102 protein-coding genes, 1 tRNA gene and 2 pseudogenes are annotated in these 109445 nt (G+C 64.5%); 69 read left to right on the top strand and 36 right to left on the bottom strand.

Annotated features, from left to right (window positions below):
• Positions 1–529 (top strand): annotated as a pseudogene (locus ACN0T5_RS04815) (ribonuclease E/G); the annotation flags it as partial.
• Positions 530–777: 248 nt separating this feature from the next.
• On the opposite strand, the gene ACN0T5_RS04810 reads toward ACN0T5_RS04815, so the two are convergent.
• Positions 778–1938 carry a pyridoxal phosphate-dependent aminotransferase gene (locus ACN0T5_RS04810; RefSeq protein ID WP_417767484.1) on the bottom strand — a complete coding sequence of 387 codons (1161 nt, stop codon included), beginning with the start codon at positions 1936–1938 and terminating at the stop codon, positions 778–780.
• A 195-nt stretch (positions 1939–2133) separates the two neighbouring features.
• Between ACN0T5_RS04810 and ACN0T5_RS04805 the strand changes: the two genes are divergently transcribed.
• From ACN0T5_RS04805 to aat, 6 genes are all read left to right on the top strand, one after another.
• Entirely contained in the window at positions 2134–3654 is a 1521-nt protein-coding gene (locus tag ACN0T5_RS04805) for a M48 family metalloprotease (RefSeq protein WP_417767483.1), read from the top strand.
• Positions 3655–3726: 72 nt separating this feature from the next.
• Positions 3727–4479 carry a DsbA family protein gene (locus ACN0T5_RS04800; protein WP_417767482.1) on the top strand — a complete coding sequence of 251 codons (753 nt, stop codon included), beginning with the start codon at positions 3727–3729 and terminating at the stop codon, positions 4477–4479.
• Positions 4480–4666: 187 nt separating this feature from the next.
• Positions 4667–5107, top strand: coding sequence for a type II 3-dehydroquinate dehydratase (gene aroQ, locus ACN0T5_RS04795; RefSeq protein ID WP_306028540.1), 441 nt, complete (start codon positions 4667–4669; stop codon positions 5105–5107).
• A gap of 48 nt (positions 5108–5155) precedes the next feature.
• The gene (gene accB / locus ACN0T5_RS04790; RefSeq protein WP_417767481.1) at positions 5156–5611 is read left to right on the top strand and encodes an acetyl-CoA carboxylase biotin carboxyl carrier protein; all 456 of its coding nucleotides are present in this window, start codon (positions 5156–5158) and stop codon (positions 5609–5611) included.
• A gap of 14 nt (positions 5612–5625) precedes the next feature.
• Complete coding sequence (gene accC / locus ACN0T5_RS04785; RefSeq protein ID WP_417767480.1) at positions 5626–6975, top strand: acetyl-CoA carboxylase biotin carboxylase subunit; 1350 nt, start codon at positions 5626–5628, stop codon at positions 6973–6975.
• A 50-nt stretch (positions 6976–7025) separates the two neighbouring features.
• A complete protein-coding gene (aat, locus tag ACN0T5_RS04780; protein WP_417767479.1) occupies positions 7026–7706 on the top strand; it encodes a leucyl/phenylalanyl-tRNA--protein transferase in 681 nt (226 codons plus the stop codon).
• Positions 7707–7740: 34 nt separating this feature from the next.
• Here the strand turns inward: aat and ACN0T5_RS04775 are convergent, their stop codons facing one another.
• Positions 7741–10086 carry a heavy metal translocating P-type ATPase gene (locus tag ACN0T5_RS04775; protein WP_417767478.1) on the bottom strand — a complete coding sequence of 782 codons (2346 nt, stop codon included), beginning with the start codon at positions 10084–10086 and terminating at the stop codon, positions 7741–7743.
• A 100-nt stretch (positions 10087–10186) separates the two neighbouring features.
• The gene (parA, locus tag ACN0T5_RS04770; RefSeq protein ID WP_417767477.1) at positions 10187–10834 is read right to left on the bottom strand and encodes a ParA family partition ATPase; all 648 of its coding nucleotides are present in this window, start codon (positions 10832–10834) and stop codon (positions 10187–10189) included.
• A gap of 207 nt (positions 10835–11041) precedes the next feature.
• Here parA and ACN0T5_RS04765 point away from each other — a divergent pair, with 207 nt between their 5' ends.
• Both ACN0T5_RS04765 and ACN0T5_RS04760 read left to right on the top strand, forming a co-directional pair.
• On the top strand, positions 11042–11740 hold the full coding sequence (locus ACN0T5_RS04765) for a fumarylacetoacetate hydrolase family protein (RefSeq protein ID WP_417767476.1): 699 nt from the start codon (positions 11042–11044) through the stop codon (positions 11738–11740).
• 29 nt (positions 11741–11769) lie between these two features.
• Complete coding sequence (locus ACN0T5_RS04760) at positions 11770–12588, top strand: lysophospholipid acyltransferase family protein (protein WP_417767475.1); 819 nt, start codon at positions 11770–11772, stop codon at positions 12586–12588.
• Between the two features lie 34 nt (positions 12589–12622).
• On the opposite strand, the gene ACN0T5_RS04755 is transcribed toward ACN0T5_RS04760, so the two are convergent.
• Complete coding sequence (locus ACN0T5_RS04755; protein ID WP_417767474.1) at positions 12623–13573, bottom strand: hypothetical protein; 951 nt, start codon at positions 13571–13573, stop codon at positions 12623–12625.
• A gap of 127 nt (positions 13574–13700) precedes the next feature.
• Between ACN0T5_RS04755 and ACN0T5_RS04750 the strand changes: the two genes are divergently transcribed.
• Genes ACN0T5_RS04750 through ACN0T5_RS04730 form a run of 5 tightly spaced genes read left to right on the top strand, consistent with a single transcriptional unit; the run spans position 13701 to position 16593 of the window.
• On the top strand, positions 13701–13973 hold the full coding sequence (locus ACN0T5_RS04750) for a phosphopantetheine-binding protein (protein WP_417767473.1): 273 nt from the start codon (positions 13701–13703) through the stop codon (positions 13971–13973).
• Complete coding sequence (locus ACN0T5_RS04745; protein ID WP_417767472.1) at positions 13970–15190, top strand: beta-ketoacyl-[acyl-carrier-protein] synthase family protein; 1221 nt, start codon at positions 13970–13972, stop codon at positions 15188–15190. The genes ACN0T5_RS04750 and ACN0T5_RS04745 overlap by 4 nt, the downstream gene beginning before the upstream one ends.
• Positions 15191–15604, top strand: coding sequence for a hypothetical protein (locus ACN0T5_RS04740; protein ID WP_417767471.1), 414 nt, complete (start codon positions 15191–15193; stop codon positions 15602–15604). It begins immediately after the preceding gene.
• Positions 15601–16014: a MaoC family dehydratase gene (locus tag ACN0T5_RS04735; RefSeq protein WP_417767470.1), complete on the top strand. Its 414-nt coding sequence runs from the start codon at positions 15601–15603 to the stop codon at positions 16012–16014. Before ACN0T5_RS04740 ends, ACN0T5_RS04735 begins: the two co-directional genes overlap by 4 nt.
• A 39-nt stretch (positions 16015–16053) precedes the next feature.
• Entirely contained in the window at positions 16054–16593 is a 540-nt protein-coding gene (locus tag ACN0T5_RS04730; RefSeq protein ID WP_417767469.1) for a 2'-5' RNA ligase family protein, read from the top strand.
• A gap of 18 nt (positions 16594–16611) precedes the next feature.
• Here ACN0T5_RS04730 and ACN0T5_RS04725 read toward each other — a convergent pair whose 3' ends face one another.
• The 5 genes from ACN0T5_RS04725 to ACN0T5_RS04705 form a co-directional block, all read right to left on the bottom strand.
• Positions 16612–17133, bottom strand: a complete 522-nt coding sequence (locus tag ACN0T5_RS04725) for a DUF2478 domain-containing protein (protein WP_417767468.1) — start codon at positions 17131–17133, stop codon at positions 16612–16614.
• Between the two features lie 95 nt (positions 17134–17228).
• Complete coding sequence (uxuA, locus tag ACN0T5_RS04720; RefSeq protein ID WP_417767467.1) at positions 17229–18395, bottom strand: mannonate dehydratase; 1167 nt, start codon at positions 18393–18395, stop codon at positions 17229–17231.
• 54 nt (positions 18396–18449) lie between these two features.
• Positions 18450–19199, bottom strand: a complete 750-nt coding sequence (locus ACN0T5_RS04715; RefSeq protein WP_417767466.1) for an FCD domain-containing protein — start codon at positions 19197–19199, stop codon at positions 18450–18452.
• Positions 19196–21013: a glycoside hydrolase family 2 protein gene (locus ACN0T5_RS04710; RefSeq protein ID WP_417767465.1), complete on the bottom strand. Its 1818-nt coding sequence runs from the start codon at positions 21011–21013 to the stop codon at positions 19196–19198. Before ACN0T5_RS04710 ends, ACN0T5_RS04715 begins: the two co-directional genes overlap by 4 nt.
• Positions 21014–21095: 82 nt before the next feature.
• Positions 21096–22076 (bottom strand): TRAP transporter substrate-binding protein, encoded by a 981-nt coding sequence (locus ACN0T5_RS04705; protein ID WP_417767464.1) that lies wholly within the window; start codon positions 22074–22076, stop codon positions 21096–21098.
• 316 nt (positions 22077–22392) lie between these two features.
• Here ACN0T5_RS04705 and ACN0T5_RS04700 point away from each other — a divergent pair, with 316 nt between their 5' ends.
• The 5 genes from ACN0T5_RS04700 to uxaC are packed head-to-tail and all read left to right on the top strand — an operon-like array spanning position 22393 to position 29569.
• Positions 22393–22911 carry a TRAP transporter small permease gene (locus ACN0T5_RS04700; RefSeq protein ID WP_417767463.1) on the top strand — a complete coding sequence of 173 codons (519 nt, stop codon included), beginning with the start codon at positions 22393–22395 and terminating at the stop codon, positions 22909–22911.
• A gap of 12 nt (positions 22912–22923) precedes the next feature.
• Positions 22924–24225 (top strand): TRAP transporter large permease, encoded by a 1302-nt coding sequence (locus ACN0T5_RS04695; protein WP_417767462.1) that lies wholly within the window; start codon positions 22924–22926, stop codon positions 24223–24225.
• A gap of 27 nt (positions 24226–24252) precedes the next feature.
• Positions 24253–26652, top strand: a complete 2400-nt coding sequence (locus tag ACN0T5_RS04690) for a TIM-barrel domain-containing protein (protein WP_417767461.1) — start codon at positions 24253–24255, stop codon at positions 26650–26652.
• A gap of 14 nt (positions 26653–26666) precedes the next feature.
• Positions 26667–28157 carry a mannitol dehydrogenase family protein gene (locus tag ACN0T5_RS04685; RefSeq protein WP_417767460.1) on the top strand — a complete coding sequence of 497 codons (1491 nt, stop codon included), beginning with the start codon at positions 26667–26669 and terminating at the stop codon, positions 28155–28157.
• Positions 28154–29569 (top strand): glucuronate isomerase, encoded by a 1416-nt coding sequence (gene uxaC, locus ACN0T5_RS04680; RefSeq protein WP_417767459.1) that lies wholly within the window; start codon positions 28154–28156, stop codon positions 29567–29569. Before ACN0T5_RS04685 ends, uxaC begins: the two co-directional genes overlap by 4 nt.
• Positions 29570–29587: 18 nt before the next feature.
• Here uxaC and ACN0T5_RS04675 read toward each other — a convergent pair whose 3' ends face one another.
• Entirely contained in the window at positions 29588–29944 is a 357-nt protein-coding gene (locus tag ACN0T5_RS04675; RefSeq protein ID WP_417767458.1) for an antibiotic biosynthesis monooxygenase family protein, read from the bottom strand.
• On the bottom strand, positions 29941–30264 hold the full coding sequence (locus ACN0T5_RS04670; protein WP_417767457.1) for an NIPSNAP family protein: 324 nt from the start codon (positions 30262–30264) through the stop codon (positions 29941–29943). The genes ACN0T5_RS04675 and ACN0T5_RS04670 overlap by 4 nt, the downstream gene beginning before the upstream one ends.
• Before the next feature lie 79 nt (positions 30265–30343).
• Between ACN0T5_RS04670 and ACN0T5_RS04665 the strand changes: the two genes are divergently transcribed.
• The 13 genes from ACN0T5_RS04665 to ACN0T5_RS04605 all read left to right on the top strand — a co-directional run bounded on the left by ACN0T5_RS04665 (position 30344) and on the right by ACN0T5_RS04605 (position 42173).
• Positions 30344–31033, top strand: coding sequence for an ArsR/SmtB family transcription factor (locus tag ACN0T5_RS04665; RefSeq protein WP_417767456.1), 690 nt, complete (start codon positions 30344–30346; stop codon positions 31031–31033).
• Between the two features lie 196 nt (positions 31034–31229).
• Positions 31230–31625: an SET domain-containing protein-lysine N-methyltransferase gene (locus tag ACN0T5_RS04660; protein WP_417767455.1), complete on the top strand. Its 396-nt coding sequence runs from the start codon at positions 31230–31232 to the stop codon at positions 31623–31625.
• A gap of 17 nt (positions 31626–31642) precedes the next feature.
• A complete protein-coding gene (locus ACN0T5_RS04655) occupies positions 31643–32593 on the top strand; it encodes a HesA/MoeB/ThiF family protein (protein ID WP_417767454.1) in 951 nt (316 codons plus the stop codon).
• A 47-nt stretch (positions 32594–32640) separates the two neighbouring features.
• Entirely contained in the window at positions 32641–33558 is a 918-nt protein-coding gene (locus ACN0T5_RS04650) for an aspartate/ornithine carbamoyltransferase family protein (RefSeq protein WP_417767453.1), read from the top strand.
• 125 nt (positions 33559–33683) lie between these two features.
• Complete coding sequence (locus tag ACN0T5_RS04645) at positions 33684–34667, top strand: glycine betaine ABC transporter substrate-binding protein (RefSeq protein ID WP_417767452.1); 984 nt, start codon at positions 33684–33686, stop codon at positions 34665–34667.
• A gap of 18 nt (positions 34668–34685) precedes the next feature.
• Positions 34686–35576, top strand: a complete 891-nt coding sequence (locus ACN0T5_RS04640; RefSeq protein ID WP_417767451.1) for a DMT family transporter — start codon at positions 34686–34688, stop codon at positions 35574–35576.
• Positions 35573–36682 (top strand): mandelate racemase/muconate lactonizing enzyme family protein, encoded by a 1110-nt coding sequence (locus tag ACN0T5_RS04635; protein WP_417767450.1) that lies wholly within the window; start codon positions 35573–35575, stop codon positions 36680–36682. The genes ACN0T5_RS04640 and ACN0T5_RS04635 overlap by 4 nt, the downstream gene beginning before the upstream one ends.
• Positions 36683–36709: 27 nt before the next feature.
• On the top strand, positions 36710–37891 hold the full coding sequence (locus tag ACN0T5_RS04630) for a diaminopimelate decarboxylase family protein (RefSeq protein WP_417767449.1): 1182 nt from the start codon (positions 36710–36712) through the stop codon (positions 37889–37891).
• Positions 37888–38862 (top strand): hypothetical protein, encoded by a 975-nt coding sequence (locus ACN0T5_RS04625; protein WP_417767448.1) that lies wholly within the window; start codon positions 37888–37890, stop codon positions 38860–38862. Before ACN0T5_RS04630 ends, ACN0T5_RS04625 begins: the two co-directional genes overlap by 4 nt.
• Positions 38859–39674 carry an SAM-dependent methyltransferase gene (locus ACN0T5_RS04620; RefSeq protein WP_417767447.1) on the top strand — a complete coding sequence of 272 codons (816 nt, stop codon included), beginning with the start codon at positions 38859–38861 and terminating at the stop codon, positions 39672–39674. Before ACN0T5_RS04625 ends, ACN0T5_RS04620 begins: the two co-directional genes overlap by 4 nt.
• Positions 39671–40588, top strand: coding sequence for a hypothetical protein (locus tag ACN0T5_RS04615; protein WP_417767446.1), 918 nt, complete (start codon positions 39671–39673; stop codon positions 40586–40588). Before ACN0T5_RS04620 ends, ACN0T5_RS04615 begins: the two co-directional genes overlap by 4 nt.
• Positions 40585–41340, top strand: coding sequence for a YqcI/YcgG family protein (locus ACN0T5_RS04610; RefSeq protein WP_417767445.1), 756 nt, complete (start codon positions 40585–40587; stop codon positions 41338–41340). Before ACN0T5_RS04615 ends, ACN0T5_RS04610 begins: the two co-directional genes overlap by 4 nt.
• The gene (locus tag ACN0T5_RS04605) at positions 41337–42173 is read left to right on the top strand and encodes a carbon-nitrogen hydrolase family protein (protein WP_417767444.1); all 837 of its coding nucleotides are present in this window, start codon (positions 41337–41339) and stop codon (positions 42171–42173) included. Before ACN0T5_RS04610 ends, ACN0T5_RS04605 begins: the two co-directional genes overlap by 4 nt.
• 19 nt (positions 42174–42192) lie before the next feature.
• On the opposite strand, the gene ACN0T5_RS04600 is transcribed toward ACN0T5_RS04605, so the two are convergent.
• The 3 genes from ACN0T5_RS04600 to ACN0T5_RS04590 form a co-directional block, all read right to left on the bottom strand.
• Entirely contained in the window at positions 42193–42768 is a 576-nt protein-coding gene (locus ACN0T5_RS04600) for a GNAT family N-acetyltransferase (protein WP_417767443.1), read from the bottom strand.
• Positions 42765–43310, bottom strand: a complete 546-nt coding sequence (locus tag ACN0T5_RS04595; RefSeq protein ID WP_417767442.1) for a pyridoxamine 5'-phosphate oxidase family protein — start codon at positions 43308–43310, stop codon at positions 42765–42767. Before ACN0T5_RS04595 ends, ACN0T5_RS04600 begins: the two co-directional genes overlap by 4 nt.
• A 240-nt stretch (positions 43311–43550) precedes the next feature.
• Positions 43551–44030, bottom strand: coding sequence for a response regulator transcription factor (locus ACN0T5_RS04590; RefSeq protein WP_417767441.1), 480 nt, complete (start codon positions 44028–44030; stop codon positions 43551–43553).
• 468 nt (positions 44031–44498) lie between these two features.
• Here ACN0T5_RS04590 and ACN0T5_RS04585 point away from each other — a divergent pair, with 468 nt between their 5' ends.
• Together ACN0T5_RS04585 and ACN0T5_RS04580 are read left to right on the top strand one after the other, a co-directional pair.
• Complete coding sequence (locus ACN0T5_RS04585) at positions 44499–44867, top strand: ArsR/SmtB family transcription factor (RefSeq protein WP_417767440.1); 369 nt, start codon at positions 44499–44501, stop codon at positions 44865–44867.
• Positions 44864–45406, top strand: coding sequence for an SRPBCC family protein (locus ACN0T5_RS04580; protein WP_417767439.1), 543 nt, complete (start codon positions 44864–44866; stop codon positions 45404–45406). Before ACN0T5_RS04585 ends, ACN0T5_RS04580 begins: the two co-directional genes overlap by 4 nt.
• Before the next feature lie 142 nt (positions 45407–45548).
• On the opposite strand, the gene ACN0T5_RS04575 is transcribed toward ACN0T5_RS04580, so the two are convergent.
• Positions 45549–45974, bottom strand: a complete 426-nt coding sequence (locus ACN0T5_RS04575; RefSeq protein WP_417767438.1) for a VOC family protein — start codon at positions 45972–45974, stop codon at positions 45549–45551.
• 362 nt (positions 45975–46336) lie between these two features.
• Positions 46337–46723, bottom strand: coding sequence for a cupin domain-containing protein (locus tag ACN0T5_RS04570; RefSeq protein WP_417767437.1), 387 nt, complete (start codon positions 46721–46723; stop codon positions 46337–46339).
• A gap of 117 nt (positions 46724–46840) precedes the next feature.
• On the opposite strand from ACN0T5_RS04570, the gene ACN0T5_RS04565 reads away from it, so the two are divergent.
• The 18 genes from ACN0T5_RS04565 (at position 46841) to ACN0T5_RS04480 (ending at position 64881) form a co-directional block, all read left to right on the top strand.
• On the top strand, positions 46841–48352 hold the full coding sequence (locus ACN0T5_RS04565; protein ID WP_417767436.1) for an FAD-dependent oxidoreductase: 1512 nt from the start codon (positions 46841–46843) through the stop codon (positions 48350–48352).
• A gap of 41 nt (positions 48353–48393) precedes the next feature.
• The gene (dctP, locus tag ACN0T5_RS04560; RefSeq protein WP_417767435.1) at positions 48394–49455 is read left to right on the top strand and encodes a TRAP transporter substrate-binding protein DctP; all 1062 of its coding nucleotides are present in this window, start codon (positions 48394–48396) and stop codon (positions 49453–49455) included.
• A gap of 66 nt (positions 49456–49521) precedes the next feature.
• Positions 49522–50043: a TRAP transporter small permease subunit gene (locus tag ACN0T5_RS04555; protein WP_417767434.1), complete on the top strand. Its 522-nt coding sequence runs from the start codon at positions 49522–49524 to the stop codon at positions 50041–50043.
• Positions 50040–51353, top strand: coding sequence for a TRAP transporter large permease (locus ACN0T5_RS04550; RefSeq protein WP_417767433.1), 1314 nt, complete (start codon positions 50040–50042; stop codon positions 51351–51353). The genes ACN0T5_RS04555 and ACN0T5_RS04550 overlap by 4 nt, the downstream gene beginning before the upstream one ends.
• 21 nt (positions 51354–51374) lie before the next feature.
• Positions 51375–51890 (top strand): cupin domain-containing protein, encoded by a 516-nt coding sequence (locus tag ACN0T5_RS04545; protein WP_417767432.1) that lies wholly within the window; start codon positions 51375–51377, stop codon positions 51888–51890.
• A 7-nt stretch (positions 51891–51897) separates the two neighbouring features.
• Positions 51898–52212: an NIPSNAP family protein gene (locus tag ACN0T5_RS04540; RefSeq protein ID WP_417767431.1), complete on the top strand. Its 315-nt coding sequence runs from the start codon at positions 51898–51900 to the stop codon at positions 52210–52212.
• Entirely contained in the window at positions 52209–53036 is an 828-nt protein-coding gene (locus tag ACN0T5_RS04535; protein ID WP_417767430.1) for an alpha/beta fold hydrolase, read from the top strand. Before ACN0T5_RS04540 ends, ACN0T5_RS04535 begins: the two co-directional genes overlap by 4 nt.
• Positions 53033–53839 carry an aspartate dehydrogenase gene (locus ACN0T5_RS04530; RefSeq protein WP_417767429.1) on the top strand — a complete coding sequence of 269 codons (807 nt, stop codon included), beginning with the start codon at positions 53033–53035 and terminating at the stop codon, positions 53837–53839. Before ACN0T5_RS04535 ends, ACN0T5_RS04530 begins: the two co-directional genes overlap by 4 nt.
• Positions 53840–53937: 98 nt before the next feature.
• A complete protein-coding gene (locus tag ACN0T5_RS04525) occupies positions 53938–54723 on the top strand; it encodes an SDR family oxidoreductase (protein WP_417767428.1) in 786 nt (261 codons plus the stop codon).
• 5 nt (positions 54724–54728) lie between these two features.
• On the top strand, positions 54729–55496 hold the full coding sequence (locus tag ACN0T5_RS04520; RefSeq protein WP_417767427.1) for an SDR family NAD(P)-dependent oxidoreductase: 768 nt from the start codon (positions 54729–54731) through the stop codon (positions 55494–55496).
• 38 nt (positions 55497–55534) lie between these two features.
• A complete protein-coding gene (locus ACN0T5_RS04515) occupies positions 55535–56497 on the top strand; it encodes a dihydrodipicolinate synthase family protein (RefSeq protein WP_417767426.1) in 963 nt (320 codons plus the stop codon).
• 18 nt (positions 56498–56515) lie between these two features.
• Positions 56516–58261, top strand: coding sequence for an FAD-dependent oxidoreductase (locus tag ACN0T5_RS04510; RefSeq protein WP_417767425.1), 1746 nt, complete (start codon positions 56516–56518; stop codon positions 58259–58261).
• Positions 58258–58899 (top strand): TetR/AcrR family transcriptional regulator, encoded by a 642-nt coding sequence (locus ACN0T5_RS04505; protein WP_417767424.1) that lies wholly within the window; start codon positions 58258–58260, stop codon positions 58897–58899. The genes ACN0T5_RS04510 and ACN0T5_RS04505 overlap by 4 nt, the downstream gene beginning before the upstream one ends.
• Before the next feature lie 416 nt (positions 58900–59315).
• Complete coding sequence (locus ACN0T5_RS04500; RefSeq protein WP_417767423.1) at positions 59316–59852, top strand: hypothetical protein; 537 nt, start codon at positions 59316–59318, stop codon at positions 59850–59852.
• On the top strand, positions 59849–61204 hold the full coding sequence (locus tag ACN0T5_RS04495; protein WP_417767422.1) for a GAF domain-containing protein: 1356 nt from the start codon (positions 59849–59851) through the stop codon (positions 61202–61204). The genes ACN0T5_RS04500 and ACN0T5_RS04495 overlap by 4 nt, the downstream gene beginning before the upstream one ends.
• Positions 61205–61434: 230 nt before the next feature.
• On the top strand, positions 61435–62790 hold the full coding sequence (locus ACN0T5_RS04490; protein WP_417767421.1) for an FAD-binding oxidoreductase: 1356 nt from the start codon (positions 61435–61437) through the stop codon (positions 62788–62790).
• Between the two features lie 60 nt (positions 62791–62850).
• A complete protein-coding gene (locus ACN0T5_RS04485) occupies positions 62851–63636 on the top strand; it encodes a DUF5602 domain-containing protein (RefSeq protein WP_417767420.1) in 786 nt (261 codons plus the stop codon).
• 300 nt (positions 63637–63936) lie between these two features.
• Positions 63937–64881, top strand: a complete 945-nt coding sequence (locus ACN0T5_RS04480) for a hypothetical protein (protein ID WP_417767419.1) — start codon at positions 63937–63939, stop codon at positions 64879–64881.
• Between the two features lie 389 nt (positions 64882–65270).
• Here ACN0T5_RS04480 and ACN0T5_RS04475 read toward each other — a convergent pair whose 3' ends face one another.
• Together ACN0T5_RS04475 and ACN0T5_RS04470 are read right to left on the bottom strand one after the other, a co-directional pair.
• Positions 65271–70832, bottom strand: a complete 5562-nt coding sequence (locus tag ACN0T5_RS04475) for a sacsin N-terminal ATP-binding-like domain-containing protein (protein ID WP_417767418.1) — start codon at positions 70830–70832, stop codon at positions 65271–65273.
• Between the two features lie 15 nt (positions 70833–70847).
• Positions 70848–74186: a TM0106 family RecB-like putative nuclease gene (locus ACN0T5_RS04470; protein WP_417767417.1), complete on the bottom strand. Its 3339-nt coding sequence runs from the start codon at positions 74184–74186 to the stop codon at positions 70848–70850.
• A gap of 105 nt (positions 74187–74291) precedes the next feature.
• On the opposite strand from ACN0T5_RS04470, the gene ACN0T5_RS04465 reads away from it, so the two are divergent.
• Together ACN0T5_RS04465 and ACN0T5_RS04460 are read left to right on the top strand one after the other, a co-directional pair.
• Positions 74292–75275 carry a helix-turn-helix transcriptional regulator gene (locus ACN0T5_RS04465; RefSeq protein ID WP_417767416.1) on the top strand — a complete coding sequence of 328 codons (984 nt, stop codon included), beginning with the start codon at positions 74292–74294 and terminating at the stop codon, positions 75273–75275.
• Positions 75276–75300: 25 nt separating this feature from the next.
• A complete protein-coding gene (locus ACN0T5_RS04460; protein ID WP_417767415.1) occupies positions 75301–75966 on the top strand; it encodes a hypothetical protein in 666 nt (221 codons plus the stop codon).
• A 35-nt stretch (positions 75967–76001) separates the two neighbouring features.
• On the opposite strand, the gene ACN0T5_RS04455 is transcribed toward ACN0T5_RS04460, so the two are convergent.
• The 4 genes and pseudogenes from ACN0T5_RS04455 to ACN0T5_RS04440 form a co-directional block, all read right to left on the bottom strand.
• Complete coding sequence (locus tag ACN0T5_RS04455; protein WP_417767414.1) at positions 76002–77927, bottom strand: DUF2793 domain-containing protein; 1926 nt, start codon at positions 77925–77927, stop codon at positions 76002–76004.
• 10 nt (positions 77928–77937) lie between these two features.
• Positions 77938–79515 (bottom strand): phage tail protein, encoded by a 1578-nt coding sequence (locus ACN0T5_RS04450; protein WP_417767485.1) that lies wholly within the window; start codon positions 79513–79515, stop codon positions 77938–77940.
• Positions 79434–81839: pseudogene (locus ACN0T5_RS04445) on the bottom strand (baseplate multidomain protein megatron); the annotation flags it as partial. The gene ACN0T5_RS04450 and the pseudogene ACN0T5_RS04445, both read right to left, overlap by 82 nt.
• 9 nt (positions 81840–81848) lie before the next feature.
• The gene (locus ACN0T5_RS04440) at positions 81849–82292 is read right to left on the bottom strand and encodes an NlpC/P60 family protein (RefSeq protein WP_417767413.1); all 444 of its coding nucleotides are present in this window, start codon (positions 82290–82292) and stop codon (positions 81849–81851) included.
• A gap of 230 nt (positions 82293–82522) precedes the next feature.
• On the opposite strand from ACN0T5_RS04440, the gene ACN0T5_RS04435 reads away from it, so the two are divergent.
• A complete protein-coding gene (locus ACN0T5_RS04435; protein WP_417767412.1) occupies positions 82523–83506 on the top strand; it encodes a hypothetical protein in 984 nt (327 codons plus the stop codon).
• Between the two features lie 4 nt (positions 83507–83510).
• Here the strand turns inward: ACN0T5_RS04435 and ACN0T5_RS04430 are convergent, their stop codons facing one another.
• The gene (locus ACN0T5_RS04430) at positions 83511–84395 is read right to left on the bottom strand and encodes a DUF2163 domain-containing protein (protein WP_417767411.1); all 885 of its coding nucleotides are present in this window, start codon (positions 84393–84395) and stop codon (positions 83511–83513) included.
• 104 nt (positions 84396–84499) lie between these two features.
• Here ACN0T5_RS04430 and ACN0T5_RS04425 point away from each other — a divergent pair, with 104 nt between their 5' ends.
• The 8 genes from ACN0T5_RS04425 (at position 84500) to ACN0T5_RS04390 (ending at position 92170) form a co-directional block, all read left to right on the top strand.
• Positions 84500–84664 carry a hypothetical protein gene (locus ACN0T5_RS04425; RefSeq protein ID WP_417767410.1) on the top strand — a complete coding sequence of 55 codons (165 nt, stop codon included), beginning with the start codon at positions 84500–84502 and terminating at the stop codon, positions 84662–84664.
• A gap of 133 nt (positions 84665–84797) precedes the next feature.
• Positions 84798–85943, top strand: a complete 1146-nt coding sequence (locus tag ACN0T5_RS04420) for a DNA cytosine methyltransferase (RefSeq protein WP_417767409.1) — start codon at positions 84798–84800, stop codon at positions 85941–85943.
• 19 nt (positions 85944–85962) lie between these two features.
• The gene (locus tag ACN0T5_RS04415) at positions 85963–86706 is read left to right on the top strand and encodes a GIY-YIG nuclease family protein (protein WP_417767408.1); all 744 of its coding nucleotides are present in this window, start codon (positions 85963–85965) and stop codon (positions 86704–86706) included.
• Complete coding sequence (locus tag ACN0T5_RS04410) at positions 86690–87160, top strand: very short patch repair endonuclease (RefSeq protein WP_417767407.1); 471 nt, start codon at positions 86690–86692, stop codon at positions 87158–87160. Before ACN0T5_RS04415 ends, ACN0T5_RS04410 begins: the two co-directional genes overlap by 17 nt.
• A gap of 25 nt (positions 87161–87185) precedes the next feature.
• Positions 87186–88052 (top strand): hypothetical protein, encoded by an 867-nt coding sequence (locus ACN0T5_RS04405; RefSeq protein WP_417767406.1) that lies wholly within the window; start codon positions 87186–87188, stop codon positions 88050–88052.
• Positions 88049–89365, top strand: coding sequence for a hypothetical protein (locus tag ACN0T5_RS04400; RefSeq protein WP_417767405.1), 1317 nt, complete (start codon positions 88049–88051; stop codon positions 89363–89365). The genes ACN0T5_RS04405 and ACN0T5_RS04400 overlap by 4 nt, the downstream gene beginning before the upstream one ends.
• Positions 89365–91257 (top strand): DEAD/DEAH box helicase, encoded by a 1893-nt coding sequence (locus ACN0T5_RS04395; protein WP_417767404.1) that lies wholly within the window; start codon positions 89365–89367, stop codon positions 91255–91257. The genes ACN0T5_RS04400 and ACN0T5_RS04395 overlap by 1 nt, the downstream gene beginning before the upstream one ends.
• Before the next feature lie 115 nt (positions 91258–91372).
• The gene (locus tag ACN0T5_RS04390; protein ID WP_417767403.1) at positions 91373–92170 is read left to right on the top strand and encodes a protein NO VEIN domain-containing protein; all 798 of its coding nucleotides are present in this window, start codon (positions 91373–91375) and stop codon (positions 92168–92170) included.
• Between the two features lie 355 nt (positions 92171–92525).
• Here ACN0T5_RS04390 and ACN0T5_RS04385 read toward each other — a convergent pair.
• Positions 92526–92615, bottom strand: a tRNA-Ser gene (locus tag ACN0T5_RS04385).
• A 251-nt stretch (positions 92616–92866) separates the two neighbouring features.
• On the opposite strand from ACN0T5_RS04385, the gene ACN0T5_RS04380 reads away from it, so the two are divergent.
• The 3 genes from ACN0T5_RS04380 (at position 92867) to ACN0T5_RS04370 (ending at position 94771) form a co-directional block, all read left to right on the top strand.
• Positions 92867–93586, top strand: coding sequence for a LuxR family transcriptional regulator (locus ACN0T5_RS04380; RefSeq protein ID WP_417767402.1), 720 nt, complete (start codon positions 92867–92869; stop codon positions 93584–93586).
• A 187-nt stretch (positions 93587–93773) separates the two neighbouring features.
• Positions 93774–94376: a helix-turn-helix domain-containing protein gene (locus tag ACN0T5_RS04375; RefSeq protein WP_417767401.1), complete on the top strand. Its 603-nt coding sequence runs from the start codon at positions 93774–93776 to the stop codon at positions 94374–94376.
• Positions 94377–94552: 176 nt separating this feature from the next.
• On the top strand, positions 94553–94771 hold the full coding sequence (locus tag ACN0T5_RS04370; protein WP_417767400.1) for a hypothetical protein: 219 nt from the start codon (positions 94553–94555) through the stop codon (positions 94769–94771).
• A gap of 175 nt (positions 94772–94946) precedes the next feature.
• On the opposite strand, the gene ACN0T5_RS04365 is transcribed toward ACN0T5_RS04370, so the two are convergent.
• Positions 94947–95216, bottom strand: a complete 270-nt coding sequence (locus ACN0T5_RS04365; protein ID WP_417767399.1) for a hypothetical protein — start codon at positions 95214–95216, stop codon at positions 94947–94949.
• 442 nt (positions 95217–95658) lie between these two features.
• On the opposite strand from ACN0T5_RS04365, the gene ACN0T5_RS04360 reads away from it, so the two are divergent.
• Together ACN0T5_RS04360 and ACN0T5_RS04355 are read left to right on the top strand one after the other, a co-directional pair.
• Complete coding sequence (locus ACN0T5_RS04360; protein ID WP_417767398.1) at positions 95659–96093, top strand: DUF2147 domain-containing protein; 435 nt, start codon at positions 95659–95661, stop codon at positions 96091–96093.
• Positions 96094–96197: 104 nt separating this feature from the next.
• The gene (locus ACN0T5_RS04355; protein ID WP_417767397.1) at positions 96198–96566 is read left to right on the top strand and encodes a DUF2147 domain-containing protein; all 369 of its coding nucleotides are present in this window, start codon (positions 96198–96200) and stop codon (positions 96564–96566) included.
• A gap of 74 nt (positions 96567–96640) precedes the next feature.
• Here the strand turns inward: ACN0T5_RS04355 and ACN0T5_RS04350 are convergent, their stop codons facing one another.
• From ACN0T5_RS04350 to gatB, 8 genes are all read right to left on the bottom strand, one after another.
• Positions 96641–97369 (bottom strand): glutathione S-transferase family protein, encoded by a 729-nt coding sequence (locus tag ACN0T5_RS04350; protein WP_417767396.1) that lies wholly within the window; start codon positions 97367–97369, stop codon positions 96641–96643.
• Between the two features lie 201 nt (positions 97370–97570).
• Positions 97571–98080, bottom strand: coding sequence for a GNAT family N-acetyltransferase (locus ACN0T5_RS04345; protein WP_417767395.1), 510 nt, complete (start codon positions 98078–98080; stop codon positions 97571–97573).
• 40 nt (positions 98081–98120) lie between these two features.
• On the bottom strand, positions 98121–98801 hold the full coding sequence (locus ACN0T5_RS04340; protein WP_417767394.1) for an SAM-dependent methyltransferase: 681 nt from the start codon (positions 98799–98801) through the stop codon (positions 98121–98123).
• Positions 98798–100039 carry a DUF3419 family protein gene (locus ACN0T5_RS04335; RefSeq protein WP_417767393.1) on the bottom strand — a complete coding sequence of 414 codons (1242 nt, stop codon included), beginning with the start codon at positions 100037–100039 and terminating at the stop codon, positions 98798–98800. The genes ACN0T5_RS04340 and ACN0T5_RS04335 overlap by 4 nt, the downstream gene beginning before the upstream one ends.
• A gap of 126 nt (positions 100040–100165) precedes the next feature.
• Positions 100166–101968, bottom strand: a complete 1803-nt coding sequence (gene mdoH, locus ACN0T5_RS04330; RefSeq protein ID WP_417767392.1) for a glucans biosynthesis glucosyltransferase MdoH — start codon at positions 101966–101968, stop codon at positions 100166–100168.
• Between the two features lie 57 nt (positions 101969–102025).
• The gene (locus tag ACN0T5_RS04325; protein ID WP_417767391.1) at positions 102026–102454 is read right to left on the bottom strand and encodes a hypothetical protein; all 429 of its coding nucleotides are present in this window, start codon (positions 102452–102454) and stop codon (positions 102026–102028) included.
• Positions 102451–104064, bottom strand: a complete 1614-nt coding sequence (locus ACN0T5_RS04320; protein WP_417767390.1) for a glucan biosynthesis protein — start codon at positions 104062–104064, stop codon at positions 102451–102453. Before ACN0T5_RS04320 ends, ACN0T5_RS04325 begins: the two co-directional genes overlap by 4 nt.
• A 400-nt stretch (positions 104065–104464) precedes the next feature.
• A complete protein-coding gene (gatB, locus tag ACN0T5_RS04315) occupies positions 104465–105949 on the bottom strand; it encodes an Asp-tRNA(Asn)/Glu-tRNA(Gln) amidotransferase subunit GatB (protein WP_417767389.1) in 1485 nt (494 codons plus the stop codon).
• Between the two features lie 443 nt (positions 105950–106392).
• Here gatB and ACN0T5_RS04310 point away from each other — a divergent pair, with 443 nt between their 5' ends.
• Entirely contained in the window at positions 106393–107478 is a 1086-nt protein-coding gene (locus ACN0T5_RS04310) for a hypothetical protein (RefSeq protein ID WP_417767388.1), read from the top strand.
• Positions 107479–107548: 70 nt separating this feature from the next.
• On the opposite strand, the gene ACN0T5_RS04305 is transcribed toward ACN0T5_RS04310, so the two are convergent.
• The 3 genes from ACN0T5_RS04305 to ACN0T5_RS04295 form a co-directional block, all read right to left on the bottom strand.
• On the bottom strand, positions 107549–108574 hold the full coding sequence (locus tag ACN0T5_RS04305; protein ID WP_417767387.1) for a fatty acid desaturase: 1026 nt from the start codon (positions 108572–108574) through the stop codon (positions 107549–107551).
• A gap of 170 nt (positions 108575–108744) precedes the next feature.
• Positions 108745–109014 carry an EscU/YscU/HrcU family type III secretion system export apparatus switch protein gene (locus tag ACN0T5_RS04300; RefSeq protein WP_417767386.1) on the bottom strand — a complete coding sequence of 90 codons (270 nt, stop codon included), beginning with the start codon at positions 109012–109014 and terminating at the stop codon, positions 108745–108747.
• Positions 109011–109445, bottom strand: a 435-nt coding sequence (locus ACN0T5_RS04295) for a flagellar hook-length control protein FliK (RefSeq protein WP_417767385.1), incomplete at its 5' end; no start/stop codon positions are given. The genes ACN0T5_RS04300 and ACN0T5_RS04295, both read right to left, overlap by 4 nt.

Genomic DNA, 109445 nt, shown 5'->3' with positions numbered 1-109445 from the left:
CAAGCGTCGCCGGGGCCGCCGGGGCGGTCGCCGCAGCCGCCGCGACAGCGAAGGTGGCGACGACACCGAGCCGACGTCGGAGGCTCCCGCCGTCGCGGCGGAGGCCAATGACGTCAAGGTCGGCGAGAGCGAAAGCCAGGCACCGGTCGCCGACAGCGACGACAAGGCCGATACCGGTTCGCAGGCCGAGGTCGAGGCTGACGTTTCCGCAACCGACGACACGCCCGCAGACGAGCCGGCCGAGGTCGCCGTGACCGAGGAGACCCCGGTGGCCGCGGCTGAAGACGCCGAGCCGGCCGACGTGTCGGGCGAAACCGGGGAAACCTCCGAAGCCGAGGTCAAGGCCGAAGAGCCCGTGAGCGCCGAGCCGGTCGAGGCCGAGCCGGTGGCCGCGGAACCCGAAAAGCCGTCCGCTCCGGCCGAGCCGGTCGTGGTGCGCGAGAAGGTCAGCGGCGACGGGTCGACCCGGGAAAGCGACGATCCCGAGCCGAAGCGCTCCGGCTGGTGGCAGCGCCGCAGCTTCTTCTGAAAGGCATTTCGGTTGTGGGGGCGCTGAAAGCCCCTGTCGGGCCCCAGGCGGCTTTCGGATGTCCGAGAGCTCAATCCCGATAAATTTTCGATCGATCTTGCAAAAAAATGGCGGGCAGATTGCACAATCTGCCCGCCTTTTTTGTATGCTTTTTTGCAAATGCCGAGCCTGACGGACAGTCTCCGGAAGCACGTCGGCATGGCCCCCGGGGAACCTGTCCCCGCTTTCGCGAAAATCGCCCTGCCCGCTTATCCCTGTTTCGGCAGCCAGTCGGCCATCCGGTCCATCGCTTCCTCGATGACGGCCGTGTCGCCGGCGAAGGAGAAGCGCAGGTAGGCGCGTCCGTTGACGGGATCGAAATCCGGCCCCGGCGTCGCCGCAATGCCGGTTTCCTCCAGCATGCGCGCGGCAAAGGCGACGCTGTCGTTGGAAAACGGCCGAACGCTCGCATAGAGATAGAACGCACCGTCGACGGGAAGCATCTCTGTGAAACCGAGCCCCGGCATCCGGTCCAGCAGCACCTCCCGGTTGCGCGCATAGCCGGCCTTGACGATTTCCAGATCGCGGGTCGCACCGAAAGCAGCCGCTGCGGCCCTTTGGGAAAGCTCCGGCGGAGAGATATAGAGGCTCTGCGCGATCCGCTCGACCGGGCGGACCAGCGCCTCGGGCAGAACCATCCAGCCGATCCGCCACCCGGTCATGCAGTAGTATTTCGAGAAGCTGTTGATGACGATCGCCTTTTCCGTGAAGGACAGCGCTGTTTCCTGCCGTCCGTCAAAGACAAGGCCGTGATAGATCTCGTCCGAGATGAACCACAGGTCGAGCGCCTCGCAGGCCGCGTTGAGCGCCTTCAGCGCCTCCGGCGTCATCATCGTGCCTGTCGGATTGGCTGGCGAGGCGACCAGCACGCCCTTTAGCGGCGCCTCTCGGTGAGCGGCCTCGAGCAGGTCCGGCGTCAAGGCCCAGCGTGTATCCGGACCGACCTCTATCTCGACCGGAACGAGCCCCAGCGCCCGCAGGATGTTACGATAGGCCGGATAACCTGGCGCGGTGATCGCCACCCGGTCGCCGGGATCGAACGCGGCCAGAAACGCCAGATTGAACCCCGCCGACGAACCCGTCGTCGCCACGATGCGTTCGTCGGCAACCTCGAGGCCGTGGGCAGCGCGGTAGTGATCGGCGATGGCGCGCCGCAACAACGGCAGGCCGCGCGCCTCGGTGTAGCCGATGCGCCCCTCGTCGAGCGCCATGCGGGCAGCGTCAAGCACCGCACGGGGTGCCCGCGCTCCAGGCTGACCGACCTCCATGTGCAGGACGCGCGCGCCGGCAGCCTCCAGGGCGTTGGCCCGGGCGAGCACGTCCATTGCAAGAAACGGTTCGACCTCGGATCGGCGGGAGACGTCGGGCATGGCTGGTTTTCCTGTTTCTGGAGCGTGTCGAGGCCGCTGGTGCCGACGACCGGCCGGCGAGCGGCGCACAGTGCCAATCTGGTGCCGCATTTGCGGCGTCTAGAATGCACGAGCGCATATCGCAACGGGCAGTTGACCGGCCTCGTCCCGGTCACCTACCCTCCGCTCGACTGCCTGTCGAGGGGGTGACGACCGATGCCGGACCATTGCCGCCGCCCCGAACCTCCGGCCGGTGCAACCGAGACCAGCAAGACCGTGAACAAAGGCATGCCCATGCTCCCGTCCCTCACTTCCATGCCCCGAACGGAATTGGCGGCTGGCCGCGGCAGGTCCGGACGCGCCCTTGTAAAGAACCTTGCTGTTGTGGTCGTGGCCTGTGCGGTGGCGTTCGGCCCTTTGACCGCGCCGGCGCGCGCCCAGGGCGGGTTGCCGCTGGTGCGCGACGCGGAAACCGAAGCCCTCATGCGCGACTATGCGGGGCCGATCTTCGATGCCGCCGGGATTGCCCGTCAGCAGGTCGAGATCATCCTCGTCAACCGAAACGATTTCAATGCTTTCGTCGCTGACGCGCGGCGCATTTTCATCAATGTCGGCGTGATCACCGAGGCCGAAACGCCGGGCGAGGTCATCGGCGTCCTGGCACACGAAACCGGACACATCACCGGCAGTCATCTCGTTCGCCTGCGTCAGGCCCTCGCAAACGCACAGATCATGGCGGTCCTCGGCGTGGTCCTCGGCGTTGGCGCCATGGCGGCCGGCGCCTCGTCCGGCCAGTCGGGCGTCGCGCAGGGCGGCGCCGGCGCGATGACCGCAGGCACCGGTATCGCGCAACGCAGCCTGCTGGCCTATCGGCGCGGCGAGGAATCCATTGCCGACCGCGCCGCGATCACCTTCCTGGAAAAGACCGGCCAGTCGGCGAAGGGCATGCTGAAAACCTTCAGCCGCTTCGCCGACCAGCTGCTGTTTTCCGCCCAGTACACCGACCCTTACGCGCAGAGCCATCCGATGCCGCGCGAGCGCCTCAACGCGCTGGAAACGCTGGCTCGCAAGAGCCGCTACTGGGACACCCCCGCCAGTCCCGACCTGCAGTTCCGCCACGACATGGTGCGGGCCAAGCTGATCGCCTTCACCAGCCATCCGAACGTGGTTGCACGGACCTATCCGAAATCCGACAACTCCCTGCCCGCCCAATATGCGCGTGCCGTCGTGACCATGCGCACAAAGAGCCGTCGCCAGACAGTCGACGAGATCGACAAGCTGCTGCGCCAACAGCCGAACAACCCGTATTTTCACGAACTCAAGGGCCAGGCCCTGCTCGAATCGGGCAACCCGAAGGCGTCGATCGGCCCGTTCCGCCAGGCGGTCGCCCTGCGGCCCAGGGAGCCCCAGTTTCAGATCTGGCTGGGCTTCGCGCTCGTGGCCGCAAACGAAAATTCGGCGCTGGCGGAGGCAGAGCGGGTCCTCAAGCTCGGCCTGCAGATGGATCCCAATTCCCATATCGGATACTCGCAACTCGCCATTGCGCTCGGCCGTCAGGGAAAGACCGCGGAGGCGGATCTCGCCACCGCGCGCGGCCTGATGGCGCGAGGCGATTTCAGCGCAGCCAAACGCTACGCCGCCCGCGCACAAAAAAATTTGAAGCGCGGAACACCATCCTGGCTACAGGCTGATGATATCGTGTCCTATAAGCCTCCGAAGCTTCCCGGCCGTTCATGAAGACGGGACGCGTTGCGAATGACACCTAACGGACCGGATTGAGGGCCTCTCCCCCGGTCGCTGGAGAACCGAATGAAGAAGCTGCTTCTGGCCACCATCGCGGCAATGACCTTCGTCTTTTCGCCCTTGGCTCAGGCCCAGGACACGCCCCTGACGCGCGGCGACGTTGAAAAGATCGTGCGCGAATACCTGATCGGGAACCCGGAAATCATCCGCGAGGCGTTTCAGGAACTGGAACGGCGCGAAATGGCGGCCGCCAGCAAGGCCCGCACCGAGGCCCTTTCGGGCATCGCCGACATCCTCTTCAACTCCACCCGTCAGGTCGAACTCGGCAACCCGGACGGCGACGTCACCCTGGTCGAGTTCTTCGACTACAATTGCGGCTACTGCAAGCGCGCCATGGCCGACATGGAAAAGCTGCTCGAGGAAGACAAGAAGCTCCGCGTCGTCTTGAAGGAATTCCCGGTTCTCGGTCAGGGCTCGGTCGAGGCGGCCCAGGTCGCGGTCGCGGTCAATATGGCCGAGCCGGAGAAATATCACGACTTCCACCGCAACCTGATGGGCGCCAGTGGCCAGGCCAACAAGGCCAGCGCTCTTGCCGCCGCCGGGGAAGCCGGGCTCGACGTCGACAAGCTCGAGGCCTCCCTCGACGATGCCGAGGTCAAGACCTCGATCCAGGAAGTCTACATGCTGGCCAACAGGCTCGGCCTGACGGGAACCCCGTCCTATGTCATTGGCGACGATGTGGTGATGGGCGCGGTCGGCTACGACCAGCTCAAGGGCAAGATCGACTCGATGCGCAATTGCGGCCAGGCGACCTGCTGAGGACGAACCGGCCGTTCATCCCGGCCGTCCCGTTGCGATACCGGGCGGCCGGCATGGCTGGCGGCCGCCCGCGCGGGACCGCGGAAGGCGACAACAGGTCTTTTCCTGTGCTTCCCAAGTCCCTATAAGAGGCTCAGTGATGCATCGCGATGCGCCACCCGTGTCGCGTCGCCCTTGCGGGGAATGAATGTCCGCCTCGATCTATGTCCTCAACGGACCGAACCTCAACCGGCTCGGCACCAGGGAGCCTTCCACCTACGGGACGGCGACCCTTGGCGATATCGAAAGCCTGTGCCGCGACGTCGGGGAGGATCTTGATCTGGAGATCGAGTTCCGGCAGTCCAACCACGAGGGCATGCTGGTCGACTGGATCCAGGAGGCGGGCGATCTTGCGCAAGGACTGGTGATCAATCCCGCCGCCTTCACGCATACGTCCGTCGCGCTGCACGATGCCATTCGCGCCGCCGAGATACCGACCGTCGAGGTTCATCTTTCGAACGTCTTCGCACGGGAGGCCTTTCGGCATCATTCCTACGTGTCGCCGGTCGCGCTTGGCGTGATCTGCGGCTTTGGTCCGACTGGCTACCGGCTGGCGCTCGAAGCGCTGTCGACTGTCATCAGGCCCTGACCACGGCCAACGCGGCCCGTTCAACCACGAAAAGATCAAGACAGGCAAATGTCGGAAAAGAAAGACCAATTCGATCAGGACTTGATTCGCCAGCTCGCGGCTCTGCTTGACGAGACCAACCTGACGGAGATCGAACTCGAGCGCGACGAATTCCGCGTTCGCGTCGCTCGACAGATAACGGTCGAGGCACCGGTTTCGGTCGGCCGCGCGGCTCCCGTTGCCCCGGCAGCGCCCGCCGCGGCTCCCGCATCCGCCGATCCGGCCGGTCATCCCGGCGCCGTGCCCTCGCCGATGGTCGGCACCGCCTATCGCGCGGCCGAACCGGGCGCACGCAACTTCGTCGAGGTCGGCGACACGGTGAACGCCGGCGACACGCTCATCATCGTCGAGGCGATGAAGACCATGAACCAGATCCCGTCTCCCCGTTCCGGTCGCGTCACCGCGATCCTGGTCGAGGACGGGCAGCCGGTGGAATACGGCGAACCGCTCGTCGTCCTCGAGTGACGGGGGCCGAACCCATGTTCTCGAAGATCCTCATCGCCAATCGCGGCGAGATCGCACTGCGCGTGTTGCGCGCCTGCAAGGAGCTCGGCATCCAGACCGTCGCGGTGCATTCCACCGCCGACGCCGATGCCATGCATGTGCGCCTCGCCGACGAAAGCGTGTGCATCGGTCCGCCGCCGGCGCGCGACAGCTACCTGAACATTCCCCAGCTTCTGGCCGCCTGCGAGATCACCGGCGCCGACGCCGTGCATCCCGGCTACGGGTTCCTGTCGGAAAACGCTCGCTTCGCCGAGATCCTCGAAGCGCACAAGATCACCTTCATCGGCCCGACCGCGGAACACATCCACATCATGGGTGACAAGATCGCGGCGAAGCAGACGGCGGAGCGCCTCGGCATTCCCGTGGTTCCGGGCTCCGACGGCGCGGTGAAGCCGGGCGACGACGCCCACGCGATCGCCCGCAAGATCGGTTACCCCGTGCTCGTCAAGGCCGCTGCCGGCGGCGGCGGACGCGGCATGAAGGTGGCGCTCACCGAGAACGACCTCGACACTGCGCTGTCGACGGCCCGCACGGAAGCCAAGAACGCCTTTGGCGACGATGCCCTCTACATGGAGAAGTATCTCGGCAAGCCGCGCCATATCGAGATTCAGGTGCTCGGCGACGGACGCGGCAACGCGATCCACCTTGGCGAGCGCGACTGCTCCTTGCAGCGCCGTCACCAGAAGGTCCTCGAGGAGGCGCCCTCTCCCGCCCTCAACGCGGCCCAGCGCAAGGAGATCGGCGAGATCGTCGCCGATGCCATGCGCAAGCTCAAGTATCGCGGCGTCGGGACGATCGAATTCCTCTACGAGAACGGGGAATTCTATTTCATCGAGATGAACACCCGCCTGCAGGTGGAACATCCCGTGACCGAGATGATCACCGGCATCGACCTGGTCAACGAGCAGATCCGCATCGCCTCCGGCGCCGAGCTAACGCTTCGCCAGGAGGACGTGCAGTTCGAGGGCCATGCCATCGAATGCCGCATCAATGCCGAGAACCCGCGGACCTTCGCGCCCTCGCCGGGCAGGATTTCCTATTACCATCCGCCGGGCGGACTTGGCGTGCGCGTCGATTCCGGTGTCTATCAGGGTTACCGGATCCCGCCGCATTACGACAGCCTGATCGGCAAGCTGATCGTCCACGGCCGCAACCGCGTCGAGTGCATGATGCGCCTGCGCCGCTGCCTGGACGAGTTCGTGGTGGATGGAATCGAGTCGACGATCCCGCTGTTTCGTGATCTCGTCGACAATCAGGACATTGCCAACGGCATGTACGACATTCACTGGCTCGAGAAATATCTCGCCGCCAAGTCGGACGACTGAGACCGCGGGAGGCGGGCCTTGTCGCCGCGCCTCCCGCCCGAAAGGTTTCCATGGCCGGGAACAAGAACGATCCGCTGGTCATCACGCCGCATGTCCTGCTCAAGGCCTATGCCTGCGGCATCTTTCCCATGGCGGAATCGGCCGAGGACACCAATCTTTTCTGGATCGAGCCCGAGCATCGCGGGATCCTGCCGCTCGGTGCCTTCCACCTCCCCAAACGTCTGCGCCGGACCATTCGCCAGGACCAGTTCGAGGTCCGGGTGGACAGCGATTTCCAGGGGGTCATCGACGGCTGCGCCGCCCCTGCCGAGGGACGCCGCAAGACCTGGATCAACGCGGAAATCCGGCGTCTTTACGGCGCGCTCTTCGACATGGGCTACTGCCACACCGTCGAGACCTGGCGCGACGGGAAACTCGTCGGCGGTCTCTACGGGGTCTCGCTTGGCGCGGCCTTCTTCGGCGAAAGCATGTTCGCCTTCGAACGCGACGCGTCGAAGGTCGCCCTCGCCCACCTGGCCGCACGGCTGATCGCCGGCAACTACGAACTGCTCGACACCCAGTTCGTCACCGGCCACCTGTCGCAATTCGGCACCATTGAGGTTCCCAAGGGCCGCTACGACAAGATGCTCGAAGCGGCGCTGAACCGCTTCGGGGACTTTTCCGCCCTGCCGGCCGCCGCCGACGGCCGCACGGTGCTCGACACGCTCGACATGCGCACGCCGGACGAATGATCTGCGGCCATCGACGACGGTCATGGACAGGAGACTACGTCCGGGACTGTCCGCCGGCACGAGCCGGATCATAGGCAAGCAGCCTGAGCGCATTGGCGGTGACCAGCACCGTCGCGCCCGTATCCGCCAGGATCGCGATCCACAGCCCGGTGATCCCCAGGATCGAGGTGACGAGGAACACGCCCTTCAGCCCCAGCGCGATGGCGACGTTCTGGTGGATGTTCGACATGGTCGCCCTCGCCAGCCGGATCATGGCCGGGACATCGGCCACCCGGTCGCGCAGGATCGCCGCATCCGCCGTCTCCAGCGCCACATCCGTTCCCGACCCCATGGCAACGCCAAGGCTCGCCTGCTTGAGGGCCGGCGCATCGTTGATGCCGTCACCCACCATCATCACCGGCCCGCCCTGCGACAGTTCGCGGATCGCCACGAGCTTGTCCTCCGGCAGGAGGCGCGCCCGCTGCGCGATGCCGATGACATCGCCGATCGCGGCCGCCGTGCGGGCATTGTCGCCGGTCAGCATGACCGCCGAGACATCGAGGCGCGCAAGCTCCCGGATCGCGCGGGCCGCGTCCTCGCGCGGTTCGTCGCGCAGCGCAACGAGACCGAAGGGGCCTTCCGCCCCATGGACGACCACCACCGTCTTGCCGGCATTTTCCAGCGCGACCGCCGCCTGCTCCAGGTCGGCCGGCAGACGGCCGGCCTCCAGCGCCTCGGCCGGGCTCGTCACATGAACCTCGCCCCGCCCGGCAAGTTCGGCCACCACGCCGCGCCCGGGAATGGCGCGCGCCGCGCTGGCCGCGGGAAGCGCAAGTCCGTCACGTTCGGCGCGTGACAGGATGGCTTTGGCGAGCGGATGGCTCGACCCGCTTTCCACCGCCGCCGCCAGCATCAACACTTCGGCCTGCGGCATACCGTTGAAGGGCACGATGTCGGTGACGACCGGACGGCCTTGCGTCAGCGTACCGGTCTTGTCGAAGGCCACCTGCCGCGTGGCGGCCGCAGCCTCGACGACGGACCCGCCCTTCATCAACAGCCCGCGCCGCGCGCCAGACGAAAGGCCGGAAGCGATGGCGGCCGGCACCGAGATCACCAGCGCGCAGGGGCAGCCGATGAGAAGCAGGGCCAGGGCCCGGTAGATCCACACGTCCCAGGGCAGACCGAAGGCAATCGGCGGCACCAGCGCGACCAGAACGGCAATGCCGACGATGAAAGGCATGTAGATCCGGCTCAGCCGGTCGATGAAGCGTTCGGTCGGCGCGCGCGATTCTTCCGCTTCCTCCACCAGACGAATGATGCGGGCGACCGTGTTGTCGGACGGCTCCCGGGTGACACGCACGGTGAGTGCCGCCTCGGTGTTGATCGATCCGGCAAACACATCATCGCCGGGGCCACGGGTCTGCGGCATGCTTTCGCCCGTGACCGGGCTCTCGTCGACGCCGGAACGGCCTTCCACCACCGTTCCGTCCGCCGGCACCCGGTCTCCGGGGCGCACCAGCACCTCGTTTCCGATCGCAAGGCTGTCCGCCGGCACCTCACGCGGGCGCCCGCCGTCCATCAGCAAGGCCGTCTTGGGCAGGAGCTTCACCAGTGAGCGGATGCCGCTGCGGGCCTGATCGGTCGCAACCCCCTCCAGCAATTCGCCAACGGCGAACAGGAAGACCACAAGCGCCGCTTCCTCCGACGCGTCAATGAAGAGCGCGCCGGTGGCGGCAATCGTCATCAGCATCTCGATGGTGAAGGGCATGCCGGCGCGGAGCAGGGCAAAGGCCCGCCGGGCCACGGGAAACAGGCCGATGAGGCACGCCGCGACGAAGGCCCAGCGGGAAATCCCGGGAGAAACAAGCAGCTCGCTTCCCCAGGCCGCGAGAAGCAGTGCGCCGGTCAGAATGACCAGCCGTCCCTTGCCGGTCCGCCACCAGGACAGGCCCCGCTCGGCCGGATCGCCGTGTCCGTGGGCATGTGTGTCGCTCTCGTCGTGCCCCTCGCCGTGACCCTCGCCGTGACCCTCGTCCTGATCGTGAGTGCCTTGCGCGAGCTTCCGGCCATGGTCATGGTCGCCGCATCCGCAGGGGCCGCCATCGCCGGCCTCGCGCCCGTTCGCAGCCCCGCTCTCGCCATCCGGGCCGAGACGCCGGCGTCCGGCGGCCGTGTAGCCGACCGCACCGACCGCACGCTCCACGGCCTCGGGCCGGGCACGCGCCTCATCAAGGGAAACCCGGAGCCGCTCCTTCATCAGCGACACCTCGACCCCGCTGACGCCGGCAACGCGCTCGACCGCCCCTCGCGCCTTGGCGACGCAGGAGGCACAGTCCATGCCCTTGACGGTCCATTCGTACCGGGTTCCGACGGTCACGCCGTCGGCACTCGCCTTGCTCATGTCAGTCCTTCCTCCCCGGTCCGACCGGGGGATTTCTGGAAACCGACATGAGTGATAATCCCTCTAGCCACTATAGCTTCAAGAGGGAATTCCGAGAAAATCAGCCCGGGCCGATCATGCGCCCGATCTCCTCGGCAAGCTGACGCGCCTCCTCCGCCCCCTTGCCGCGCGCGTCGGTCTCGAGGATCGTGCGCCCGCTTCCCATTGACGCGGCAAAGGCAGTCCGGTTGCCGAGGCGCGCCGCCGCGACGTTGAAGCCGTTCTCGCCGATCGCCGCCATCACCTCTTCCGTCAGCGCCGCGCGCGGCGGCACCCGGTTGAGCACCACGAGCGAACGCGTGCCTTCCCTGCGCGCAAGCTCGACCGTCTGGCCCGTGGCCCAGAGATCGACAAGCGTCGGCTGGACGGGAATGATGACCATGTCGGCCGCCTCGATGGCCGGGCGAACATCGGAATCGGTCTTGGGCGGCGTATCGAGGATCACCACCCCGTGATCCCGGGCCAGCGAACGCGCCTCGCGGCGTGCCCCCCAGCCGCTGGAGGTACGGAAAGTCAGTCCCGTGCCGGCATCCCCGAAAGCGTCTTCGCGCGCCTCGTACCATGTGCCGAGCGATCCTTGCGGATCGACATCGACCAGCGCCACCGGAAACTCGCCTTTCAGGGCCAGGGCGACGGCAAGATGGGCGGCAAGGGTGGTCTTGCCCGATCCGCCCTTCTGCTGTGCAACGGAAATGATGCGACCGCCCATTCTTCACTCTCGCCCAAGCTGGTGTTGCCGACTACTGTTGCACCGCAACACGTCAATGACAACGACGATCTCAGCGAGTGCTGGACCGCGATTGCCACAACACGTAAACCGGAGAGCCCGGACCGGGCGCGGCGAGAGGGACAGCCTGCCTGGCCCCGCCCTTGCCCGCCCCCCGGCCGCCATCGTCACGTCACCAGGAGACAGGCCTTGTCAGAGTTCGTCCTCGCCCCGCCGCCCGTGCCAAGTGTTGCCGTGGAGGGAAGCAGCGCCCGCTATCCCGTCCGGCGGATCTTCTGCGTTGGCCGGAACTATGCGGCCCATGCAAGGGAGATGGGCAAGGACCCCGACCGGGAGCCGCCATTCTTCTTCACCAAGCCCGCCGACGCGGTCTGCGATGCCGGCGGCACGGTTCCCTATCCGCCGCTGACCGAGGATCTTCATTTCGAGATGGAACTCGTCGTCGCCATCGGGATCGGCGGCAGCAACATCGATCCGGCCGACTCGAACGCCCACATCTGGGGCTATGGCGCGGGCATCGACCTGACCCGACGCGACCTGCAGGCGCAGGCCAAGGAAATGGGCCGCCCCTGGGACTGGGCCAAGGGCTTCGACTTCTCCGCTCCCTGCTCGCCGCTGGTGCCGTGGAGCCGCTGCGGCCATCCGACCGCCGGGCGCATTACCCTGGCCCTCAACGGCGAAACGCGCCAGGACGGCGATCTTGCCGACCAGATCTGGCCCGTCGCCGACATTGTCGCCATCTGCAGCCGCTCGGTTGTCCTGCGGCCCGGCGACCTGATCTTCACCGGAACGCCCGCCGGCGTCGGTGCGGCGCGGCCCGGGGACCGGCTGGAGGGCTCTATCGAGGGGGTTGCCTCCCTTTCCGTCACGATCGCCGAACGCCGTTGACGTCCAGCCGGCAGAAAAGAGGCCGCCAGATGAACGGACATCCGCCGGCCGGGGAGGATCATGCGGCCGGCTCCGATGACGCCGGCCCGCCGCGCATTCCGCGCCCGCGCGGCTGGCGGGCACTCGTCATCGCGTTCCGCTCGCTTCTCTTCCTGGCGCTGGCGCTCGCCACCCTCGTCGTGGTCACGCCCCTCACACCGCTCCTTGCGATGCCTCGCGGCTTCGTCCGGGCCTGCGCCAACGCGATCATCCGCTTCTGGCTCTGGCTTCTCGCCGCCATTGCCGGACTGCGCTACGAGGTGCGCGGCCGGGAGAACCTCGCCGCCGCCGGCCCCTGCCTGATTGCCTCCAAGCACCAGTCCGCCTTCGAGACCCTTGCCCTGCAGATCATCCTCGACGACCCGGCGATCGTGCTGAAGCGGGAACTGACCCGCATCCCCGTGGCCGGATGGACCATGTGGCGGTTGCGCCATATCGGCATCAACCGCAAGGCCGGCGCGGCGGCGCTTGTCGATCTCGTCCGCCAGGCACGGAAGCGTCTGGCGGAGGGGCGCCCGGTTGTGATCTTTCCCGAAGGCACCCGCGCGGCGCCCTTCGCCGCCCCCGACTACAAGCCGGGCGTCGTCGCCCTTTACCGCGCGCTGAAAGTGCCCTGCCTGCCGATCGCGCTGAACTCCGGCGTGTTCTGGCCACGCAACAGTTTCTGGCGTTTCCCCGGCACCATCGTCGTGGAGATCCTGCCGGCTATTCCCGCCGGCCTCGATTCGGGCAGCTTCTCCGCCCGGCTGGAAAGCGCGATCGAGACCCGTACCGCGGAACTCGTCACCGCCGCCCTGTCGCGCGGCTGACCGCCCCCCCCCCGGCCGGTCAGCCGCGCGACAGTCAGGCCATCGTCTGCGCTTCCAGCCGCCAGGATCCCGTCGAGACGAGGCTGCGGGTCATCCGGAAGACTTCCGGCGCGTAGAGCATGAAGTGAAAGATATAGGCGGAGATCGTCACGATCTCGTGGATCGTGTAGAAATTGTAGACGTCGTACTCGGGGACGGGAAGATCGAACCCCTTGATCGCGAACAGGACAAGATAAAAGAGGGCGAGCCCCACGGTCACAAAGGCAAGGTAGCGACGAATACGGGAATATCTCGATTCAAGACGCAGGTAAGGACAGCCCTGGCGACTCCGCAGGTGCACGAGACGGGTCGCCACGATACCGCTGAGGAGAATGGCGATCGCTTGAAAAACAAAGAAAAAATAGCTTCCGATCATGTGGATGTCGTGGTTTTGCCGGAAGGTGACCTGCGTACAGACGACCATCCCCAGCGTTCCGCAGAACTGCACCACAATGAAGACATGCATCAACCGGCGCAGGCTGGCACGCGTTGCCGGATCGCCCTCGGTGCGCAGCCGGATGGTGGCGAAATAGGCGTTGCACAAGGGCACGAGCGCCAAAGCGATGACACAGGCGACAGCGAGAATGACCGCCGCGAAGGGCTCGCCGATGAACGGGTCGCTGATTGCACGGCTAATCGTTGGTGCACTTTGCTGGACGTAGTCGGGGTGGCGCTGGTAAAAGGCCCAACGGGCCCAGATCATCATGGCGATCGCCGATCCGGGCACGATCACGACGGGAGCTGCAAGAAGCAGGCCCGCAGCCGCACCAAAGTTAGTTGCCCGTTCCCTGGCCATGCTCAAGCCCCGCCTCGCACAACAGTTTTTCCGGCACAACCGCATGAGCGCCTGTTCCCGGTCCGCGATGATGCGGCTCGCCCTGCAAGCCTTGCGAACACTGTTGTGCTTAGTAGACCCGCAATGCTGCCGCAAGAGCAGCCGTGTCATTCGGCCCTCGTGCCGGCCCGCACCGCCAGTTGCCGCCGTTTTTCGATAACTTCAAGCTGGAACAGAACCGGCTTAGCCCTTATGACAAGCGCAAAAGACGCGGAAATAACAGGGACAGAGACTCATCATGGAACAGATGGCCGAAGGGATTGATCCCGCAACCCTCGAGAGGCTTCTCGATCTGGTCGCCAAGGAAGGAATGGTCGAGCGCGAGAAACTCGCTGCCGACGCAACCTTCGATGATCTTGGCATACAGTCTGCCGACATGGTGGTTATCCTCATGGCCATCGAAGAAGAATTCGGCGTCTATATTCCCGTCGACGGCGACCTTGCGGAGGCCCGCACGGTTGGAGACTTCCTCAAGGTTCTCGCGGCCCGCATGAAGGAAGATGCCGCGTGACGAGCAAACAAAGACGCATTGTCGTCACGGGAATGGGTGCGATCACGGCCGCCGGCATGGGCGCGGAGGCGCTGTGGACAGCGGCCCGCGACGGCCGGACCGGTGTTTCCCATTTCCAGCTCGACCGCTATCCGCGCCAGCGCATCACCAAGGCGGCGCACATCCCGGACTTCGATCCTGCGGCGCACCTGACCCCGCAAGAGATCAAGACGACCGACCGTTTCGCGCAGTTTGCGCTGGTCGCGGCGGAGGAAGCCCTGCGCAACGCCGGGATCGACACGTCCGAACCGCTCGGCACCCGGGTAGGCGCGATCATCGGATCGGGCATTGGCGGGTCCTGGACGACAGATGACGGGCACTACGGCTTCTACGTCACGGAAACCCGCCCCGACCTCATGAGCATCGCCAAGGTCATGCCGAATGCGGCCGCATCGCAGATCAGCATGCGCTACGGCATTCGCGGCCCCTCGCTTGCCGTGTCGAGCGCTTGCGCCTCCGGCACCCAGTCGGTCGGCTACGGTCTCCAGATGATTCGATCCGGCATGATCGACGCGGCGCTTGTCGGCGGCAGCGAAGCCCTTCTGACGCCCGCAACCTTCCGCGCCTGGGAGATCCTGCGCGTGATGGCGCCGGAAGCCTGCCGCCCCTTCTCCGGCAAGAGAAACGGCATGGTGCTCGGCGAAGGTGCGGCCGTCCTGATGATCGAGGAACTCGAACATGCGCTCGCGCGCGGCGCGACGCCGCTTGCCGAGATCGCCGGCTACGGAACGACAAGCGACGCCGGCGACCTGTTGCGGCCAACGGTCGAGGGACCGGCATCTTCCATGGCCAATGCCCTTGCCGATGCCGGCTTGCAGCCTGAAGACATCGGCTACGTGAACGCTCACGGCACCGGCACGATTCTCAACGACATCTCCGAAACGGAAGCGATTCGCAGGGTTTTCGGCGGCTATGCCGAGACACTGCCTGTCTCCTCGACCAAACCGATCCACGGCCATGCCCTTGGCGCTGCGGGCGCCATCGAACTGATCATCACCGTCAACGCGCTTCGCGCGAAGGTCGCCCCGCCGACGATCAACTGGCTCGAGCAGGATCCCAAATGCCTGCCCGATCCGGTGCCCAATACGGCCCGCCCCCACCAGATCGACGCCGCGCTGAGCAACTCCTTCGCCTTCGGCGGCATCAACGCCACGCTGGCGATCCGGTCGGTTCGCTAGATGAACGAACCGGTCTGGACAGCGGTCGCGGATCTGGAGCTGTCGACAGGACGAGCCCCGGTCGATGCCTTCGCCGCGGCGGTCGGCGGCACCGGCGGGGACGGCCGGGACCGCGTGCCGGCCACCTATGCCTTCACCGCCCTCTCTCGCCCGGAAGTCCTGGGCGTTCTGGAGCGTATGGCGGCCGATCGCAAGGCGGTACTGGTCCACCAGGCGCAACAGTTCAGCTACGAGCGGGACCTTGAGGTCGACCGCAGCTACCAGGTGGCTGTGGACTGGCGATGCAATCCGGACCGTGACGACCGGATCGTGGTGCGCGGACGTGTGCGGGACGAAGCCGGCCGCCACTGTCAGGAGTTCCTTGCAGACATCGTCCTGTTCGAGAACAGGCGGGCAGACGAGGCCGGGTCATGAGCGAAGCCGCCTTGTCCGTCGGGCACAAGTTTGCCGATACCGCGCCGGCGCTGCTCGACAGTGCCCGCGTCGCGGCCTATGCGAATGCCTCCGGGGACCGCAATCCCATTCATCTCGACGAGGAGGCCGCCCGCGCCGCCGGCCTGCCCGGAACCATCGTTCACGGCATGCTGGTGATGGGCCATTTCGAGGGGGCCCTGAGGGACTGGTTGCCCGGCACCCGCATCCGCAGCCTGCAGATCCGTTTTTTGAGGCCGCTCGCCGTTGGCGCACGGATGACGGTTTCCGGCCGGGTCGCCAAGCTGCTTCCCGGCACCCCGCCGGAAATGATCGTTCGCCTGTCCGTGCAGGACGATGCCGGCCAGTCGGTGGGCATCGGCGATGCAACGGTGAGCGCAGGGAACAGCTGACACCGTCCGCGACACGCCGGGCGTTTCCAGGAGAACCCCATGCCCCTGGCTGTTACCTTGCGCATCGACGATCCGGACGCGGCATCCGTCACGGCGATATGGGAGACGCTGCTCGGCCAGGGCCTTGAGGCAACGCGGCGCAACTTCGCCTATGCACCCCACCTGACCCTCGCCATTCTCCCTGACGCCCCTGAAGAGGAAGAGGCCATCGCCGCGACGCTGGCCGGGTTCGCGGCGCGCTGCACTCCGGTTGATGTGACCCTGACGGGACCGGGTCTCTTTCCCGGGCCGCCGGCGGTGGTCTATCTCGCCCCGGTTCCCCGGCGGGACCTCCTCGATCTCCACCGGAACCTCGACACCGCGCTCGCAGCCCGGCATCCGGGACTGGCCCGCGCCGGGCACTACCGGCCGGACGCCTTCGTGCCGCATGTGACGCTTTGCGAGGCGGCCGAGGATCCCGCGGTGGCGGTCTCGGCCTTGCCGGCCGGTGACGCCTGGCCGCTCAGGCTGCGGGCCTCGCGGCTGGAACTGGTGCGGTTTCATCCCGCGCAGGTGATTGCAAGCTTTGCGATGGGGTGACGGCGGACCGGTCGCGGCTCAGCCGACGGCTTCCGCTGGCGAAACCGCATCGCCGACCCATGCCGTGATCGCCTCGACCTGGGGGGGCAACTCGGTCGCCTCTCCCCCGCAGAACTCCAGGAACGCATCGCGGTTGAGGCCGTTGACGCCCACGATCACCGCCATGTCGGCGGCCAGCGCCTCGGCGATGAGATCGCGGAACCCGCGTCCCTCCGCCTCCTGCTTGCCGAACTTGTTGACGATCAGCACCTCGGCACCGCTCGCAAGCTGCCGTGCCGTCGCCCCGACAGCCATCTCCAGCCCGTGCGGATCGAGGCGACACCCCCTCGATGCCTTGCCCAGCGACTGGGAGATGCGAAACATCGGCCCGGCCGGCAGCACCTTCACGTCCATGTCGCAGTGCCGCCCGCTGTCGCAGTCCGAGTTGATCTGGACGACGCCGCAGGTGCGAACGCCCCGCCGGGCAAGGGCTTCCGCCACGCCCGCGAGCACGAGATCCATGTCGCCGCGACCGGGCGACGTCGTATAGGCCAGATGCATGTCCGTTCCGTACCTGTCAGGTTCGACGGGACAGGTATCGCAGACCGATGGCCATGCGGGCAAGCCCGCCGTTCGAGCGTTCGGGCGTTCGGCGTTCAGCCGGGCAGCAGCGCGTTGACGGCCTTCTCGATGCCGCGCAGTTCGGCAAGCCCCCGCAGCCGGCCGATGGCCGGATATCCCGGCGTCGACGCGCGCCTGAGATCGTCGAGGATCTGGTGGCCGTGATCGGGTCGCATCGGCAAGGATATGCCCCGGCGGCGCTCGATCTCCACCACCTTGCGCACCATCGCGACCATGTCGACATCGCCGTCGAGATGGGCAGCCTCGTGGAAGCTCTTGCCGTCGCCCTCGCGTTTTGTCGTGCGCAGATGCAGGAAATGCACACGCTCGCCGAAACGCTCCAGCATGGTGACGAGGTCGTTGTCCGCCCGCACGCCATAGGAACCGGTGCAGAAGGTAAAGCCGTGCGCCGGGCTCGCGGACATCGCCGCGATCGCTGCCATGTCGTCCTGGGTGGAGACGATGCGGGGAAGACCGAACAGCGCCCGTGGCGGATCGTCGGGATGGATGGCAAGGACAATGCCCGCCTTTTCAGCCACCGGCACGACGATTTCCAGGAACGCCGCGAGCCGCTCGCGCAGGCCGTCCGCATCCATCCCCTCATAGGCAGCAAGACGCGCCCGGAACGTGTCGAGCGAATAGCTCTCCTCCGACCCTGGAAGCCCCGCGATGATCGTGGCGGTAAGCGCCTTGATCTCCTCGCCCGACATGCCGGCATGCAGGGCACGCGCCGCCTCGACCTCGGCCTGGGTATAGTCCGCGGCCGCGCCGTCGCGCGCGAGAACGAAGAGATCGAAGGCGGCAAAGCGTACCTGGTCGAAACGCAGGCACCGCGCCCCGTCTGGCAGTTCGTGCGCCAGCTCGGTCCGCGTCCAGTCGAGCACCGGCATGAAATTGTAGCAGACGGTGCGGATGCCGTTCGCCGCAAGGTTCTCCAGCGACACGCACCAGGCCTCGACATGTCGCTCCCAGCCCGGGGCGCCTGTCTTGATGTCCTCGTGGACGGGAATGCTCTCGACCACCGACCATTCAAGGCCGGCGGCCGCGATGGCGGCCTTGCGCGCGGCGATCGCTTCCGACGACCATGCCGTGCCGTTGGGCACATCATGAAGCGCCGTCACGACACCCGTCGCACCCGCCTGGCGGATATCGGAAAGGGTGACCGGGTCGGCCGGGCCGAACCAGCGCCAGGACTGTTGCATTTCGAAGGATCCCTCGGGGACTGGGTGGACAGGGTTGCTTTCGTTCGGATCGTTTCAGGTTCCCGCCGCCGTGGCCGGGCCGCTGTCAAACAGGTAGCCGTCGAATTGCGGGTCATCGACATCGGACAGTTCAAGAAGGGTGAGCCGGACGTTTTCCAGGTGTCGCCACATGGCCTGCCGTGCAGCGCCCGGGTCCCGGCATTGCAGCGCCGTCAGGATCGCCTGGTGATCCTCGAGCCACTTGCCCCGATACCCCCGGTCGAAGATCCGCGTGTGCAGGCGTGCCCACATCGGGCTCTGTTCGCGCTTGCGCCAGAGCTCGTCGATCATGTCGACCAGCACGCTGTTCTGCGTCGCCTCGGCGATCAGGTGGTGGAACAACTCGTCGCCGGAATAGTCGCCCGACCCCGCCACGATCGCCTTGCGCTCCAGATCGAGCGCCTCGCGCATGCGCAGGATGTCCGATTTGGTCACCATGGTTGCGGCAAAGGCGGCGATGCTGCTTTCCAGCACCTGGCGCGCCTGCAGCAGCTCGAACGGCCCGATGTCGCCGCGCGGCTCTTCGCTTTCGCCGGAAGGAAGACGCTCGACATAGATGCCCGAGCCCTTGCGGACGTCGACGAAGCCCTCGATCTCAAGCATGATCATCGCTTCGCGCACGAGCGAACGGCTGACGGCCATCTCCTCGGAGATCTGCCGTTCCGTCTTGAGACGGTCGCCGACACGGTAGTTGCCGGCGCGCAATTCCTGCTTCAGCGCCTCCGCCACTTCCTCGTAACGCCGCTTGCCGCCGCCTTCGATCATGCGTCCCCCTCCCCGGCGGCCTCCGCCTCGCGGCGCTCGGCATAGTAGGCCGCCAACACGCCAAAGGCCTCTTTCACTGTGGTCTTGTCGGCCGCGATCAGGCCCTTCTTGTTGTAGCCACGCTGAAAGATATTTTGCCGGCGTTCAACCCGGAAGTCATAAAGGATCCAGGGAGACATGCCTTTCACATAGGAAAGGTCGCGCAGCGTGGCGATCTGCTTCCGGTAGACCTCGGTCATGTAGGCTTCGCTGAACAGGCCCCGGGCCGGCGCGCCTTCGCCGATCGCTCCGTCCGCCCCGGTTTCCGAGATCACCACCGGCTTGCCGGGATCGGAATTCCGGCCGATGGCGACGAGGTCCTCGAAATTCTCCTCGTACCAGCCGTAATACTCGTTGATGCCGATCACATCGATATGCTCGGCCAGGCGATCCTCGATGCGGTTGCGCGCGTGGTTGACGAGACACGCGGCCGAGGTCAGCCGGGTCGGATCGAACTCCTTCGCCGTATCGGCAAGGCCTTTCATGAAGGCAAGGCGCGCGTCGGTGTCCGGGTTCTCGTTGCCGACCGACCAGATGACGACGCTGGCCCGGTTGCGGTCGCGCTTGACCAGCTCGATCAGCTGGTTGCGGGCATCCCGATAGGTCGCAGGGTCGTCGAAGGCGACGGCCCAGTAAACCGGGATCTCCTCCCAGAGCAGGAAACCGAGTTCGTCGGCCAGCCGCGCCGCCATCTCGTGATGCGGATAATGGGCAAGCCGCAGGTAGTTGCAATTGAGCGCCCGCGCATGCTCGAAGCGCCGGCGCAGATCCGCTTCGCTCGTCACCTTGCCCATGTCGCGATCGTCCTCGTGCACCGAGATGCCGCGCAGGAACAGGGCCTTGCCGTTCAGCCGGATCTCGTCGCCGGCGCGCTCCACCTGGCGGAAACCGACCCGGTCCTCGACCCGGTCCGCGCCCGACGTCAGGACGACGTCGTAGAGCTTCGGGCTTTCCGGCGACCACAGGGCCGGCCGCGCCTCGAATGTCGCGCTTCCGCGCCCGTCCGCATCGAGCGCGACGGCCTGGCGGATGCCGAGTTCCGGAATTTCCAACACGGCCTCGGCGGCGTCGCCATCGACGGCCACCTCAGCCCGGATGCGGGAATAGGAACCGTCGGGAACAAGATGCACGAAGAGGTCGCGGATCACCGTTTCCGGTGTCTCGTAGAGCTCGACCTCGCGGTAGACGCCGCCATAGTTGAACCAGTCGGTGTTGCGCATCGGCACCCGGTCCAGCGTGCGGGTGTTGTTGACCATCAGCATCAGCCAGTTGCGGCCCGGGCGCAGATGGTCGGTGAGCTCGCAGAAGAACGGCGTCGAGCCGCCATAGTGATTGCCGAGGAACTCGCCGTTGAGAAACACCTTGCAATCGTATTGCGCCGCGCCGACGCGCAGGAAGCGGCGTTTGCCGGCCAGCTCCCCGGCCATGTCGAGCGGCCGCGTGTACCAGGCGCTGCCCTCGAAGAAGTACCACTTCTCCTTCAGCATCTGCCAGCAGGAGGGGACCGGCACGGTCTCGCCCTCATAAGGGTCGTAGTCCCAGGGCTCGGCCCGCTCCTCCGCCGGCATCGGCAGCATCGAAAACCACTTCTGCCGCAGCCCCGTGTCGAGCAGGTCGACGCAGAAATTCCACTCGCCGTCGAGGCTGATGCCCCGGCGCCCGCCTGTGAAGATCATCGTCTCGTGGTTGAGCGACTGCGTGTTGAAGGGACGGTCATAGTCCTCGTCATGCAGCGCCTGAAGCGCGTTTTCGGCAAGGGCGGAACGTTCGAGCACGACGGAACTCCGGAAAGGTCGCAATAACAAGGGGAACCCCGCGCCGCGCACAAGGCGCGGCGCGGGCAGTCCTTGGGAGGACTTATTCGGCGGCGGCCTTGATGCGCTTGATCAGGTCCGCAACGCGCTCGGACTTGGCGGCGGCCTCTTCATGCATCGGCAGGACCTTTTCCACGAACGGGCCCTTCTCGACGTCGACGAAGGTCACGCCGAGTTCCTTCTTGGCGAGCTCGATGCCCTCGGCAACCTGCTCGTTCCAGTTCTTGCGGTGGAAGTCCATGGACTCGCTGGCAGCCTGCTTCAACGCCTTCTGCTGGTCCTCCGAGAGCGCGTCCCAGGTCTGGGTCGAGATCATCACGACCGACGGGATCATGGTGTGCTCGTTGTTGGAATAGACCTTGGCGACCTCGCCATGGCGGGCCGAGGTCAGCGCAAGCGGGTTGTTCTCCGCGCCGTCGACGACACCCTGCTGAAGGGCGCTGTAGAGCTCGCCCCAGGCGATCGGGGTCGGGCTGCCGCCCAGCAGTTCGACCATGCGGATCGCCGACGGGCTCGGCTGCACGCGGATCTTCATGCCTTCGAGATCGGCCGGCGTGCGGATCTCCTTGTTGGCGTAGAAGGACCGGGCGCCCTCGACATAATAGGCAACGCCGATGAAGCCCTTGTCGCGCGAGGATGTCAGGATGTCGTCGCCGATCTCGCCCGACAGCACCTTGTAGTAGTGCTCCTCGTCGGCGAAGATGAAGGGCAGGTTGAGCGCCGAATAGGACTCCTCGAAGGCTTCCAGCTCGCTGGCGTTCGAGCGGGCCATGTCGAGCGTGCCGTTCTGCATCAGCTCCATGGATTCGCGCTGGTTGCCGAGCTGGGCATTGGCATAGACGCGGATCTTGACGTCGCCGTTGGTCAGCTCATTGACCCGCTCGGCCATGAACTCCATCGACTTGTGAAGCGGATGATCTTCCGGATTGTTGTGATTGAGCTTCAATGTCCGCGCTTCGGCGACGGATGCGAAGGCGAAAAGGGCCGCGCCGGCGATGGCGGCGGCGCGATAGGACATGCGCATGTGAATTCCTCCCGGGTTTTCTCCATCCGGACCAGAAGCCGGCCCGGACGTCGCGACGCATCGGCACTGCCGGCCTTTGCGCAAATTGGCCGGCCAATCTTGGCCAACACTGGCGCGAGACTTCTTCAACGGCACCGACATGTCAACCAGTTTTGAAAATTGGTTGACCAATTTTTTTAAATGCGCAATGTCAGGACCCGAAGCGACGCGGCACAATGCGCGCGGGAAGAAACAGGTCCGGCACGATCCGGAACCGGGAGGACAGGATGGCCGCGAGACACGAACCGGCGACGGCCCGCACGGGAGGAACCTCGCCATGCACGCTCTGAAAACCCGCATCGACCGCGTTCTGGGGATGCTCATCGCCGCCGTCTTTGCGGTGCTCGTTGCCTGCGTCGTCTGGCAGGTGGTGTCGCGCTACGTGCTCGGCACACCGAGCACAGTCACCGACGAGATGGCCCGGTTCATGTTCATGTGGGTGGGTCTTGTCGGTGCCGCCTATACGCTCGGGCAGCGCCGGCATCTGGCCATTGACGTGCTGCCGCTCATGCTCAGCGGCCGCTACGCGCAACTCCTTGCCGCCCTCGTCATGATCCTCATCGCCGGTTTCGCCGCTGTCGTCATGGTCTATGGCGGCGCCCAGCTGGTCGACAAGACGCTCGCCACGGGGCAGCTCTCTCCGGCGCTGCGCATCCCCATGGGCTATGTCTACGGCGCCATCCCCTTCTCCGGCGCGATGATCGTCTTCTACTGCTGCTTTTTCCTGGTCGGCCTCGCCCGCGGGGAAACTCCCGACACTCCCGCCGGCGATACGCCCGGCGGCCCGCTCGACTGAGGATCGCGACCCATGGAACTGCAAAGCGCTCTCACCCTTTTCGGCGTGTTCGGCCTGCTGATGGTCCTCGGCGTCCCCATCGCCTTCGCCATCGGCATCGCCTCGGTCGTGACCTTCACGCTGTTCATGACCTTCGACCAGTCGGTCTACATCACCGCCCAGCAGATGGCCTCCGGCCTCGACAGCTTCACCCTGCTCGCCATTCCCTTCTTCATCCTGGCCGGCAACATCATGAATCGCGGCGGCATCGCGCTGCGCCTGATCGAATTCGCCAAGGTGCTCGGCGGCCGCCTGCCCGGCTCGCTTGCCCATTGCAACGTGCTTGCCAACATGATGTTCGGCTCGATCTCCGGTTCGGCGGTCGCCTCCGCCGCCGCCGTCGGCGGCGTCATGGCCCCCTTGCAGAAAAAGGAAGGCTACGACCCGGCATACTCCGCCGCCGTCAACATCGCCTCCTGCCCCACCGGCCTGCTCATCCCGCCCTCCACCACCTTCATCGTCTATTCGCTGATCACCAACGGCACCTCGATTGCCGCCCTCTTCGTTGCCGGCTACGTGCCCGGCATCCTGATGGGCCTCGGCCTGATGCTGGTCGCCGGCATCATCGCCAGGAAGCGCGGCTACCCGGTCGCCCCGCGCCCGAGCCTGCGGGAAGTCCTCCACAAGACAGCCGATGCGGTGCTGCCGCTCGGCCTGATCGTGATCGTCATGGGCGGCATCATCGGCGGTGTCTTCACCGCCACCGAGGCCTCCGCTGCAGCGGTCGTCTACACCCTGCTGCTGGCTCTCGTCGTCTATCGCGAGATCGGTGTGAAGGACCTGCCTGGCATCATCCTGGAATCGGCCGTTACCACCTCCATCGTGCTGCTGATGATCGGCTGCTCCATCGCCATGTCCAAGGTGATGGCCTTTGCCGACATCCCCTACACGATCTCCGACATCCTGCTCGGGCTTTCGGAAAACCCCCTGGTGCTGCTGCTGGTGATCAACCTTGCCCTGCTGGTGGTCGGCACCTTCATGGACATGACCCCGGCGCTGCTGATCTTCACGCCGATCTTCCTTCCCGTGGTCAAGGATCTTGGCATGGACCCGGTCCATTTCGGCGTGATGATGACCTTCAACCTGTGCATCGGCATCTGCACGCCGCCCGTGGGTTCGGCCCTCTTCGTCGGCTGTTCGGTCGGCAATGTCTCGATCGGCAAGGTGCTCAAACCCCTGCTGCCCTTCTACGCCGTGCTGGCGGCGATGCTGCTGCTCGTCACCTTCGTGCCGGCGCTCAGCCTGACCCTGCCCCGCCTTCTTCTCGGCTACTGATCCCCCCGACACCGGACGATCCGACAGATGAAACCGCTCAAGACCTTCCGCCTCGAGGCACGCCGCGAGGCCGGCATCGACCTTCTCGTCGACGGTCGCCATCTCATGACCATTCTCGTTCTCGACGAGACGCTGTTCCGTGTCGTGCTGCGCAAGGACGGCGCCTTCCGTCTCGCCCGCACCTGGACGATCGCGCCGGAACTGGCAAACGGCGGCGCCGACGTCGCCTGGGAAGGCCGCGACCGCATGGACCTCTCCGGGTTCCCCTGCCCGGCCTTCGTTCTGGAGGAGGCGGAGGGGCGGTTGACCCTGTCGACGGACACCCTGCGCCTCGAGATCGCCGCACCGCTGACCCTGACCTGGAGCGCCCGGCAGGCGGACGGACGTTTTGCCGTCTTCGCCGAAGAGCGTCCCACCGGCGCCTATATGCTGGGCGTGCGCGACCACGCCCACGGTCATTTCCTCCTGAGGAAACCGGAAGAGAAGGTCTTCGGTCTTGGCGAAAAGGCCGGCAACCTGGAGCGCTCGGGCAGGCGCTACGAGATGCGCAATCTCGACGCCATGGGCTATGACGCAAGCTCCACCGACCCGCTCTACAAGCACATCCCCTTTACCGTCACCCGCACCCCGGAGGCCGGCGCCTTCGGTCTCTTCTACGACAATCTCGCCGGTTGCTGGTTCGATCTCGGCAACGAGCTCGACAATTACCACCGGCCCTACCGGGCCTATCGCGCCGCCGACGGCGACCTCGACTACTACATGAGCTGGGCGCCGAACGTGCTCGAGGTGGTCAAGGCCCAGGTTCGCCTGACCGGTGGCACCGCCTTCCCCCCGCTCTGGAGCCTCGGATACTCCGGCTCGACCATGCATTACACGGATGCAGAGAACGCGCAGGAGCAGCTTGAGGGTTTCGTCCGCCTCGTCGACGAGCACGACATTCCCTGCGACAGCTTCCAGCTCTCCTCCGGTTATTCCTCGATCGGGCCGAAGCGCTACGTCTTCACCTGGAACCATGACAAGGTGCCGGATCCGAAGGCGATGGCCGCGACCTTCGCCCGGGCCGACCTGCATCTTGCCGCCAACATCAAGCCCTGCCTCTTGCAGGACCACCCCATGTATGACGCGGTCGCCGCGCGCGGCCTGTTCATCCGCGACAGCGAGAGCGATGCGCCGGAACGCTCCTCCTTCTGGGACGACGAGGGCTCGCATCTCGACTTCACCAACCCGGAGACCGTCCGCTGGTGGCAGGCGAACGTCACCGGCAAACTGCTCGCCAACGGCATCGGCTCCACCTGGAACGACAACAACGAATTCGAGGTCTGGGACGCGGGCGCGCGCTGCCACGGCTTCGGCGAGGAGATCGAGGTCGGGCTCGTCCGCCCCCTGATGCCGCTGCTGATGAACCGCGCCAGCCGCGAGGCGCAGGTGGCCCATGCGCCGGACACCCGCCCCTATCTCATCTCGCGCTCGGGTGCGCCGGGCATGCAGCGCTACGCCCAGACCTGGTCCGGCGACAACCGCACCGAATGGAAGACGCTGCGCTACAACATCCGCATGGGTCTCGGCATGTCGCTGTCGGGCCTCTACAATATCGGCCACGACGTCGGCGGGTTCGCCGGACCGAAGCCGGATCCCGAGCTGTTCGTCCGCTGGGTGCAGAACGGCATCTTCCACCCGCGCTTCACCATCCATTCGTGGAACGACGACGGCACGGTCAACGAGCCCTGGATGTATCCGGACGTGACGCCGCTCGTCCGCGACGCGATCCGCCTGCGCTATCGCCTGCTCCCCTATCTCTACACGGCGCTGCATCAGGCGGTCACCCGGCACGAGCCCATGCTGCGCCCGACCTTCCTCGACCACGAGCATGATGCCCGCTGTTTCGAGGAACCGGACGACTTCCTGATCGGCCGCAACCTGCTCGTCGCCAATGTCATCGATCCGGGCCAGAGCGAACGTCGCGTCTACCTGCCTGACAACGGCAGCGGCTGGTGGGACTACTGGGCCGGCACCTGGCATGCGGGCGGACAGGAGATCGCCGTGCCCGTCACGCTCGCCTCCATGCCGCTCTTCGTGCGCGCCGGCGCCGTGCTGCCGCTTGCAGAGGGGCTCGACCGCGCCAATGCCGCACGCGACGCTGTGCGGGTTCTGGCGCTCTTCCCCGCCCCGGCCGGCACCACGGCGACCAGCACCGAATATGCCGACGACGGCATCTCGGCGAACGCGCTTGCCGGCAACCACGCGATCACCGAAATGACGCTCGCCTGCGAAGCCGAAACGCTCCGCCTGACACTGCACCGCCAGGGCACCTATCGGCCGGCCTTCGCCAGCGTGCGCGTCGAACTGCCGGCCGGAGAAACCCGCCGTCTCGTCGTCAATGGCGCGGACATTTCATCCGGCGACAACGTTGCCATCCCGGGCGAATGATCGAGGCCAGATCCATGCAAGAACCGGAAAAGACGGGCGGCGACACCGTCCGCACCCTCCCCGCCTACGAGCGCGCGGCATTGCGGGAGCGCATCCTTCATATCGGCTTCGGCGCCTTCGCCCGCGCCTTCCTGACGACAATCCTCGACGAGACGCTGGACGGCACCGGCGAGCCCGAGAACCGCGACTGGGGCATGGTCGCCGTGCGCCTCAACTCCGGCGTCGAGGATCTCGACGCGCTGGAGCGGGACGACTGCCGGCACTGGGTGCTTGCCGCCGATGACGAGCGCACGGAGATCCGCCAGGTCGATGCGGTCGTCGCCACCTGCCATCCGCTCCGCGACGGCCTTGCCGCCCTGCTCGGGCGCTTCACCCGGCCCGAGCTTGCCATCGTCTCGCTGACCATCACCGAAAAGGGCTATTGCACTCGTGACGGACGCCTCGATCCGGAAAACGCCGGCATCGTCCGCGATCTCGCCGCGCCACAGGCTCCCGGCACGGCCATCGGCGTCATTGTCGAGGGCCTGCGCCTGCGCCGCGCCGCCGGACTTTCCGGACTGACCGTGCTTTCCTGCGACAACCTGCCGGAAAACGGCCATGTCTGCCGCGCCGCAGTGCTCGACTTCGCCCGCGCCCGCGACGAAGGCCTCGCTGCCTGGATCGAGGCAAATGTCTCCTTCCCCTGCACCATGGTCGATCGCATCGTGCCGGCGCTTGATGCGGACGGACGCGACATGCTCGCGCAAGCCGGCATCGCCGCGGATGCCGGGATCGTCTGCGAGCCCTTCCGGCAATGGGTGGTGGAGGACGATTTCGCCGCCGGCCGGCCGGATTTTTCCTTGGCCGGCGCGCAATTCGTCGACGATGTGCGCCCCTTCGAGGAGATGAAGCTGCGCATGCTCAATGGCAGCCATACGTTCCTGGCCTGCCTTGGCCAGGTCGCCGGCCATGCGACCATCGCCAGGTGCATGGGCGACCAGCTGTTTCGGGCCGCCGCACGCGGCCTGATGCTGGAAGAGCAGGCCCCGACCCTCTCCCTGCCGGGTGAACATGACCTTGCCGCCTATGCCGAAGCACTGCTTGCCCGCTTCTCCAACTCGCGGTTGAAGCACCGCACCGCGCAGATCGCCACCGACACCAGCCAGAAACTGCCGCAGCGCCTGCTGGCGCCGATCAGCTGGCACCTTTCCGCCGGCACACCCTGGCCGCGCCTGGCGCTCGGCGTCGCCGGCTGGCTCGCCTTCTGCCGTGGCAAGGACGAGGCGGGCAACGCCCTCGCCCTCAACGATCCGCTGGCCGGACGCATAACGGAAATCGTCGCCGGCAATAGCGACGGCCCGGCCCATGTCCGTGCCATGCTCGCCCTCGATGCGGTCTTCCCGGCCGATCTTGCCGCCAACTTGACCTTTGTTTCGCTTGTCGAGGCCGCCTATCTGGAACTGCGCCGCGAGGGCGTGCACGCCACCCTTTCCCGCCTTGCCGACGCCCCCCGGAGCCCCGCATGACCAAGCCTTTCCTCGGCGACGACTTCCTTCTGGAAACCGATCACGCGAGCCGCCTCTTTCACGAGGTAGCGGCGCCCCTGCCCATCGTCGACTACCACAACCACCTGCCGCCGGCGGAAATCGCCTCCGACAAGCGCTGGGACACGCTCGGCCGCATCTGGCTCGAGGGCGATCACTACAAGTGGCGGGCAATGCGCTGGGCCGGCATCGACGAACGACTGGTCACCGGTGAAGCCGATTTTCGCGAGAAATACGAGGCCTTTGCCGCCGCGATGCCGCGTATCGTCGGCAACCCGCTCTATCACTGGTCGCATCTGGAGCTGGCCCGCTATTTCGGCATGACCGGCGTCGTGCTCAATGCGGGCAGCGCCGGCGAGGTCTGGGATGAGGCCAACCGCCAGCTCGCCGGCCCCGACCATACCGCGCGCGGCCTCTTGCGGGGCATGAAGGTCGAGCTGGTCGGCACGACGGACGATCCCTGCGACACGCTTGAGCACCACATCGCCCTCAAGGACGATGCGGCGCTGGGCTTCCGAATGGTGCCGAGCTTTCGCCCGGACAAGGCCTTCAAGATCGAGCTCGAGGGCTTTGCCGCCTATATCGACCGGCTTTCCCAGACATGCGGCCAGCCGATTGCCACCTTCGAGGACCTGATGGCCGCGCTGGTCTCCCGGCTCGACCATTTCGTCGCCGCCGGCTGCCGCGCCACCGACCACGGCATCGAGATCCTGCGCCCGGGGCGCGAATGCGGCGCGGCCCGGCTCGACACGATCCTGTCGAAGCGGCTTTCAGGCGCCGCGCTGGACGAGGACGAGATCGCCGATTTCCAGACGGCCGTGCTGGTCGGACTCGGCCGCGCCTATGCGGCCCGCGACCTCGTCATGCAGTTCCATATCGGCGCGATCCGCAACACGCGCAGCGCGCTCTTCTCCCGTCTCGGACCCGATGTCGGCGGCGATTCCATCGCCGACCTCCCGCTCGCCGGCCCCCTCAACGCGTTGCTTGACCGGCTCGACCGCACCGGCGAACTGCCGCGTACGATCCTCTACTGCCTGGATCCGACGAAAAACGAGGTCGTCGTCACCACCGCCGGCAATTTCCAGGACGGCTCGCTCGCCGGAAAGGTGCAGGCCGGTTCCGGCTGGTGGTTCAACGACCAGCTCGACGGCATGGAGCGGCAGATGACGCAACTGGCGCAGATGGGTCTCCTCTCCACCTTCGTCGGCATGCTCACGGACAGCCGCTCCTTCCTCTCCTTCCCGCGCCACGAATATTTCCGTCGCCTCTTGTGCAACATGGTCGGCGGCTGGATGGAGCGCGGGCTGATGCCGCCGGACACGGACCTCGCCGACGGCCTCATCCGCGACATCTGCTACGGCAACGCGAAGCGCTGGTTCCTCGATCCCGCCTGATCCTTCGGGTTCCTGCGGTTACGCGCTGTCGTCGTGAACAGACCGGCTGTCGGCTGGCGCCTGCGCCCGCTCAAACCGGCCGTAGTCGCGCGACACCGCGGCAATGCGCAGCCGGTAGTCGGAGAACACCCCGCCGCGCCCCTGCCCCTGGGCCGCGCGGTGGCTCTCAAGGTTGCGCCAGGCCCGCACCGCATCCTCGTCCCGGAAGAAGGAGAGCGACAGTATCTTGTCAGGGTCAGTCAGGCTCTGAAACCGCTCGACCGAGATGAAGCCGTCGATTCTCTCCAGCACCGATCGCAGGCTTGCGGCAATCTGCAGATAGCGCTCCCGGCCACCATCCTTCGCCGGCATGACCTCGAAGATCACCGCGATCACGGGCGCCTCCCGTGCGGCGTCGAGACGAGCTTCAGGAACGTCCTGTCCTCGCGCAACAGGAAGCGCTCGGCCTGCGCGAACTCGTAATTCTCCCGGCCGAGCGGATCGGCGGCAAGACGTTCCCGATAGGCCTCGTAGTCCGCAAGGCTCGCAATGTTGTAGATGCCGTAGGCAAGCGTGCTCGAACCTTCATGCGGAGCGAAATAGCCGATCAGGTCGGCTCCGCAACGCGGGATCGCGGTGCCCCAGTTGCGGGCATATTGCGCGAACTGCGCCTTCTTCGTCGGGTCGATGTGATAGCGGATAACGCAGGTCAGCATGTCTGCTCCCTTCCTTCATGTGGACAGGGTGTCACGCTAGCCGATTGCCGCACGCCCATGCTTCGACTAGCATCGAACCATGAAGGAAGGCCCCGACATCGCCCGTCTCGCCGCACTGATCGGCGATCCCGCCCGCGCCAACATGCTCTCGGCGCTGATGGGCGGGCGCGCACTGACCGCAAGCGAACTGGCGGCCGAGGCCGGCGTCACCCTTCCCACGGCCAGTTCCCATCTGGCGAAACTGTGCGAGGGCGGCCTGGCAAGCCCGCGCAAGCAGGGCCGGCACAAGTATTTCAGCCTCGCCAGCGACGAGGTCGCCCGGGTGCTGGAAGGGTTGATGGGGCTTGCCGCCGGCCACGGACACCTGCGCAACCGCCCGGGTCCGCGCGATCCGGCCCTGCGCAAGGCCCGCGTCTGCTACAATCACCTCGCCGGCGATCTGGGAACGCGCATGTTCGACAGCCTGGTGGCACGCGGACTGCTCGCACGAGGCGGTGACGAACTCGTCCTCACCCCGGCGGGACGCACCTTCGCCGCGGACGTTGGCATTGACCTGCCGGCGCTCGACGCCGGCAAGGCCCGGCTCTGCCGCGAATGCCTCGACTGGAGCGAGCGCCGCTCGCATCTCGCCGGCAGCCTCGGCCGGGCGATCCTCGGCCGGATCGAGGATCTCGGCTGGGCCCGCCGCGACCGCCAGACCCGCATTGTCGCGTTCACGCCGGACGGCGAGACACGGTTCCTGGAACGCTTCTGTCGCGGGCAGGACTGAGCGCTTCAAAAAGCGCGCATGAATCCGGAATACACGCAGTGGTAGGCACAAAATGAACCGTGCGGATCATATCCGCATGAGTTCGTGCACAATAATCTCTCCTTGAACAGCGGGACATCACCCCTTCAAGGAAGAAACAATGTCGTCCGTCACGGAAATTTCAAATACACTTGAAGAACAAAACTCGATTTCTGAAATGAAGATCGAGGTCAAGGCTGCGGGCCGAAAAGGGCGCGGCGTCTATGCGCTCAAGGATCTTGCCGCAGGCGATCTTCTGGAGCGTGCACCGGGGATCTTCTTCGACGCATCGCAGAGCGCCAAGCTCAAGCCGACGGCCGTATTCGATCACCTGCTCGCCAATCCCGCCGACTACGCCCCCGGCAATCCGGGCAACACCTACGCGCTGATCAATGGCGGCATGTCCTACTGCAACCACGCGGCGGACAACAACGCTGTCATCCAGTGGAGCTTCGAGGCCGACGGCCTGTGGCTGCAACTGCGCGCGCTGAGAGCTGTCGCCGCCGGCGCCGAAGTCACCATCCACTACACCAATCTCGAGGAATACCCCGACGGGGACGGTTTCGAAACCTGAGCGAAAGGACAGTTCACATGCTCAAGAAAGCACGCAAGATCAAGCTGGACGGCATCTATGACGAGGAATTCTACAACGAGCGGGTATCGCGCTCGCTATGCTTTCTCGGCATCGACGAGGAGCAACGCCGGCTCTCCCAGGAAAAGCTCGCCAACGCCACCGTCGGCGTCGCCGGATGCGGCGGCATCGGCTCCTACCTGGCGGTGCAGCTTGCCCGGATGGGTGTCCGTCACCTGAAGCTCGCCGATCCCGACCATTTCGACGCGTCCAACATCAACCGCCAGCTCGGTTCCGGCAAGAACACCGTCGGCCGCAACAAGGCGATGGTCGTCGGCGAGATGGTGCATGAAATGACGCCCGACGTGACTGTCGAGATCTATCCCGACGGCATCCAGCGCCATACGGCCGAGGATTTCGTCGAGGGCTGCGACCTGCTGCTCGACATGACGGATTTCTACCTGATCTCGGAACGCTATGCGCTGCACCGGGCCTACCGGGCAAGCCCGACCGCGATCACCATGCTGTGCGCCTGCGTCTGGGGTTGGGCCTCGACCGTCTACAAGTTCGACAAGGACGGCGTCACATACGAGGACCTGCTCGGCATTCCCGAGGACAAGACGCTCGACCGCGACGACGTCGAGCGCCTGATCAAGATGCAGGCCAACTACTTCCCCCGCTTCCCCGGACGCGACACCGTCTACGAGTGGATGGAGGACATCGGCAACATCCCGATCCTTGGCGCTGTTCCCCCGATCGCCTGCGGCTATGTCGCCGCCCGCTCCGTCCTTGCCCTGTGCGACCTGGAAAAGGCGCCCTATTGCGAGCCGCTGCCGCCGATCCCGGCCTACTACCTGGTCGACACCGCCACCTTCGATGCCGGCTTCTACGCCTTCGACGGCGACTGGGCCAATGACGGGGTTCACGAAAAGCACTTCGCTCCGGATTTCGACTGGCGCGCCGCCAGCTGAACCCGCCCTCCGCCGCCTGTCCCACCAGTCAAACCCGGGAGCTCGCCATGTCGGGTCCATCGACCACACGCCATTTGCTGTCCATCGACGATCTTGACGGCGACACCATCCGGGCGATCCTCGCCCGGTCCCGGGAACTGGCGGCGGGGGCACAGAGCCGCGCCCGCGGCGCCATCGCCGCGCTGCTGTTCTTCTCCCCCTCGACCCGGACCCAGTACGGGTTCCAGTCGAGCGTGCTGCGGGCCGGCGGCGGGGTGATCAGCGTCGACCTGGAAAACTCGCGGGCCGGATCGAACTGGGGCGAAAGCCTCGCCGATACCGCCCGCGTTCTCTCCGGCTTCGCCGACCTGGCGGTGATCCGCCATTCCGAGGCGGACGGGGTCTATGACTTCGCCGAAGCCAGCACGATCCCGGTGATCAATGCCGGCAACGGCATGGGTCTGCGCGCCGAGCATCCGACCCAGGCTTTGATCGACCTCTTCACCATCGAAAAGGCCTTCGGGCGGATCGACGGGCTGAAGATCCTGATCATCGGCGGCACGCACCTGCGCGCCTTCCGCTCCCAGATCCGCGCGCTGGCCCATTTCCCGCAAGTCGAACTCTTCGTCCTGTGCCCGGACAAGTTCTGGATGGAGTTCCCTGACGCGGAGCATTACCGCCGCGCCGGCATCCGTTTTACCCGCATCGGCCATCTCGACGAGGTGAAACGCAATGTCGACGTGATCTATCACAACGGCATCACCGAACGGCGCGGCGAGCCCGTCGACAGCTTCTATGCCCTCGACCGGGCGAGGCTCGCCGAAATGCGCGCCGACGCGATCGTCATGCACTCCCTGCCGCGCGTCGAGGACCTTGCCCACGACGTCGACGGCATGCCCCAGGCCCGCTACTTCGAGCAGGCCCACAACGGCGTTCCGGTGCGCGCCGCGATCATCGAGCACCTTCTGGCCGCGCAGCGCGAATAGCCCCGCCGCCCGGCCACCAACCCCACGCGACAAACATCGTTTGCCCTTTCGCGCGCCGCCATCCCGGAGCGCGGGACAGGACGCTTGCATCCGAAATCCGCAGAAAACCCGAGAGGACCCTTGCCATGACCCGCATCTCCCGCCGCCTCGCACTGCTCGGCACCGTCGCCGCCCTGCTGCCCTCCGCATTGCCCGCCACCGCCGCCGACAAGATCACGGTCACCGGGCTCAACTGGGATGCCGCCAAGGTCATCTCGCAGGTCCTGACCCAGGTGATCGAAAAGGAACTCGGCGCCCCGACAGCGATCCTCGAGGCCGATACCGAGACCTCGCTGGTCTCGATGGATGCGGGTGACGGCAAGCTCGACGTCTTCCCCGACATCTGGATGCCGAACCAGCAAAAGGCCTGGGAAACCTACGTCGATACCCGCAAGACCATCGGCCACAATGCCGGTTACGAGGCGGTCCAGGGCTTCTTCCTGACGACCGAAACAGCGCAGGCGCTCGGCATCACCACGATCGAGGACCTGAAGTCGCCCGAGATCGCCCGCCGGTTCGACACCGACGGCGACGGGCTGGGCGAATACTGGGCCGGCGAGGAAAGCTGGGGCGCGACCCGGCTCAACCGCATCAAGATGAAATCCTACGGTCTTGACGACCTGTGGGAGCCCTGGATTGCCAGCAACGAGGATTTCAAGGCGGCGCTCAAGTCCGCCACCGACGACGGGCGCCCCGTCCTCTTCTACCACTGGACGCCGGAATGGGTGTTCTCGGTCCATGACCTCACGCAGGTCTCCGAACCGGCCTACTACAAGGGCTGCGACACGGTCCATGGCCCGGCTGAGCGCGACGACTGGCTGGAGGCCTCGTCCTTCCCCTGCGCCTTCGAGACGAGCCGCGTCTACGTCTTCCACTCCCGCTCGCTGGAAACCCGCTTCCCGAAGGCGGCCGAGTTCCTGACCCGGGTCTCCTTCGATCCCGCCGTGATCAACGGCTGGGTCACCGAGACCGGCGTCGAGGGCAAGGCGCCTGCCGAGGTCGCCAGGGACTGGCTTGCGGCAAACCCGGCAACCGTCGACGGCTGGCTCGGCCGCGCGCCGGCGCAGTGAGGCGGGACCATGCCCGACATGTCCGACACCGCCCGCCAGATACGCATCGGCATGATCCTGCTGGTGCTATCGGCTGCCTGCTACAGCACGGCCGGGCTTTTCACCCGGCTGATCGACACCAGCGTCTGGACGATGCTCTGCATTCGCGGACTGGTGGCCGGCTTCTTCATCCTGGCGATCATGCTGGCGCGCGAGGGGCGCGCCGGCCTTGCCCAGTTCGGCGTGTTCCGCAGCGCCCCGGGACTGGTCGCGATCGCCGCCAGCGTGCTCGCCATGATCTTCAACCTCAACGCCTACCTGAACACCTCGGTGGCGAACGTGGTCCTGATCTACGCCACCGCCCCCTTCGTGGCGGCGGGGTTCTCCTGGCTTCTCCTGCGTGAACCGGTGCGGGCCTCGACCCTGTGGGCGAGCTTCGTCGCCCTCCTCGGCGTGATCGTCATCGTCGGCGGCTCGCTGGAGGGCGGCGGCTTGCTCGGCGATGCCTACGCCATGGCCATGACCTTCTTCATGGCGCTGATGATCGTCGCGGTGCGCTGGGGCAAGGCGCATTCGATGGTGGCCATGGCCTGCGCCTCCGCCTTCGCCTCCTTCCTGATCACGCTGCCGCTGGCGGACTTCGCCACCATCGACGCGGAGATTCTCCTCCTGCTGGTCGCCTTCGGGATCACCCAGCTCGGCCTCGGCATCCTCTTCCTGACGCTTGGCGCCCGCCACCTGAATTCCGGCCAGGCGACCCTGATCAGCACGCTCGACGTTCCCCTCGCCCCGCTCTGGGTGTGGATCGCCTTCGCCGACGTGCCCCCGCTCGCCACCGTCGTCGGCGGCCTGGTGGTCATGACCGCCGTCGTCTTCTCCATCCTCTACAGCCAACGCGCGCCGGCTCCGGCGGCGGAGGGAACATCATGAAAATCGACCGCATCACCGTCTTTCGCCTGGCCATAGGCTTCGGCGACACCCGATACGTGACGGGCACCTCCGGCAAGGCACAGGACAGTGTCGACGGCACGATCCTGCGCATCGACACCGACGAGGGTCTCACCGGCTGGGGTGAGGTCAGCCCCTGGGGGCGGACCTATCTGCCCGAATTCGCGGAAGCCGCCCGCGCCGGGATCGACGTCCTGGCCCCTGCCCTGATCGGCGCCGACCCGACCGACATCGCCGGGCTGCATGCCCGGATGGACCGGCATCTGGACGGCCACCCCTATATCAAGTCCGGCTTCGACATCGCCGCGCATGATCTTCTCGGCAAGGCCGCCAACCTGCCCGTCTACCGGCTGCTCGGCGGCCGCGCGAACGAGCGCATTCCGATGAACTGCGCCGTCTATCACGGTCCGTTCAACGAGATGGCGGAGCGGATCGCGGCTTACCGGGAGGGCCCGGGCTACCGGATCTTCTCCACCAAGCCCGGCGGCGAGGCCGTTTCCGATATCGCTCTTTACGAGCGGCTTGCCGAAATCCGCCAGCCGCAGGAAACCTTCATCGCCGACGCAAACCGCCTGTGGACGCTCACCGACGCGCTGAAGGTGGCCCGCGCCATCGAACCGCTCGGCTTCAATCTCGAACAGCCCTGCGGCACCTACGAGGCCTGCCTGCGGGTCCGGCGCGCCACCAGGGCGACAGTCACCCTCGACGAGAGCGTGCTGGATGGCGACGTGCTCGCACGGCTCGCCCGCGACGACGCGGCCGACATCGTTCACGTCAAGCTGTCGCGCATCGGCGGCATCGCCGCCGCCCGCCGCTTCGCGGCCTTCTGCGAGATCGCCGGACTGTCGCTGAGCTGGGCCGCGTCCGGCGGCACGGAGATCGCCGACATGGCGGCCCTGCATGTCGCCGCCGCCACGCCGCGCGATCACCTGTTCGGCCTTTGGAGCTGCCGCGAGTTCAACACCGAGACCTATGCCGGCGGCGCCTCGCACATCACCGACGGCTTCGTCATTCCGAGCGAAGCCCCCGGCCTCGGCCTCACCCCTGACGAGGACGCCTTCGGCACGCCGATCGCGACCTATCGCTGACCCCTGACGCAAGCACTGGAGAACACCATGGATCAGACCGCCTACTTGATGGACATGCGCGCCTCGAAGATCAATTCCGCGTTCTATCTCTACAACACCGAGAAGATCGAGGAGAACTTCGCCCGTTTCGAAAGCGTCGCCTACGGAAACACCGACGTCTTCTTCGCCTCGATGGCGAACGACAACCCCTATCTCCTGACCCTGATCCGCGAACGCGGCATGGGCCTGTTCGTGAACTCGCTGAAGCACCTGCGTCTGGCGGAATCCTGCGGCTTTCCCGCCGACCGGGTGATCTTCGCCAGCACCGGACTGACCGCCGCGATGATGCGCTACCTGGTCGCGCGCGGCATCAAGCTGCATCTGGACTCCATCAGCCAGATCGAACTGTTCGGCTCGCTCGGCATCAAGGCCGAGGTCGGGCTCAGGCTGAACACGTCGGAGCGCTCCCGCATCAGCCCGTTCTCGGGCAATGACAGCCGGATCGGCATCCAGGATCACGAGCTCGACGAAGCCCTCGACGCCTGCGAGCGCCTCGGCCTGACGGCGACCGGCAGCCATGTCTATATCGGCACCGACATTGTCGATGTCGACGAGATGATCGCCGGCGTCGAGCGCTCGCTGGAACTCTCCGACCGGTTTCCCGATCTCGCCTATGTCGATGTCGGCGGCGGCTTTCCGCTCGACGAGACACGCTTCGACTTCGACGACTACAACGCCCGCATCACGGCCCTGCTCAACGACTTCTCCAAAAAGCGCGGGCGGCCGATACGGCTGGTCATCGAGCCGGGTCGGGCGATGTTCGGCAATGCGGCGTGCTTCTATGCACAGGTCACCGACATCAAGAAGCGGGACGGCCACTACTTCGTCTGCGTCGATGCCAGCGCCTCGATGATCCCCCGCGCCATGTTCTACGAGGACTACAATCCCGTCCGCGTGATGAGCAATGGCGGCGGGCCGCGCCCCGATTTCGACCAGCCGGTCGACGTCGTCGGCAACACCACCTATTCCCGCGACTTCCTGACAAGGCGGCAGACGATCCCGCAGGTCGAGATCGGCGAATGGCTCGAGTTCGATCAGGCCGGATCCTACTGCTACTCGATGATCACCCGCTTCCTGGGCCAGACCTACCCGCCCGAATACCTAGCAAGCAAGTCGGGAACGCTGACGCTGATCCGTCCGGGCGACGTGACCGAGGAGGCGGTCCAGTGAGGCCGGCAGCCACACTGGCGGTGTCCCCGCACCCGGCATCGGGTGCGCGGCCGTCCGACTGGCCCCGCACATGGACCTTCGAGGGCATCGCCGCCGGCGAGGCGCATTGCCACGAGGTCGTCGAACGGCTGTTCCTGGCCGATGACGGCGACCAGTGCATCGAGGTCGTGCGAACCCGCTCCTTCGGGCGCGGGCTGCTGCTGGACGGTCGCATCCAGCACCTGGAGGGCGACGAATACATCTACAGCGAGGCGATCGTGCATCCGGCGGCCCTAGCCGTCGGCAAGGCATTGAAACGGGTGCTCGTCGTCGGCGGCGGCCCCGGCGGCGCGGTGCGCGAGGCCTTGAAGCACCTGTCCGTGGAGGAGGTCGTCCAGGTCGAGATCGACCAGCGGATGGCCGACCTTGCCCGCCGCCACTTCGCGCATGTCGCAAAGGGGTTCCACGAGGATCCCCGCTTTCGCCTGGTGATCGCCGATATCCGCGACTACCTCGCCTCGGCGCCCCTGCCCTTCGACCTCGTCATCCACGATGTCAGCGAGCCCCTGCCCGGCTCCCCTGCCGAGTTCCTGTTCTCGCCGGACCATTTCGCCGCGATGGCGCAACTGGTCTCGACCCGGGGCGCCTTTGTCACCTGGGCCGGGGCCGCCGGTCCCTGCGCCGGCCACGAGGCATCAAGGATACATGCGCTGACGGCCGAGCATTTCGCTCGCGCCGAAGGCCTTGTCTGCCATGCCCAGTCCTACGGCACCTCGTGGCTGTTTTCCGTCGGATCGCATCGCGACCTCGATCTGGAGGGCCGCTCCGCCAGCCTCGTCGACCGGCTGCTGGCCACCCGGCTGGACGGAGCGCTGACCTATTACGACGGCATCACCCACAGGCACATGGTGTCGCTTCCCAAGGACCTGCGGGCGCGCCTGGCGGCGCGCGGCACCGCACCCGTGTCCGCCTTCCAGGAGGAACTGTCATGAACGGCAATCCGTCACCCGCCCCGGAGGATTTCGCAGGCGTCCAGGCCCTCTACGACGAGACCATGGCCGACAATGCCCGCGTCCACGACCTCATCTACCCGCATGTCTTCGGCCCCGGGCAGTATATCGGCCAGTTCAGCGACAACAGCGCCAACGAGCTGCGATTGATGGGCTCGCTCATGCAGCTCGCTCCGGGTTCGCGGGTGCTCGATCTGGGGTGCGGACGCGGCCTCGTCGCCGCGTTCCTCGCCCGAGAGATGGAGTGGTCGGTCACCGGGATCGATCTGTCGCTCGTCTCCGTGGCCGCCGGCCGGGACAAGGACCACGACGTCGAACTGATCGCCGGAAACGTCTACGAACATGCCTTTCCCGGACCCTTTGACGGCATCTACAGCACCGGAGCGGCCTGCCATTTCGACGCGGCCCGGCTGTTCGCTCGCGCCCGCGCGCTGCTCCGGCCCGGCGGCCGGCTCGCCATCTTCGAACGGACCCGCCTCGGCGACATCGATGCCGACGACTGGAACCGGCTCACCCGCGACTGGAAATGCCCGCATGTCTACACCACGCAGGAATATGGCGAGCTTCTGGCCGTCGCCGGTTTCAGGATCCGCCATGTCGTTGACACGACCGAGCGGTTCCGCCTCTGGCAGGAGCGCTCCGTCGATGTGCGCAGGGCCCTGCGCGACGAGATCGTTGCAACCACCTCGCAGGACTACTTCGAAACCTCGCTGGCACTTGCCGCCTATGAGCATGACGTCTCGAAGAAGGGCCTTCTGGGCTATGCCGCGGTGATCGCGGAGGCGGTCTCGTGACAGGCGCCGCCCCCCTGCAGCATCCGGTGCTCGAGGAGGCCGACAGCCGCCTCCTGGAGATCGGCGACGTCATGGCCGAAGGCGATACCGGCCTGACCAGCTACCGGCTCGTCCGGCTCGCCGCCTATGGCCGTGCCCTCTTGATCGACGGGCTGATCCAGTCCAGCGAGTTCGACCAGGAGCTCTACCACGAGATGCTCATGTCGCCGGCGGCAGCCCTTCATGGCAACCTGCGCAAGGTGGTCGTGGTCGGCGGCGGCAATGGCGGCATCCTCAACAAGCTGCAGCACCTGCCGGGCCTGCGGGCCGTGCGCCATGTCGACCTCGACCCGGTGCTGGCGGAACTGTGCCGCTATCACATGCCGCACCTGCAGCCGCGAACGCCCTTCCCCTTCGACTACCGGATGGAGTTCGACGACCCGCACGCCTGGCTTGCGCGCCAGCGCGGCGATCTCGCCGGCTGGGCGGATCTCGTTCTGCTCGACCTTCCGGACGCTGCCGGAACGTCCTACGCCAACACCGTGTTCGAAACCGGCACCCTTGCCGCGGCGGCCGACCTGCTCGCCCCCGGTGGCATCCTGGCCACCCATGTCGGCCACAGCCATCCCGCCTCGGTCGGGTTTCAGGCATCCACCACGGCACACCTGCGGCACCTGTTCGCCGATGTGGTGATCTACGACCAGTACATCCCGAGCTTCGCCGTCCCCTGGGGCTTCGCCATCGCCAGCCGGGACCGGAAGCTGAACGGTTTCGCCGGCAAGTCCATGGCGCGCCGGATCGAGGCCCTGCCTCCGGCCATGCGCCGCCACTACGACCATGCCACCCATCTTGCCCTGCTGCATCGCCCGGCCCTGCTGCGCGGTGCCCTCGACGACGCAGCGCAGGCGGGCACGAACAAGGAGACCACGACATGACGCTGACCGCCCAGACCGATGTCGAGACCGATGCGGGCGCCCTGGCGCCATGGCAACAAGCGGCGGCCCTCGGCTTTCTCGAGCGCCTGCGGATGCCGACGAACTTCCCCTGCTTCTTTTCCCAGAACGCCTGCCGCCGTGGCCGCATCCTCTTTGCCTTCGTCGACAGTCTCGCACCAAAGGACCTTGCCCACGCCGCCGATGACCTCGGTGCCTATGTGCGGCGCTCGAGGGAGTGGGACGGAGACGTCGCAACCGCCGAGCCGCTGGTCGTGCTGTTCGATCCGGCAACGGTCACGGCCGACACGGTCGAGGCCTGGCACGGCATCGGCTGGCAGGTGTTGCAGGCCTGGCACGATCTCGATCCCGCCGCCTGGCCCGACGAGGTTTCGCAGGTGCCCTCCAGCCCGTTCTGGACGATGTGCTTTGCCGGCATGCAGCTCTTCGTCAACATGAGCAACCCGGCCCACCGCATCCGCCGCAGCCGCAATCTCGGGCGTGCCTTCGCCTTCATCGTCAACCCGCGCGAGCGGTTCGACATCGTCGCCGGCGACAATCCTCGCGGCCGCGCCGTGCGCGAGCGGTTGCGCAAGCGCATCCACGCCTATGACGGGCTCCCGCACAGCCCGGCGCTCGGCAGCTTCGAGGCCGGCGAGATCGAATGGTGGCAATACGGGCTCGCGGAGACCAACGCGGCGCCCTCCGGAACCTGCCCCATGAGGATGCGCAAACCGGCGGGGAACGGGCAATGAGCCCGCTGCCCCGCGCACCCGATGGCGACGCTTCGCTCGCCATGGCCGTCTGCGAACTGCCGGACGGCCTGACGCCCGGCGATGCGGCCTGGCAACGCTTCGTGTCGCTCGTCGACGCCGCCCGCCCGCAGGCCCTTCTGCTCAATGAGTTGCCGTTCGGAGCCTGGCCGGCCGCCTCCCCGGAGTTCAGCCTGCCGGAGGCCGGTCGGACGGCGGCCGTGCACGCGGCCGGCATTGCCGCGCTGGACGCGGTCGAGGTCCCGGCGCTGTTCGGCTCGACGGCGCTGCCGGCGCCGAACGGACTGATCAACGAGGGATTCGCCAGGATCGGCGGTCGCTACCACGCACTCCATCACAAGCTGTGCCTGCCGGAGGAGCCGGGCTTTCACGAAGACAGCTGGTTCCGGCCGGGGCACCAGACTTTCGGCCTGCTCGATCATGGCGACTTTCGGTTCGCCTTCGCCATCTGCTCGGAGCTGATGGTGCCCGAGGTCGGCCGCTCGCTCGTGCGCGCCGGCGCGGATGTCCTGCTCGTGCCGAGGGCCAGCACCGCCGACGGGTTCGACCGGTGGATGACGGTCGCCCGGGCCACCGCCATCGTCAACGGCTGCTATGTGCTGAGCTCCAACAGGAGCGGTGGCGGCGGGAGTGTTCCCGCCTTCGGCGGCTGCGGGTTTGCCGTGGCGCCGGGCGGCGAGGTGCTCGCGCTGACGACCCCCGATGACCCGCTGGTTGTCGTCACCCTGTCACGGAGCCGCCTTGCGGAGGCGCGGCGGGACTATCCGCTCACGATAAGCGCGCATCTGGATCTCCCCTCGCCGCGCCCGCGATGAGCGAACCGGCAGCGAAACCTCAGTCGGCCAGGTCGTATCGCATGATCGGCCTGGTCGGCGAGCCCCGTGCCACCTCCTTGAAGCCCGCCCGCAGGAAGTTCTCGCGAAAGCCGGTCCATGCATAGGAGACGGGATAGGAGGATTTTTCCGGCGCCACCGGGTAGCCCTCCAGGCACTCGGCGCCAAGCTCCCGGCCAAGCTCGATCGCGCCCGCGAGCAAGGCAGCCGAGACACCCTTCCGGCGATGGCTGCGGGCGATGTAGAGGCAGGAGACCGACCAGACCGGCCGCGCGTCAACCGGCTTCAGCACCCGCGAGGTGCGCAGGCGAACGAAGACCTCGCGCGGGGCGACGGACACCCAGCCGACAGGTGTCTCGCCGTCATAGGCAAGCACGCCCGGCGGCGGCCCCGTCCGCACCAGTTCCTCCATCGCCGCGCGGGTCCCCTCGCCGCGCAACTCGTCATAGGCGCCCTTTCCCAGACGCCAGAGCATGCACCAGCAGCCGCCATACCCGCCCTTCGGTCCCATCAACTGCTCGAAGTCGGCAAACCGTTCCGGCGTCAGGGGAAACGTCGCGAGGTCCGGACTGCTCACGATGCGATCCCCGTCGGTTTTCCGTCGATGCTGAGGCTGTTCTTGCGCCGCCAATAGGCCTCGACCCCCTCCTCGCCCATTTCGGCATAGAAGGGCACCAGTTCCTCTTCGCCCCGCTGCTCCTGGAACGTCATCACCGGTACGCCCGATCCGCAGGACGTCTGCACCAGGTCGATCTCCAGGTCGAAAATCTGCCGCGTGCCCGCCATTTCCGCAAACAATCCGGCAAGCGCCGGGAACCCCTCGTCGCGCGGATGCAGCACCTTTGCCCGGCCATAGATCCTGAGGATCCGGGCCTCCCCGCTGAAGGCGCAGAACATCAGCGTCATCCGGTCCGACTCGCGAAGATGCGCGGCGGTCTCGTTGCCGCTGCCCGAGAGATTGAGCCAGACGATCCGCGTATCGCTCATGATACGCAGCGTATCCAGTCCTTTCGGGGAAATATTGACCCGTCCTTGCGGCGCGGCGGTGCCCACGAAAAACATCTCGCGCTGCACGGCAAAGTCCCGCAGCGTTCCGTTCAACTTGTTCGAAACAGCCATGGTGAGTACAACTTCCTTCAGTTGGCAGGATTAAAAAATTACCACAGGTTGTATTACGAGGTCGAGACGATCCGGTGATTTGATGCGAGCATCAGGGCATTGGGCGGCCGTTTTCCACGCTGGCAGGCCGACCGGCCGGAACACAAGGGTGCAGGACCTCCTGGCACCGGCGGCCGGCATCCCCCCGCCCGGCGCGCTTGGCCGGAGCCCCCTGTCAGGCACCTCCGGGCTGCGCCGGTCTCAAGAACCTGCGCTCTGGGGCGCGCCCTGGGCGGAGACCACGAGTTGGGACCGCGACCGCAGATGGGCGGCCACCTTGCTGCGCCGGTCAAGGTCCAGCTTGCCGAGGATGGCGTGGACATGGTTCTTGACGGTTGCCGGGCTGATGTTGAGCTTGTTGGCGATTTCCTTGTTGGTCAGCCCGCGCTCCAGCAGGTGGGCGATTTCTGTCTGGCGTCTGGTCAGCAATGTCCTCTCCTCCTCGCCGTCTCCTCCCGCCCCGGCTCCGCCATCCGGCCGGTCGACGACCAGATGAAAGTTCAGCCTGATGTAATCGTCCCCCGCCGCCGGGTCCGGGAGCTTTCCTTCCGGACATCCGTCCGCATAAGCGGTTTTCACACCCTCAAGAAACGCCAGGAGGCTGGAACTCCTGACCTCGAGACTGTTCTGCGACAGGTCCGTCAATTCCAGCACGACATCGAACTTCGCAGGCTCCGACATACCAAGCACCCTTGAAATAATTCCAATGACTTAACTAAGATCTACTTAAATAGTTAATACAAATAAATAGACCACATTTCCCATTTTCGACTTATATCGCAATATTGAATCTATTATTTCAAATCTCGGATGATAATATATTTTACGTATTACTAAGATATATGCGGATGACAAAGGTCTCAGTGCCGAAATTTACAAGGATAAAATGGGAATACGCCTTGGAGTTGCGTTGAAAACAAAAGAATAAGACGAAAAAGATTCACCCCTTGGCGCGACCAACCGGGGCGCTTGCAGGCATGATGACTTCATCTCCAGATTGAATATTAAAAGAATACATCCAATGGATGCAGCTGTTCGCTGTCCGCGCATTGCCCGGACCGCAATCGCACCAGGACGGCGGGAACGAAAAATCCCATTCATTAAACCAAACGGTTGACTCAAAGAAAAATCCCGTTATCAATAAACCTCATGGTTGAATTAAACACACCCCAACTGAATGCCGTTTTTCATGCTCTCGGCGACGCAACGCGCCGCCGGATGCTTCACGAACTCGCGGATGGCGAAAGGACCGTAAGCCAGCTTGCGGAACCGTTTGCCATCTCGCTCGCCGCCGCGTCGAAACACGTCAAGGCCCTCGAAAACGCCGGCCTCATCCGCCGCGAAATCCGCTGGCGCACGCATGTCTGCTCGCTCGAGCCGGCCCCGCTCGCCAGCGCCTACCAATGGCTCGCCGCCTATGAACGCTTCTGGACCAGACGTCTGGACGTGCTCGAAGGGCTCCTGCGCCAGGAGAAGGCCGCCACCCCCTCTGCAAAACCCGAAGGAGAAGACAAATGAACCAACTGGCAGACCTTGAAGCCCACGGCACGCTGATCGAGCCGGCAACGCTGGAGATCCGGCGCATCCTGCCGGCCTCCGTCGAGCGTGTCTGGGAGTACCTCACCGACAGCGACCTGCGCCGCCAGTGGCTCGCCTCGGGCGACATGACGATGAAGGCCGGAACGTCCTTCGAACTCGTCTGGCGCAATGACGAGCTGTCCCCCCGCCCCTCCTCTCCCGGATGTCGTCCGGAAGGAGTTGGCGACGAGATCCGCATGAACAGCCGGATCATCGAGCTGGACCCGCCCCGCAGGCTGGTCATCACATGGCAGGGTGATGGCGAGGTTTCTTTCGACCTGGCCGCGCGCGGCGAGGATACGCTGTTGACCATTGTTCACCGCCGCCTTGCGGAACGCGGCACCCGTCTGGCGGTGAGCGCCGGCTGGCACACGCATCTCGACATCCTGCTCGCGCGCATGAACCAGCGCGAACCGGAGCCGTTCTGGGACGGCTGGAGCCGCCTCAGGGCGGAATACGAGAAGCGGTTCTCCGCCTGACGGCGAAACGGGGCGAAGGCGCGGCCGTCGCCCTTTGCAGGCAACCGCATGCCGAAATCCGGTGACACGGTCACCTGGATCGCGCGCCTGGGCGCGCCACGGGCTCCCGTAAGGGGAGCCCGTGGCAGTTCAGGAGACGGGATCAGTCCTGCGGGGGCAGCATCTGGGGATTCCAGACGATCTCCCACAGATGTCCGTCGAGGTCGCGAAAATACCCGGCATGGCCGCCATAAAACGTGTCCTGCGGCGCCTTGATGATCTCCGCGCCCGCGCGCCGGGCCAACTCCATGATCCGGCCGACCTCTTCGCGGCGCGAAACGTTATGTCCGATGGTGAAGGCCGTGGAACTGACGGGCTGCTCGGGAAGACCGGTGTCGAATGCCAGGTCGCTGCGCGCCCAGATCGCCAGCTTGAGCCCGCCGGACAGGTCGAAGAAGGCGACCGCGCCATGCTCGAACTCCCGGCCGACAATGCCCTCGGTCGGCCAGCCGAGACCGTCGCGATAGAAGACCAGCGACTTTTCGAGGTCGGCGACACCAAGCGTGAAAACGGAAATACGTGGTTGCATGTCCATGCCCTTCCTATCGGCGCCTGCATCATGCGGGCACCCTGATAGTCTTGGGCCGCTGCATGCGCAGCGGAAGGACCCGCAAAGCGGGGGCCGGGCCAACCTTCCCGAACCTAACCTGTTTCAGACCCACGACAAATAGCCGCGCGCCGCGCGCTGGTCAACGACAGTTTCGCGTTTTTCGGCTGCAGCCGGGCGACGGAGAATCGGCAAGACCCTTGGTCTCCGCAGGGCCGCGCAGCCCGGCCGGGCCGCATCGCCCGCCTGCCCTGTCCACGCCGTCCGCTCAACGGTCAGGGCAGACATCCCTGCATGGCCCGGAAGCTTGGCGCCGCGCGCTGGCGCGGCGCGAGCCTTGCCCGTCAGGCTTCGGGAACGTAGCGGCGGGAGAGTTCCGCCCGGTCCTCGTAGCTCGCCTCGAAGATCGGCGCCGCAAGCGTGGCGCGCACCTTGAGGATGCCCGTGCCGACATTGCGGAATCCGTGCTTCGCGCCGGCGGGAATCAGCACCGATTGCTGCGGCGTCACGATCATGCTTTCCCCGCGAAGGAAAATTTCGGCCTCGCCCTCCATCACTTCGAGCACTTCCTCGACGGCGTGAAGGTGGATAGGCGCACCGAGCCCGGGGTCGCAGAACTGTTCGAAAATGCAAAGCTGGGCGGCGCTGTTCAAAGCCGAGACGCGCATCAGCGTCTTCACCCCGTCGCGCCATTTCTCCAGCGGTTGCGTCTCGTGTTTCAGGACATTCATGGGATTCTCCGCAAGCTGTGAAACCGAAGCGGCTTTCACCGCCCTTGTTTTATTTTCCAGGTCGCGCCGGTCGCGATCCACATTGACAGATTTCACCATCCGGCCATACTGACCTACATGTCAGTAACCTCCTCCGATGCTGGACTCAAGACAGATATCGTCGTCGTTGGCGGCGGCGGTTCCGGTTTGATGGCCGCGCTCGCGGCCGCCCGCGCCGGCGCCCGCGTCACGTTGATCGAGAAGAACGAGCGTCTTGGCGGCACTACCGCCCTGTCCGTCGGCACGATTTGCGCAACGGCGACGCGTCTTCAGCGCGCAGCGGGAATCGACGACGGACCCGACTCGCATTTCTCCGACATGGAAAAATTCATGGGCGATCGCGCCGCCCGCGACAATCTGCGTTTGCGGCGCATCCTGGTCGACAATGCCCCGGAGGCCGTCGCGATTCTCGAAGAGCTCGGCGTCACCTTCATGGGACCGCTGCCGGAGCCGCCGCATACACAGCCGCGTTTGCACGCCGTGCTGCCGCACTCGCGGAGCTTCGTGCGCCATCTCGAAAAGGCCTGCCGCGCCGCCGGCGTGACGATCCTGACCGGCCGCCGCGTCACCGGGCTCCTGCACGAGGACGGCACCGTGCGCGGCGTCGGAATCGAAGGGCCGCAAGGAAAAGAGCGGGTCATCGCCGCACGCGGGGTGATTCTCGCCTCAGGCGATTTCAGCTCCGCGGAGGCGGAATACAAGCGCCGCCACATGAGCGGCCCGCTTCTGAAGATCGGCGGCGTCAATCCCGCAAGCACGGGCGACGGCCAGAAGATGGCGGAGGCTGTCGGCGCGGAGGTGGTGAACGGCGATCTGGCCTGGGGACCGGAGGTTCGCTTTCTCGCCCCACCCCGCCCGGGGCTCATCGCCCGCACACCGACCAGCCGCTTCGTCGCCCGGCCGCTTCTGGCGGCAATGAAGATCCTGCCGCAATGGGTGCTCAGGCCGATCCTGCTGCGCTTCGTGACGACCTTTCTCGCCCCCTCGCCGCGCCTGTTCGAGGAAGGAGCGATCCTCGTGAACCGCCTTGGCGAGCGCTTCTGCGACGAGTTGAACCGCCCGCAGGACGCGATCGGCGACCAGCCGGACCAACTGGCCTGGATCGTGATGGACGACGAGACCGCGCGCCGGTTCACCGCCTGGCCCTATTTCATCTCCACCGCGCCCGGCGTCGGATACGCCTATCTGCCGGACTACGCCCGCTCCCGGCCGGACATCTATGCCACGGCTCCCGATCTTGCCGGACTGGCGGCAAGGACGGGCCTGCCGGCGGAGGCACTGGAGCGGAGCGTGGCAAGCCGTGCCCGCACGTCCGGCGACACCGCAGCCTCCCCAGGCCGCGGCCCGTTTCATGCGCTCGGCCCTGCCAGGTCCTGGATTGTCTTCAGCGAAGGCGGAGTTCGCATCGATGAGAATTTCCGCGTGCTCGACAGGGCGCGCGAACCGATCCCCGGTCTTTTCGCGGCGGGTTCCGCCGGTCAGGGCGGGGCGATACTCGAAGGCCACGGGCACCACCTCGCCTGGGCTTTCGTTTCCGGCCTTCTTGCGGGCCGCGCCGCCGCTTCGGCGGAGCCTGCGAGAATGGATTGATCTGCCAAATGAAACCAACCAAACGACAGAGGGGTAATAACATGTCATCTGGTAAACTCGCAGCTTCTGCCGCACTGGCCCTTGGCCTCGCCTTCGGCGCTCAGACACCCGCCACGGCGCAGGAGACGATGGAGCTCAACATGGCGACGCCATGGGCGGGCGGACACTGGCTCGAATTCGGCGCGCAGCGTTACGCCGACATCGTCGAGCAGATCACCGACGGACGCATCAAGATCAACGTCTTCCCGGCGGGCGCACTCGGCCCGGCGCTGAAGGTCACGGAGACGGTGAAGACCGGCGTCGCCGATATCGGCCATGCCTGGCCGGGTTATGACTGGGCCGTCGACCGCACCGCCGCGATCATCTCGGGCTGGCCCGGCGGGCCGAACCCCGAAGAGATGATGCAGTGGGTCTTCAACGGCAATGGCGGCAAGCTCTGGAAAGAGTGGCGCATGGAGAAGTTCGGCGTCGTCTCGATCCCCTGCGGCACGCCGGAGACCGAGATCTTCATGCATTCGCACAAGCCGGTGACCAAGCCCGAGGACATGGTGGGCCTGAAGCTGCGCACCTCCTCGTCCTGGGCCGAGATCGCGCCGATGCTCGGCGCATCCACCGTCGTTCTGCCCGGCTCCGAGGTGTTCTCCGCGCTTGAGCGCGGCGTCGTGGACGCCATCGAATGGGGCGGCCCCGGCGGCAACGAGCAGGAAGGCTTCAACAAGATCGCGAAATACGTGATCACGCCCGGCCTGCATTCCCGCGCCGCCGCCCATGACTGCATCGTCAACGTCGATGTGTGGAACCGCATCAGCGAGAAGGACCAGAAGCTCCTGGAGCTTGCCGGCAAGATGGCCTGGATGGACGCCTATCTCAGCTACGTGAAGCTCGACATCGAGGGCTACAAGAAGATGAAGGCCAACCCGGACAACGTCTTCCTGACGGTCGAGCCGAGCCTCGTCACGGCGGTGAGCGAAGCCTCCACCAAGTGGGCAGAGGAGCAGTCCAAGTCCAACGAGTGGTTCAAGCGCATCTACGAGGACCAGAAGGAGTTCCTCGAAGACATGAAGCTTGAGGCCGAATTCCGCTTCCCGATCGGCGCGCGCTGATCTCCACCGAAACGGACCGGCGCGGCTCAGCCGCGCCGGTCTTACTCATGGAAGGACTGTCGCGCGATGAACCTTTCCGCCTTAGTTGATCAGATCGGACGCATATCGCTCTGGTCCGGCCGCCTGAGCGCACTGCTCGTCCCGCCGCTCGTCGTCGCGATGGTGTACGAGGTGGTCAGCCGCTACTTTTTCGACGCCCCGACCCAATGGGCGTTCGAGGTCAGTTACATGATGATGGGGACGATTTTCCTTCTCGGCATGTCGTACGCCCTGTCGGTCGACCAGCACGTGAATGTCGATTTCCTTCACGCAAAACTGCCGGCACGCGTGATCGCGGTCATCGACGCCGTCGCCTACGCCATCCTCACGGTCATGGTGATCTGGCTGACGAACACGCTGATCTTCAACGCGATCAGCGTCTACAAGACCGGGGAAGGCTCCGGCCTTTCCTCGTGGAACCCGCAGATCTGGCCGTATCGCGTGGTCTACGCCGTCGGTTTCGCTCTCTTCGCGCTGCAATGCCTCGCCAAGACAATCCAGAACCTTCTGATCGCGTTCGACGCCGAGGGCGGGGAGGCCCAACGATGAACTCCGATATTGTCCTGTGGATGTTCCCGGCGCTGGTCGGACTCATCTTCCTCGGAATCCCGATCGCCTTCTCCATGATGCTCACCGCGCTGGCTTTCGGGCTCCTGCGCTTTGGCGACACGGTCTTCTATCAGTTCGCCCAGCGGGTGGACGACGTGGCAACGAATTACGTGCTCGGCGCGATTCCGCTCTTTGTCTTCATGGGCGCGATACTCGAACGGGCCGGCATCGCCGAGCGGCTCTTCGACGCCCTCTACATGTGGACGCGGCGTCTGCCCGGAGGCCTGGCGGTCGCGGCACTCTTGATGTGCACGATCTTCGCCGCGGCGAGCGGCGTCGTCGGGGCGACCGAAACGCTGGTGGGCATGCTTGCCATTCCGGCGATGATGAAGCGGAACTATCATCCGCGCCTGATCGCCGGCACGATCTGCGGCGGCGGCTCGCTGGGAACGGTGATCCCGCCTTCGATCCCGGTCATCGTGCTGGCGCCCATGGCGGCCCTGCCCATCGGCGACCTGATGGCCGGCATTCTCGTGCCGGGCCTGCTGATGTCGGGTCTCTTCACCCTCTACATCGTCATCGTCTCGGCCCTGCGCCCCGATTACGCGCCGGTTGACACAGAAAAGGACCCGCGCAGCCTGGGCGAAAAGCTCGTCTTCACGATGACGGCGCTCGTGCCCCCGGCCATACTGATCGCCACCGTTCTCGGCTCGCTCTTCATGGGGCTCGCGACGCCGACGGAGGCCGCCGCCTGTGGCTCGGCCGGCGTGCTGATCCTCGCGCTTTTCTATGGGCGGTTGAACCTGCGCGTGCTCTTTCAGGCTTCGGTACAGACCATCTCGCTCACGGCGATGATCCTCGCGATCGTGCTTGCCGGCGGAATGTTCTCGGGGGTCTTCTTCGCCTCCGGCGGCATGGGTGAGGTTCAGGGCATTCTGCGCAGCTTCGGACTGGACGCCTGGTCGGTTGTCGCGATCATCCTGTTCATCGCGTTCATGCTCGGGTTCATCGTCGACCTCATCTCGGTCGTGCTGATCCTCATCCCGATCTCGATGCCGCTGCTCAAGGTCTACGGGATCGACCCTCTCTGGTTCTCCATCGTGTTCCTCGTGATGCTCCAGACCAGCTATCTCACGCCGCCGATGTCGCCTTCGATCTTCTACCTGAAGGCAATCGCGCCGCCGCAGATCCGGCTCAAGGACATGTACTGGGGCGTCATTCCCTTCATCTTCTGTCAGTTGATCGTGCTCATCCTCGTGCTGCTCTTCCCCGAGCTCGCGACCTGGATGCCGGACCTCATCTACAATTGACGGGCAGGAAAGGAGATCGCGATGAGCGAGACTGAAACGCAAAGCCGGTCCATCGTCCTCGGCCCCGAAGACGGGGAGAGCTTCTGGCAGCCCGTTCCCGCCAACGGGTTCGTCCGGAACCTGCTCAACCAGGAGAAGACCGGCGGCGCCGCCGGCTTCTCCATGGGCGTGCAGACGGTCGCGCCGGGCTGCTCCATCCGCGAGCACACCCATGACGCCCACGAGGAGGTGATCTTCGTCATCGACGGGCGCGGTTCCGCCCGGATCGAAGGCGAGGATCATCCGATCGAGAAAGGCTCCTGCGCCTATATCGGGCGCGGCCTGAAACATCATTTCATCAACCCGAACGACGAACCGCTGAGCTTCACCTTTCTCCTCATGCCGGGCGGACTGGACAGTTTCTTTGCCCGCATCGGACGCCCGAAAGCACCGGGCGAGCCGGCGCCGGAGCCATTCCCCCGGCCGGAGAACATTGCCGAGATCGAGCGTGAGACGGTGTTCGGCTGGGTCGATTCCAGCTTTGACCAGAAGAAGTGAGCAGAAGATGATCTACGAAGAGCGTGACTATCGCATCAAGGCGGGCAAGCTCGCCGAATTCGTGAAGCTCTACGGCGAGTACGGCCTGTCGATCCAGAAGGAGCTGCTCGGCACGTTCCACGCCTATTTCACGTCCGAGATCGGCGAGTTGAACCATGTCGTCGCGTTGTGGAGCTATGAGAGCCTCGACGACCGCGCCGCCCGGCGCGCGAAGATGCTGGCCGATCCGCGTTGGCAGGAGTATCTGAACCGCGTCGACGGATTGATCGACACGCAGACGACGCGGATCCTGACACCCGTATCCTACTCGCCGATGCAATGAGTGCGGCCGGCGACAGCACCGCGGGCGAGAGTTTCATCGCCAGCGCGGATGACGGCGCGAAGCTCAAGGCCTGGTCGCATGGCTCGGGCCGGCGCGCGCTTCTTCTGGTCAGTGGTCTGGGCGGGACCGGAGGCTTCTGGAAAGAGGTCGCCCCCGCCCTGTCCGGCGACATGCGCGTCCTGCGTTTCGACCAGCGCGGGATCGGTGCCAGCGAACGCGGCAGCGCGTCGGTTTCGATCGACCAGCTGGCACGGGACTGTCTTTCCGTGCTCGACGCCGCCGGCATCGAACGCGTCTTCCTGCTCGGCCATTCGACCGGCGGCTGCATCGGGCAGGCCTTCGCCCGGATCGCACCGGAGCGGACGGAAGGATTGATCCTGAGCGCCGCCTGGATGCGCCCGAGCCATTACATGAATGCGCTTTTCGGTACGCGGCGCGACATCCTCGCCCATTCGCCTGCGGCCTATGCGGCGAGCGCGGCGCTCCTGTCGCATCCGCCCGACTGGCTGGAAGAGAACTGGGGCGTCTTCGAGGCCGGCGTCAGGAACGCGCCGGCAACGCCGGAGGCGGTCGCGGTGGTCAGGGAGCGGATCGACGCGCTGCTCTCGTTCGACGGCAGCGCGCAGGCGGGCGCCCTCACGCAGCCGGCGCTCGTGCTGGGTGCGCGCGACGACATGATCGTGCCGCCCTTCCTGCAGAAGGACCTGGCGGCAGCGCTGCCCTCGGCCGAGCTGAGGGTCATGGAGAGCGGCGGGCATTTCTTTCCCGTCACGCGGCGCGATCGGACGGTGGCCGAAATCTCGGACTGGATCGGGGCACGATGACGCAACGACGCATCCTCGTGATCGGCTACGGCGCGATCGCCGCCGAACTGGTCTCCCTGCTGCGCGATCCGGCGATCTTCGGGGCCCGTGTGGGCGTGATGCTCCGCCCCGGCTCGCCTTCGCACGCGAAGGCGCCGGGCGGGATCGACATTGTGGTGGAGGCGGCCGACGTCACCGCGTTCGGGCCAGATCTCGTTGTGGAGGCGGCCGGCCATTCGGCCGTGCGGGAGACCGTGCCCGACCTTCTGGCGCTCGGCCTGCCCGTGCTCGTTTCCTCCATCGGGGCGCTTCACGACGACGATCTCGTCAAGCGGCTTTCCGAGACGGCGGAAGCACATGGCGGGAGGCTCATCCTCGCCTCCGGCGCGCTCGGCGCGCTCGACTATATCCGCGCGGCGCGGAGCGCCAACGCACTCGACGTCGCCTACGAATCCCGCAAGCCCCCTGCGGCCTGGGCAGGCGAACTGAAGGCGCTCGGCCATGACCCGGAGACGCTCGCCATGCCGGTGACACTCTTCGAGGGCACGGCGCGGGAGGCCGCCGCCGCCTATCCGCAGAACCTCAACGTCGCGGCGGCGCTCGCCCTCGCGGGGCCGGGTTTCGACGGCGTGCGGGTCGGCGTGGTCTGCGATCCGGAGGCAAGGGGCAACACCCATCTGGTGACCGCGTCGAGCGAGTTCGGCCAAATGCGGATCGAGATCGCCAACCGGCCCTCCCCCTCCAATCCGAAATCGTCCTGGATCGTCGCGCACTCGCTTTTCGCCGCGATCCGCCAACACTTTTCGCCGGTTCAGATGCTGTAAACGGGCGGCCGCGAAGTCGCCTTTTGATTGCGTGCAGACGACCGAAATGCTACTTACTGACATGTCAGTAAGTAGCCTGACACAGGGAGAATAACCAGATGAAGCTTGCCGACCGCATCGCAATCATTACGGGCGGAGGCTCGGGCATCGGCCGCGAGGCATGCCGTCTCTTCGCCTCCGAGGGCGCGACCGTGATCGTCGCGGACCGCGATCTCGACGCAGCCCGCACCGTTGCTGAAGACATCGTCGCAAAGGGCGGAAAGGCCGAGGCAATTGCCGCCGACGTCGCGCGCGAGGAAGACGTGAAGGCGATGGTCGAAAAGACCGTGGCGGCGCATGGCCGGCTCGACATTCTCGTCAACAATGCGGGCTACGGGTTCGCAGGCACGGTCGTCTCCACCGCCACCGAGGACTGGGATGCGCTGATGGCGGTGAACGTCAAGGGCGTCTATCTCGGCTGCAAATACGCAATTCCGGCGATGGCGAAGAACGGCGGCGGCGCGATCGTCTCCACTGCCTCGGCCGCTGCCAATATCGGCATTCACGACCGCGCGGCCTATGTCGCGTCGAAGGGCGCCGTGGCCGCGCTGACGCGGGCAATGGCGATCGACCATGTCGATGACGGCATACGCGTCAACGCCGTGGCGCCGGGCACGATCGAGTCGCCCTATTTCACCGAGATCCTGAAAGGGCCGGATTCCGCCGACCTGCGCCGGGGGCTTGAGGAGCGACAGGCGATGAACCGGCTCGGCAAGCCGATGGAGATCGCCCAGGCCATGCTCTGGCTGGCCAGTGACGACGCGTCCTTCTGCACGGGGACCGTCCTTGTCGTGGATGGCGGATGGACCGCCCGCGGCGACCGCAAACCGAAGAAGAAGGCTTGAAGCCCATGTATGGATTGAACGGAAGGAACGCCATCGTCACAGGTGCGGCGCATGGCATCGGCAAGGAGATCGCGACCCGGCTCCTGAAGGAAGGGTGCGCCGTCGGTCTTCTGGATTTCGACGCCGACGGGCTGGCGGCGACGGCAGCCGCGCTGTCCGCACTTGGCAAGGTCTCCCACGCCGCCTGCGACGTCTCCTCGAAGGAGGCCGTCGAGACGGGCGTCGCGAAGGTGACCGCCGACCTGGGCGCGATTGACATCCTGGTGAACAACGCCGGCATCTGCAAGGTCGGCAAGCTGCTCGAATGCGAGGAGTCCGTCTGGCGCGCGACCTTCGGCGTCAATGTGGACGGTATCTTCCACATGGTTCGCGCCGTCGCGCCCGCGATGGTCGCACGCGGCGAAGGCTCGATCGTCAACATCGCCTCGTGGATGGGCAAGTCCGGCGTCGCCGCCTACGGAGCCTATTGCGCGTCGAAATTCGCTGCCGTCTCCCTCACCCAGTCGCTGGCCTGCGAACTGGGCGAATCCGGCGTGCGCGTCAACGCGGTCGGGCCGGGCCTGATCGTGGACACCAAGATGCGCGACGAATCCGAGGTGCTTCGCAAGCAGCAAGGTCTGCCGAGCGCTTTCGATCGCGCGCAGAGCATCCCGCTCCGCCGGCCCGGTGTTCCCGCCGACATCTCCAACGCTGTTCTCTTTCTGGTCTCCGACCAGGCGTCCTACATCACGGGCGAGACGATCAGCGTGACCGGAGGCCTTTGGAACGACTGACTTCAAAGCCCGCCCTGAACCAGCAAAGGAGTGACCCCATGCCTCGTTTCAAGGACTACCGCCCCGCCGGCGTGATTCCGGCAACGCTGCTCGCGCTCAACGAAGATCTGAGCATCGATGCGAAGGAGACGCGCAAGCATCTTCGCGATTGCGCACTGGTCGACGGCGTTTCCGCCGTGACGGTCAACGGTCACGCCTCCGAGGTTCACGCCTGCACGTTCGACGAGCAGCGCATGATCCTCGCCGATTCCCTCGCGGAGGTCGGCGATAAGGTGCCGCTCATCAACGGCGTCTATGCCGACGGCTCGCTCGAAGCGGCGAAGATCGCCCGCATGGCCGCCGAGGAAGGTGCGTCCTGCCTTCTGGTCTTTCCGCCGAACAGCATGGCAATGGGCGGGCATCTTCGTCCCGAGATGGCGATCGAGCACTACAAGCGCATCGCGGACGCGACGGACCTGCCGCTCATTGCGTTCCAGTACCCGATGGCCAGCGGACTTGGCTTTACGTTCGAGACGCTCCTGCAGCTCTTCGAGGACGTCCCGACCATTGCCGCGATCAAGGACTGGTCCAACGATCCGATGCTGCATGAGCGGCATGTGCGTACCTTCCAGAACCTCGCGCGCCCGGTGAATGTGCTGTCGACCCATTCCGCCTGGCTGATGTCCTCGCTCACACTGGGATGCAACGGCCTTCTCTCGGGGTCCGGCAGCGTCATCGCCGATCTTCAGGTCGCGCTGTTCCGTGCCATACAGGCGGGCGACCTGAAGCAGGCGCAGGCGGTCAACGACCGGATCGTCCCCCTCTCGCAGGCGTTCTACGCGCCGCCCTTCCTCGACATGCACAACCGCATGAAGGAGGCGCTCGTCCTGCTCGGCCGGCTGGAGAAATCCTTCGTGCGTCCGCCGCTGATGAAGCTGTCGGAAGCCGAGATCGGCCGGATCGGCGAGGCGCTGAAACAGGCGGGCGTCACCCGCGATGGCGCCCTGCCCCTCGCGGCCTGACCCCAAGGACCCGGTCCGATGCCGAATGACGACCAACGGCCCGGCGAATTGTTCCGTCCGGGCCGGATCGGCCCGCTATCGCTGAAGAACCGCGTGGTCATGGCCCCCATGACCACGCGGCTGGCGGATCGGGACGGGTTCGCCACCGATGCGGGCCTCGCCTATTACCGCGCCCGCGCCGCCGGCGGCGTCGGGCTGCTGACGGTCGAGATGGCGGCGCCCGAACGGGCCGGCAAGCACCGCCATTTCGAGCTCGGTGCCGCGGACGACACCTTCCTCCCCGGTCTTTCAAGGATCGTCGAGGCGATCCATGCCGAGGGCGCGAAAGCATCGATCCAGCTCGGTCATGGCGGCGGCCACACGCGCGTCGACATCTGCGGAACGACACCGATCGCCCCCTCGGCGATCCCTCACAGCGTCCAGGAGGGGGACACCGAGGTCATCGTTCCCGAGGCGATGAGCCGCGCGCGGATCGCGGAGACCGTCGGCGCCTTCGCCGCGGCGGCCGAGCGCATGGCCCGGGCCGGCTTCGATGCGGTCGAGCTTCACGCCGCGCACGGCTATCTTCTCTCCCAGTTCATGTCGCCGATGGAGAACCGGCGGGATGACGAATATGGCGGCCCGCTCGAGAACCGGGCGCGTTTCGCGCTCGAGATCACGCGCGCAGTCCGCGCCGCCGTTCCCGGCCTCGCCGTCATTTTCCGCATGAATGGCGACGATTACTTCGAGGGCGGCATGACCCCTGACGAGGCCGTGACCATCGCCGGCTGGGCTGCCGAAGCAGGCGCCGACGCAATACATGTCACCGGCGGGCATTACCGCTCCCGGCCGAACGCCGCGATCATGATCCCGCCGATGGCGACCGTGCCGACGCCGTTTCTCGGCTTCGCGCGGATGGTGAAGGCCGCCGTCGACGTCCCGGTGATCGCCGTCGGTCGTTTCGGCGACCCGGCGGCGGCGGAGCGCGCGCTCCAGGCGCAGGAAGCCGACTTCATCGCGCTCGGCCGCCCGCTTCTCGCCGACCCGGACTGGCCCCGCACGGCGCGCGACGGGCGCGAGGTCAGACGCTGCCTCGCCTGCAACAGCTGCGTTGACGGCATGCGCGCGGGCGAGCGGCTCCAATGCATCGTGAACCCGCATGCGGGCCGCGAGGCCGACCGGCGCGGGGTTCCCAGCCGCTCCGGGCAACGCATCGCGGTGATCGGCGCCGGGCCGGCGGGGCTGGCCTACGCCGCGGAGATGGCCGGAACGAACGACGTGACCCTCTTCGAGAGATCCGGCGCCGTCGGCGGCGCGTTGCGCCTGGCCGGCCTCGCGCCGCTGTTCCAGGGCGTGGAAGCGACCCGGGAAAGTCTTCTGGCCCATGCCGAGGCGCAGCTGCGCCGCTGCCGCGAGCGGGGCGTCGTGGTCGAGCTTGGCGCGGATCCGCTTGCCGACGAGGGCCGCCTCGCGGGGTTCGACCATATCGTCATCGCCACGGGCGCGCGCTACCGCGCCGGGGCTGGCCCCCTCGTCGCCGCGCTGCTAAGAACCGGGTGCGCCCGAATCGGCCCCGTCGCCGCGCTCGGCCGTCGCCCGGCGTTTCGGGACTGGTTCTACCATCGTGCCCGCGAGGCGACCGGCCCCCGGATCTCGGCCCGGCTCGAAGGGCGCAGCGTCGAAGTGATCGGCGACGCCCTGCGACCGGGAAAGACGGGCGCGGCCGTCGCCAGTGCGTTCGAGGCGGCCTACGGCCCCCTCGCGCGGGCGGAGGAGCGGCCATGAAGATCGAAACCAAGCCCCTGGAGAAGGACCTCCCCAGCCTGCGGGACGATATCAAGCGTGTCACCGTCACGCTGCTCCTGCGCAACGGCTACCAGGGGCTGAGGTTTCGCGACATTTCGGAGACGCTCGACACCACGCGCGCCAACATCCATCATCATTTCGGCAACAAGCAGAATTTGTGCGAGGAAGTCATCGTCGAGTATGTCGGGCAGACGCTCGACAGCTGGGAGCGCAACTGGGCCGGCCCGGCGACGCTCGCGGAGAAGATCGAGGGAATGAAAGAGGCGAACCGCGCCCGCTACCTCACCCACAACCCCACCGGCCGGACCGCCAATCCCTGGTCCCTGATCGGCCGGATGCGGCTGGAGCGCGACATCATCGGCCCGCAAGCCCGTCAGGCACTGGTCGATTTCGGCGTTGCGCTTGACAGGATGGTGCTTGCCGGTGTCTCGACCGCGATCGAGCGGGGCGAACTCGCCAAGGACACCCCCCGCGAGGCGGTCGCGCTGCAGCTCGTTGCCGTCGCCGACAGCGCCGGGTTCATCACCCTGGACGGCGGCGATTTCAGCCGCCTGGAGGAGCTTTATCGCTCGATCAGCCTGATCGTCCATCAGGCCTATGGCGTCAAGGGCCGCTGACCGGCGTCACGGGCGGAATTTCCCGATACTGCTCGCGGACCTGCCGCATCGGGTTGATCCGCTGCCCGGCTCCGGCCTCTGGTCCATCGTCACGTGACTTGCCGGCGAGCACGGCAGTCTGCGGGCTGCCCGGCTGACAGCCGCAGGCGATCCGGCCCGGCCGCTCCTTGCCTCGCCTTCCGTCCACCGCTTCGGTTTCCTTCCAGGGAAGAATTGGCAAGGCCGGCTTCCCGATCCCGGTGCGCGCCCCCCGCTTGCTCTTGGAGGTTCATCCGAGTGCAATTCGCGGCTTGTGGCAGTGTCCGGATTCCAGGGAGCAGCTCAGCCGGTCCCGCATCCATCGAAAACCTTCGCAACGACCGAAAACATGCTACAAGAATCTCGGCATCAAGCCGGGATTACTCGGTATCTGAACAATGTCTTCGACACCTTACGCCACACCGACCGATGACCAGATTTCCTGGCGCGAGGCAGATCGCACGTATCCGCTGCCGCCGCATCTCGTCGCCTTCCTGCAAGGTGGCGTAACCGCAACCCTGGGCGCGCGGAGCGCGACCGGCCGGCCGGTCATCGGTTCCGGCGTCGCGTGCCGCGTGCGGAACATGAGCGAGGTGCGCGTCCTTCTCTCGCCGGCCGCCAACGCTGCTCTTGTCGATGCCGTGACGAAGGGCAGCGCGGTGGCCGCGACCTTCTCCCGTGCACGCGATCACCGGTCGATCCAGCTCAAGGCCTCCCATGCCAGAATCCGCGACGCACTGCCCGACGACGTGAGCGAGGTCGCGCGGCAGACGGCGCTGCTCGCCGACGAACTCATGGACCTTGGATACACGCGCATCCAGGCCGACGCCTATGCGTTCCGCCATACGGTCGATCTGGTTTCGCTCGAGTTCCACCCCGAGCGCGTGTTCACCCAGACGCCCGGTCCGGGCGCGGGTGCGGAGCTGCCCAGATGACCGCCCTTGACCTTCGTGCCCTGCGCGGTGCGATGGAGGGTGTATGCGCCTCCATGCTCTGCACCTGCGACGAGGACGGCCTGCCCAACACCTCGATGATCAGCCAGGTCCACTGGGTCGACGACGACCATGTCGCGCTTTCCTATCAGTTCTTCAACAAGACGCGCCGGAACCTGCTCACGACGAAACAGGCGAGCGTTCAGCTCTTCGATCCGGGAACACTCGCGCTCTACCGGCTGGACCTCGACTACGTCGAGACGCGGACGTCCGGGCCGTTGTTCGAGACGATGAAGGCGAAACTGGCCGGTATCGCGTCGCATCACGGGCTGGAGAAGGTCTTTCGGCTGCTCGGCTCCGACATATTCCGCGCCACGAATGTCGAGGAGATCCTGCCGCCCTCGCTCACGCCGTCCTGCCGGAGCGTATCGCTGTTGGCGGCGGTCCGTTCCTGCGTCGAGGATCTGGCGCGCTGCCGTGACATCGACGAACTCGCGGACGCCGTCCTTGACGGGGTGACCCGGCACCTTGGCATATCGAACGCGATCCTTCTCGTGGCGGAATGCGACGGGCGTCTCTTCGCACTCGCCTCGCGCGGCTATGCCGTCTCCGGCGTCGGCGCGGAGATCCTTCCTGGCGAGGGCGTCATCGGGGTCGCCGCGCGCGAAGGCGTGCCCATCAGGATTGGTCATTTCAGCTCCGACTACCGCTACGGCGCTGCCCTCCGGGTCGCCGCGCGCAGCGCGGGCCTTCTGGCAGAGGAGCCCGCAGGCGTCCCCTTCCCCGGACTTGGCACACCGCACAGCCAGATCGCCGTGCCCGTCATGGCGGAGGGACGCGTCCTGGGCGTCATCTTTGCCGAATCCGACGAGATCCTGCGCTTCGACCACGAATGCGAGGATGCGCTGGTGTTGGTCGCAAGCCAGCTCGGGTCGATGATGGCGCTCCTCGGCGAGGACGAGACCGACGAGGCGTTGCCCGCCTCCAGCGACGTGGGGGCGCCCGGCAGTTCCGTTTCCGTGCGGTATTACCCGCGCGACGACAGCGTGTTCCTCGACCATGAATACCTGATCAAGGGCGTCGCGGGCGCAATCCTTTGGCGCCTCCTGCGGGAGCATGTCGCGACGGGCCGGACAGACTTCACGACGCGGGAACTGCGCCTCGACCAGTCGCTGAAACTCCCCGATCATGCCGAGAACCTCGACGCGCGCCTCATTCTCCTGCGCCGGCGGCTCGAGGATCGCGATGCTTGCCTGCGGATCGAGAAGACGGGGCGCGGCCGGTTCCGTCTCGTTTGTCAGTGCCGGATCGTCCTCGACAATGCGGGCGAGGACGAGGCGAGCGAGGTCGCATGACCCGTATCCTCGGGTGAGCATTTCCTTAGCATTCATTTAGCCTTCCCTGAGGCGAGACTTAGCAAGCGCCGCGCGACGGCCGGCCGTATAGAGCGCGGCGGGACGAGACTGCCGTGCCGGGCAGCCGCACCACCCGAAAACCAACCGAAACCGATGGCGCAGTTCGCTGCCACCGATCCGGGCCCATTGGGAACGGTCTGTGCCGCCATGCCCGCTCTTGAAAGACGAAAATGAAAACCGACAACCTGTTGAAGCGCCTGCGGGGCGCCACCGTCACCGCCCTCGAGCCGGGCCTCGGTGCCCGGAGCGACGCCCTTGTCTGGAACGGTCGCAAGCCCGCGCGCAAGGCCGTACTCATCGTGCGCGCCACATGCGCCGAAGACGTGGCCGAGGCCGTCCGCTTCGCGGCCGCGAACGGCTTCACCGCCTCGCCGCGCGGCGGCGGGCATCACTTCACCGGGATCGCCACACAGGCCGACATGGTGATCGACCTCGGCGCCCTCGACGCGATGACGCTCGACCTTGAGGCGCGAACCGCCCGCATCGAGCCTGCCGTGACCAACGCCCGGCTCGCGGCGGAACTCGAGAGCCACGGCCTCGCCTTTCCGGTCGGCCATTGCGGCAGCGTGCCGATGTCGGGCTACCTGCTTGGCGGCGGCTTCGGCTGGAATTCGGCCGAGTGGGGCTTCGCCTGCTTCTCGGTGACGGCGGTGGAGGTCGTGCTCGCCGACGGCCGGATGGTAACCGCGACCGCGACCGAACACAGCGACATCTTCTGGGCCGCCCGTGGCGCAGGGCCGGACTTCTTCGGCATCGTCACCGCCTATCACCTGTCGCTGAAGCCGGCGGCAAGCGCCACCGTCACCACCATCCGCGTCTATCCGGCGGAAATGGTGAGCGCCGTCGCCGACTGGGCCGAAAACGTCATGGCGAAGGCTCCGGCCTGCGTGGAATTCACCACGAAGGTCACCCCGACGCCGCAAGGCCCCGTCCTCGCCGCGATCGCCACCGTCTTCGCCGGCACGGACGCCGACGCCTCTGCAATCCATGCGGCACTTGGACAGGGCGCGCCCGAGGCTCTCGAGGTGATCGGCCCCATGCCCACGCCCATCGGCACGCTTTACGAAGTGACCGAGCCCTCGATGCCCCGCGGACGCCGCTATGCCGTGGACACGGTCTGGTCCGACGGCCGCTATGGCGAGGTCCTCGCACGCATCGTGCAGGACATGGCCCTCGCTCCGTCGGAGGCCAGCATGACGCTCGCCGTCCTGCGGTCGAACGCTGTCGCCACGCCCGGGAACACCGCCTTCTCCTGCCACGGCCGGATCTTCGGCGCGCTGTACGCGATCTGGGAAGACGAGGACGGCGATCCGGCGAATATCGGCTGGCTCCGCGCCGCGGTCGACGGCCTCGTTCCACTCTGCACCGGCGCCTATGTCGGCGAGGCCGACCTGGAGCGCCCCGACCGGGCGCTGCCGACATTGAGCCGCGAAGCCGAGGTGCGGCTCGCCGAGCTGAGCGCAACCTACGATCCGAAGGGCCTGTTTCGCCACCACCGGCGGGACGAGAGCGTCGCCGCTGAATGAACCGGCTCCGCGCGCCCGGCCCGGGAGCGCCTGTCGGACCACGACACCCAAGGAGACTGCATGATGATCCGCTACCACACCCTCGGCGCCGCGCTTCTGGCGGGCCTGATCCCGCTGGCCGCTGCCGCGCAGACGGTCGAGTTCGGCCCCCGGACGCCGCTCGGCGCCGGCACCGTCCGCTCGTTCGCCGAAACCGATGCCGCAGGCCTCGCCACGCGCATCGGCGTCGAGATGACCGAGACGGCCGTTACCTCCCTCCGGCACGACATGGTCTTCGTCACCGTGCCCCTGCCGGAGGCGGCCCTGCGCGCAGGCTACGACCATGTCTCGCTCGACTGGATGCCGCACGGCCATGCGCCCGGCGATCTCTTCGGCGTGCCGCATTTCGACGTGCATTTCTACATGACCACGGAGGCCGAACGGCTGGCCATCGATCCGGCCGACCCGCGTTACATGGAAAAGGCCGCGAACCGGCCTTCCATCGATTTCATGCCGCCGAACTTCATGCCCCCGCCGGAGGTCGACCCGGTCCCGGCGATGGGCGAGCACTGGCTCGACGTGACCGATCCGGTCCTCGCGGGCCAGCCCTTCGAAGCGGTGCTGATCTACGGCGCGTGGGACGGCGAGGTGACCTTCGTCGAGCCGATGGTGACGCGCGATCTCCTGCTCTCCCGCCGGGAGTTCGGCGGCGAGCTCGGCCAGCCGAAGCGCGTCGCCAGGGCAGTGTCCCTTCCAGCGGCCTGGAGCGTGTCCTTCAAGGCCGAAACCGGCGTCCATGTGGTGTCGATTGACGAACTCACGGCCCGCGTGCCTGGAGACGAGGCGCGTCCCCCGCGCGCGCACTGACGGAAACCGGCCGGGCGGAAACGGACTGCCCGGCCGGACACCGCCGTCGGCACACGCGATCCCGGGTCCCGAAGATTCGGGCCCGGACATGTCAGCGGCGCACTTGCCTCTCAGGTTTGAAGGATGAAACCGCCCGCGAATCCGGGGCTGTTCAATGCGCCCGCATGCCGTAGCTCCCGGTGCGCTGTTCTGGAACGTTCACGGATGGCAACCGCCTTGCACTTGCACTTGCACTTGCACATGGCGCCATTGCGGGACAGGCTCGAAACGATCAAGCGACACTTTTGGTGAGGGATCCGTATGAGTTCTGCGCTGCCGGAGGGCAAAAAGATCCGCATCCGGTCCTTCTACGGCTTCGGCCCGGAGGAGGATGGCTACGTTGGCTGGACACAGGAAAGCTCCCGCGACGCCTACCTTCGAAAGCTAAACGACGGCGACCTCGTCATGATCTACGGCGCCAGCACCGCAGAGACCGAGAAGTCACTGCGCTCATATGTACTTGGCTTTCTGGAGGTCGAGGCAACTCCAATCCGCGACTACGAAAAATCCTCCAAGGTGGGTTTGGATCGGAAACGAGATGCGGGCTGGGCCGACAAGTGGACCTATGCAATTCCAGTCCGCCGCGCTTGGCGGGCTGAAGAGAAGATGATGATCTCGAGGATCGCTTTCAGTTCCTATCGGTCTGAGGCAGGCCAAGCTCTCGCGGTTCATGGCGCCGATCTCGACCCAGATGAGATCGCGCAAGCGCTGAAAATCAAGGTGCGGGAGGTCAACGTCTACGGCGAGCCACCAGTCAATGATGGCGAGTCCCCAGCAATGGCGTTCGCGGAGGTCTTTAAGCCTTCCCACGCGTTTCCCGGCAGTTTCGGTGAAAGAACTTCGAACTATGAAGATGGGGAAGCATTCCTATACCTTGCTGTCTACGAGGGGGACGGCCACGCTCTCTTGGGCAGGAAGAAATCATTTGGCGACAAATCGGTCGTGCTGAAGGTCGGCGTAACCAACGCATTAAAGCGCCGCTGCGCCGAATTGAACGCGGGTATCCCTCCAGCGGCTACCGGCCGTTGGGCGCTACGGGTGAACTCGCAGCCATTCCCGAACAAGAAATCGGCGGAGGATGTCGAAGCTCAGTTCAAGCAACTTTCTTCGGGCCGTCTTGAAAGTCTGGGCGGGGAATTTTTCTGGGGAACCTCGGAAGAAGCTGAGTCTCTGTGTTGGTCTTTGCCCGGCATGTCACGGTTTTGAAGGTCAGCATGTCTCACGCCTGCAATATTTACTGACACAGCTCTAAACAGATTGACCGGGCCCATGGCTTGGTTCGACTTCAGTTCCATCTCGCGAACGCCACCCGTGTCGAAGTACTCAGCCTCGACGTCGAAAAGGTCTTTCAAATTAAATTACTTGCAATCTATTCACCATAACGGCGCAGTCATCAGGTCCGGAGAATGCTGGCAACGAGAGAACGATTTCGGCCCTGTAGGCGCCAAGGCCAGTGCTCAGCCCTTCCCGCATACCCCTCGAAAACAACGCAAAAGTCCGGCCGCAGCCGGATGAGGAGAACGCTTTCGCGGGGGTAAGTGGCGGAGGGGATGGGTCTGTTATCCAACCTTCTCCACCTCCGTTCGACGGCAGATCTACGGTCGGTATGTTACCCGAGCACCCTCATCAATGATAACGAAACGATCCTGATGCGCCGGGTCATAGGGGTTCGGCAGCAGCGTAAACTTCGGCTCGGGCGTCAGTACGAAATCCACCTTAAGGATGAAGAACTCCTCACGCTGCCGCCTCCGACGCTTTCGGGCGATCTCTCTCGCGTGGCGGATCTCGGAGGTGCCGAGCGTGAAGCCGGTGCCATCCTCTTCGCTAGATTTGACCTCGATGTTGTAGGTGCAACCATCCAGAATGAACGAGATATCGCAGCCTTTCCCCTCATCTACATAGGAAGCGTTATCGGGAAAGGCTTTCGCACTGTAGGCTGAGACCCAATTTGCCGGCGTGATGATCTCGGGGCCGTACTTGATCTGCAACCAACGGAAGGCATGGATCTCGCCCGCTGCCCCGATCAGGTCCTCCATGTCCCGGCGTGTCTTCGGAGGCACTCGGGTGCGCTTGGTCCTGGCTTTCGAATCGCTCGGCTTAGGCTTTTTCGCCTTTTGCGGAAGCGTGAGAGCCTTCAAATCGAAGCCCGCAAATGCACGCACGCTAGCGTCGGAAACATGCGCCGAAATATGCGCGAAGAGTTCGGCTAGACCGCTGTCGGAGTTGTCGATGTCACCGCCACAGACCTGGACGATGCGCTTTTTACGTTCGGCTGCCGCCTGCAGGGCCGACAGCCGATCTTGGGCATCATCCATCTCGGCAGGATTGACTTGCAAAGCAGTCATCAGCGCGTCGAGCGATCCGGCATCCCGAATAGCATCTCGGATCTTCTGTGGCGCAGTCGGGGGCAGGTCCGCGCAGATGAAATCCAGCGCGCGAGCTTCTCCCCAGCGCAGGGTGAAGACGTCGCGATCCTCCTGTCGGGGCGACAGGGTCGGATCGCCGAGCTTCGCCTCGCGCCAGGCAGAGCTTTCGTTCATGCCCGCTGCGGCATGCCATGCTGTTGCGATTAGCATGAGGCGGCTGTGCAGCCCCTCCAGGAGCCTGCGGTTCACGGATGCAACTTCTACGGGATCGGTCAGAGGAACCTCGAACGGAAGGCACGCGATGGCGCGGCCAAGTTCGTCCGAGGCTAGGAGGTCGAGCAAGGTGGTCCCATCAAGCGCGAAACCTGCTTGCGCCAGTTCCGCAGTGATGGCGCTCGCCACTTCCGAGGCCGGAAGCTCCCAGTAGGCCTCGGAGGCGGTCGAGGGGGACGTCATATCATCGAGGCGCTTCATCATCGTGGCGTAGGGCGGCGCTTCCGGCGTCCGAGCGGCAAGCGCAGCAATGATGCGCCTCAGGACGGGCAGCATCCGGTCGCGATGTTGCCGGAATTGCCTTTCGTGCAAGGGGTTGGAAATTGCGACTTCGCCGCGTTGAGCCCCTTCGCGGTTCCAATAAGCAAGCTCGACCTGCGGTCCCAGAAGATCGCGAGCAAGGCTACCAAATTGCAGGACTTCCCTTGATGCAACGGCCGCATTCAATACTTCCTTTGCAAGCTCCTGGGATGGGAATGCCTCATCAAGAACAGAGATCAGTTGGTCGCGCTGTTCGGATGCCTCGACGCGAAGTGCGAGATCGTCCCGTGAAAGAACACGCAGAAGCCTCGCCAGTCGAGAAATCACCGGTCCCAGGTCGCCGCGCCAGAGCTCAAGAACCTCATGGAAGTGATCCGGCGAAAGATCAAGAAGCCTCAGGGTCCGTTCGGGTATCACATCCTCGTCGTTGGGCCAGATTTCATCGAGACCCGTGCGAATCTGCACCCGCAGGTCGGACCGGCCAATCAGTTGCGACAACGCATCAGCGACCGATTGGATGTCTGACTTCCAGTCCGTATCAAGCACGAGCGTTTTCCTACGGGCAAGCCAGGCGGCCATCTGCGGCGTTGGATCAGCGATCGGTTGTTCGGTGATCATCGGCACGACCGAGAGTTGGGGCACGACGGCTACTCTCGCTTCGCGGAACGCAGCGACAAGGTCGTTGAAGCCCCCGGACATCGTCCCTTGGGCGTTCTGCCCGTGAAAGGCGGCAATCGTCAGCACCAACGGAATGACCCCATCGAGATCTCGAAACGACGGCAGCTCGACGGACTCGCTATCCGCGAAGGGTTGATTGCCCGACTGCGCAACCAATTCGAAGCGCTCCGAATTCCTGACCGCGACCCCGTAACGCCCGGAAAAACCTTCGGCAAGGCGTTGTGCGGCCTTGGGTTCTATCGCGATGACCGAGAGGCCGAGTTCGCGAAGGTCAGAAGTGGAGGAGCGACTGCTCGGCAAGTATACCGGGTTGGCCGCTGAGGGTTCCACCAAGGCCAGAAATCCGTCGGGCTGCTGCACCACAATATGTGCAGGGAAAGCAACCGGTGAGGCGGGATCAAATGCGTCCCAAGCCGCGCGCAATTGACCGATCAAAGTGCTCACGTTGCGGAATGTGCGGTTCTCCACGGCTTTGCCGAGACTGTCTAGCAGCCGCACATCGTCTGTTCGCGTCTCTGGGTCGTAATGGGCGACTCCGAGACGTGTGAACAATGACTTGAGGGCGTCGTCCTGCTCGATCCGCACCGCGACTTGGGCGGGCAGCGGGTCGAGATGTTCAAAGGTCCAGGTTCTGCCGTTTGCGGTGTAGCGGCTTGGGACAAACCAGCGCCCAGCGGGCTTGCTCCAGCTTCGTGTGCCCTCGTGATCCCCGTCGGGGATCCAGTCAAACATGGCCAGGGCCAAGAATAGCGGCGAGTCGAGGGTGATGCGCTCGTAGGTCCCCGTGTCTCTCATGAGGTCCACGCTTGACCAACCGCTGCCCCATCGCGGCGCGCTGCCCATTACGACATCAAGAAGGGCCTGTTTCGTATCGCTGTCAAACGAGGCGCGATTTTCTAGCCCCGGTAGCCAGCGGAACGTGTCGATCTTGGATCGACCCGATTTGTATGAGCTACTCCGGCCATTCAGATTCTCGCCGAAAGCTTTCCAAGTCTCAGCGTCAATGGGTGCCGGGGCGGCTTGGTGACTCTGAAAGCGATAATAGCTGACCTGACATGTCAAGGCAGGTTCCTTTCCGCCGATTACCAAGAGCGGCAACCCATCGAAAACACCCGCGCTTTCAAGAACGTGACGTGCGACTCCACCGAACTCGCCCCAGTCAGGGTCATCCGGTGTGCAGAGGAGCCGGGCGCGCGCGGCCTTGGCGCTTTCCGTGCCGGCAAGTCGCAGGTATCGATCCACCGCGACGCCTTGTGTTTCGGGCCAGCCCTTGCCGAAGATGGCTTGGGAAAGGGGATACCATCCTCCACGGCAGGGAACGGGGATCTTTGCCATGGCCTTGGTGACGCTCTCGCCATCGCCGCGCGCCTCGAGCGAAGCCGCAAGGCGGAGCGCGTAGGAAAGGGCATCACGACACAATCCGGCATCGTTGGTCCTACGAGCAACGGGCATTTCGGGAAGGTTTGGGACCAGAATGTCCGCAAGCACGTCTTCGCGTCTGAAGGTATTGACCAGCTTGGAATCCGTCAGATGCTTGTGAAGTTCGGTATTCTGCCTACGGCCATCGCGAACTTCGCTGACGGGTATCTGAGGATCCAAGATTGCGATAAACGATTGCAGCGCTGCAGGAATCTGGTCGATGCCGGGCTCGTCCGGGCTATCATCATCTTGGCCGGTTTGGCGCGGACGAAAATAGATGGCCTGCCCGGCGACACCACCGGAATGCAACCTGCCATCCGTGCACAGAAGCACGTCCTTACCCATGAGGTGGGATAGGTCGTCTGAGAAGATTTCGCAGACATCCTGCCAAAAGTGCCCCCAATCCAGCTCTGCTTCGCCCGCCAGCGCTTTTGCGGCGCCTTCGATCATCGTCGCCTGATCTGCTTCCGCAGGCATGACGCCGATACCAAAATGCTCGGAGAGTCGCTCGATTGACCCGATGCGCGAATCCATTGCCGCACTATAGGCAGGGAATGTCGCATGCTGGCGAAGCAGGCCCGCATCCAGCACCTTGGGATCGCTTGGCAGCGGCAGCAGGGACGTCTCTGCTAGCGAGCGCCATCCGTGATCGCTAAGCATCCACGGGGAGGTCTCGATGCTGACCCCCATATCCGTCGCAGCTTGGCGTATGTGGTTTTGCCAGCGCTCCATTGGCGCGCTTGCAGAGGCATGTGGCGCAAGGATGTCTAGGATACCGGCTGCCTCTGCCGCAGAGCGTCCAGCCAAGTCGTCGGCAATCGCCTCTAGAGCGAGGACGGCGGCCTGATGCAACAGGAAGTCGTTGTAGCTTCCACCCGCCTGTACGCCCTCTGTCTCGGTATCAAAGCTGATTGTCGTGCGGCTCATATCGCCGAAGAACGGCGCGCTAATGTGAAGGGCGGCACCGGTCTCCAACGAGGTCGGAAGGAAGATGCTGAGTTTTCCGGGTGTTGGTTCACGGACATCGCTGACCGCGACGGAAATCTCGGCCTGTTCCAGTTTCGGCCAGTGGCCGGGCAAGCCGCGAATGGATTCTTGGACCGCCTCCGGCATGTCCAATACCGGAAGCGCGCGCCGCCAGACGGAGTAATGATTGCTAGTGTCACCTGAGCTGACCGAGATCTTGCCATATCCCCTTGGCCCGGTCGCTTCCCGAATGGCGTTGCGACAGAACGTTCTGGAGCTATTGGGAGTGGTGATCGTCAGCGCCTTCAGGTTGTCGAGAAACAACATGGAATCGGCTGTGATCTCTGCAAGCTTGCGTTCCACTAGGGTGGCAGCCGCAGGAGAAAGCAGCGGCAAGGCCAGGACGGATGCAAATCCGCGGGCTTCGAGATCGTCGACCACATGGCTGCGCGCTGACTGCGGCCAAGGCAAAAGGTAGGGCGAAAGGTAACCAATCTCTTCGCGCAACCAGTCCGAGGTCGAATTCGCACCTTGCGCTTGGCGGCGTTTTGCGCCGGTGTGCAAGCGCTCGCAAAGGATTGGATCTTCATCGATAACCTCGGCAAACCATTCCTGTTCGACCGAAAGCGGTCGATCCTCAAGGATGGCAAGTGCGGGGTCGTAGATTGACTTGGTAAAATCGGGGTCGAAACCAAAGCAATAGCCATCGAATTCCGGGCTAGCTTCCTGTCGCCGAGACCAGATGCGGGGCTTTTGGCTGATCTCGAGCACGCTGCGAAATCCGATCCCTTTGTTGCCTACAGAGGTTGCCGGATCCTTGTCGCTCTGGCCAAGCCGAGAGACGCTTTCAAAATTACTGTGCGAAAACGGTGCGCCGTCATTGGCAACGTAAAGTGTTCCGAACCCACCATCCATTTCCAGTCGCATCTCGATCCGGCATTGCGAAGCTTTGCGGTCCGCGGCCCGACTGACGGCGTCATAAGCGTTCTGGATCAATTCGATAACAAAACGGCCGTGGTACTGGTGCCTGACCTGCTCGGTCAGGCTATGGATGGACCGGTAATCCGTAACCCCTTCTGAGAGCTGGTAAAGAAAGCTGCGTATCTTGCTGCCAGTCTCCGCGCGGATCACCGCCTCGAGCGTGCTGGGGCGCGTGGACTTACGGCTGTCATTTAATGAAGTTTCATAGAGCATTAAAGATCTCTGCAATCAGGCTTTCTGTGCTTTCAAGGTCGCAAGGAGCGCGGGAGGTATAGCGCCACTGGGTACTGTGGGTGGTGAGCAAGGCGTATTCAAAGCACACAGCGTGTTCACCAATCGCATCTGCTCGACCGTTTCGCATTTCGCTTCGCGCAGACGCGGCGCGCCGAAGACCAGCGCCAGCCCCTTGGCGCGCGACACCGCCACGTTGATGCGGTTGAGCGAAAACAGGAAGTCCATGCCCCGCGGCGTCTCTTCAGCCGATGACGCGGTCATCGAGACCAGGCAGACAGGCGCTTCCTGTCCTTGGAACTTGTCCACGGTGCCGACGCGAATGCCATCGGGTAGCGCGTCGCGCAGGGCATTTACCTGTGCGTTGTAGGGTGCGACCACAATGATGTCGGACTGACGCATTGGACGCGTCGTGCCGTCTTTTTCGGTCCATGCGGCCGTCAGCAGTTCGCGGGCGGCAGCCTTTATGGCCTCGATCTCCTCCGGCGCGATCTGGGCATTGCCCTCATGCGGGACCGAGACCCAGAACGCGCCCGCCGAGGGAAACGCAGTCCCGGCCACGGCCTGACGTGAGGTATCTGGGTGGCTGGTCAGCCGTCCTTCATAGACCTGGTCGGAAATGAAGCGGCAGACATCCGGATGCATCCGCCGCGACACGGGCAGGAATATGCCGCGGTCAGGCGGGACTGTTGCATGATCGCCAAGCATCCAGTCGAGGCAAGAGAGGTTCGAAGGCTCGGGGTGCGCACCCTGGATCACCTGTGGCAACTGGCGCGGGTCGCCGACCAGAACGATATTGCGCGCAGATCGCCCCATGGCAACCATGTTGGCAAGCCCAACCTGACCGGCCTCATCCACGAAGAGCCAGTCGAAAGCCTGAACATTCTCTTCACGGGTAAAGAACCAGGCGGTCGCGCCGACAACCTGCGTGCCGCCGGCGGCCTCGGCGTTGTCGGTGGTGCGACGGACGGGGCAGTCGTCTGGATAGCTGTCATCCTCTCCCGAAGTCTTGTGGACGAGGTCGAGCGTGATCGGCAGGTCGGAATCCTCCAGCGCGGCAAGGCAACCCATGAGCACGTTGCGGATAGCCTCATGGCTGTTCGAGGTGACGCCGACGCGCGCGCCCTGCCGCACCAGCGACAGGATGACTCGCGCGGTCACATAGGTCTTGCCGGTGCCAGGCGGCCCTTGGATCGGCAAGACTGTGCCGTCCATCGCGGCTACAGCAGCGATGGTCCCTGCCACGGGATCCGTCACTTGCTCCAGCGTCCCGGTGACAAGACGCGGTGCGGCCCGGGACAACAGGTCGTCCACTGCCGAGTAAGGGCGGCGCCCGCATTGATCGGCAATCACGTCGCGGAGCGCGGTGGCGATGACATCAGTATTCAGCGGCCAGTCCGGGTGCAGGGTCAGGCGGTCGGTCAGAAGATGCGCCTTCGCCGCCCCGGTCTTGAGGGTGATCTCGCGCGAAGTCCGATCTAGGTCGGTGATGCTGATTGTGGCAGGCGGCCCGTCAAGGACAGGCACCGTCGCATTCTTGCCGCCCCGCAACTTTGTCTCCTGCTCCGGGAAGCGATAGGTGCGCGCCATCGAGCGTTTCACGGGTACAGCCGCGCCCACGGCCTCGAGCCCGGCAAGCGCGTCGAGATCGTCGATCAGATCATCCTCGTCCTTGCCGACGCTGTCGAACACCGCCCATTGCGCGGGCTTCGCCTCCCGCTTGTGAAAGAGGCCGAGGTTGAAAAGCATCGCCTGCCGGTCTTCGGGTAGGCCGGAGGCCGCAAGGGACGAACGCAGCGCCTCCGTGTCTGCATCCTCCTCGGCCTCCTTCATGCCCGCATCCTGCCCGAGCGACGGCCATGGACCGCCGGGGCGAATGCCGACGAGCCAATCCCGCAGCTCCTCGGTCGAAATGCAATCGACGCGGTTGTAATCCTCGATCTCGTCGAGGATCTGCTGCTCGCCCGTCTCGCGCCACCGCTCGTAGGCGACGACCGAGCCGCCCGCCGTCTTCACCTCGCCATCGCGCTTGCGGTCATAGAAGGCCTCCATCGACTTGATGGAGTAATTGGGCTCGGAGCCGATCAGCCCCCCGCGCACGACGGCGAACAGATCGACGAACCGGCGCTCGCGCAGGAGCCGGTCGAGGAACGCCTCGCCCATGCCGTACTTCGTGGTCAGCCGTCGTAGCGCGGTGATCTCGTAGGGCGCATAATGATAGATGCGCGCGTCCGGATAAGCCGTGAGGCGCGCACGGAAGAATTCCAGCAGGTCAGCGAGTGCACGTGCTTCGGCAGCATGGTCATGCGCCCAAAACGCTTGGAACTGGCCATCGAACCAGACGCCATGCAGGTATTCTAGGCCGCCCTCGAAATGCGGATCGCCTTCGATGTCATAGAACAGATCGCCGACCTGTGGCTCGGGTAGCAGATCAAACCCTTTGCCGGGCTCCAGTAAGCGCAGTTCGAATGCGGGCATCCCTGTTTTGCGGGCGTGCTGCAGACGGGCCTGGCTTACAAGGCGCATGCGCGTGTTTTCCGCCATGCCGCGGATCGGATGATCGAGACTGGCGAGAGCTTCCATGGTCTCGATACCCGCAGCTTCCAGCTTCTTCACCTGTCCACGGCTGACGTTGGCGACATTGAACAGGCTGTCCTCGGCCTGCCAGACCTCGGCGCAATGGTCGCCCCAGCGGCAAAGACCACAGTCCGCGCAGGGGATCGCACGGGTTGGCGGCGGATCGGCCACGAACTCTTCGAGCCGCGCCCGCGCCATGCGGGCATAGGCGGCGTAGTCCGACAGCCGAAGGGTCGCGCGGGTGCCGTCCCCCAATTCGACATGGGCGAACTCGGGCGCGGCGCCCTGAATCTCGGTCAGCAGATCGGAATAAAGCACCAACTGCAACACATGCTTCGGGTGTGGCCGCCGCTTCAGCTTAGTGTCGGCCACTTCGTAGCTGAACGAGCCAAGCGCGGAGGGGCGATCGACGCGCTCCAGGAAATCCGACCAGCCGCCCCAGTTACCGGAGAGGAAAGCGCCCTGAAATACCACATCCGGACCCATGGCCAGCGCGGCGCGGGTCGCTTCAGCGTTGTTGCCAAGTCCGCTGCGCTCGATCTCGATGACGGTGCGCCCAATGTCTTTGAGGTGAGCCAGATGGGCTGCCTCGTGGGCGTCGCCCTGTTTCTGCAGCAATGCAGCGTCTTCACTGTCTTCCCGCGGCTCCGGTCCAGTACCGCGCATATGGGCCAGATCCAGGGCCGTCGCGTGGGAACACCCCATGAAGCGCATGAGATCTGAGGCGGAGAGGAAAATACGGCCGTCGAGGTCCCTCATGAATGCTCCAATACTTGCGACACTCAATCCCCGAGGGAATCGCCTCGACAGATCGCAAGTTGATCAATAGCTTATGATGGTGTCAATTTCTGGCATAGAGGTCAAATGTCTTTCGCCAAGGCTCAGGATCTACTCCGTCTCGCCCAGATGGCCGCTTCTCGGCGTGGCGGCGTTAGCCTTGAGGACATCTGCACCGAATTCGGCGTTTCGCACCGCACGGCGCAACGGATGACCGAAGCGCTGGACGACGCCTTCGCCAATGTCACGACTACGGATGCCGAGGATCGCCGGCGGTATTGGCGGCTTGAGGCGCCACCGTCCGAGCGACTGCAGCCGCGACAGGAAACCACCATAGAAGCGCTGGAAATCGCAGCCCGCACCGCCCGCGACCAGGCGCGATTGCGCCATGCGCGCGCGCTGGAGGATCTGCGTGATGGGCTGCTGGCGCGGCTGGCTCCCCGTGACGCGACGAGGTCCGAGGCCGATGCCGAGGCCGTACTGGCTGGGCTCGGCCAAGTCATGCGCCCCGGTCCGACCGTCGCCCTGCGTCCTGACGTGACGGATGCAGTCATTGAGGCGCTGCGAGGACCGTTCCGTCTACGCGTCGTCTACGGATCTGAGGATGCCGCGCCACGGGTGATCGAACCGCACGGCCTGATGCTGGGTCACCGCAGCTATCTTGTGGCGCGGCAGCCCTCGCGCAGCGAAACGATCCTGAACTTCCGCATGGACCGGATTCATGTCGCCGTGGTGCTCGACGAGAGCTTTGCCTTCGCACCGGGGTTCACGCTGGAGGACTATGCCGCCAAGGCCTTCGGTGTCTATCAGGACCCGGCGCAATACGGCGAGGTGATCTGGCGCTTCGCGCCCGAGGCCGCCGCGCGTGCCGCTGAGTTCCGTTTTCATCCAACGCAGGTGCTGGAGCCACAGGATGACGATAGCCTGATTATCCGGTTCACCGCGGCCGGATGGCTCGAGATGGCGTGGCACCTCTATCAATGGGGCGACAAGGTCGAGGTGATCGCGCCTGACGGGCTACGAACCTTGGTCGAGGGATATCGAAGGTCGGATTTCGACGCCTTGCCGTGATGGGATTTTCAGAGGGGATTTGTGAATGAAGGATGTTCTCGACCATGCTGCGTTGAAAACCAAGCAGCGCGCCATTCGCAATGGCTTTCCCGAAACCATGGGCTTGCGTGCGCATCGCGCCATCAGTTGGATTGGACGCGCCGAGACGTGCGGCGACGATGATGACGCCCGCTTCATCTTCCTCTGGATCGCTTTCAATGCCGCCTATGCCGACGAGCGGGAATTCCAGGCATTGGCGCCTGGCGAACGTGCCGCCTTCGTGGACTATTTCGGCAGGCTGGTGGCGCGTGACGAGGGGCGCCGGATCTACAAGGCGCTGTGGCAGCGTTTCTCGGGCCCGGTACGAATGCTGATGGAAAATCGCTATGTCTTCAATCCGTTCTGGCAACACCACAACGGGATCGACGGCTTCGAGGACTGGGAGGAGAAGTTCAAGGCATCGTCACGCAGCTTCGCGCAGGCATTTCAAGCGGGCGACAGCGTACGGGTCCTCAGCTTTGTCTTTGACCGGCTATACGTCCTGCGCAACCAGCTGGTCCACGGCGGAGCAACATGGAACAGTGGGGTCAACAGGTCACAGGTACGCGACGGTGCGGCAATTCTGTCCTTCCTGTTGCCAGTATTCGTAGACCTTATGATGGACCATCCGGCTGAAGATTGGGGACGGCCCTTCTATCCGGTGGTGCCCTAAGCGCGCGGTTGGCGAAGGTGTCTACGACCGCCGCCTCAGTAATCTGTCTCGACATATACGCCCGAGCAATCATATGCGACTGCCGCTGCCGTTGCGCCGTTGTTCATGTAGTTGCGCGGGCCCAGGAGTTGCGTCGCGGCCGGGATGTCGGTGTCGAGCATGGCCTCGACCACCGCCCCGCTGACCTCCTCGACCACCCTGACGCCAATCTCGCTGCTGTTCGGGGCGGCGAGGAGCGTGAGGGTCAGGACGTTGGTCGTGCTCGCGACCGGGAAACTCGCCCCGAGATCGGTGAGCGTCGGCGCGCCGGAGACATCGTTCTGGACCAGCTGCCAGTTCGTGTGGGTGCCGCGCTGGAAGCCGATGCCGATGCAGTTCACCACGGCCGACAACGTCAGGGTCGTGGCCAGCGCCGCGGTCGAACCGTAGAGACCGAAGAATCCCATGCCGGTCGCCTGCAGGGTGACGAGCGAGAGCCGGTTCACGTAGGTGAAGCCGCCCAGCCCATCAGCATTCCCGCGCCAGCAGACCCAGCCGGTCGAGCGTTCCTCGGCCGCCGCATCGGCGGTGGCGGCGTTGGTCACGCGCCAGCGGCGCATTGAGGTCGAGAGGTTGGTGGTGGCGAGCGTCGGTGTGGAAACCGTGCCGACGGCGGTGCGCGGCATGCCGTTGGTGTTGACCGTGGTGCCGGTGGACGGCGCCCAGGTCGCGATGCGGTTCACCCCAAAATGCGGCTGCAGCGGAAAGAACCGCCCCGATGGGCGCTGGACGTCGAGCCATCCGGCCCCGGCACGGTCGCGGGCATAGAGGGCGAGCTTGCCGGTCGGCGGCGGCACGGGCACGGCGCTCACCGCCGGGAGCACCACGGGTTCGGGCATCTCGACTCGGCCGCTCGCGCGGTCGATCCTGAGCGCCTCGTAAAAGGCCGACCCGTCCGGGCTGACCTTGAAGCTGAAATCGTCGCTGCCGAGAAGGCCGATCAGGGCACGTGCCGACCAGTTGGTCTTGAAGGCGAACGAGGCATCGTTGGCGGCCGCGGCCTTGTTGACGGTCGCCTCGATTCCGGCGCCCGCGTTGTTCAGGAGCACCGCGGGCGTGTTGACCGAGAGCCGGTTGTAGCTGTCGGCCGTCGCCCCGCCGAGGCCCAGCAACTGCGCGGTCAGATTTGCCTGGGGCATGCCGACCTGCGTCACGGCATTGGCGAAGGTCACGGTCGGCGTGTTCACGACCGTCGTGCCATTCGCGCCCGAGGTTGCGGGGCCGATGTTGACGACCGTGGTCGACCCCGACACGCCGCCGGTGCCGAGATTCACGGTCTTGGTGAGGCCGGTGGTCGTCGCCCCGGTGCCCATGCCGTAGGTCGCGGTGCCCGTCGCCGTGCCAATGGTCGCGGTTGCCCCCGAGACCGTGACGGTGCCCGACGCGGTCAGCGTGCCCGAGAAGGTCTTGTTGCCGGTGAAGGTCTGGGTGCCTGCGAGGATCGCCAGTTCCGATGAGGTGTTCGGCAGCGTGTAGCTGCGGGTCGTACCGGTGCTGATACCGGAGAGCGAGAAGACCGCCTTCTTCGTGGGATCGGCATCGTTGACGAGGCTGAAGACCGCATCCGAGATGTCGCTGGGCTCGCCCACGACCTCCCAGGCGGCACCGGTCCAGACGAGCAGCACGGCCTCGTCCTCGACCCATGTCCGCCAGCCGGTGCGTGGCGGCAGGCGCAACCAGGCGCCGTCGGTCCAGAGGGCGATGTTCAGATCCCAACCCGCCCAGTCGCCGGTCGCGCCCGAGCCGACGATGTAGCGATCGCCATCGGCGGGACTGACTGGCGGTGCGGTCAGGTCCCGATCAATAACGGAGAGCTGGACGAGCCCGTCGAGGATCCGCAGCGCCTCGTTGTGGGTGACGTGCTTCTGCGCCTGCGCCGCCAGAATATAGGGCAGCAGGAGGTGGGTCGTGGCGTCGGACATGGGATGGCCTTCAGAAGATCAGCGTGACGGATTTCGGCGCGCCCCGCCCCACGAGGGCGGAGAGCTGGTAGATGCGGATGTCGAGCGTGTCGCCGGGGCCCAACGGTGCGCCCCAATCAGTGGTCTGCTGGGCGGCGGTGTAGATCGCGCTGGTGGTGGCCGCGCTCAGCACCCGCCTCACGGTCGCGCCATCGAGGATCTCGACGTCGTAGGTTTCGAGTTCTTCGGCCAGTGGCACCTCCAGCCCGCCCCAGCTGTCGGACGCGAGCGCTCGGGACCGGCGCGTCCAGCGGATCGTCAGGTCGCCGGGCGCGCGCGGTCTGCGCCATGGCTGTTCGACATGAGCGGCCGAGAACGGACGCAGCCCCACGCCCTCGGGCGTGAACGCCTGCGCGACATAGGTCTCGTCGCTGACCGGGCGGCTCGCCGGGCCGATGCGCCAGTTCCATGGGATCCCGAGATCGGCCTCGGCGATCGGCAGTGATGTCAACGCTGCGTCGAGCACCACGACCCGCGCGCCGGCGGGCGCCGGGTTGCCCATGGCACCTTCGGTCCCGCGCTGGCCGCGCAGGAGTCGGGTCAGGCGATACCGGCCGGGGGCGGTCAGTTCGGCCACGCCCGCCTGCACGATCTCCCAGACACCGGGCGCGCTCTCGATGGCCAGCGCGTTGGCGCCGCCGAACAAGGTCAGGTCGGTGACGCTTTCCAGCGTGCCGGTCAGCAGATCGACCACCAGCACGTTGCCGAGGTCGAAGCGTGACGTCGGCCCGGCGTAAAGGTCCGAGACCAGCGTGCCGATCCGGGCGCGGCTGCCGAACGTCGTCAGCAGGTCGAAGCCATCCGTCGAGGGGCTCCGGAAGACAGCGATCTCGCCGGGCCAAGGCACGGCGTGCGCAGCGGCGAAGGGCCGATGTGCGGGCTGGTCCTCGGTGAGCTGCGGCAAATCGAGGAGCATGACCTCGGGCGCGCCGAAGACCACCGCCTGCGACAGCGCAGAGGGTCGCGGAGCGCCGGGCGGCAGGTCGTAGGCTTCCCGATCCTGACGCACGGCCTCGATGCCGCGCGCGTCGGCATCGGCAATCGAGATGAGCCTCAGCGGGACGGATCGGCCGTCATGGGCGAGCATCACCACATCAGCGGGGTCGAGCGCGAGCCGCGAGGGCGGCAGCCGGAATGCCGCGCTCTCGCGACCGGTCCAGGCTTCCATCAGCGCGCGGCGGCAACGGCGCTCGGCCTCCTCTGGCGGCACTGCCATTGAGAAGCTCTCCGAGGCGATGCGCGTCGTGTCGACGGTGATCCGCCGGGCCTCGACCTGTGCCGCCTCGTAATCCTCGTCGGCCCGGGCGACCTGCCACTTCAGGGCCTGTGGCAGTTCGGTCTCCTGGCCGCGTGTCAGTTCCAGCACGTCGCACTCGCGGGCTGCGACGAGATCGTCGGGTGTGACGTTTGCCACCGCCGCCCGCGCATGACGAAGCGGATCACACCCTCGGTCTCGACGGCGTCGAAGCCGAAGTGGCGGGCAAGCGTGGTGATCGAGGCGCGCGGGCTTTCCAGCGCACCGATGGCATAGCCCTCGACCGAGCCCCAGAGGCCGGTGACGTCGATGCGGTCCTCCGGCAGCCGGGCGCGCAGGCAGAGGTGCCGGACGAGCGCCGCCAGCGACACCGACCCGAGGCGGCCGGTCAGCCAATGGCCGAGCCGCCAGTTCGGGCCATCGGTCCAGACATCGGTCAGTTCGGGAAAGAACGGGTACGGCCGTGCGTCCCAGGTCCAGGCCGCGCATTCCGGCACATCGACCATCCGGCCGCCATAGACCGAGGACAGCGGGTTGTTCGCGGCCTCACCCCAGAAGAGATAGGTCGCCTCGAGATAGGCGCGCTGGATGGTGTCGTCACGCCAGCCCCGCGAGAAGTAAGGCGTGAAGCTCTCCGACGATTTCGGGTCGAAGAAGACGTTGGGCTGGTTGGTGCCCCGGTCGATGGCCGGGCAGCCGAGTTCGGTGAAGCGGATGGGCTTGGATTCCGGCGCCCATGCGGTCGGCGTGCCGCTCTCCACGCCGCCCGGGCGGTCGTAATGCGCGTTCGACCACCAGCTGCGCAGATCCTTGTAGCGGAAGACCCATGGCTTGCTCGCAGCACCGTCGGTGATCGGGGTGCGGACCTGCGAAGAGCGGTCCGCCGCGCTGGCATAGAACCAGTCGAAGCCCTCGCGGCCCGCGATGTTCGCCTGCAGATAGGCCTGGTCGTAGATCGCGGGCCAGCCTTCGGCCGCGTCTGCATGGGTGAAGCCGTCCCGCCAGTCGGAGAGCGGCATGTAGTTGTCGATCCCGATGAAGTCCGTGTTTGGATCGGCCCAGAGCGGATCGAGGTGGAAGAACACATCGCCCGAGCCGTCACCCGGCTGGTGGCCGAAGTATTCAGACCAGTCGGCCGCATAGCCGATCTCCGTGCCCGCCCCGAGAATGGCGCGCACATCGGCGGCGAGCGCCTTGAACGCGGCGACGGCGGGATAGGTGCTGGCACCCGAGCGGATGGTGGTCAGACCGCGCATTTCCGAGCCGATCAGGAAAGCGTCGACCCCGCCGGCCACGACGCAGAGATGGGCGTAATGCAGCATCATCCGGCGCAAGCCCCAATCGCCGGATGGGCCGGTCCAGGAGACGGTCTCGCCCGAGATCGCGAAGTCGGAGGGGCTCGCGGCGCCGAAGAACGCCACGACTTGGCTCGACGCCGTGGTCGTCTTGTCCACGCTCCCGGCAAAGCCTGCGGCGGGCGAACAGGTGATCCTGCCGCGCCAGGGGAATGTGGGCTGGCCCGTCTCGGCGGCGGTGTCGGAATACGGGTTCGGCAGCGTATTGCCAGGCGGGACGTCCATCAGGAGGAATGGATAGAAGGTGACGCGCAGCCCACGGGACTCCATCTCCCGGATCGCCTGAACCACCGCGAAATCGGCGGGCGTGCCGCCATAGACCGACCAGATGACAGGCGTCGTGGATTTCGCCGAGACCTCGACGCCCGGGCGCAGCTTGCAGGAGCCCGCGCGCAGGTCGTCGCCGAACCAGGCGACGACAAGGCTGACACTTTCGACGGCGGGCGCCATGCCCTGCAGGCGGTCGAGTGCGACGACCATGTCGGCGGTGGCGGGCAGCGCGTTCAGGTTCTCGGCCTGCGTCGCGCCGCCCGAGGATTTTCGGATGGCCTGCGTCGCATAGGTGAACTCGCCCGAGGCCGGGATCAGCGTGACGGCGCGGGTCAGCCCCTCGGCGGTGTCGGGATCGGCGAGCGGCCGGAATACCTCGAAGGAGAGCTGCGGCAGACGGTTGCCATAGCTCGACAGCGGCAGTTCCTCGAAAACGACATAGGCGGTGCCGCGATAGGCGGGCGTGTTGGCCGCACCCATCTTGGCCGAAATGAACGGGTCCGCCGCCTGCGCCTCGTCGCCCGGATACCAGCGCCAGGTGACGCCGGAAAGGTCCATGGGCTTGCCGTCCGCCCAAACGGGCCCGATGCCGGTGATCGGCCCCTCACAGAGAGCGACGGCGAAGCTGGCGTAGTAGAGATACTCGGTGGTCTTGACCTTGCCGCCCCCGCCGCCCTTGCCGCCACCCTGGGTAGTGGTCTTCGTCTCCTCGCGGAAATCGGTCGCCCAGATGATGTTGCCACCGATGCGCATCCGGCCGTAGAGGCGCGGGATCACGGCTCCCTCGGTAGAGGACGTGATGCGCAGGCTTTCGAGCCGCGCGCCTTCGATCCGTTGCGTCGGGGCGAGCGAGGACACGATCCAGCTGTCGACAACAGAGCCGATGGTGGAGCCGATGAACCCGCCAATGGTCGCCGCGCTGACGCCGAGGATCGCGCCAACGATCGAGCCGCCGATGGCGGCACCGGCGGTGCCGAGAATGAGGGTGGCCATGTCGAAGTCTCAGCGTTGCGGAAACAGGAAGGCGAAAGCGATGCGCCGCCGCCAGGCTTGGGTCAGCGGTTCCTCGATCACGCCCAGCCGCTCGTAGGCGTGGAGGAAGGTGTCGGGGCCAGTGACGATCCCGACATGCTTGGCTATGGCGCGCGGCATCATCCGAAAGAGAACCAGCGAACCGGGAGTGACATCGGCCGGGGCGATCTCGGGCATCATGCGCCGCGCACCCTCGGCCAGTACCTCGCGAGGGCCGGTCTCGCCCCAGTCCCGGCTATAGGGCGGGATCGGAAACGGTTCGGGACCTACGACTTCACGCCAGACGCCGCGGGCGAGTCCGAGGCAATCGCAGCCGACGCCCTTGAGGCTCGCTTGGTCGTGATACGGTGTTCCAAGCCACGAACGTGCAATATGCACGATCAAAGCCGCTTGGCAGGTGTTGCCATGAGCCATAGTCTCCATGAACTAGGCGCTTTGGTTTTCGAGACAGATGAACAAACTGAGGGAGAAATGAAGCACGATCAAATAGACTCCCTTTGCGAAAGAGGGCTGGCATTTCCTGAACTGTTTGAAAAGCTCGAGGACTTGCGCGACAGTTCTGACTTCGACTGCTTCATTGTTGCTTTTCAGCTCCATATGCGCTTGACATCGACTTCGAAAACTACCGAGGTCGCGGGAATTTGTTGGACGTAGACGTTGATATAGTTTTTCTACCAGCCCTAACCTTCATTGATGAACGTCTTTCCAGAAAAATTGTCTCGGAAAAGGAAGGCGAGAAATCCAAAACGGGAATATCGGGATTGATTCCTTGCACCCAATGTTTGGCTCGGGTCAATCTTTGGGGGCGACGTCAGAGGTACTATGACAAGTACCTCGAGCTATCTATTCGCAATATGCACAATGAAATCGTTATCCCGGAGGATGACAGGCCATTCACCTGGAACAGAATCGGAGCAGCGAATGTGGGCTCGTACGAGGACGAGGTCGCCTATTTGACTCTCTCACAGGCGGCAGCGGCCACACGGCGATTCCTAAGAGACTACATGGCGGTTTCGCTGCACGAGCTTCAGATTCCTCAGACCCTTTTTTCGGCCTTCGCGAGCTCGAGATTTGAAAGGTACTATCCGCTAGGAAAGAGCCCAGACTTGCTAGCGGGTCTTCTGCCGCGCTCCAGTTCCAAGGCACTCCGAACGGCTCAAGTAGAGGATGTGCGTGCCGCCGCCAAATGGCCGGTGCGAGGCTTTTCTCCTTTTGAAGGCCAACTTTTAGCTCTTAAACGATTGGCAGATAGTGGCGAACCTGAGCTTGCGCTGGTTGGACTAATGGCACTTGTCGAGTGGCTGCTCAAAGACAATCTCCCACCTGAAATTTTGGGGGCGAGTAAGCGACGAAGCAAGGCGTTTGAGATTTTCCAGAAGGCTCAAGACTATTTCCAACTGCCAGATGGAGCATGGGACATTTTACACGCAGCGCGTCGGTTAAGAAATGATCATGTACATGAGCGACCGACATCTCGCTCTAGCAGTTATGACCCTGCGTCTGTTCGCTACGACAATCCTGAAACAGCCAAGGTCTTTAATGCCGCAGTCTTCGCTGCCTTTGAATTGTTTCGCAGCATCAATCTTTCGCGTAGCGCCGGTAAACAACTCCAACGTACAAGCGACTAGGTGGTTACAGCACGCCTCCGTCATGGCCACCGTCCTTGGTAGCGTAGCGCAGAACGGCGTCCTGGCCGGGGACATAGGGGAAGCCCCGGAAGTTGGCGGTGTTGGCGAACTTCGCGCCGCAGGTCTCGATCCGCTTGTCGCAGCCCGCGCGGATCGTGAATGCGTCTTCCTCCGCGATGGCCCGCACCGGTGCCTCGAGCAGGGTCAGTACAGCGACGCCATCCGCCACGTCATGGCCCAGCACCTCAGTGCGGCGTCCCGAGTTCGCGCCGCTGGTCCATTCAATGGTACCGAAGGTAAACCAGCCGGCCTCGAACCAGCCGAGACCGGAGGCGGTGAAGGCACGGTCGCGCAGGAGATCAATCACTGCGCCCGTGCCCTTGTAAGCCGGGTCCTCCAGATCGACGCCGCAGCGCGCGTCCCCGAGAGCAGCATCGCAGTTCGCCTGAAAGGTCCGCCCCACCGTCTGCCCGAGTACATGGGCCAGCGAGCGCACCTCCGCCACGAAGGCGAGCCGCCCGCGCCGGATCTGGCCGATGGCCCCGCGCCGCATCAGAACACGCTGGCCAGTATCGGCCCAGTTCACCCGCCAGACCTCGACCGCCGCGTTGTCCCAGCGGCCGTCGACAATATCGGTCTCGGTGGTGCGGTCCGAGGTCAGCACCCCCTCGGCATCCTGTGCATCGACGGACAGGTCCGAGCCCGAGCGAACCTCGGACGCCGTCAGTCCACTTTCCGGCTCGAAGTCCGTGCCGTCAAAGCTGAGCGTGCGATCATGGTCGGTGAAGCCGAAGGTGACACCGTCGGCCCGTGTGACCCGCCAGCACCAGGCGAGCGTGGTCGTGCCCTCGTCGAGATGGGCCTGCAGCGCGGGCGAGAGGGACTTCACTTCCGCCCCCAGCCGCGAAGCAATGCCAGAAAGGCACCGTACCGCAGCGGCGGACTGACAACACACTGGTCAAGGCGCTGGCCCGCGCGTTCCGATGGAAAAGGATGCTCGAATCGGGTGAGTTTGCCACGATCGCTGAACTGGCCGAGCGCGAAGGAATCGCGCCGTCATACATGACCCGAGTTATGCGATTGACGTTACTCGCACCGGACATCATCGAGGTCATCTTGGATGGCCAGCAGGAGCCGGAGGTGACGCGACCCGACTAATGAGATACTTTCCAAGGGACTGGGAGGGCCAACGCGTCCAAAATCGCAGTCCGTACTCGTCACGTCGAGGCATTGTTAGGCTTGAAACAAATACTATCCGCTGCGATAAACTACATGTAGCGGTGAGGTCGACATGAAGCACACATATTATGACTTTTTTGCTGGTGGAGGCATGGCAGGCTTTGGACTTGAAGCAGGTTGGGAGTGCCTTTTCGCCAACGACATCGACGCAAAGAAAGCTGAAAGCTACCGCGCGAACCACCACGGCGGCAAGGAACTCCTGCTGAAGGATGTTGCGAGTGTCACCGTAGATGAGATACCCGGGAAGGCTGACCTTCTGTGGGCTTCGTTCCCATGCCAAGACCTGTCTCTTGCAGGCAAGGGTGCAGGACTGGCCGGAAAACGCAGCGGTATGTTCAAGCCATTCTGGAAGTTGGTTAGACAGCTGCATGCGTCAGGCCGCGGGCCAAAGATAGTAGCGCTGGAAAACGTCTACGGTGCAATCACGAGCAATGGTGGTCGCGATTTTGCAACCTTGGCTGCTGCCTTCTCTGGACTTGGATACCGCTTTGGAGCGGTTGTTGTTGATGCTGTTCATTTTCTTCCCCAATCACGCCCTCGGTTTTTCATGATCGGAGTCCGTGGCGATCTTCGAGTTCCAAATGAACTCATGCAAAGTGGCCCATCAACTCTTTGGCATCCTCCTGCCCTTGTCGAAGGGCATCGCTTGCTATCGAAGGCTGCCGCCGAGCGGTGGATATGGTGGAATCTACCTGTGCCCGCGTTGCGCAACACTAACCTGTCCAGCCTGATCGAGGAAAAGCCAACCGGCGTGAAATGGCACACGAAGGCAGAGACCAAATACCTTCTCGACATGATGACCGACCACAACCGAAAGAAGGTTGAGGCCGCCATCGAACAGAAGACTAAGGTCGTAGGAACTGTCTATCGCCGAACTCGACCGGATGAAGCTGGGATTAAGCGCCAACGTGCAGAAGTGAGATTTGACGAGATCGCGGGATGCCTGCGAACGCCAGCGGGTGGTTCAAGCCGTCAGACGATCATCTCGGTCGAGGGAGAAAAGGTTCGCTCTCGCCTTCTGTCACCCCGTGAAGCAGCCGCGCTCATGGGCCTGCCTGACACTTACGTACTACCTTCTCGCTACAACGATGCCTATAAACTCGCGGGTGATGGGGTGGCAGTACCTGTGGTCAGGCATCTAGCCGAGAACATCTTCGAACCAGTGCTCGCAAGGAATCGACTCGCCCTCGTAGCGTGATTCAGATTACAAAGTCGGCATGCCCGACAAAGACCCGTTTTCGACAAAACAGCCTGCATTCGAAACGAAAGAACTCCGCGCTAGCCTGAAGAAGTTCATGGCTACGGAGTTCCAAGATGATGTGTCCGGTACGACAGCTCGAATTGGTAGCTTTGGATGGGGCGTATACGCCTTCTACGACTACGATGGCGAGCCGATCTATGTTGGGCAAACTAAAGAACAAGTAAGTGGACGGGTTGGACGCCACCTGACAGGCCAGCGCTCAGACGCAGTCGCCAAGTCCATTCTAGACCCATTAGAGGTTAAGGACATAGAGGTTTGGCCACTTCCTCAATACCAAGGCGTCACGAAAAAAAAGAACCCGTCGGAATATAAAGAAGCCGCTGAGCACCTAGATGCTTTGGAATATGCCGTTCACCAAAATCTCATAGCCAAGAGTAGGTTTGGTGAAATTCTAAATGAGAAAAACCCGCCCAAACCTAAGAAACCAATTATTCCGCTGAAATCGATTAGAGGTCGCATTGTGTCAGATAGGGTGCTGGAAATTCGCTCCCACCCCGACTTTAGGATTTTCCGTCGTGCAGCCGTTATTTCCCGTTTGAGCCAGGGTATTGCAGAGCGAGATGTGAAAGTTGGGCTGCGCCGGGTGCTCTTGGTTCAGGCAAAGCGTCTGCAGTGGCTTGCGGAACAGAGGTATCAAGCCTTGGGTGGCGACACTAGCGTCGAGATCGGCCACGAGGAAAACGATGGCGACAAAGACTGACACCAAACGGTCGCAGATCATGCGTGCTGTCAAGTGCAAGGATACCGTGCCTGAAATGGTCGTGCGCCGTTTGGTTCACTCACTTGGATATCGGTACCGACTGCACCGTAACGACCTTCCTGGAAAACCTGATCTTGTCTTTGGGCCGCGTCGAAAATTGATTTTCGTTCACGGCTGTTTTTGGCACGGACACACCTGCAAGCGTGGAAATCGTCAGCCAAAGACCAACGCTAATTACTGGAGAAAGAAGATCCAAGTGAATAAAGAGCGCGACAAATCGACACTCGAGGAGCTGCGCGCTCGAGGTTGGGAAATTTTGGTTTTGTGGGAGTGTGAAACGAGACAAGAAACACTAAGGCAGCGAATTGATACCTTTCTCCGCTCCACGAAACAGATAGCAAGTTCTAGCTTTTCACCCGGCTCCAGGGCGCCTTCAGCCGATATAGTGAAATAATTTCTGTAACTTGAAGGAGTCTACTTTGGCCGGCGAAACCGCGACCCCCTGCAACCATCCAGGAGCGCCCCCCGACGAGGTTATTGACCTTGTCGCAGAGGCTGTAAGATCAATTGCGCGCGACGATGCTTTTCTACAGAAGCATGGTCTGACTGTTCAGGATTTCGAGCTCGCGCTACCTGCTGCAATCCAACGGATTAGAGGAAGTGCAGCGGCTGGCACTGCGGATCGCCGAGAGTTTCTGACTGACCTCTTCAAATATATGATGGCTGCCGGAGCCATCAGCGAGTTTGAAAAGCCTGAGTATGGAAAGGATACTGTGTACCGCCTTCAAGTTTCTGGCGTTGGCAGCGTGGCAATTATTCAAAAAGGATGTCCTGACGGAGCACATAGCAGCGTTGCTTGGTCCACACCGGAATGGGCTCAAGAAACTTACCTTTGGTGGCTTTGTGACAGCCTGCAATATGAACCAGGTGAGCACGTCTCCAAAGGTGTAAATCGGCTTCGAAAGCGCTTCTTCTCTGATGCTTATGGAGACGCTATTGATGGCATTATCTTTCACAACGCAATGTGCGGCAGCCCAATTCGCCCTTGTCCCAAAATATCGAAAGCCATTGAGCTAAATGGTAGATTGATCCCGCCCCCTTGTATTTGGGTGATGCCAGAGCGGAATAATCTCCACAACTCCAACGCCACAAATTGGAACTGGTCGGGTGAGCGATCTCGTCAGTTTCCTGCCGTTCTTTTATCCGCCTTTGGGATCGACGGGCAAGAAGTGCAGTACTTCACCGGGCACATTGGTTTCCTTAAGGGAGGGCGAGGAACCCGAACTACTATCTCGTCAAGATACGGCGCAGGCGCATCAACAATGTACAGGAGTGACTCACGTTGAACCCGGTAATTGACCAAGAGCGGGCAGGTTTTCTTGCCCTTCGAACTCAAAAAGCAAACAAACAGCTTTTGCCCCAATGGGTTCGACCGGAAAAAGAGCTGCCGGTTGTAACCTTACCGATTGAGTGGGTGCGCTTTTCTACCTTGAACCACAGAACACGCGCCGAACAGGATCGCGAAATTCGCAAGAGTGGCAATAATGAATTGTTTACAGGTGATCCACTCGGAGGTCAGGCTCAAGCTATTCAGCTAGACATCTTGTCGAGCCAAGGCGGTTTCGACGACCTCATGAGAGACCTGGGGGAGCGCGGTCAACAAGAACCTGCCGTCGTTACTGCCGAGGGGATACTAATAAATGGTAATCGCCGTGCAGCTGCGTTAAGGAAGCTGTGGGTGGAAAATCATGTTGAAGGTGCCCGCTACATTCGCGCCTTTGTTCTTCCGGCAGACGCGACAAAGGACGAGTTAATTGATCTCGAAACAGAGCTCCAAGTTTCAAAGGACTTTCGGGAAGAATACTCCTGGGTTAACGAGGCCCTCCTGATTGAGGAAATATTTGAATCTTCAAACAAGAACTGGGACAAAGTCGCAAAACGGATGCGCCTGGGGAAAGAAGAAGTTCAAGAACAGTATGAAAAGCTTCAGCAGCTTCATCAGTTGATCGCACTATCCAATGGACAAAAGTTTCACGCGGACTTTGTGGGCAATAACTCCGCATTTCGAGAGTTGGCGATCCATGTTCGAGGCAAGTCGCCGCAAGAAGCTGCGTCCGTTCGTAGTGTGTATTTCCTTGGAACACTTGCGGGAACGAATTACCGTGATTTGAGACACCTTAGAAGGAGCGATGCCGTTGAGTTTGTCCGAGAGGAGTTCTCAAACGATCTATTTTTGAAATCTCTTCTTGAAAGCTCCGGTAGCAAAAGTGGTAACGCAGATTCTGACCTGTTGGATGATGTTCTCGGCGAAGGCAGCGAGTCAGATGCAGGAGACCTCAACCCCGTTCTCTCTTTTCTTGCTGCACAGAAGCCGGAAGAAATCGTAACTTTGCCTACAGGCGAGCAGGTCGCGGTTCAGCAGCTGTTAACTTCTGTAAAGAGTGCGGTTGATGCGGCGGCGAAGGAGGCGAGTGAAAATGTAAAGGACGCTAAAGCAGTTGTTGCACCAATCAAAAAACTAGACCTGGCAAAGGATAATATTGGTCGTGCCGGCGCCGCGCTAGCGAAAGCAAGATCCCAAAGTGAGTGGGATGAAGACGCTTTCAAAGAGAAGATTGCGGAGGTTAAGGCGGCCATCACCCAGATAGAGACACTGTAATGATTACCGCTGAGTTGTATCGCCAAGGTCGCCCTACTGTAATAATCGAACGCAACGGCGAGACAAATCCAGGTGCTTGGGCACGTCTACAGGAAGCTTTGGCGCGAGGCATCGACTCCGGCTCTCCTGTTCGCACGGTCGTTCACGCTGACGTCTTCCTGTCGGAGTTGAGGGTCCTGCGTGAACTACGTGATGTATTCGGCGAACGTGTCCAGCTTGGGCCAACTCTGTCCGATCAACTCCGCTCCATGGCCTCAGATCGCATCGCTCGTGAAAGCGTTGTTGAAGGAGGATCAGCAGACGAGACCACCCTTGATGCTTTGGAAGGCGAGCTCTCGCGGGCTGGGTTCAAGCGAAAGCTTAGACGTTTTCAAACAAGAAATCTGTTCAGGCTCGTAAGCCTCCCCCACGGAGCTGATTTTTCTGTGCCGGGTGCAGGAAAGACTACGGTCGCGCTAGCTGCCTACGCCGTACTGCGCGCCCGTGGCATCGTCCGCCGCCTAGCAGTAATTGGACCGATCGCGGCCTTCGGGGCATGGAAGGAGGAACTTGTTGCCTGCTTTGAAAGGCCACCGCTTCTAGTGATCCATGCTGGGGCAGGAACGGTTATACCGGCAAATACCGAAGTCTTATTATCCAACTACAATCGAACGGCGAGCGACTATGATACCGTCCGAAACTTCGTGGCTGCTGAACCAACGCAAGTGGTCCTAGATGAAGCGCATCGGATAAAGCGCGGGGCGGCAGGTGTGCATGGGAGAGCGGTTCTTGACCTTGCCTATGCAGCTCGTCGTCGGGACGTGCTCACTGGAACACCCGCGCCTCAAGGTGCTTTTGACTTGGTTGCATTGGTGAGCTTCCTTTTTCCCGGGCAGGATAGGCAGGTGCTTCCAGACGCCGCATACTTCGAACGCAAAGGCCGGGATGAAGATGTTCTAATTGAAACGAACAGCGCGATAAGACGGTATTTTGTACGCACGGCGAAAGCTGAATTAGATCTGCCCCCTACCAGTTTCGAAGTGGTGCGAGAACCTATGCCACCAATCCAAGCAGCGATTTACAACGCTTTGCTGGGTCAGTATCAGTCAACGTTTGCCCTTCCAGACCGAGGTCGTCACGAGATGCAAAGGTTGGGGCGGATCGTAATGTACCTTTTGGAGGCTGCAACGAACCCAATGCTGCTTACCGCTGGTTCGGACGACGATGATGATCCGGCCTTTCTGCATCCACCTTTGGAACTTCAAGGGCACGAACCTTTGGCTGATTTGCTGGCCCGGTACAGCAGCTTCGAACAGCCCTGGAAGTATCAACGTGTCTATTCAATCGTAAAAGAAGCGGTGGAAAAGGGCGAAAAAATACTGATCTGGTCGAGTTTTGTGAAAAATCTTAGGGCTCTCGCCCGTCTCTTGGATCAATATCAACCAGCTATTGTGCATGGTGGCGTGCCCTCAGACGAGATGCCCCCCCCTGGCGTTATTACTCGCGAACGAGAATTCGAACGATTTCGGCACGACCCGGCTTGCGCTGTACTGCTAGCGAATCCCGCAGCCTGCGGCGAAGGCGTTAGCCTGCACCATTGGTGCCATCATGCCGTATATTTGGACAGAACATTCAATGCTGGGCACTTTCTCCAGAGCCAAGATCGCATCCATCGGCTTGGGCTAGATGAGAACGTAGTCACACGTTTCACTTTGCTAATAAGCGCAGGCTCAATCGACGACTCCGTAGACGGTAGACTAGCTGAGAAAGTAAGCGCCCTTTCATTGCTAATGGACGATCCGGGACTGGTCCAAATTGCGTTGCCGTCAGCTGATGAAGGCTCAGGGGGCACGCCAGCATTTGACGATGACTATCAGGCAATTGCCGCTCATATCGCAGCCGGAAATGCGTGACCTACCTACCAGAGGCCGCTGTCATGCCGTTTTTCTCTTGGCTTTTAGCGCGAGGGTAAGGAACTGTCCCGACTTTCATGCGTGGATTGTGGCCGCTCTGGACAAACCAACACATATGGCCGCATCATTGGACCTATCCGGTACGGCTAAGCTACTTCTGGACATCGGTCTAGCTAGAGTTGAATCTTGTGTGATCACATCACGTGATCTGTCCAGATTGGATCGAGAAGCGGATCTGACCACTCTCAAAGGCATTGCTCGGTTACTCTTGCGAAGCCGACCGCCAGCTTGGCTCAGCGCAGCTGTATGCAACGGTCGTTTGGTGCCTGAATTGATCCCACAACGTGACTTTGACGCGATCGCATGGCTAGGAGATGATCTTGAAGAGATTGTAGTCACTGCTCATCAACAGGTCTATGGCGCGACAGATGAGCATTTACGTAAGCTGCTCGGCGACGCCGGAGAACTTGCGATAATATCTGCCTTGCGTCGCGATGGTCACAATCCGCGACATGTTTCGCTGATATCCGATCGCTTTGGCTACGACATAGAGCACAAAGAAGGTGCCCAAACCTTAGGACTCGAGATCAAAGCCGCTGTAAACGCTACGGCTGCCCGCGCATTTATTTCCCGAAACGAATTCGACGTCGCGAAAAGGATGAGCGAACGATGGAAACTAGTCCAAGTAATATTTTCATCACGGGTGATAGCAAGCAGGCGCGCGACCGCAGCAGACGTGGAGAAGATACGCGAACTGTCTAGTCATTCACTCTTCGAGATGGCGCCAATCGAGAAAGAGGGATTTCGTTGGACTGAAGTTGCAGAAATTCGCCCATCAGAAACTGAGTGGAAGCCGAGCAAGCTTAGAGTCGGAGAAGAGTTTGAGGCCATACTATCCAGTGACGAAGGCTAGGGTTAGGCGCATCGCAAAGAGGTGGATTCGGTCTCTTGCTCGAAGACAGCAGGGACACGAGAGCTTTGCGTCTGCGCCGCAAGACGTAGCTGTTTCGACGAAAGTTCCGTTTGGTATCCGCGTGACCGGCTCAATCGAACCAAACTAGATTAAGAATAAAGTGTCGAATTTCAATTATTTGCGGCCATTCACCGAAACTGCCACAGTCATCAGGTCCGGAGAATATCGGCACTGAGAGACCCCTCCCGAGCATTCTGGCGCCGGGGCCAGTGCTCAGCCCTTCCCGCATACCCCTCGAAAACAACGCAAAAGTCCGGCCGCAGCCGGATGAGGAGAACGCTTTCGCGGGGGTAAGTGGCGGAGAGGAAGGGATTCGAACCCTCGATACCGTCTCCGGTATACTCCCTTAGCAGGGGAGCGCCTTCGACCACTCGGCCACCTCTCCGTCGCGTCCTTTTCAAGGATTTGCACCGGTTTGGCAAGAGCATCCCGTCGAGATTTGTGGAGGAATGCGCCTTGCCGCTGGCAAAGCCCGCCCAAAACTCTTCGACAGCACCATTTGCGGGCGGTTCGCTCCCCTCCCCTCCATCTCCGCAGACGACGACAGCACCCTTGGACGCACATCCGCAAGATTGCATGAACTAAATAAACAACAATAGATTGCGGATATCGTGATGCCGAACCTCGGGGGGAGAGATGCGGCTCGACATCGTTGCGGAACATCTGGAAGCGATTCGCGACGCGCCGACACCCGACCTGATACGTTCGAAACTGCTGGCGTTCGGAGCCGGGTTCGGCATCGAGCACGTGATGTGCGGAACGATCCCGGGGGCCAACACCCCGCCAAGACAGGCGCGCGGCGCCATCCTCTTCAACAACTGGCCGGACAGCTGGCTCCACCGGTATGTCGAGCGGCGCTATGTCGACATCGATCCGGTGATCCGCAAGGTGCTGACGGCCGGCGACATGTTCGACTGGCGGGATGCACGCGCGCGCCCCGACGACATTCACACCGCCCGGCGGATGATGGGCGAGGCGCGCGAGCACGGCCTGGCGGCGGGTTTCGCCGTGCCCTTCGCCGGACGGCACGGGGAAAGGGGCAGCCTGTCGCTTGGCGGCGAGCGGATCGAGATCCCCTCGCCTGCCGTCGGCTTCCTTGCCCTTGCCGCAAGCTTCGCGGCGGAACGGGCCATGTCCCTGACCGTCATCGACGAGGTCCGTACTCCCCTCACCCCGCGCGAGCGCGACTGCCTGCTATGGACAGCCGAAGGCAAGACCGAGTGGGAAACCGCCTGCATTCTCGGCATTGCACCGGCAACCGTCGCCTCCCACCTTGCCGCGGCAAGGCACAAGCTCGATGCCAGCAACAAGGCCCACCTGGTCGCAAGGGCATTCCGCGCCGGGCTCATCCGCTAGCGAAACCCCATCTGTCTCGCCGTCGTTCGGAGCGCTCCATATATGCGGAACAGAGCAACAGCGGGAACAGGACATGCCGACGACAGTGGAACCCCTGCCATTCGATGCCCTCATGCAAACGAGAGGCGATGCGACGGCGCGCCGACTGCGTCAGGCATGGTCCCGATCACCGAGGCTGGGCGATGACTTGCTGAAGGACGCATCGAAGATCGTCCTCCTCGACGGAATTGCCGCGCCGCACGACACCCCTCATCTCCTCTTTGTCGGCGACGACACGCTGGCGAAGTTCGTCTCGACCCGGTTGCGCGCCGGGCCGGCGGTCGCCCAGTTCCCGAAGGAATATGTCGAGGCGCTGCGCCAGGGATATTTCGCCGCCGTCCACGAACGCAGGCCCGTTGCGGAAGTCATATCCACCGACGCCTTCCAGAACCTGGAATACGCCCGGCCCCTCTCCTATGTCCGCATCATCCTGCCGGTCGAGATGCAGGACGGCCGGCCCGTGCTTGCTGTCTATTCGCAAGGCACGGATGGCGGTCTGGTACAGGACCAGCTTCACCGCGACAGCGATCCGGAGCGGCAAGGGGAATGCGACGCCGTCGCCCTCACCCCGCGCGAACTCGATTGCCTGCTCTGGGCAGCGGAAGGCAAGACGGAGTGGGAGACCGCCGGCATTCTGGGGATCGCCCAGGCCACCGTCGCGTCCCATATCGGATCGGCTCGCCGAAAACTGAACGCGGACAACAAGGTACACCTCGTCACCAAGGCGCTGCGGCTGGGCGTCATTGCCTGACGTGACGCGGCGGCGGGCCCTGTCCGGCGGAAATCAATCCCGGTTTTCCATGATGGACGAGAGGGTTGACCCTCCGCATATGTCATGTGGGGCGGAAGGCGAACAGCAATGCGGCCTGGACGCGAACAGATGGCATCCGGTGTGTTGGCCAGAACGGGGAATTTGGAGATCGACCTATGGACACAGACGAGCGACGCGCCGCCTGTGACGAGATCGAGCAGCGGTTGACGCGCGTCATCGGCATGCTCTCGCGGCACCCGGAACTGTCGTCATTGTCGGAAAGGCTGCAGGAAATCCGGAATCTGGCGGCCTTGAAGCTCGCGGCTCCGCAAACCGCCTTGCAGGAGGAGGCAAGCCCCTTCGACCGGAAACCGGAAGACGGCAAGGGGGAATGACGGCGGGACCTGCGGCGCAAACAGCCGGCCACGCAAGCGTTTTCAAACGATCGGGGCATCCGGACCGGGCGGACACCAACCACGGCGCGGGCAGAACAATCCCGTCAGCGCGCCGTGGCCCGGTTGAGACTGGTCGTCGGCATGTCCCTCACACCGGGACGGGCGGCCGAAACGATCAATGCAGGGCAAGCCATTCGCGGGCCGCGCGCTGTGCGTCGGCGATGTCGCTCCGGCTCATCTCCACCGAAATCTCCTTGCGGTAGCGCACCGCGTCCATGCTGCCCTTCATGGCGGCGATGTTGAACCACTTGTGCGCGGCGACCAGGTCGGCGACGCCGTGGCGGCCGCAGGCGCAATCGAGCCCCATCTGCAGCAGAATGTCCGGTCCCGCGGGCTGGCCGCCCATCACGGCAAGATCGGGAGTTCCAAGATCCAAACGAGCCATTTCACACTCCTGTCTTTCGTTGGACCCCGACCGGCTTCTGCCGGGTCGGGCCTGGTGAAGATCCTGCCGGCCTCTTGTCCTTGCTGCCTGCAATCTTCACGTTCGAGTGTGTCCGGACGCCTTCAACGACCGCTTAAAATTCTCGCTTAACAAGAGGCAAACAGTTCAAGACCAATCGGTAAACTTCACGAAGGATTCATCTGTTTTCTCTGAAAAGCGCTTTTGAATCAGACATCTTTGAATCGAATTCTCATCACCTCGGAAACACTTGATTCACCTTGCCGAAAACAAGGAAAAAAAGATCGACGGGCAGCGACACAAAAAACCCGCCATCTGCCGTTACGTCACGGCTGGTTTCAACGACCCACTCTCGATAGGTTACGTTTGCGTAAAGGGAAAGACATGATCAGGACCCCGACGCCGGAGGAGGAGAGCAAGGGCAATGGCCAGGACATTATCGAGCACGACGACGGCGCTTGCGGCGGCAGCGACACTCGCCCTCTTGTTCGGCTCGGGCATCGAGGCACGGGCGGGCGAGGCAACCGGGGTCTGGAAGCGGCCGAGCGGCAGTTCGCAGATACAGATCGCCCCCTGCGGCTCGTCGCTCTGCGGCAAGATCGTGTGGCTTCGCGATCCCCGCAACGACACCGAGAACCCGGACGCCGCAAAGCGCAGCCGGCCTCTGCTGGGCACGCAAACCGTGATGGGCATGAAGCCGTCCGGCGACAACCGTTGGAAGGGCAAGGTCTACAATGCGGAAGACGGCAAGACCTACAGCGGCGTGATGACGCTGGTGGGCAACAACGGCCTGAAGCTGGAAGGCTGCGTGCTTGGCGGTCTCATCTGCAAGGGCGAGACCTGGACGCGGGTGCGCTAGCCTTTCGCTCCGCCGGTCGGGCCGCCTGCCGGGTCGTCTGCCGGGCCGCCGCCCTCTCGCTCGCGCTTGCCCTCGCCCTGCCCGTATCGGCACCGGCGAGGGACATGGACGCGATCTTCGGGGAATGGATCACCCCGGACAACGGCCTGGTGCGCATCGGCCCCTGCGGCGAGGCGCCGTGCGGGTTGCTTGTCGATTTCCCCCCGCCGCCGGGCTTCACGCGCGAAACCACACGGGATGCCAACAACCGCGACCGGAAGAAGCGCGACCGCAAGCTGCTCGGCATCCCGGTCCTGTGGAACCTGTCCAGCGACGGGGGGAATGGCTGGCGCGGGCGCGCCTACGATCCGCGCCGCGGGCTGAGTGCGTCGGTCGACGCCACGCTCGACCCGCCCGGCCGCCTTCGTCTTCGCGGCTGTGTCCGGGTCGTTGTCGACATGTGCCGGACGGAGGTCTGGCGCCGGGCGAAATAACGGCCCGGCGCCCGGTTTTCAAGGGGGTGCGACGCCGTTGCCAGCCCGTTCCCTCATACCGTTTCTCGCCAGAATTATGAGTTCACGTCCTGGCGGGCCCTTTGTCCGAACAGCACCGACTGGGCGTCCTTGTTGCTGGCAATATCAAGCTGCTCTCGCCTGTCGCGGCCGACGGCCAGGCCGCGCTCCACCGCCGGGCGGGCCTTCAGCGCCGCCAGCCAGCGCGCCACGTTGGGGAAGTCCTTCTCCAGGTCCATGCCCTGCCGCTCCCAGCCGGTTGCCCAGCCGACAATCGACATGTCAGCGATGGAATACTCGTCCGCCACGAAGTCGCGCCCCTCAAGCTGCCTGTCCAGCACGCCATACAGACGGTGTGTCTCGTTGAGGTAGCGATCCATCGCATAGGGCAGCTTTTCCGGCGCATAGACGCGGAAATGGTGGTTCTGGCCGAGCATCGGGCCGAAGCCGCCCATCTGCCACATCAGCCATTCCTCCACCTTCACCCGCTTGCGCTCGTCGGCGGGATAGAACCGTCCGAACTTGCGGCCGAGATATTGCAGGATTGCGCCGGACTCGAACACCGAGATCGGCTCCCCGCCCGGCCCTTCCGGGTCGACGATGGCCGGCATGCGGTTGTTCGGCGCAATCTTCAGGAAATCCGGCTTGAACTGCTCGCCCGCGCCGATATTGACGTATTTCACCTCGTAGGGAACGCCGAGTTCCTCCAGCAGGATCGTCACTTTCCAGCCGTTCGGGGTCGGCCAGTAGTGAAGCTCGATCGGCGTCTTCTGCTCTGTGCTCATTCGTGAAACTCCGTCTTGCATCGGGATGTGGCAGTTCGGGCCGGGAACGAGTGTCGGTGGCGGGAACTGCCGGGTCGATCATTCAAGTGGGACCTGCCCGGGCGCCCGCAACGCCCTTGCACGGCCGTCACGGTGAAAATCCTGCAGGCTGAACGCTGGATCAAGTCATACGAATGATACCGCCAGCCGGTCGCAACCCGTCTACAGCACCTTCTTGAAGCCCAGGTGCGAACGGTCGTAGCCGATCCGCTCATAAAAGGCATGAGCGCGGGTGCGCGCGGCATTGGAGGCAAGCTGCAGCAGAACGCAGCCCTCTTCCCGCGCGCGCTCCTCGGCAAAGGCCATCATCCGCGCGCCGAGCCCCTGGCTGCGCAGCGCCGGGTCGACATGCACGCTCTCCACCTGCGCCCTTGGGCGCCCGGCAAAGGACAGCCCGTCGAGGATGGTGAGTTCGAACATCCCGGCGATTTCGCCCGGCCCCATGCCCGCAAGCCGCGCCACGTACAGGACCGTACGCCCGCCGCCTTTCATGCGCCGGAAGGCGCCGAGATAGGGCGCAAGGTCCTCCACCTCCTGCCCCACCCGGGCGCCGGTGGCATTGGCGCTCATCAATGCGACGCAGGCCGGAACATCGGCCTCGCCGGCCGGCTCGATCATCAGCCCTTCGGCGGGCGGCAGGTTGCTGGCGCGCGCATCGTCAGTCTGCGGCATGAAAACCTCGAAGGCGGGGCGTGCGAAACAACGCCTCGCGTCAGGAAGAGGCGGCGGGAGCGATGACGCCGTGGACGGCATAACCGCTATAAAGCTCGTGCGTCACCGCATCAAGGCCGTGGGCCGACGCCACCCCGGCCAGAGCCTCCGCCAGCCCCGCACGCGGCTCCACGTGAAAGGCGGCGAGCCAGGCGCGGAGCGGCCCGCGCACGAACGCCGGATAGCCGCCCATCTGCCCGAAATCGACCACCGACAGCCGGCCGCCGGGCGCCAGCGCGGCAGCCCCGGCAGAAAGGGCTTCGCGCCAGGGCGGGATCATGGACAGGCTGTAGGAGAAGAACACGCGGTCGGCGCGCTCGATGCCGAACAGGGCCCGCGTGTCGAAGCCTGCCGCATCCCCCTGGGCAACTGTGATGCGCTCGCCCAGCCCGGCCCGGGCAATCGAGGTTTTTGCACTCGCCAGCATCTCCGCCGAGATGTCGATGCCAAGGTACCGCGCTTGCGGGTGACGCCGGGCGGCAAGGATCAGGTTGCGCGCCGTGCCGCAGCCGATCTCCAGGACAGTGCCGCCCACAGGGGGAGCAAGGTCCTCGATCAGCCGGTCGCGGCCCAGCAGATAGTATTTGCGGGTGGCATCGTAGATATGGCGCTGCCACCTGTAGATGCCGTCCATCAGATCCGCGCTGCCGGCCGGGGCAGCGCTGCGCGGACCGGCACTCACGCTGCGTCTTTCACGTAGATGTGGAAGCCGCCATAGATCGACGAGCGGTCCCTGAGGCCAAGGTCGCGCGAACGCTCGGCGTCATAGTGCCACTGGTCGAGGATCGCGGGCTCGACCCGGCCCGGCAGCAGGCTCGGTTCGGCCGCCGTTCTGAACACCACGCGCGCGCCCGGGCGCGCCGTCCTTGTGATTTCCGTCCACAATCCGTTCAGCACCGCATCCGACATCCAGTCCTGCGCATCGAGCAGCACGTAGCGGTCGATACTCTCTTCCTCGAGACCCGCAAGGTGATCGGTGAAGGAGCGGTTGACGACGCTGACGCGCTCGGCCCGGTCTCGGATCGTGTCGAAATGCTCGGCCCGGAGATAGGGCGGCAGCGGGCCCGCCTCGTCGTTGGCGTAGCTGCGACCGAAGGCCTGCCAGGCAAAGTAGTTTTCCGAAAGCGGAAAGCCGCAGGCAAGCCGTTCCAGCCGCTGGCGCAGAACCCCCGCCATGCCCCCTGTTCCGCTCGAGGCCAGCGCCTCGTATTGCGCGGGCGGGATGCCGAGCCCGTAGAGCGAAACCCGCTTCGATGTCGCCCAGCGCACCATGCGCTTGTCGAACAGCGGGGCCAGCGCCGTGTCGAAGAACGTGCGCTGTTCCTCCAGCGAGCGGGCTCTCAGCATCTCCTTCGGATTGATGCCGTAGACGCGCGCAACGAGATGGCCGGCGCCGATGAAGTAGCCGAGCAGCCCGTGGTGGTAGAGGTCGCGGGCAAAGAGCGAGATCCGCTTGCGGCCGGTCAGCCCGCGCTTTTCCCAATAGGCACAGCTGTCGGGATCGAGGCTGTCGCGCAGGAACCGGTTGTAGGCCTCGATGTTGGCCGCCTCGTCGGCCTTTCCGAAGAACCGGTAGAAGGCGTCGTGGTTCGGCAGGTTGCGGGCGGCAGCGAGCTTCAGCCGCGTCAGGGCCACATGCGCCTGGTTGAGATCGACGGCCGTGATCGAGGCCGGATCGGCGGTCAGGTAGGACAGGACGTTGCAGCCGCCGGAGGCAATCGTGACGACGTTGTGGTCGCGGCCGATTTCCAGCGCTTCCATGTCGATCTCGGGGTCTTCCCATATCTGCGGGTAGACAAGTCCCTTGAACGCCCAGGTGAAGAGACGCTCGAGCGCGCCCTCGCCCGACAAGGCCTTGTTGCGATGGACCGCGCGTCCCAGCAGTTCGCCCCTGCCCGCATTCGACTGACCAGTCAGCATGTAGACCTCCCGACTCGCTCGAGTTTCCTTGAGCTGAGCCGGGTAAGCCGTTCTCGTAACGGGATGATGACAGGCAGCGCCCGCGCGCCCTGCCCGCACGGCGCATCAGGACCGGGCAGCGCCCGTTCAGGCGACCTCGCGCACCTCGTCGGTCTGCGCATCGGAACGCCGGTAGACGTCCCGCGCCCGGGCGGCGGCCGTGATCACGGGAACATCGCGCCATTCCTGCGGCGTGACGAAGTGGCCGCGCTGGCGCGCCCGCGCTCCGGCCGCGGGAGAGGCCGTCCAGAAGATCACCAGCGGCGCAAACACCAGCGGCAGGGTCACCGGCAGCAGCCAGGCCATGAGGCCCGGCGCGAAGTAATAGGCGAAGGCAAGCGTCGCCGTACCGAAAAGCACCATCCACCAGCTCGCCCGCGCGCTTGTCGCAAGATCCAGCGAACCGTCCTCCCGGTCGCTCGAGGGCCAGCCGAAATCGGCTCCCGACAGCACCTGGAACACCGATCTGCTCTGGAACATCATGTGGACCGGCGCCATCAGCGAGGCGAGCAGCAACTCGTAGAGCGCCGAGACCGCCGCCCGGGCGGGACCGCCATAGGCTTCCGCTCCGCGCGTCAGCACGGCCCGCAACAGCAGCAGGGCCTTGGGCAGGATGAGGAGCCCGACGACGCCGAACAGCAGCGCCAGCCCCTTTTCCGTCTCCGGGTGGGGAAAGCGGGGAAACGGCGAGCCGGAAATGAAATAGACGGGCGCCGGCGCGAACAGCGGCGCGGCGACGCTTGCCAGCAGGAACATGAGCCACACGGGCGAGGCCAGATAAGCCATGATGCCCTGCAGGATGTTGATGCGGCTCCAGAACGGCAGCCCAGGCGCGAACACCACGCGGGCATGCTGGAGGTTGCCCTGGCACCAGCGGCGGTCGCGCTTGGCGTATTCGATGAGGTTGGCGGGCGCCTCCTCGTAGGAGCCCTCCAGATCCGCATCCAGCCGGACCTGCCAGCCGCCGCGTGCCAGCATCGCCGCCTCCACCGTGTCATGGGAGAGGATCTCGCCGCCGAAGGGCGGCTTTCCGGCCAGCGCCGGCAGCCCGCAGGTCGCGGCGAAGGCCCGGGTGCGGATCAACGCGTTATGGCCCCAGAACGGCCCCTGCCAGCCCTGGAGCGCCGCAACGCCGCGCGAGAAGACCGGCGAATAGAAATTCGCCGAGAACTGGATCATGCGGCCGAACAGCGTCTTGCGGCCGATGATGCAGGGCACCGTCTGCAGCAGGCCGAGCGCCGGCGCGGCCTCCATGCGCCGGACCATCTCGACAATGGTGTCCGCGCTCATCAGGCTGTCGGCATCCAGCACCAGCATGTATTCGTAGGCACCGCCGCTGGTGCGGATGAAATCGGCGATGTTGCCGGCCTTGCGACCGGTATTGGGCGAACGGTGCCGGTAGAACAGCCGGCCGCCCGCCCCCAGCACCTCGACGGCGCGCAGGTGAAGGGCCCGCTCGGCCGCAACCGCCTCCTTGCGCGTTGAATCCGAGAGAACGTGAAAGTCGAAGGTGGAGATCACGCCGAGTTCGTCCAGCGCGCGATACATGGCATCGAGCCGCGCGAACACCGCGTCGGCGGCCTCGTTGTAGACCGGGATGACGATCGCCGTCCGGCCGCCCGGCCGGCCTTCGCGCACCGGCACCTTGTCGTTGGAGAAGATCAGCCCGAGGATGCCGATACACGCTCCCCAGGACAGCCACAGCGCGCAGAAGGCAACGAGCGACACGCGCAGCACATCGACCCAGTCGAACCCGTCGGCAACCGCCACCGACCCGAACATCGAGGCGGCCGCCACCGTCAGGCCGAGCGTCAGCACGATGGCGCCGGTCCGGCGCAACCCGACCAGGACCCGGTCCTTCTGGGATGGCTTGGAAACACCCGGCTGCATTCTTCCACTCCCGAACGGCGGCGCCGTCAGCCGGCGCCGCGATGACAATCCCCGGCCCTATCCTTCACCGATGCGGTGACGGCGGGAGAAGACCCGGAGCGCCTGAAGACGGGGCGCCTGGAAGCGGGGCACCTGGAACCGGGGCGCCAGGAAACGCGACCGCAGGCTGGCGCCGGCGCTGTCGCGTTCCAGCGTCTGTACGGGCATCGCCAGCGGCGCCCGTGGCGCCGGCAGGCAGAGCGAGGAGATCAGGCTCTGCAACAGGTCCGCGCTGGCGCGGCCCGAGTAGAGGCGCTCCAGCACCGCGTCCCTCTCCCCGTCGCAAAGCCGCCCGACGGCCTCGCCCACGGCGTCCTCCAGCGTCGCGTCGTCGAGATCGCTGCGGTCGAAATGCTGCCGCAGACGGTCAAGAAAAGCCGGCCGGCCCGCATGCGTTTCCGGCGGAAGGGCGCGTTCCGGTTCCGGCAAAAGGACGTCAGCAATCATTTGATTTGTCCCCATTGATAGGTCCAGGTTTCGGTCAGGCGCTCCCCTTCCAGAAGAAGGGCGGCAGAAAGTTCGACAGGCTGGTCCGCATCGACCCGCTTGACGTCGACAATCAGTCTCCAAACGTCGCTGCCCGGCATCTGGTTCAATATCAGATGCGCGATTTTTCCGTTGGTCACGCCGAGCTTGGCTTCAACGGCGGACTCCTCGCCCAGCCCGGCAAGCGTCTCGCCGGCGAAATCGACAAGGAATTTGCGGACATTGGCATCGCCCTCGGCGGCCGAGTTGCCACCGCGTCCGGTGCGTGTGCGCAGCACCCGCGCGAGAGGCACATCGCCCTCCACGTCCCGCGCCCAGATCATCCGGTAGCGCAGCCGGTGCTCGGAACCGGCGGACAGCCCCCCTTCCGGCATCCAGAAGGCGACCACATTGTCATTCGCCTCGGAATCGGTCGGGATCTCGGCGAGCAGCACGGCGCCCTTGCCCCAGTCGCCGACCGGCTCGACCCACACGGACGGACGGCGCTCGTAGCGGGCTTCGGCGTCGAGATAATTGTCGGTCGCGCGGTCGCGCTGCAGCAGGCCGAACCCGCGCGGGTTCTCGTCGCCGAACACCGAAAGCTGCAGCCGGGCCGGGTTGGCCAGCGGCCTCCAGACCCGTTCCCCGTTGCCGCGCAGGATCGCAAGCCCGTCGCTGTCATGCACCTCCGGGCGGAAGTCGTCGAAGCCGGTCCGGTCGTTTTCGCCGAACAGGTACATCGAGGTAAGCGGGGCAAGGCCGAGACGGGAGACATCGCCGCGCAGGAAGATCGCCGCCTCCACGTCGATCAGCGTTTCGACGCCGGGCAGGATGGTGAAGGCATAGGCGCCCGAAACGCGCGGGCTCTCCAGCTCCGCATAGAGCCGGATCTCGCGCGCGCCGGTCTCCGGCCGCTCCACATAGAACCGGCTGAAGCGGGGAAATTCCTCCGCGCTCCCCGAGGCGGTGTCGACCGCGAGCCCGCGTGCCGACAGGCCGTAGACATTGCCGCGCCCCAGCGCCCGGAAATAGCTCGAGCCGAGGAAGGTGATCAGCTCGTCGCGATAGTCGTTCCGGTTCAGCGGATAGTGCAGCCGGAAGCCGGCCGCGCCGGGAAAGGCGACCGCGTTGAAGGCGGCCGGGTCGAGCGGCTCGCGATATTCGAAATCGCCGGCCGAAAAGCCCATCGGATACGCCTGTCCGTCGACCACCTCGAACATGTCGACCGTGTGGGCGAAGACCCAGCCCGGATAGAAGGCCTGGAGCTCGAAATTCCGCTCCTCGGTCTTCCACAGGGCGTGATCGGGCCGGAAGCGGATCGAACGGTGGGCGTCATAGGTGAGCTTGGCGATGGTCTCGGGAAACTCCGGCGCCTGCGCCTCGTAAGGCTCTCCGGCCTTCGCCTTCATCCGGGCGACCAGCCCCTCCCAGTCGAAAGGCGCGCCGACGGCTTTCGCCGGAGGCTCCGTGTCCGCCGGAGGCGTCGCCGGGGCGGCCTCGTCCGCAAAGGCAGGGAGTGCGACGCTTCCAAGCAGGGAGGCGAGGAAACCGGCACTGGCGGTCAGAAACTTGCGCTTGTCGATCGTTGTCATGTCACCTACTGGCACTTCGATCAGGGCGCTTCCGGGCCGCTCGCCGCGTTCGGGACGCCGCACACACGACATCCCGGCACGCGGCCCGTGCACCCGGGCCACCCCATGCTTTTCCTGCCCGACTGGCGTCAGGACCGGCAAACCAACCCACTGAGCAAACGCAGCATGCGGCATTTGGTTCCGCATACCTGTGGACTGGCCGCAAGTTCCGACGGGCCAGGCTATCTCACCATTATGTTTGGGAAAATCAGACGCAATCGCGGCAATTGGATGGCAGGTCCGAACCCGGCCCGCCATCCTGATACATATTGCATTGCAAAATTTCACGGCGCAAGAGCGTCGTTCGGACGCGAGGGTCCGGGCGTCTTCGCGGCCCGCCCGGACGCGCTTTCCGGACTGCTTATTCGATGCCGATCTTGGCCTTCAGCAGGTCGTTGACCGCCTGTGGGTTGGCCTTGCCGCCGGTCGCCTTCATCACCTGGCCGACGAACCAGCCAATGAGGCCGGGCTTTTCCCGTGCCTGCTCGACCTTGTCCGGATTGGCCTCGATGATCTTGTCGACCTCCGCCTCGATGGCGCCCAGATCCGTCACCTGGCGCATGCCGCGCGCCTCGACGATCTCGGCCGGATCTCCGCCCTCGCTCCAGACGATCTCGAACAGGTCCTTGGCGATCTTGCCGGAAATCGTCCCGTCGACGACGAGATCGATCAGCCCGCCGAGCTGGTCGGCCGAGACCGGGCTGTCGACGAGGTCGAGCCCTTCCTTGTTGAGCCGGCCGAAGAACTCGTTGATCACCCAGTTGGCCGAAAGCTTGGCATCGCGCCCCTTCGCCACCTTCTCGAAGAAGTCGGCCGAGGCCTTTTCCGCCACCAGGATGTCGGCGTCATAGGGGCTCAGGCCGAAATCGGCGATGAAGCGCGCCTTCTTGTCGTCCGGCAGCTCCGGCAGGTTCTCGGCCAGCGCGTCGACAAAGGCCTGGTCGAACTCTAGCGGCAGAAGGTCCGGGTCCGGGAAATAGCGATAGTCGTGCGCCTCCTCCTTGGAGCGCATCGAGCGCGTCTCGCCCTTGACCGGATCGAACAGGCGCGTCTCCTGGTCGATGCTGCCGCCGTCTTCCAGAATGCCGATCTGGCGGCGCGCCTCGTATTCGATTGCCTGGCCGACGAAGCGGATCGAGTTGACGTTCTTGATCTCGCAGCGCGTGCCGAAATCGCCGCCCGGCGCGCGCACCGAGACGTTGACGTCGGCGCGCATCGAGCCCTGGTCCATGTTGCCGTCGCACGTGCCCAAGTAACGCAGGATGGTGCGCAGCTTGGTCAGATAGGCCTTCGCCTCGTCGGCCGAGCGCAGGTCCGGCTTGGAGACGATCTCCATAAGCGCCACGCCCGACCGGTTGAGATCGACGAAGGACATGGTCGGGTGCTGGTCATGCAGCGACTTGCCCGCGTCCTGCTCCAGATGCAGCCGCTCGACGCCGACCGTCACCTGCTCGCCGCCGGGCATGTCGAGCAGCACCTCGCCCTCGCCGACGATCGGCTGCTTGAACTGGGAGATCTGATAGCCCTGCGGCAGGTCCGGGTAGAAATAGTTCTTCCGGTCGAACACCGACTTGTTGTTGATCCTGGCCTTCAGCCCCAGCCCGGTGCGCACCGCCTGGCGGACGCATTCCTCGTTGATGACGGGCAGCATGCCGGGCATCGCCGCGTCGACGAGGCTGACATTGGCGTTCGGGTCCTTGCCGAACTCGGTCGAGGCGCCGGAAAAGAGCTTGGCATCCGAGGTGACCTGGGCGTGCACTTCAAGCCCGATCACCATTTCCCAGTCGCCCGTGGCGCCCTTGATGAACTTCTTCGGGTCGGGGGTGCGGGTGTCGACGATGCTCATGCCGTAAAAATCCTGCCCGTTGTGTCGTGCCTGTCGCCCGCCCCTCAAGCCCCGCGCGCACGCGCGAAAACGCCTAAGGGCGGACATGTCCTGAAACGCGTGCCCCGCGCGCTGAAACGCGCGCCAGAACGCTTTAGTGTGTGGGTAGTGCGTCTTCGCCGAACTCGCAAGGGGGGAGATGGGGAGTGGGCATTCGCCCAAGTATAGATGTTCCGGTCCTGGAACGTTCGCGGTCAACTCAGGCGCCGCCTGATCCAGCCTTGAGGGCTGGTGCTCGGACCCGTCAAGTCAGCTTCTGCGCCTGAACCTGAAGGCGCCAAGTGCACGCGCCCAAGGCAAATCGCCTTGACAACAAGCCGCATGCGCATTTTTGATTGCACCAGAATTGAATTTTTATGCAGCGTTGAAAAACAGTATTTCCGACAGGTATTGGGGCTGACAGAGTGTCCGACACGACGATAACCGCGCGAATTTTTGAAGCACTGAACGCCAACCCGAACGCCGCCATTGAAGACCTTAGAGGCGGCGACAAGAAGTCCACCGTAACAGCAGCTCGATATTTTTGGCATCAGACGAGACACAAGACCTACAAGTCGTCGTCTTCGGTTCAGAACCCGGTTGAGACCGCACGGAAAATTCTGACCAAAGCGGCGAAGCAGGGACTGGACGAATCGGAAGGCCGTGATCTTGCCATTGACGCTGGCATCGCTCACGGCACCGCGTTTTCGGTCGCCGCTCATGTCTATCGAGATTTCCGGCTTAGGCAGCGTGATCTGCGAGCACAGCTGAAAGGAAGGCCCGGTAGGTGGACTGTCGATACGGCCGGCGATCTGGAACTGCCAGTGTGTCACAATATTCGTGTCGACTGGACACAAGACCCTCCCCGCTACCATGACCCCCTGAAGAAGAGCAGTAAGAAATACCAGCGCTGGCTATCGGCTCTCCAGACTGGATATGCAGTCATTCAAAAGGGAGAAATGGAGAGCGGGATCGAGACGCGAACCCGCGACGGCTACTTGGGCATCTACCGGATTGACAGGCTTGAAGTAAAAAATCTGGCCGATGGCGAAACCGTAGACGTTACTTTTCGTTTGACGGAAGAAATACACGACGTCCCAGATCATGCAATAAAGACTGGGGAAACCTCGCGTACTCATGGAACAACGAGCGAACTGCGCAATATGCTTCTGAGGATTGCCCGGGGAGCCGAACAAACAACCAAGCAGTCCGGCAAAGAAACGACTGCAATCAGCAAGTGGAAGGAATTCGGCTTCGACAGCGCCGACGCGATGGCCGACCACCTGGAAGTTCTCTTGCAGAAGCAACAGGGTCTTTGCGCCTTGTCGGGGGTTCAAATGACCATCGAGGCAGGAGACTGGTGCCTAAGTCCCGATCGCATCAACAGTGATGGGCACTATACCTCTGACAACATTCAACTCGTCGCAAGATGCGTCAACATGATGAAAGGCGCGACGCCGAACGAGCGGTTTCGGGCACAGCTTGAAACGATCAAGACTGCAGGACGATGACCGGCTCCGCATCTAGGGTCGGTTTTCTACAAAACCGGGGCATGCTTCCCGTCGAGTACTACGCCGGCCCTCAGGCAGCCCGGGCCGCCCGCGCCTGGCGGAACGACACCAGCCGGCGGGTGTCCTCGTCCCACAGGACAAGCTTCACGCAGCCGAGGCTCTCACGCAGGGTCAGGCGGTTCATGTCGCGCAGCTCGGGAAAGTCGCGCATCACCTCGGTAAGGCGGTAGAACGGGATCTTGCTGGAAAGGTGATGCACGTGGTGGATGCCGATATTGCCGGTGAACCACTGCAGGACCGGCGGCAGGTCGTAATGCGAGCTGCCCTCGAGTGCGGCGGTCGTGTAGTTCCACTCGCCTGCTTCGGACCAGTGCGTTTCCTCGAACTGGTGCTGCACGTAGAACAGCCAGACGCCGACCGTCGCCGCGATCAGGATGATCGGCCCCTGCACCATCAGGAAGGTTGCCGGCCCCGCCGCCCAGATGAGGAGCGCTGCCATGGCGACGATGCAAAGGTTGGTGGCAAGGGTCGAGAGCCACGGCTCCAGCCCGCCGCGCATCATTCCGACCGGCAGCCGGTACTGGCACACGAAGAGCCATGCCGGCCCCAGGCCGAACATCACCAGCGGATGCCGGTAGAGCCGGTAGCGCAGCCGTCCGGTCCAGGGCAGGGCCTCGTATTCGCGCACCGTCAGCGTGTCCACGTCGCCGATGCCGCGCTGGTCGAGATTGCCGGTCGAGGCGTGGTGGATCGCATGGGTCCGACGCCAGTAGTCATAGGGCGTGAAGGTCAGCACACCGAGCGCCCGCCCCGTCCAGTCGTTGAGCCCGCGCCGCGAGAACAGCGAGCCGTGCCCGCAATCGTGCTGCAGCATGAACAGGCGCACGAGCAGGCCGGCGGCCGGCACGGTCAGGATGAGGCCCCACCACTGGCCGTTGGTCACCAGCAGCGCCGCCGCCGTCCAAAGGGCCGCGAAGGGCAGCAGGCTGGCGAGGATCTCGAAGACGCTGCGCGCCGTGCTCGGTTGGCGATACCTGGCAAGCGAGGCGTTCCAGGAGCGGGGCTTTTCTTTCGGCGCGCAGTCGGTATTCGGCAATGGCTTTCCAATCCTTGGGCGAGCCCCCGATGAAGGGGATGAGGTGACAACCCGCCTGAAAGACGACCCGGCCGCGCCAGGGGCGCGAGTGCGGGCGGTTTGGGAGACGGAACTCCCATTTCAGTTCAGGTTTGGCAAGTCATTTCGTTGCGGCCTTGCGCCCGTATTCCTCAAAGCCGCCCTCTTGCCGCCAGGATGAAGCGTAGCACGGCGGCGACCGCCTCAAAGAGTTCGATCGGGATTTCCCTGTCGAGTTCCACCTGCGACAGCGCTTCGGCAAGGGCCTCGTCCTCCTCCACCGGCACGCCGTGTTCGGCGGCGATCTCCAGGATGCGGGCGGCAACGGCACCGCGCCCCCTGGCGGTGACGCGCGGCGCCCCCGCATTGTCATAGCGAAGGGCGACGGCAACGGCCGGCGGCTCGCGCCGCTCACCGCTCACGAGACCCGGTCCACGAACTGGCCGGAGGGCGCTGGCGGATCGTCGGGGAGGCCGGCCAGCACCTTGAGGTCCATCACCTCCAGCCCCAGTTCGGCAAGCGTCACGGCAAGGCGCGGCAGGCGATCGTTCAGCGCCATGCGGATCTCCTCGCGCACCGCCCAGATGCTGGCGAAAAGCCGGGTTCCGTCGAGCCCGACCACCGCCTCCACCGGGCCGGTGCCGTCCGTGTCGAGACCAAAGCGCAGCCGCCAGGCCGGGTGGGCGCCCTCGCCCTCGTGTCCGGGCGTGTCGTCGCGGCCGATCTGCAGCGAGAGCACCGCCGTCTCCCCGCCGACCAGCAGCGGCAGGTCGAGCACCCTGTCGAACGGCGCCGGGTCCCCGCCCCCGCCCGCATCGCCGAGAAGCCCGCGCGAGGCAAGCGCCGCCAGCCG

The sequence above is a fragment of the Stappia sp. genome, from assembly GCF_048261845.1.
GTDB lineage: Bacteria > Pseudomonadota > Alphaproteobacteria > Rhizobiales > Stappiaceae > Stappia.
Note: the sequence above shows the minus strand (reverse complement) of the source record. Positions and strands in the feature narration are given on the sequence as shown.

Excerpts from the sequence above, each read along its gene's own strand:
- ACN0T5_RS04810 (WP_417767484.1), bottom strand. The coding sequence starts at position 1,938 with ATGCCCGACGTCTCCCGCCGATCCGAGGTCGAACCGTTTCTTGCAATG.
- ACN0T5_RS04805 (WP_417767483.1), top strand. The coding sequence starts at position 2,134 with ATGCCGGACCATTGCCGCCGCCCCGAACCTCCGGCCGGTGCAACCGAG.
- ACN0T5_RS04800 (WP_417767482.1), top strand. The coding sequence starts at position 3,727 with ATGAAGAAGCTGCTTCTGGCCACCATCGCGGCAATGACCTTCGTCTTT.
- aroQ (WP_306028540.1), top strand. The coding sequence starts at position 4,667 with ATGTCCGCCTCGATCTATGTCCTCAACGGACCGAACCTCAACCGGCTC.
- accB (WP_417767481.1), top strand. The coding sequence starts at position 5,156 with ATGTCGGAAAAGAAAGACCAATTCGATCAGGACTTGATTCGCCAGCTC.
- accC (WP_417767480.1), top strand. The coding sequence starts at position 5,626 with ATGTTCTCGAAGATCCTCATCGCCAATCGCGGCGAGATCGCACTGCGC.
- aat (WP_417767479.1), top strand. The coding sequence starts at position 7,026 with ATGGCCGGGAACAAGAACGATCCGCTGGTCATCACGCCGCATGTCCTG.
- ACN0T5_RS04775 (WP_417767478.1), bottom strand. The coding sequence starts at position 10,086 with ATGAGCAAGGCGAGTGCCGACGGCGTGACCGTCGGAACCCGGTACGAA.
- parA (WP_417767477.1), bottom strand. The coding sequence starts at position 10,834 with ATGGGCGGTCGCATCATTTCCGTTGCACAGCAGAAGGGCGGATCGGGC.
- ACN0T5_RS04760 (WP_417767475.1), top strand. The coding sequence starts at position 11,770 with ATGAACGGACATCCGCCGGCCGGGGAGGATCATGCGGCCGGCTCCGAT.
- ACN0T5_RS04755 (WP_417767474.1), bottom strand. The coding sequence starts at position 13,573 with ATGACACGGCTGCTCTTGCGGCAGCATTGCGGGTCTACTAAGCACAAC.
- ACN0T5_RS04750 (WP_417767473.1), top strand. The coding sequence starts at position 13,701 with ATGGAACAGATGGCCGAAGGGATTGATCCCGCAACCCTCGAGAGGCTT.
- ACN0T5_RS04740 (WP_417767471.1), top strand. The coding sequence starts at position 15,191 with ATGAACGAACCGGTCTGGACAGCGGTCGCGGATCTGGAGCTGTCGACA.
- ACN0T5_RS04735 (WP_417767470.1), top strand. The coding sequence starts at position 15,601 with ATGAGCGAAGCCGCCTTGTCCGTCGGGCACAAGTTTGCCGATACCGCG.
- ACN0T5_RS04730 (WP_417767469.1), top strand. The coding sequence starts at position 16,054 with ATGCCCCTGGCTGTTACCTTGCGCATCGACGATCCGGACGCGGCATCC.
- ACN0T5_RS04725 (WP_417767468.1), bottom strand. The coding sequence starts at position 17,133 with ATGCATCTGGCCTATACGACGTCGCCCGGTCGCGGCGACATGGATCTC.
- uxuA (WP_417767467.1), bottom strand. The coding sequence starts at position 18,395 with ATGCAACAGTCCTGGCGCTGGTTCGGCCCGGCCGACCCGGTCACCCTT.
- ACN0T5_RS04715 (WP_417767466.1), bottom strand. The coding sequence starts at position 19,199 with ATGATCGAAGGCGGCGGCAAGCGGCGTTACGAGGAAGTGGCGGAGGCG.
- ACN0T5_RS04705 (WP_417767464.1), bottom strand. The coding sequence starts at position 22,076 with ATGCGCATGTCCTATCGCGCCGCCGCCATCGCCGGCGCGGCCCTTTTC.
- ACN0T5_RS04700 (WP_417767463.1), top strand. The coding sequence starts at position 22,393 with ATGCACGCTCTGAAAACCCGCATCGACCGCGTTCTGGGGATGCTCATC.
- ACN0T5_RS04695 (WP_417767462.1), top strand. The coding sequence starts at position 22,924 with ATGGAACTGCAAAGCGCTCTCACCCTTTTCGGCGTGTTCGGCCTGCTG.
- ACN0T5_RS04690 (WP_417767461.1), top strand. The coding sequence starts at position 24,253 with ATGAAACCGCTCAAGACCTTCCGCCTCGAGGCACGCCGCGAGGCCGGC.
- ACN0T5_RS04685 (WP_417767460.1), top strand. The coding sequence starts at position 26,667 with ATGCAAGAACCGGAAAAGACGGGCGGCGACACCGTCCGCACCCTCCCC.
- uxaC (WP_417767459.1), top strand. The coding sequence starts at position 28,154 with ATGACCAAGCCTTTCCTCGGCGACGACTTCCTTCTGGAAACCGATCAC.
- ACN0T5_RS04670 (WP_417767457.1), bottom strand. The coding sequence starts at position 30,264 with ATGCTGACCTGCGTTATCCGCTATCACATCGACCCGACGAAGAAGGCG.
- ACN0T5_RS04665 (WP_417767456.1), top strand. The coding sequence starts at position 30,344 with ATGAAGGAAGGCCCCGACATCGCCCGTCTCGCCGCACTGATCGGCGAT.
- ACN0T5_RS04660 (WP_417767455.1), top strand. The coding sequence starts at position 31,230 with ATGAAGATCGAGGTCAAGGCTGCGGGCCGAAAAGGGCGCGGCGTCTAT.
- ACN0T5_RS04655 (WP_417767454.1), top strand. The coding sequence starts at position 31,643 with ATGCTCAAGAAAGCACGCAAGATCAAGCTGGACGGCATCTATGACGAG.
- ACN0T5_RS04650 (WP_417767453.1), top strand. The coding sequence starts at position 32,641 with ATGTCGGGTCCATCGACCACACGCCATTTGCTGTCCATCGACGATCTT.
- ACN0T5_RS04645 (WP_417767452.1), top strand. The coding sequence starts at position 33,684 with ATGACCCGCATCTCCCGCCGCCTCGCACTGCTCGGCACCGTCGCCGCC.
- ACN0T5_RS04640 (WP_417767451.1), top strand. The coding sequence starts at position 34,686 with ATGTCCGACACCGCCCGCCAGATACGCATCGGCATGATCCTGCTGGTG.
- ACN0T5_RS04635 (WP_417767450.1), top strand. The coding sequence starts at position 35,573 with ATGAAAATCGACCGCATCACCGTCTTTCGCCTGGCCATAGGCTTCGGC.
- ACN0T5_RS04630 (WP_417767449.1), top strand. The coding sequence starts at position 36,710 with ATGGATCAGACCGCCTACTTGATGGACATGCGCGCCTCGAAGATCAAT.
- ACN0T5_RS04620 (WP_417767447.1), top strand. The coding sequence starts at position 38,859 with ATGAACGGCAATCCGTCACCCGCCCCGGAGGATTTCGCAGGCGTCCAG.
- ACN0T5_RS04610 (WP_417767445.1), top strand. The coding sequence starts at position 40,585 with ATGACGCTGACCGCCCAGACCGATGTCGAGACCGATGCGGGCGCCCTG.
- ACN0T5_RS04605 (WP_417767444.1), top strand. The coding sequence starts at position 41,337 with ATGAGCCCGCTGCCCCGCGCACCCGATGGCGACGCTTCGCTCGCCATG.
- ACN0T5_RS04595 (WP_417767442.1), bottom strand. The coding sequence starts at position 43,310 with ATGGCTGTTTCGAACAAGTTGAACGGAACGCTGCGGGACTTTGCCGTG.
- ACN0T5_RS04590 (WP_417767441.1), bottom strand. The coding sequence starts at position 44,030 with ATGTCGGAGCCTGCGAAGTTCGATGTCGTGCTGGAATTGACGGACCTG.
- ACN0T5_RS04585 (WP_417767440.1), top strand. The coding sequence starts at position 44,499 with ATGGTTGAATTAAACACACCCCAACTGAATGCCGTTTTTCATGCTCTC.
- ACN0T5_RS04580 (WP_417767439.1), top strand. The coding sequence starts at position 44,864 with ATGAACCAACTGGCAGACCTTGAAGCCCACGGCACGCTGATCGAGCCG.
- ACN0T5_RS04575 (WP_417767438.1), bottom strand. The coding sequence starts at position 45,974 with ATGCAACCACGTATTTCCGTTTTCACGCTTGGTGTCGCCGACCTCGAA.
- ACN0T5_RS04570 (WP_417767437.1), bottom strand. The coding sequence starts at position 46,723 with ATGAATGTCCTGAAACACGAGACGCAACCGCTGGAGAAATGGCGCGAC.
- ACN0T5_RS04565 (WP_417767436.1), top strand. The coding sequence starts at position 46,841 with ATGTCAGTAACCTCCTCCGATGCTGGACTCAAGACAGATATCGTCGTC.
- dctP (WP_417767435.1), top strand. The coding sequence starts at position 48,394 with ATGTCATCTGGTAAACTCGCAGCTTCTGCCGCACTGGCCCTTGGCCTC.
- ACN0T5_RS04555 (WP_417767434.1), top strand. The coding sequence starts at position 49,522 with ATGAACCTTTCCGCCTTAGTTGATCAGATCGGACGCATATCGCTCTGG.
- ACN0T5_RS04550 (WP_417767433.1), top strand. The coding sequence starts at position 50,040 with ATGAACTCCGATATTGTCCTGTGGATGTTCCCGGCGCTGGTCGGACTC.
- ACN0T5_RS04545 (WP_417767432.1), top strand. The coding sequence starts at position 51,375 with ATGAGCGAGACTGAAACGCAAAGCCGGTCCATCGTCCTCGGCCCCGAA.
- ACN0T5_RS04540 (WP_417767431.1), top strand. The coding sequence starts at position 51,898 with ATGATCTACGAAGAGCGTGACTATCGCATCAAGGCGGGCAAGCTCGCC.
- ACN0T5_RS04535 (WP_417767430.1), top strand. The coding sequence starts at position 52,209 with ATGAGTGCGGCCGGCGACAGCACCGCGGGCGAGAGTTTCATCGCCAGC.
- ACN0T5_RS04530 (WP_417767429.1), top strand. The coding sequence starts at position 53,033 with ATGACGCAACGACGCATCCTCGTGATCGGCTACGGCGCGATCGCCGCC.
- ACN0T5_RS04525 (WP_417767428.1), top strand. The coding sequence starts at position 53,938 with ATGAAGCTTGCCGACCGCATCGCAATCATTACGGGCGGAGGCTCGGGC.
- ACN0T5_RS04520 (WP_417767427.1), top strand. The coding sequence starts at position 54,729 with ATGTATGGATTGAACGGAAGGAACGCCATCGTCACAGGTGCGGCGCAT.
- ACN0T5_RS04515 (WP_417767426.1), top strand. The coding sequence starts at position 55,535 with ATGCCTCGTTTCAAGGACTACCGCCCCGCCGGCGTGATTCCGGCAACG.
- ACN0T5_RS04510 (WP_417767425.1), top strand. The coding sequence starts at position 56,516 with ATGCCGAATGACGACCAACGGCCCGGCGAATTGTTCCGTCCGGGCCGG.
- ACN0T5_RS04505 (WP_417767424.1), top strand. The coding sequence starts at position 58,258 with ATGAAGATCGAAACCAAGCCCCTGGAGAAGGACCTCCCCAGCCTGCGG.
- ACN0T5_RS04500 (WP_417767423.1), top strand. The coding sequence starts at position 59,316 with ATGTCTTCGACACCTTACGCCACACCGACCGATGACCAGATTTCCTGG.
- ACN0T5_RS04495 (WP_417767422.1), top strand. The coding sequence starts at position 59,849 with ATGACCGCCCTTGACCTTCGTGCCCTGCGCGGTGCGATGGAGGGTGTA.
- ACN0T5_RS04490 (WP_417767421.1), top strand. The coding sequence starts at position 61,435 with ATGAAAACCGACAACCTGTTGAAGCGCCTGCGGGGCGCCACCGTCACC.
- ACN0T5_RS04485 (WP_417767420.1), top strand. The coding sequence starts at position 62,851 with ATGATGATCCGCTACCACACCCTCGGCGCCGCGCTTCTGGCGGGCCTG.
- ACN0T5_RS04480 (WP_417767419.1), top strand. The coding sequence starts at position 63,937 with ATGAGTTCTGCGCTGCCGGAGGGCAAAAAGATCCGCATCCGGTCCTTC.
- ACN0T5_RS04475 (WP_417767418.1), bottom strand. The coding sequence starts at position 70,832 with ATGCTCTATGAAACTTCATTAAATGACAGCCGTAAGTCCACGCGCCCC.
- ACN0T5_RS04470 (WP_417767417.1), bottom strand. The coding sequence starts at position 74,186 with ATGAGGGACCTCGACGGCCGTATTTTCCTCTCCGCCTCAGATCTCATG.
- ACN0T5_RS04465 (WP_417767416.1), top strand. The coding sequence starts at position 74,292 with ATGTCTTTCGCCAAGGCTCAGGATCTACTCCGTCTCGCCCAGATGGCC.
- ACN0T5_RS04460 (WP_417767415.1), top strand. The coding sequence starts at position 75,301 with ATGAAGGATGTTCTCGACCATGCTGCGTTGAAAACCAAGCAGCGCGCC.
- ACN0T5_RS04455 (WP_417767414.1), bottom strand. The coding sequence starts at position 77,927 with ATGTCCGACGCCACGACCCACCTCCTGCTGCCCTATATTCTGGCGGCG.
- ACN0T5_RS04440 (WP_417767413.1), bottom strand. The coding sequence starts at position 82,292 with ATGGCTCATGGCAACACCTGCCAAGCGGCTTTGATCGTGCATATTGCA.
- ACN0T5_RS04425 (WP_417767410.1), top strand. The coding sequence starts at position 84,500 with ATGCTCGAATCGGGTGAGTTTGCCACGATCGCTGAACTGGCCGAGCGC.
- ACN0T5_RS04420 (WP_417767409.1), top strand. The coding sequence starts at position 84,798 with ATGAAGCACACATATTATGACTTTTTTGCTGGTGGAGGCATGGCAGGC.
- ACN0T5_RS04415 (WP_417767408.1), top strand. The coding sequence starts at position 85,963 with ATGCCCGACAAAGACCCGTTTTCGACAAAACAGCCTGCATTCGAAACG.
- ACN0T5_RS04410 (WP_417767407.1), top strand. The coding sequence starts at position 86,690 with ATGGCGACAAAGACTGACACCAAACGGTCGCAGATCATGCGTGCTGTC.
- ACN0T5_RS04395 (WP_417767404.1), top strand. The coding sequence starts at position 89,365 with ATGATTACCGCTGAGTTGTATCGCCAAGGTCGCCCTACTGTAATAATC.
- ACN0T5_RS04390 (WP_417767403.1), top strand. The coding sequence starts at position 91,373 with ATGGCCGCATCATTGGACCTATCCGGTACGGCTAAGCTACTTCTGGAC.
- ACN0T5_RS04380 (WP_417767402.1), top strand. The coding sequence starts at position 92,867 with ATGCGGCTCGACATCGTTGCGGAACATCTGGAAGCGATTCGCGACGCG.
- ACN0T5_RS04370 (WP_417767400.1), top strand. The coding sequence starts at position 94,553 with ATGGACACAGACGAGCGACGCGCCGCCTGTGACGAGATCGAGCAGCGG.
- ACN0T5_RS04365 (WP_417767399.1), bottom strand. The coding sequence starts at position 95,216 with ATGGCTCGTTTGGATCTTGGAACTCCCGATCTTGCCGTGATGGGCGGC.
- ACN0T5_RS04360 (WP_417767398.1), top strand. The coding sequence starts at position 95,659 with ATGGCCAGGACATTATCGAGCACGACGACGGCGCTTGCGGCGGCAGCG.
- ACN0T5_RS04355 (WP_417767397.1), top strand. The coding sequence starts at position 96,198 with ATGGACGCGATCTTCGGGGAATGGATCACCCCGGACAACGGCCTGGTG.
- ACN0T5_RS04350 (WP_417767396.1), bottom strand. The coding sequence starts at position 97,369 with ATGAGCACAGAGCAGAAGACGCCGATCGAGCTTCACTACTGGCCGACC.
- ACN0T5_RS04345 (WP_417767395.1), bottom strand. The coding sequence starts at position 98,080 with ATGCCGCAGACTGACGATGCGCGCGCCAGCAACCTGCCGCCCGCCGAA.
- ACN0T5_RS04335 (WP_417767393.1), bottom strand. The coding sequence starts at position 100,039 with ATGCTGACTGGTCAGTCGAATGCGGGCAGGGGCGAACTGCTGGGACGC.
- mdoH (WP_417767392.1), bottom strand. The coding sequence starts at position 101,968 with ATGCAGCCGGGTGTTTCCAAGCCATCCCAGAAGGACCGGGTCCTGGTC.
- ACN0T5_RS04325 (WP_417767391.1), bottom strand. The coding sequence starts at position 102,454 with ATGATTGCTGACGTCCTTTTGCCGGAACCGGAACGCGCCCTTCCGCCG.
- ACN0T5_RS04320 (WP_417767390.1), bottom strand. The coding sequence starts at position 104,064 with ATGACAACGATCGACAAGCGCAAGTTTCTGACCGCCAGTGCCGGTTTC.
- gatB (WP_417767389.1), bottom strand. The coding sequence starts at position 105,949 with ATGAGCATCGTCGACACCCGCACCCCCGACCCGAAGAAGTTCATCAAG.